This is a genomic window from Micromonospora sp. DT48 (genome assembly GCF_049844495.1).
In the GTDB taxonomy this organism is placed as follows: Bacteria; Actinomycetota; Actinomycetes; order Mycobacteriales; family Micromonosporaceae; genus Micromonospora.
On sequence record NZ_JBNCLE010000004.1, the window covers coordinates 232,516 to 344,599 of the forward strand.

The 112,084-nt window shown below is 71.6% G+C and carries 109 protein-coding genes and 1 riboswitch (2 of these 110 running past the window's edge); of the genes, 44 read left to right on the forward strand and 65 right to left on the reverse strand.

Annotated elements, in window-relative coordinates:
* On the forward strand, positions 1 to 760 hold the 3' portion of the coding sequence (locus ACLQ2S_RS01805; RefSeq protein ID WP_309222452.1) for a DUF5667 domain-containing protein. The gene continues 101 nt to the left of window position 1, outside the view; the window shows 760 of its 861 coding nt (coding positions 102–861); its start codon lies off the left edge, out of view; it ends in the stop codon at positions 758 to 760.
* A gap of 271 nt (positions 761 to 1,031) precedes the next feature.
* Here the strand turns inward: ACLQ2S_RS01805 and ACLQ2S_RS01810 are convergent, their stop codons facing one another.
* The 11 genes from ACLQ2S_RS01810 to ACLQ2S_RS01860 form a co-directional block, all read right to left on the reverse strand.
* Positions 1,032 to 1,934, reverse strand: coding sequence for a lysophospholipid acyltransferase family protein (locus ACLQ2S_RS01810; RefSeq protein WP_309222586.1), 903 nt, complete (start codon positions 1,932 to 1,934; stop codon positions 1,032 to 1,034).
* A 62-nt stretch (positions 1,935 to 1,996) separates the two neighbouring features.
* Positions 1,997 to 3,070 (reverse strand): NAD-dependent epimerase/dehydratase family protein, encoded by a 1,074-nt coding sequence (locus ACLQ2S_RS01815; protein ID WP_425700973.1) that lies wholly within the window; start codon positions 3,068 to 3,070, stop codon positions 1,997 to 1,999.
* A 117-nt stretch (positions 3,071 to 3,187) separates the two neighbouring features.
* A complete protein-coding gene (locus ACLQ2S_RS01820; RefSeq protein ID WP_007465623.1) occupies positions 3,188 to 3,289 on the reverse strand; it encodes a 30S ribosomal protein bS22 in 102 nt (33 codons plus the stop codon).
* A gap of 222 nt (positions 3,290 to 3,511) precedes the next feature.
* Positions 3,512 to 3,721: a helix-turn-helix domain-containing protein gene (locus ACLQ2S_RS01825; protein WP_111242884.1), complete on the reverse strand. Its 210-nt coding sequence runs from the start codon at positions 3,719 to 3,721 to the stop codon at positions 3,512 to 3,514.
* A gap of 225 nt (positions 3,722 to 3,946) precedes the next feature.
* The gene (locus ACLQ2S_RS01830) at positions 3,947 to 5,131 is read right to left on the reverse strand and encodes an ABC transporter permease (protein ID WP_425700974.1); all 1,185 of its coding nucleotides are present in this window, start codon (positions 5,129 to 5,131) and stop codon (positions 3,947 to 3,949) included.
* A complete protein-coding gene (locus ACLQ2S_RS01835) occupies positions 5,128 to 5,862 on the reverse strand; it encodes an ABC transporter ATP-binding protein (protein WP_309222450.1) in 735 nt (244 codons plus the stop codon). The genes ACLQ2S_RS01830 and ACLQ2S_RS01835 overlap by 4 nt, the downstream gene beginning before the upstream one ends.
* Complete coding sequence (locus ACLQ2S_RS01840) at positions 5,859 to 7,247, reverse strand: efflux RND transporter periplasmic adaptor subunit (protein ID WP_155214490.1); 1,389 nt, start codon at positions 7,245 to 7,247, stop codon at positions 5,859 to 5,861. Before ACLQ2S_RS01840 ends, ACLQ2S_RS01835 begins: the two co-directional genes overlap by 4 nt.
* Before the next feature lie 51 nt (positions 7,248 to 7,298).
* Entirely contained in the window at positions 7,299 to 8,702 is a 1,404-nt protein-coding gene (locus tag ACLQ2S_RS01845; protein ID WP_425700975.1) for a hypothetical protein, read from the reverse strand.
* Between the two features lie 60 nt (positions 8,703 to 8,762).
* The gene (locus ACLQ2S_RS01850; RefSeq protein WP_309222449.1) at positions 8,763 to 9,350 is read right to left on the reverse strand and encodes a TetR/AcrR family transcriptional regulator; all 588 of its coding nucleotides are present in this window, start codon (positions 9,348 to 9,350) and stop codon (positions 8,763 to 8,765) included.
* Entirely contained in the window at positions 9,343 to 10,143 is an 801-nt protein-coding gene (locus tag ACLQ2S_RS01855) for an alpha/beta fold hydrolase (RefSeq protein WP_425700976.1), read from the reverse strand. Before ACLQ2S_RS01855 ends, ACLQ2S_RS01850 begins: the two co-directional genes overlap by 8 nt.
* A gap of 82 nt (positions 10,144 to 10,225) precedes the next feature.
* Positions 10,226 to 11,146: a proline dehydrogenase family protein gene (locus ACLQ2S_RS01860; protein WP_155214487.1), complete on the reverse strand. Its 921-nt coding sequence runs from the start codon at positions 11,144 to 11,146 to the stop codon at positions 10,226 to 10,228.
* A gap of 68 nt (positions 11,147 to 11,214) precedes the next feature.
* Between ACLQ2S_RS01860 and ACLQ2S_RS01865 the strand changes: the two genes are divergently transcribed.
* The 3 genes from ACLQ2S_RS01865 to ACLQ2S_RS01875 are packed head-to-tail and all read left to right on the forward strand — an operon-like array spanning position 11,215 to position 13,268.
* On the forward strand, positions 11,215 to 11,523 hold the full coding sequence (locus ACLQ2S_RS01865) for a hypothetical protein (RefSeq protein WP_425700977.1): 309 nt from the start codon (positions 11,215 to 11,217) through the stop codon (positions 11,521 to 11,523).
* Positions 11,524 to 11,525: 2 nt separating this feature from the next.
* Complete coding sequence (locus ACLQ2S_RS01870) at positions 11,526 to 12,692, forward strand: glutathionylspermidine synthase family protein (protein WP_309222448.1); 1,167 nt, start codon at positions 11,526 to 11,528, stop codon at positions 12,690 to 12,692.
* Between the two features lie 18 nt (positions 12,693 to 12,710).
* Positions 12,711 to 13,268, forward strand: a complete 558-nt coding sequence (locus ACLQ2S_RS01875) for a CGNR zinc finger domain-containing protein (RefSeq protein WP_309222447.1) — start codon at positions 12,711 to 12,713, stop codon at positions 13,266 to 13,268.
* A 43-nt stretch (positions 13,269 to 13,311) separates the two neighbouring features.
* Here the strand turns inward: ACLQ2S_RS01875 and ACLQ2S_RS01880 are convergent, their stop codons facing one another.
* Together ACLQ2S_RS01880 and ACLQ2S_RS01885 are read right to left on the reverse strand one after the other, a co-directional pair.
* Positions 13,312 to 14,118, reverse strand: coding sequence for a sugar phosphate isomerase/epimerase family protein (locus ACLQ2S_RS01880; protein WP_309222446.1), 807 nt, complete (start codon positions 14,116 to 14,118; stop codon positions 13,312 to 13,314).
* Positions 14,119 to 14,193: 75 nt separating this feature from the next.
* Complete coding sequence (locus ACLQ2S_RS01885) at positions 14,194 to 15,138, reverse strand: Ppx/GppA phosphatase family protein (protein WP_425700978.1); 945 nt, start codon at positions 15,136 to 15,138, stop codon at positions 14,194 to 14,196.
* 72 nt (positions 15,139 to 15,210) lie between these two features.
* Here ACLQ2S_RS01885 and ACLQ2S_RS01890 point away from each other — a divergent pair, with 72 nt between their 5' ends.
* The gene (locus ACLQ2S_RS01890; protein WP_309222445.1) at positions 15,211 to 16,041 is read left to right on the forward strand and encodes a hypothetical protein; all 831 of its coding nucleotides are present in this window, start codon (positions 15,211 to 15,213) and stop codon (positions 16,039 to 16,041) included.
* On the opposite strand, the gene ACLQ2S_RS01895 is transcribed toward ACLQ2S_RS01890, so the two are convergent.
* From ACLQ2S_RS01895 to ACLQ2S_RS01905, 3 genes are all read right to left on the reverse strand, one after another.
* A complete protein-coding gene (locus ACLQ2S_RS01895) occupies positions 16,023 to 16,703 on the reverse strand; it encodes a response regulator transcription factor (protein WP_155214485.1) in 681 nt (226 codons plus the stop codon). The two genes, ACLQ2S_RS01890 and ACLQ2S_RS01895, sit on opposite strands and share 19 nt — an antisense overlap.
* A 57-nt stretch (positions 16,704 to 16,760) precedes the next feature.
* Positions 16,761 to 18,038, reverse strand: coding sequence for an ATP-binding protein (locus ACLQ2S_RS01900; RefSeq protein WP_309222444.1), 1,278 nt, complete (start codon positions 18,036 to 18,038; stop codon positions 16,761 to 16,763).
* A gap of 196 nt (positions 18,039 to 18,234) precedes the next feature.
* Entirely contained in the window at positions 18,235 to 19,002 is a 768-nt protein-coding gene (locus tag ACLQ2S_RS01905) for a phosphoglyceromutase (RefSeq protein ID WP_155214484.1), read from the reverse strand.
* Between the two features lie 149 nt (positions 19,003 to 19,151).
* On the opposite strand from ACLQ2S_RS01905, the gene ACLQ2S_RS01910 reads away from it, so the two are divergent.
* Complete coding sequence (locus tag ACLQ2S_RS01910; protein WP_425700979.1) at positions 19,152 to 20,459, forward strand: MDR family MFS transporter; 1,308 nt, start codon at positions 19,152 to 19,154, stop codon at positions 20,457 to 20,459.
* A 419-nt stretch (positions 20,460 to 20,878) separates the two neighbouring features.
* Here the strand turns inward: ACLQ2S_RS01910 and ACLQ2S_RS01915 are convergent, their stop codons facing one another.
* The 3 genes from ACLQ2S_RS01915 to mshA all read right to left on the reverse strand — a co-directional run bounded on the left by ACLQ2S_RS01915 (position 20,879) and on the right by mshA (position 23,826).
* Positions 20,879 to 21,772 carry a hypothetical protein gene (locus tag ACLQ2S_RS01915; protein ID WP_425700980.1) on the reverse strand — a complete coding sequence of 298 codons (894 nt, stop codon included), beginning with the start codon at positions 21,770 to 21,772 and terminating at the stop codon, positions 20,879 to 20,881.
* 76 nt (positions 21,773 to 21,848) lie between these two features.
* Positions 21,849 to 22,382 (reverse strand): YbjN domain-containing protein, encoded by a 534-nt coding sequence (locus tag ACLQ2S_RS01920; protein ID WP_155214482.1) that lies wholly within the window; start codon positions 22,380 to 22,382, stop codon positions 21,849 to 21,851.
* 94 nt (positions 22,383 to 22,476) lie between these two features.
* Positions 22,477 to 23,826 carry a D-inositol-3-phosphate glycosyltransferase gene (gene mshA, locus ACLQ2S_RS01925; protein WP_309222442.1) on the reverse strand — a complete coding sequence of 450 codons (1,350 nt, stop codon included), beginning with the start codon at positions 23,824 to 23,826 and terminating at the stop codon, positions 22,477 to 22,479.
* Positions 23,827 to 24,010: 184 nt separating this feature from the next.
* Between mshA and ACLQ2S_RS01930 the strand changes: the two genes are divergently transcribed.
* Entirely contained in the window at positions 24,011 to 24,775 is a 765-nt protein-coding gene (locus ACLQ2S_RS01930; RefSeq protein ID WP_155214481.1) for an SDR family oxidoreductase, read from the forward strand.
* Between the two features lie 10 nt (positions 24,776 to 24,785).
* Positions 24,786 to 25,598, forward strand: coding sequence for a class I SAM-dependent methyltransferase (locus ACLQ2S_RS01935; RefSeq protein WP_155214480.1), 813 nt, complete (start codon positions 24,786 to 24,788; stop codon positions 25,596 to 25,598).
* Positions 25,599 to 25,675: 77 nt separating this feature from the next.
* Here the strand turns inward: ACLQ2S_RS01935 and ACLQ2S_RS01940 are convergent, their stop codons facing one another.
* Entirely contained in the window at positions 25,676 to 26,758 is a 1,083-nt protein-coding gene (locus tag ACLQ2S_RS01940) for a UDP-N-acetylmuramate dehydrogenase (RefSeq protein WP_425700981.1), read from the reverse strand.
* A gap of 70 nt (positions 26,759 to 26,828) precedes the next feature.
* Here ACLQ2S_RS01940 and ACLQ2S_RS01945 point away from each other — a divergent pair, with 70 nt between their 5' ends.
* The 6 genes from ACLQ2S_RS01945 (at position 26,829) to ACLQ2S_RS01970 (ending at position 33,490) form a co-directional block, all read left to right on the forward strand.
* Complete coding sequence (locus ACLQ2S_RS01945; protein WP_155214479.1) at positions 26,829 to 27,593, forward strand: maleylpyruvate isomerase family mycothiol-dependent enzyme; 765 nt, start codon at positions 26,829 to 26,831, stop codon at positions 27,591 to 27,593.
* A 172-nt stretch (positions 27,594 to 27,765) separates the two neighbouring features.
* Entirely contained in the window at positions 27,766 to 29,070 is a 1,305-nt protein-coding gene (locus tag ACLQ2S_RS01950) for an ABC transporter substrate-binding protein (protein WP_155214478.1), read from the forward strand.
* Between the two features lie 117 nt (positions 29,071 to 29,187).
* Positions 29,188 to 30,195: a carbohydrate ABC transporter permease gene (locus ACLQ2S_RS01955; protein ID WP_425700982.1), complete on the forward strand. Its 1,008-nt coding sequence runs from the start codon at positions 29,188 to 29,190 to the stop codon at positions 30,193 to 30,195.
* Between the two features lie 67 nt (positions 30,196 to 30,262).
* Positions 30,263 to 31,096 (forward strand): carbohydrate ABC transporter permease, encoded by an 834-nt coding sequence (locus ACLQ2S_RS01960; RefSeq protein ID WP_155214476.1) that lies wholly within the window; start codon positions 30,263 to 30,265, stop codon positions 31,094 to 31,096.
* Positions 31,093 to 32,463: a GH1 family beta-glucosidase gene (locus tag ACLQ2S_RS01965; protein WP_309222440.1), complete on the forward strand. Its 1,371-nt coding sequence runs from the start codon at positions 31,093 to 31,095 to the stop codon at positions 32,461 to 32,463. Before ACLQ2S_RS01960 ends, ACLQ2S_RS01965 begins: the two co-directional genes overlap by 4 nt.
* Before the next feature lie 19 nt (positions 32,464 to 32,482).
* Positions 32,483 to 33,490 carry a LacI family DNA-binding transcriptional regulator gene (locus ACLQ2S_RS01970; protein WP_425700983.1) on the forward strand — a complete coding sequence of 336 codons (1,008 nt, stop codon included), beginning with the start codon at positions 32,483 to 32,485 and terminating at the stop codon, positions 33,488 to 33,490.
* Between the two features lie 75 nt (positions 33,491 to 33,565).
* On the opposite strand, the gene ACLQ2S_RS01975 is transcribed toward ACLQ2S_RS01970, so the two are convergent.
* Positions 33,566 to 34,357, reverse strand: coding sequence for an EI24 domain-containing protein (locus ACLQ2S_RS01975; protein ID WP_425700984.1), 792 nt, complete (start codon positions 34,355 to 34,357; stop codon positions 33,566 to 33,568).
* Positions 34,358 to 34,517: 160 nt separating this feature from the next.
* Here ACLQ2S_RS01975 and ACLQ2S_RS01980 point away from each other — a divergent pair, with 160 nt between their 5' ends.
* Genes ACLQ2S_RS01980 through ACLQ2S_RS02000 form a run of 5 tightly spaced genes read left to right on the forward strand, consistent with a single transcriptional unit; the run spans position 34,518 to position 39,129 of the window.
* Complete coding sequence (locus ACLQ2S_RS01980) at positions 34,518 to 35,426, forward strand: ABC transporter ATP-binding protein (protein WP_425700985.1); 909 nt, start codon at positions 34,518 to 34,520, stop codon at positions 35,424 to 35,426.
* 10 nt (positions 35,427 to 35,436) lie between these two features.
* Positions 35,437 to 36,171: an ABC transporter permease gene (locus ACLQ2S_RS01985; protein WP_155214472.1), complete on the forward strand. Its 735-nt coding sequence runs from the start codon at positions 35,437 to 35,439 to the stop codon at positions 36,169 to 36,171.
* A 10-nt stretch (positions 36,172 to 36,181) separates the two neighbouring features.
* The gene (locus tag ACLQ2S_RS01990; RefSeq protein ID WP_425700986.1) at positions 36,182 to 37,450 is read left to right on the forward strand and encodes a sensor histidine kinase; all 1,269 of its coding nucleotides are present in this window, start codon (positions 36,182 to 36,184) and stop codon (positions 37,448 to 37,450) included.
* Positions 37,447 to 38,097, forward strand: a complete 651-nt coding sequence (locus ACLQ2S_RS01995) for a response regulator (protein WP_155214470.1) — start codon at positions 37,447 to 37,449, stop codon at positions 38,095 to 38,097. The genes ACLQ2S_RS01990 and ACLQ2S_RS01995 overlap by 4 nt, the downstream gene beginning before the upstream one ends.
* 3 nt (positions 38,098 to 38,100) lie before the next feature.
* Positions 38,101 to 39,129, forward strand: a complete 1,029-nt coding sequence (locus ACLQ2S_RS02000) for a helix-turn-helix transcriptional regulator (RefSeq protein WP_425700987.1) — start codon at positions 38,101 to 38,103, stop codon at positions 39,127 to 39,129.
* Here ACLQ2S_RS02000 and ACLQ2S_RS02005 read toward each other — a convergent pair.
* The 6 genes from ACLQ2S_RS02005 to ACLQ2S_RS02030 form a co-directional block, all read right to left on the reverse strand.
* Positions 39,120 to 40,034 (reverse strand): SDR family oxidoreductase, encoded by a 915-nt coding sequence (locus tag ACLQ2S_RS02005; RefSeq protein WP_155214469.1) that lies wholly within the window; start codon positions 40,032 to 40,034, stop codon positions 39,120 to 39,122. The genes ACLQ2S_RS02000 and ACLQ2S_RS02005 overlap by 10 nt on opposite strands.
* A gap of 124 nt (positions 40,035 to 40,158) precedes the next feature.
* Entirely contained in the window at positions 40,159 to 40,896 is a 738-nt protein-coding gene (locus ACLQ2S_RS02010; RefSeq protein ID WP_425700988.1) for an alanyl-tRNA editing protein, read from the reverse strand.
* A gap of 11 nt (positions 40,897 to 40,907) precedes the next feature.
* A complete protein-coding gene (locus tag ACLQ2S_RS02015) occupies positions 40,908 to 41,795 on the reverse strand; it encodes an alpha/beta fold hydrolase (protein ID WP_425700989.1) in 888 nt (295 codons plus the stop codon).
* Positions 41,792 to 42,106, reverse strand: a complete 315-nt coding sequence (locus ACLQ2S_RS02020) for a DUF2516 family protein (protein ID WP_357584071.1) — start codon at positions 42,104 to 42,106, stop codon at positions 41,792 to 41,794. Before ACLQ2S_RS02020 ends, ACLQ2S_RS02015 begins: the two co-directional genes overlap by 4 nt.
* 70 nt (positions 42,107 to 42,176) lie before the next feature.
* A complete protein-coding gene (locus ACLQ2S_RS02025) occupies positions 42,177 to 43,010 on the reverse strand; it encodes a hypothetical protein (protein ID WP_155214465.1) in 834 nt (277 codons plus the stop codon).
* Positions 43,007 to 43,636 (reverse strand): helix-turn-helix domain-containing protein, encoded by a 630-nt coding sequence (locus ACLQ2S_RS02030; protein WP_425700990.1) that lies wholly within the window; start codon positions 43,634 to 43,636, stop codon positions 43,007 to 43,009. The genes ACLQ2S_RS02025 and ACLQ2S_RS02030 overlap by 4 nt, the downstream gene beginning before the upstream one ends.
* Before the next feature lie 110 nt (positions 43,637 to 43,746).
* Here ACLQ2S_RS02030 and ACLQ2S_RS02035 point away from each other — a divergent pair, with 110 nt between their 5' ends.
* Complete coding sequence (locus ACLQ2S_RS02035; RefSeq protein ID WP_309222437.1) at positions 43,747 to 44,544, forward strand: alpha/beta fold hydrolase; 798 nt, start codon at positions 43,747 to 43,749, stop codon at positions 44,542 to 44,544.
* Positions 44,545 to 44,555: 11 nt separating this feature from the next.
* Here ACLQ2S_RS02035 and ACLQ2S_RS02040 read toward each other — a convergent pair whose 3' ends face one another.
* From ACLQ2S_RS02040 to ACLQ2S_RS02055, 4 genes are all read right to left on the reverse strand, one after another.
* Positions 44,556 to 45,515 (reverse strand): asparaginase, encoded by a 960-nt coding sequence (locus ACLQ2S_RS02040; protein WP_425700991.1) that lies wholly within the window; start codon positions 45,513 to 45,515, stop codon positions 44,556 to 44,558.
* Positions 45,516 to 45,608: 93 nt separating this feature from the next.
* Positions 45,609 to 46,436 (reverse strand): 3-keto-5-aminohexanoate cleavage protein, encoded by an 828-nt coding sequence (locus ACLQ2S_RS02045; RefSeq protein ID WP_155214462.1) that lies wholly within the window; start codon positions 46,434 to 46,436, stop codon positions 45,609 to 45,611.
* A gap of 99 nt (positions 46,437 to 46,535) precedes the next feature.
* Positions 46,536 to 47,648, reverse strand: coding sequence for a YgfZ/GcvT domain-containing protein (locus tag ACLQ2S_RS02050; RefSeq protein WP_425700992.1), 1,113 nt, complete (start codon positions 47,646 to 47,648; stop codon positions 46,536 to 46,538).
* Positions 47,645 to 48,073: a Fur family transcriptional regulator gene (locus ACLQ2S_RS02055; RefSeq protein WP_309222435.1), complete on the reverse strand. Its 429-nt coding sequence runs from the start codon at positions 48,071 to 48,073 to the stop codon at positions 47,645 to 47,647. The genes ACLQ2S_RS02050 and ACLQ2S_RS02055 overlap by 4 nt, the downstream gene beginning before the upstream one ends.
* Before the next feature lie 67 nt (positions 48,074 to 48,140).
* On the opposite strand from ACLQ2S_RS02055, the gene ACLQ2S_RS02060 reads away from it, so the two are divergent.
* Complete coding sequence (locus ACLQ2S_RS02060; RefSeq protein ID WP_155214459.1) at positions 48,141 to 48,989, forward strand: aminotransferase class IV; 849 nt, start codon at positions 48,141 to 48,143, stop codon at positions 48,987 to 48,989.
* An 18-nt stretch (positions 48,990 to 49,007) separates the two neighbouring features.
* Here the strand turns inward: ACLQ2S_RS02060 and ACLQ2S_RS02065 are convergent, their stop codons facing one another.
* Together ACLQ2S_RS02065 and mtfM are read right to left on the reverse strand one after the other, a co-directional pair.
* A complete protein-coding gene (locus ACLQ2S_RS02065; RefSeq protein ID WP_309222434.1) occupies positions 49,008 to 49,601 on the reverse strand; it encodes an FABP family protein in 594 nt (197 codons plus the stop codon).
* 55 nt (positions 49,602 to 49,656) lie between these two features.
* Positions 49,657 to 49,761: a small membrane protein MtfM gene (mtfM, locus tag ACLQ2S_RS02070; RefSeq protein WP_046570768.1), complete on the reverse strand. Its 105-nt coding sequence runs from the start codon at positions 49,759 to 49,761 to the stop codon at positions 49,657 to 49,659.
* A 12-nt stretch (positions 49,762 to 49,773) separates the two neighbouring features.
* On the opposite strand from mtfM, the gene ACLQ2S_RS02075 reads away from it, so the two are divergent.
* From ACLQ2S_RS02075 to ACLQ2S_RS02085, 3 genes are all read left to right on the forward strand, one after another.
* Complete coding sequence (locus tag ACLQ2S_RS02075; protein ID WP_425700993.1) at positions 49,774 to 50,148, forward strand: DsrE family protein; 375 nt, start codon at positions 49,774 to 49,776, stop codon at positions 50,146 to 50,148.
* Positions 50,149 to 50,245: 97 nt separating this feature from the next.
* Positions 50,246 to 50,626, forward strand: a complete 381-nt coding sequence (locus ACLQ2S_RS02080) for an SCP2 sterol-binding domain-containing protein (RefSeq protein ID WP_309222433.1) — start codon at positions 50,246 to 50,248, stop codon at positions 50,624 to 50,626.
* Complete coding sequence (locus tag ACLQ2S_RS02085) at positions 50,623 to 52,674, forward strand: glycogen debranching N-terminal domain-containing protein (protein WP_425700994.1); 2,052 nt, start codon at positions 50,623 to 50,625, stop codon at positions 52,672 to 52,674. Before ACLQ2S_RS02080 ends, ACLQ2S_RS02085 begins: the two co-directional genes overlap by 4 nt.
* Positions 52,675 to 52,707: 33 nt before the next feature.
* Here ACLQ2S_RS02085 and ACLQ2S_RS02090 read toward each other — a convergent pair whose 3' ends face one another.
* On the reverse strand, positions 52,708 to 53,481 hold the full coding sequence (locus ACLQ2S_RS02090; RefSeq protein WP_425701049.1) for a hypothetical protein: 774 nt from the start codon (positions 53,479 to 53,481) through the stop codon (positions 52,708 to 52,710).
* Between the two features lie 96 nt (positions 53,482 to 53,577).
* Complete coding sequence (locus ACLQ2S_RS02095; RefSeq protein WP_425700995.1) at positions 53,578 to 54,117, reverse strand: winged helix-turn-helix domain-containing protein; 540 nt, start codon at positions 54,115 to 54,117, stop codon at positions 53,578 to 53,580.
* 290 nt (positions 54,118 to 54,407) lie between these two features.
* Here ACLQ2S_RS02095 and ACLQ2S_RS02100 point away from each other — a divergent pair, with 290 nt between their 5' ends.
* A complete protein-coding gene (locus ACLQ2S_RS02100; RefSeq protein WP_425700996.1) occupies positions 54,408 to 58,784 on the forward strand; it encodes a S8 family serine peptidase in 4,377 nt (1,458 codons plus the stop codon).
* A gap of 181 nt (positions 58,785 to 58,965) precedes the next feature.
* On the opposite strand, the gene ACLQ2S_RS02105 is transcribed toward ACLQ2S_RS02100, so the two are convergent.
* The 5 genes from ACLQ2S_RS02105 to ACLQ2S_RS02125 form a co-directional block, all read right to left on the reverse strand.
* Positions 58,966 to 59,301, reverse strand: coding sequence for a DUF1416 domain-containing protein (locus ACLQ2S_RS02105; RefSeq protein ID WP_155214456.1), 336 nt, complete (start codon positions 59,299 to 59,301; stop codon positions 58,966 to 58,968).
* A 1-nt stretch (position 59,302) separates the two neighbouring features.
* A complete protein-coding gene (locus ACLQ2S_RS02110) occupies positions 59,303 to 60,151 on the reverse strand; it encodes a sulfurtransferase (RefSeq protein WP_155214455.1) in 849 nt (282 codons plus the stop codon).
* Positions 60,152 to 60,360: 209 nt separating this feature from the next.
* Entirely contained in the window at positions 60,361 to 60,438 is a 78-nt protein-coding gene (locus ACLQ2S_RS02115; RefSeq protein WP_311202345.1) for an Ms5788A family Cys-rich leader peptide, read from the reverse strand.
* A 72-nt stretch (positions 60,439 to 60,510) separates the two neighbouring features.
* Complete coding sequence (locus ACLQ2S_RS02120) at positions 60,511 to 61,296, reverse strand: LmeA family phospholipid-binding protein (RefSeq protein WP_309222429.1); 786 nt, start codon at positions 61,294 to 61,296, stop codon at positions 60,511 to 60,513.
* 110 nt (positions 61,297 to 61,406) lie between these two features.
* A complete protein-coding gene (locus tag ACLQ2S_RS02125) occupies positions 61,407 to 62,438 on the reverse strand; it encodes a hypothetical protein (RefSeq protein ID WP_309222428.1) in 1,032 nt (343 codons plus the stop codon).
* 251 nt (positions 62,439 to 62,689) lie between these two features.
* Between ACLQ2S_RS02125 and ACLQ2S_RS02130 the strand changes: the two genes are divergently transcribed.
* From ACLQ2S_RS02130 to mshD, 3 genes are all read left to right on the forward strand, one after another.
* On the forward strand, positions 62,690 to 63,427 hold the full coding sequence (locus tag ACLQ2S_RS02130) for a winged helix-turn-helix transcriptional regulator (protein WP_309222427.1): 738 nt from the start codon (positions 62,690 to 62,692) through the stop codon (positions 63,425 to 63,427).
* An 87-nt stretch (positions 63,428 to 63,514) separates the two neighbouring features.
* Entirely contained in the window at positions 63,515 to 64,366 is an 852-nt protein-coding gene (locus ACLQ2S_RS02135) for a polysaccharide deacetylase family protein (protein ID WP_425700997.1), read from the forward strand.
* A 54-nt stretch (positions 64,367 to 64,420) separates the two neighbouring features.
* Positions 64,421 to 65,347, forward strand: a complete 927-nt coding sequence (gene mshD / locus ACLQ2S_RS02140) for a mycothiol synthase (RefSeq protein ID WP_425700998.1) — start codon at positions 64,421 to 64,423, stop codon at positions 65,345 to 65,347.
* Between the two features lie 5 nt (positions 65,348 to 65,352).
* Here the strand turns inward: mshD and ACLQ2S_RS02145 are convergent, their stop codons facing one another.
* Positions 65,353 to 66,183 carry an NUDIX hydrolase gene (locus ACLQ2S_RS02145; protein ID WP_155214451.1) on the reverse strand — a complete coding sequence of 277 codons (831 nt, stop codon included), beginning with the start codon at positions 66,181 to 66,183 and terminating at the stop codon, positions 65,353 to 65,355.
* Between the two features lie 132 nt (positions 66,184 to 66,315).
* Between ACLQ2S_RS02145 and ACLQ2S_RS02150 the strand changes: the two genes are divergently transcribed.
* Positions 66,316 to 67,284, forward strand: coding sequence for a Gfo/Idh/MocA family protein (locus ACLQ2S_RS02150; RefSeq protein WP_155214450.1), 969 nt, complete (start codon positions 66,316 to 66,318; stop codon positions 67,282 to 67,284).
* 42 nt (positions 67,285 to 67,326) lie between these two features.
* On the opposite strand, the gene ACLQ2S_RS02155 is transcribed toward ACLQ2S_RS02150, so the two are convergent.
* The 3 genes from ACLQ2S_RS02155 to ACLQ2S_RS02165 all read right to left on the reverse strand — a co-directional run bounded on the left by ACLQ2S_RS02155 (position 67,327) and on the right by ACLQ2S_RS02165 (position 69,733).
* A complete protein-coding gene (locus ACLQ2S_RS02155) occupies positions 67,327 to 68,331 on the reverse strand; it encodes an inorganic phosphate transporter (protein WP_309222426.1) in 1,005 nt (334 codons plus the stop codon).
* 4 nt (positions 68,332 to 68,335) lie between these two features.
* Positions 68,336 to 68,962 carry a DUF47 domain-containing protein gene (locus tag ACLQ2S_RS02160; protein ID WP_309222425.1) on the reverse strand — a complete coding sequence of 209 codons (627 nt, stop codon included), beginning with the start codon at positions 68,960 to 68,962 and terminating at the stop codon, positions 68,336 to 68,338.
* A gap of 264 nt (positions 68,963 to 69,226) precedes the next feature.
* Positions 69,227 to 69,733 carry a DUF402 domain-containing protein gene (locus ACLQ2S_RS02165; protein ID WP_155214449.1) on the reverse strand — a complete coding sequence of 169 codons (507 nt, stop codon included), beginning with the start codon at positions 69,731 to 69,733 and terminating at the stop codon, positions 69,227 to 69,229.
* A gap of 94 nt (positions 69,734 to 69,827) precedes the next feature.
* Between ACLQ2S_RS02165 and ACLQ2S_RS02170 the strand changes: the two genes are divergently transcribed.
* Positions 69,828 to 72,014 carry an ATP-dependent DNA helicase gene (locus tag ACLQ2S_RS02170; protein WP_425701050.1) on the forward strand — a complete coding sequence of 729 codons (2,187 nt, stop codon included), beginning with the start codon at positions 69,828 to 69,830 and terminating at the stop codon, positions 72,012 to 72,014.
* A gap of 91 nt (positions 72,015 to 72,105) precedes the next feature.
* Here the strand turns inward: ACLQ2S_RS02170 and ACLQ2S_RS02175 are convergent, their stop codons facing one another.
* Positions 72,106 to 73,404: an AI-2E family transporter gene (locus ACLQ2S_RS02175; RefSeq protein WP_425700999.1), complete on the reverse strand. Its 1,299-nt coding sequence runs from the start codon at positions 73,402 to 73,404 to the stop codon at positions 72,106 to 72,108.
* Positions 73,405 to 73,573: 169 nt separating this feature from the next.
* Between ACLQ2S_RS02175 and ACLQ2S_RS02180 the strand changes: the two genes are divergently transcribed.
* Positions 73,574 to 73,912 carry a GroES family chaperonin gene (locus ACLQ2S_RS02180; protein ID WP_309222423.1) on the forward strand — a complete coding sequence of 113 codons (339 nt, stop codon included), beginning with the start codon at positions 73,574 to 73,576 and terminating at the stop codon, positions 73,910 to 73,912.
* Between the two features lie 197 nt (positions 73,913 to 74,109).
* Positions 74,110 to 74,277 carry a hypothetical protein gene (locus ACLQ2S_RS02185; RefSeq protein WP_166458800.1) on the forward strand — a complete coding sequence of 56 codons (168 nt, stop codon included), beginning with the start codon at positions 74,110 to 74,112 and terminating at the stop codon, positions 74,275 to 74,277.
* Between the two features lie 53 nt (positions 74,278 to 74,330).
* Here the strand turns inward: ACLQ2S_RS02185 and ACLQ2S_RS02190 are convergent, their stop codons facing one another.
* On the reverse strand, positions 74,331 to 75,833 hold the full coding sequence (locus ACLQ2S_RS02190; RefSeq protein ID WP_155214446.1) for a PrsW family intramembrane metalloprotease: 1,503 nt from the start codon (positions 75,831 to 75,833) through the stop codon (positions 74,331 to 74,333).
* A 57-nt stretch (positions 75,834 to 75,890) separates the two neighbouring features.
* Positions 75,891 to 77,144 (reverse strand): FUSC family protein, encoded by a 1,254-nt coding sequence (locus ACLQ2S_RS02195; protein ID WP_425701051.1) that lies wholly within the window; start codon positions 77,142 to 77,144, stop codon positions 75,891 to 75,893.
* A gap of 114 nt (positions 77,145 to 77,258) precedes the next feature.
* On the opposite strand from ACLQ2S_RS02195, the gene ACLQ2S_RS02200 reads away from it, so the two are divergent.
* Positions 77,259 to 77,897 carry an HD domain-containing protein gene (locus ACLQ2S_RS02200; protein ID WP_425701000.1) on the forward strand — a complete coding sequence of 213 codons (639 nt, stop codon included), beginning with the start codon at positions 77,259 to 77,261 and terminating at the stop codon, positions 77,895 to 77,897.
* Here the strand turns inward: ACLQ2S_RS02200 and ACLQ2S_RS02205 are convergent.
* The gene (locus ACLQ2S_RS02205; protein WP_425701001.1) at positions 77,866 to 78,180 is read right to left on the reverse strand and encodes a DUF4031 domain-containing protein; all 315 of its coding nucleotides are present in this window, start codon (positions 78,178 to 78,180) and stop codon (positions 77,866 to 77,868) included. The genes ACLQ2S_RS02200 and ACLQ2S_RS02205 overlap by 32 nt on opposite strands.
* A 67-nt stretch (positions 78,181 to 78,247) precedes the next feature.
* Here ACLQ2S_RS02205 and ACLQ2S_RS02210 point away from each other — a divergent pair, with 67 nt between their 5' ends.
* A complete protein-coding gene (locus ACLQ2S_RS02210) occupies positions 78,248 to 79,648 on the forward strand; it encodes an FAD-binding oxidoreductase (protein ID WP_425701002.1) in 1,401 nt (466 codons plus the stop codon).
* A 1-nt stretch (position 79,649) separates the two neighbouring features.
* Here ACLQ2S_RS02210 and ACLQ2S_RS02215 read toward each other — a convergent pair whose 3' ends face one another.
* Both ACLQ2S_RS02215 and ACLQ2S_RS02220 read right to left on the reverse strand, forming a co-directional pair.
* A complete protein-coding gene (locus ACLQ2S_RS02215) occupies positions 79,650 to 80,174 on the reverse strand; it encodes a hypothetical protein (protein WP_155214443.1) in 525 nt (174 codons plus the stop codon).
* A gap of 84 nt (positions 80,175 to 80,258) precedes the next feature.
* A complete protein-coding gene (locus ACLQ2S_RS02220) occupies positions 80,259 to 82,082 on the reverse strand; it encodes a glycerol-3-phosphate dehydrogenase/oxidase (RefSeq protein ID WP_309222420.1) in 1,824 nt (607 codons plus the stop codon).
* A gap of 99 nt (positions 82,083 to 82,181) precedes the next feature.
* On the opposite strand from ACLQ2S_RS02220, the gene ACLQ2S_RS02225 reads away from it, so the two are divergent.
* Complete coding sequence (locus ACLQ2S_RS02225) at positions 82,182 to 84,695, forward strand: S8 family serine peptidase (RefSeq protein WP_425701003.1); 2,514 nt, start codon at positions 82,182 to 82,184, stop codon at positions 84,693 to 84,695.
* A gap of 150 nt (positions 84,696 to 84,845) precedes the next feature.
* Positions 84,846 to 84,977: a hypothetical protein gene (locus ACLQ2S_RS02230; RefSeq protein ID WP_255456573.1), complete on the forward strand. Its 132-nt coding sequence runs from the start codon at positions 84,846 to 84,848 to the stop codon at positions 84,975 to 84,977.
* Positions 84,978 to 85,078: 101 nt separating this feature from the next.
* Here ACLQ2S_RS02230 and groL read toward each other — a convergent pair whose 3' ends face one another.
* The 3 genes from groL to ACLQ2S_RS02245 form a co-directional block, all read right to left on the reverse strand.
* Positions 85,079 to 86,701 (reverse strand): chaperonin GroEL, encoded by a 1,623-nt coding sequence (gene groL, locus ACLQ2S_RS02235; protein WP_155214441.1) that lies wholly within the window; start codon positions 86,699 to 86,701, stop codon positions 85,079 to 85,081.
* Positions 86,702 to 86,976: 275 nt separating this feature from the next.
* Entirely contained in the window at positions 86,977 to 87,891 is a 915-nt protein-coding gene (locus tag ACLQ2S_RS02240; RefSeq protein ID WP_425701004.1) for a hypothetical protein, read from the reverse strand.
* 318 nt (positions 87,892 to 88,209) lie between these two features.
* Entirely contained in the window at positions 88,210 to 88,413 is a 204-nt protein-coding gene (locus tag ACLQ2S_RS02245; RefSeq protein ID WP_091594539.1) for a cold-shock protein, read from the reverse strand.
* A gap of 211 nt (positions 88,414 to 88,624) precedes the next feature.
* Here ACLQ2S_RS02245 and ACLQ2S_RS02250 point away from each other — a divergent pair, with 211 nt between their 5' ends.
* Positions 88,625 to 89,155: a GNAT family N-acetyltransferase gene (locus ACLQ2S_RS02250; protein ID WP_155214439.1), complete on the forward strand. Its 531-nt coding sequence runs from the start codon at positions 88,625 to 88,627 to the stop codon at positions 89,153 to 89,155.
* Positions 89,156 to 89,246: 91 nt separating this feature from the next.
* On the opposite strand, the gene paaN is transcribed toward ACLQ2S_RS02250, so the two are convergent.
* The 6 genes from paaN to ACLQ2S_RS02280 all read right to left on the reverse strand — a co-directional run bounded on the left by paaN (position 89,247) and on the right by ACLQ2S_RS02280 (position 98,408).
* On the reverse strand, positions 89,247 to 90,920 hold the full coding sequence (gene paaN / locus ACLQ2S_RS02255) for a phenylacetic acid degradation protein PaaN (RefSeq protein WP_196222413.1): 1,674 nt from the start codon (positions 90,918 to 90,920) through the stop codon (positions 89,247 to 89,249).
* A 53-nt stretch (positions 90,921 to 90,973) separates the two neighbouring features.
* Positions 90,974 to 91,993 (reverse strand): GNAT family N-acetyltransferase, encoded by a 1,020-nt coding sequence (locus tag ACLQ2S_RS02260; RefSeq protein WP_155214437.1) that lies wholly within the window; start codon positions 91,991 to 91,993, stop codon positions 90,974 to 90,976.
* Between the two features lie 467 nt (positions 91,994 to 92,460).
* Positions 92,461 to 93,747: a threonine synthase gene (gene thrC / locus ACLQ2S_RS02265; protein ID WP_155214436.1), complete on the reverse strand. Its 1,287-nt coding sequence runs from the start codon at positions 93,745 to 93,747 to the stop codon at positions 92,461 to 92,463.
* 9 nt (positions 93,748 to 93,756) lie between these two features.
* Positions 93,757 to 93,892, reverse strand: a riboswitch (SAM riboswitch).
* Positions 93,893 to 94,021: 129 nt separating this feature from the next.
* The gene (locus ACLQ2S_RS02270; protein ID WP_155214435.1) at positions 94,022 to 94,468 is read right to left on the reverse strand and encodes a DoxX family protein; all 447 of its coding nucleotides are present in this window, start codon (positions 94,466 to 94,468) and stop codon (positions 94,022 to 94,024) included.
* Between the two features lie 173 nt (positions 94,469 to 94,641).
* Positions 94,642 to 95,541, reverse strand: a complete 900-nt coding sequence (locus ACLQ2S_RS02275; protein ID WP_155214434.1) for an ABC transporter permease — start codon at positions 95,539 to 95,541, stop codon at positions 94,642 to 94,644.
* Positions 95,541 to 98,408 (reverse strand): alpha/beta fold hydrolase, encoded by a 2,868-nt coding sequence (locus ACLQ2S_RS02280; protein ID WP_425701005.1) that lies wholly within the window; start codon positions 98,406 to 98,408, stop codon positions 95,541 to 95,543. Before ACLQ2S_RS02280 ends, ACLQ2S_RS02275 begins: the two co-directional genes overlap by 1 nt.
* Before the next feature lie 370 nt (positions 98,409 to 98,778).
* Here ACLQ2S_RS02280 and ACLQ2S_RS02285 point away from each other — a divergent pair, with 370 nt between their 5' ends.
* Genes ACLQ2S_RS02285 through ACLQ2S_RS02315 form a run of 7 tightly spaced genes read left to right on the forward strand, consistent with a single transcriptional unit; the run spans position 98,779 to position 107,162 of the window.
* Positions 98,779 to 99,951, forward strand: a complete 1,173-nt coding sequence (locus ACLQ2S_RS02285; RefSeq protein ID WP_425701006.1) for a hypothetical protein — start codon at positions 98,779 to 98,781, stop codon at positions 99,949 to 99,951.
* Complete coding sequence (locus ACLQ2S_RS02290) at positions 99,938 to 102,505, forward strand: nitrate- and nitrite sensing domain-containing protein (RefSeq protein WP_425701007.1); 2,568 nt, start codon at positions 99,938 to 99,940, stop codon at positions 102,503 to 102,505. The genes ACLQ2S_RS02285 and ACLQ2S_RS02290 overlap by 14 nt, the downstream gene beginning before the upstream one ends.
* The gene (locus tag ACLQ2S_RS02295) at positions 102,502 to 102,972 is read left to right on the forward strand and encodes a roadblock/LC7 domain-containing protein (protein WP_309222419.1); all 471 of its coding nucleotides are present in this window, start codon (positions 102,502 to 102,504) and stop codon (positions 102,970 to 102,972) included. The genes ACLQ2S_RS02290 and ACLQ2S_RS02295 overlap by 4 nt, the downstream gene beginning before the upstream one ends.
* Positions 102,969 to 103,448 (forward strand): DUF742 domain-containing protein, encoded by a 480-nt coding sequence (locus ACLQ2S_RS02300; protein ID WP_155214430.1) that lies wholly within the window; start codon positions 102,969 to 102,971, stop codon positions 103,446 to 103,448. Before ACLQ2S_RS02295 ends, ACLQ2S_RS02300 begins: the two co-directional genes overlap by 4 nt.
* Positions 103,426 to 104,199 (forward strand): GTP-binding protein, encoded by a 774-nt coding sequence (locus ACLQ2S_RS02305; RefSeq protein WP_425701008.1) that lies wholly within the window; start codon positions 103,426 to 103,428, stop codon positions 104,197 to 104,199. Before ACLQ2S_RS02300 ends, ACLQ2S_RS02305 begins: the two co-directional genes overlap by 23 nt.
* Before the next feature lie 42 nt (positions 104,200 to 104,241).
* A complete protein-coding gene (locus ACLQ2S_RS02310) occupies positions 104,242 to 104,757 on the forward strand; it encodes a hypothetical protein (RefSeq protein WP_425701009.1) in 516 nt (171 codons plus the stop codon).
* 35 nt (positions 104,758 to 104,792) lie between these two features.
* Complete coding sequence (locus ACLQ2S_RS02315) at positions 104,793 to 107,162, forward strand: AAA family ATPase (protein WP_425701010.1); 2,370 nt, start codon at positions 104,793 to 104,795, stop codon at positions 107,160 to 107,162.
* 12 nt (positions 107,163 to 107,174) lie between these two features.
* Here ACLQ2S_RS02315 and ACLQ2S_RS02320 read toward each other — a convergent pair whose 3' ends face one another.
* From ACLQ2S_RS02320 to ACLQ2S_RS02345, 6 genes are all read right to left on the reverse strand, one after another.
* Positions 107,175 to 107,681, reverse strand: coding sequence for a GNAT family N-acetyltransferase (locus ACLQ2S_RS02320; RefSeq protein ID WP_309222417.1), 507 nt, complete (start codon positions 107,679 to 107,681; stop codon positions 107,175 to 107,177).
* A gap of 105 nt (positions 107,682 to 107,786) precedes the next feature.
* Positions 107,787 to 108,743: a hypothetical protein gene (locus ACLQ2S_RS02325; RefSeq protein WP_425701011.1), complete on the reverse strand. Its 957-nt coding sequence runs from the start codon at positions 108,741 to 108,743 to the stop codon at positions 107,787 to 107,789.
* Between the two features lie 79 nt (positions 108,744 to 108,822).
* The gene (locus tag ACLQ2S_RS02330) at positions 108,823 to 109,296 is read right to left on the reverse strand and encodes a DUF3263 domain-containing protein (RefSeq protein WP_425701012.1); all 474 of its coding nucleotides are present in this window, start codon (positions 109,294 to 109,296) and stop codon (positions 108,823 to 108,825) included.
* Between the two features lie 161 nt (positions 109,297 to 109,457).
* A complete protein-coding gene (locus tag ACLQ2S_RS02335; RefSeq protein WP_309222416.1) occupies positions 109,458 to 110,471 on the reverse strand; it encodes an ABC transporter permease subunit in 1,014 nt (337 codons plus the stop codon).
* A complete protein-coding gene (locus tag ACLQ2S_RS02340) occupies positions 110,468 to 111,478 on the reverse strand; it encodes an ABC transporter ATP-binding protein (protein WP_155214425.1) in 1,011 nt (336 codons plus the stop codon). The genes ACLQ2S_RS02335 and ACLQ2S_RS02340 overlap by 4 nt, the downstream gene beginning before the upstream one ends.
* 152 nt (positions 111,479 to 111,630) lie before the next feature.
* On the reverse strand, positions 111,631 to 112,084 hold the 3' portion of the coding sequence (locus ACLQ2S_RS02345) for a DeoR/GlpR family DNA-binding transcription regulator (RefSeq protein ID WP_309222415.1). The gene runs 332 nt beyond the window's last position; 454 of the gene's 786 nt are visible here — the last part of the coding sequence; its start codon lies beyond the right edge, outside the window; the stop codon is at positions 111,631 to 111,633.

The window sequence follows — 112,084 nt, forward strand, 5'->3', positions numbered from 1 at the left end:
CGACGGGCTCATGCCGCTCGTCACGCTCGGCCGGCAGCTCGGGGCCAACCCTCCGGTCGTCGAGGTAGACCCGGAGTTCCGCACCGGCCTACGGGCGATGTTGCTGGCCACCGCCGCTCGCGAGGGTGTCGGGGCGTCGGCCGCCACCAAGCCGACCGAGAAGTCCGCGTCGGTCCGGGGGTCACTACTGCCTGCGGTCACCGCCCGCCGGGCTCGCGCCCGTGGTGCGATCCTGATCGGCATCGCCGCCGGTGCGGTGGCCGTCTCCGGCATCTCGGCGGCCAGTGAGGACGCGGTGCCCGGTGACGCGCTGTACGGGATGAAGCGTGGCACCGAACGGGCGCAACTCGCGCTCACCAGCTCCGACATCAGCAAGGGCCAACTCTTCCTCGACTTCGCCCGCACCCGGTTGGCCGAGGCAGCCACGCTGCGGGGTGGCCAGAGCGGATACCGCGCCGTGCTGGACGACATGGACGAGGACACCCGCCAGGGCGTACGCCTGCTCGCCGGAGCCGCCGCGCAGCGCTCGGATCCCGCGTCGCTGGCTGCGGTCGACGCATTCCTCACCGCGCAGCGACGGTCCCTGAGCGCGTTGGAGGACCGGGGTTCCCGGGCCGATCGGGCGCGCACCAGCGAATCGCTGGCGCTGCTCGAATCCGTCGCCGAGCGGGCCGACGCCATGCGCGCCGCCATCGCCTGCGGTCAGGGGTTCACCGCCAGCAGCGACTCGCTCGGCCCGATCCCCGCCACCTGCGCCTGACCGGTCGGGCGCTTCGGGCCCGCCGGGGTCCGGACCGGCTAGTCGCCGGGCTGGGACACCCCACCGAAGGCTTCCAGCCGTGGCTACGACACCACCGCGCCCATGCCCGACACCGGTCTTCGCTCCCGCTACGGCGCGGTCAAGAGTCCCACCGGCGATGGCGAGTCGGTCGCCACCCTGTTCTGCATGATCCCTGACAGCAAACTACCGCTCGCCCGGTTCGACGCGACGGTGACGGCCGTGCGGGGCAGCTTCTCCCTGCACCTGAGATCTAAGGGCCGAACGGGTCAGGCCGGCGCTCCAGCAACTGGTGCAGGGTCTGCTGGATAGTCTCCCGTACCTGGTCGGCGAGGTTGAACACGACGAGCGGATCGTCCGCCGAGTCCATCAGGTGCGCCGTCGGGATCGGCGGGCAGAACTCGATCAGCCACTTGCTCGGTAGCGGCACCATGCCCAGCGGGCCGAGCCAGGGGAAGGTCGGGGTCACCGGGAAGTACGGCAGCTTGAGCAGTCGGGCCAGGGGCTTGATGTCGGCGAGCATCGGGTAGATCTCCTCGCCGCCGACAATCGCCACCGGGATGATCGGGGTGCCGGTACGCAGCGCCGCCGAGACGAAGCCGCCCCGCCCGAAGCGTTGCAGCTTGTAGCGTTCCGCGTACAGCTTGCCGACGCCCTTGAAGCCCTCCGGGAAGACACCCACCAGTTCACCGTTGCGCAGTAACCGCTCGGCGTCCGGGTTGCAGGCAACCGTGCCGCCGGTCTTGCGCGCGATCTCGGAGACCACCGGCATCCGGAAGACCAGGTCCGCGCCGAGCAGCCGCAGGTAGCGATGGTCGGGGTGCTCGTGGTGCAGCGCGGTGGAGAGGATCAGCGCGTCCAGGGCGACCGTGCCGGAGTGGTTGCCGACGATCAGTCCCGCCCCGTCCGTGGGGACGTTCTCCAGGCCGCTGACCTCGGTGCGGAACCAGTCACGGTAGAGCCGACGCAGCAGCGGGTGGAAGACCGCCTCGGTCAGCTCCGGGTCGAAGCCGAACTCGTCCACCTCGTAGTCGCCGGCCAACCGGCGGCGCAGGAAGGCCAGGCCGCTGGCGACCCGCCGGTCCCAGACGTCGCCGACCTGGTCCGGTGCCGGGCGGTGTCCGTTTTGTCGGGCCGGGTCGGTGTCGGGCGTCACCGGCGGCGGTACGGCGTACCGGTCGTCGAGGCGCGACTCGTCGTGCTGCTCCTCCGGCCCGCTCACGACCGCTCCCGGACAGCGCTGCGAACCTGCCTGATCTGGTCCAAGACCAGCTTCTCGGCAGCGGCCAGTTGGTCCCGGGTGACCACGGCACGCCCGTGGTGTGCCCGGATGAAATCGTCGAAGGCGGCGGCGGTGGAGCGGGGTGTGAAACCGTACTCCCGCTCCAGCCGGGAGATGTCCACTACCCGGCCGTGCACGAAGAGGTCGACCTGGTCGAGGCCGTAGCGGCCGAAGCCCATGAGCCGGGCGAGCGCGACGGCGCCGGACAGGCCCGGCTCCAACACCGGCACGGCGATCCGCCCGGCGCGGCGGATCGCCTGCGACAGCGCGAGCACCCCGGGCCCGGCGACGTTGAAGGTGCCGGGATGGTCCTCGACGACCGACCGGTGCAGCACCTCCAGCGCGTCCTCGAAGTGCAGGAACTGCAACCGGGCGTCCCGACCGAGGATGGTGGGCACCACCGGCTGCGCGAAGTAGCGGGTGAGCGTGGTGTCCGCCGTCGAGCCGATGAACGGCGCGAAGCGCAGCACGGTGGCGGTGACGTCACCGCGCCGTCGGCGGAAGCCACGGACGTACCCCTCGATGTCGAGGATGTCGCGGCCGAAGCCGCCACGCGGCACCTCGCGCGGCTCGGTCTCCTCGGTGAAGACGGCCGGGTCACGGAACGAGGCACCGTACGCCGCGGTGGAGGAACGGACCACGATCTTGCGCAGTCGCGGTGCCCGCTGGCAGGCGGCGAGCAGTTGCATGGTGCCGATGACGTTCTGTTCCTTCATCGCCGCCCGACCACCGTGCTGTGGATCCGGGGAGCTGACCAGGGCCAGATGCACCACGGTGTCCACGTCGAGGTCGGCGAGGAGACCCCCCACCGAGCCGGCGTCGATCCGGATGCGTTCGACCCGGTCGAGCAGCGCGTCGATCTCGGGACCCGGCTCCGGCAGGTCGATACCGATGACCCGGTCGATCCGTGGGTCGGCGGCGAGCCGGGCCGCGACGTGCGCGCCCAGGTAGCGGCTGACTCCGGTCACGACGACGACCCCCGGGAGGCTCTGGGAGCCACCGGGGGTCATGTCTCGCACCCGCCCCGGCAGGTGGGACCGAGCCGGGACAGCCACGGCCTGATCACCTGAGCCTCCGAGGGTCGACAAGTTGGCAAGGACGGACGCCGGGCCTGCGCCCGGCGTCGGTCACTTGCCGAGACGGCGACGCTGGACGCGGGTCTTGCGCAGCAGCTTGCGGTGCTTCTTCTTAGCCATGCGCTTGCGGCGCTTCTTGACCACCGAGCCCATACGACAGCCTTTCGATGCAACGTGCGGCGCGATCGGGAGAACACCACGAGCCTGTGGCGTCGGCGACCGCTTACGGACAGGGACCGGACCGGCGGGATGGGCGGCGGAGCGCACCAGCGGTCACGATCGGAGTCCAGCGTAGCGGGGAGGCGTCAACAGGACCAACGCGCCCCCGCTCGATGCCCGTTCCACCGGGCCCGCACGGCCCGGTCCGCACCCGGGTCAGGCGGTCTCCTGGAAGGCGCCACGCAGGTATTCGTGCACCGCGTGCTCGGGTACCCGGAACGACCTGCCCACCCGCACGGCGGCCAACTCACCGCTGTGCACCAGGCGGTAGACCGTCATCTTCGACACCCGCATGACCGTCGCCACCTCGGCGACGGTCAGGAACTTGACATCCGACAGCCGACCGTCGGACTGCGACCCGGCCATGGCTCACCCGACCCATCCCATGCCCGGCGCGTGCCGCCACACGGGTCCTCCCGCGCGGCCGGCGACGCGCGTGTTACCAGTACGGTAGCGGGGCGGCTGTGACCGGCGCGATCCCTTCCCGCAACTGATCATGATCGGTTGCCGCCTGGTGAGAAAAAACCCCTGGTCGGGTGCTGCGTCCCGGGTTCCGACACCGATCAACCTCGGCCACGGGTATCGGGGAGATCACTCTGAGCGCAGGGCCACCACGGGATCGAGCCGACCAGCCCGCTGGGCGGGTACCACCCCGAAGATGATGCCCACCGCCGCCGAGACGCCGAAGGCCAGTGCCAGCGACCACCAGGTCACCGCCGCCGGGATGGGTGAGACGGCGGCCACCAGCAGCGCGCCGCCCACGCCGAGGGCCATCCCGGTGAGGCCACCGACCGAGGTCAGCAGCACCGCCTCCAGCAGGAACTGCACCCCGATGTCTCGGGGCCGGGCGCCGACCGCCTTGCGCAGACCGATCTCCCGGGTCCGTTCCCGGACCGAGACCAGCATGATGTTGGAGACGCCGACCCCACCGACCAGCAGCGAGATGCCCGCGATGGCGGCCAGTACGCCGGTCAGGATGCCCAGGATGTCGCCCAGCACACCGAGGATCTGCTCCTGAGTCACGGCGCTGAACTCGGTACCCGGGTGTCGACCGTTCAGCTCGGCCACGATCCGCTCACCGAGTTCGTCGATCCGTTCCCGGTCCGGGGCCTTCACCGCGATGGCGTCGACCCGTTGGGTGCCGTAGAGCCGCTGCGCCGCCGTCACCGGCACGTGTACCTCGTCGTCCCGGTCCACCCCGAGGCTCTGCCCGAGCGGGGTGAAGACACCGATCACCCGGAAGCGCACGCCGGCCACGTTGAGCTGCTGACCGACCGCCTCCCGATCCGGGAAGAGGGAGCGGGCGACGGAGTCGCCGAGCACCGCGACCCGGCGACCGGTGTCCACGTCGGAACCGGTCAGGTATCGCCCCCGGGCGACCTCCCGGGCGAAGACCGTGGGGGTCGTCTCCAGCACCCCTTGGACGGTGGTGAAGTCCTCCCGGTTGCCGGCCCGCACGGTCGCCCCGGAGGCGACCGTCACCGCCACCCGGCTCGGATCACCCACCACCCGGCCGACGGCGTCCACGTCCTGGAGGGTGAGCGGGGAGAGCGCCGGCGCGCTACCCACGTCGAGTCGCCCCGGCACGACCAGCAGCAGGTTGGAACCGAGGCCCTCGACCTGCTGCTCCACCCGCTGCTTGGTGCCGGTGCCGATGGCCACCAGCAACACCACGGAGGCCACCCCGATGACCACCCCGAGCATGGTCAACGCGCTGCGCATCCGGTTCGCGCGCAACGCGTCCCACGCCACCCGCCAGGCTTCGGCCACCCTCACGCGCCAGCCCCTCCGTCCGCCACCTCGGTCGAGCCGGATTCGGCGGCGCTGTCGGCGACCACCACGCCGTCGCGCATCGCGATGCGTCGCCGCGCCCGCGCCGCCACCTCCGCGTCGTGGGTGACCATCACCAGCGCCACCCCGGACTCGCCGTTGAGGCGTTCCAGCAGTTCCAGCACGGCGGCACCGGTGGTGCTGTCCAGGTTGCCGGTCGGTTCGTCGGCCAGCAGCACGGTCGGATCCGTGACCAGGGCTCGGGCGATCGCCACCCGCTGCTGCTCGCCGCCGGAGAGCTGGTTGGGCCGGTGGTGCAACCGGTGACCCAGGCCGACCCGCCCGAGCATCGCGGCGGCGCGCTCACGCCGCTGCCGCGCACTCACGCCCCGGTACACCAGCGGCAACGCCACGTTGTCCACCGCCGAGGTACGCGGCAGCAGGTGGAACGCCTGGAACACGAAGCCGATGGTCTCGTTGCGCAGCCGGGCCAACTCCGGGGCGGTGAGGGTGCCCACCTCCCGGCCACCGATGACCAACCGGCCGCCGCTGGGGCGGTCCAGCCCACCGAGCAGATGCATCAGGGTGGACTTGCCGGAGCCGGAGGGCCCGATCAGCGCGACATAGTCCCCGGCTTCGACGGTCAGCGACACCCCGCGCAGGGCGGGCACCGACACGCCGTCCAGCTGGTACGTCCGGGAGACGTCGACCGCTTCGATCGCCGGAGCCCGGCTCACCCGATCTCCTGGCCCTCGCGGACCTGGTCGGTGCCCCGGATCACGATCCGGTCGCCGGCCTGCACCCCGTCGACGATCTGCACCAGATCCTGCCCCTGGACGCCGACGGTGACCACGGCCCGGTCGGCGCGGCCGTCGCGGACCAGCCAGACGGTGTCCCGGCCGTCGACCGAGAAGAGCGCCGACGCGGGCACGGTCACCGCGTCCGCCTCCTCCCGGACCCGCAGCCGCAGCACCGCGTTCATCCCGGGGCGCGGGGTGGGCGCGGGCTCGGCTTCACCGAACTGCCCGGGGCCGAGGGCGAGTCGCACCCGGTAGCTCACCCCGCCCCGGGCCGAGGTGGTGGGCAGTACGTCGATCGACTGCACCGTCGCCTGGTAGCTGGCACCGGTGACGGCGTCGAGTTCGACGGTGCCGGTCAGCCCGGGGCGGACCAGCAGGACGTCCGTCTCGTCGACCTCGGCGAGCAGACCCAGCTCGCGGGTGTCCACCACGGTCAGCACCGGGGTGCCGGCGGTGACCCGACCGCCCACCGGAACCGCGGTGTCCACGCCCGGCGGCGGTCCGGCCGGCGCACCGAACGACTCCCCACCGATCCCCGACGGCATTCCACCCGATCCGAGCAGCCCGGCGAGGGCTCCCGCCGAGCCGGTGCCGGTGCTGACGCCGCCCGGCTGCACGACACCGGCGATCGGGGCGCGCAGGGTCAACGCGTCGACGGTCGCCTTGGCCAGGTCGTACGCCTGCTGTGCCTGAAGTCGCTGGGCGGTGGCGAGCGCGCTGACCGCGCTGTTCAGGTTGCGTACGCCGCGCTGCACCTCCCGTACCGCCCGGTCGGCGGCGCGGGCCGCCGCGTCGTACCGGCGCTGTGCCGCCTCGACCTGGGCGAGCAGCGCCTTGCGGAGTTCCGGGTCGCTGATCTTCGCCGCCGCGGCTCGGGCGGCGGCGTGCGTGGCGTCGGCGGCGCGGTCGGTGCCGCGCAGCGACCCGACGAGGTCGCCGCCGCCACCGCCGCCACCGGCGCGTTGCGCGGCCCGCAGCGCGGCGCGGGCCTGGCGGAGGCGTTCCCGGGCCGACGGTGAGTTGATCACGGCGAGCACCTGCCCCCGCTTGACCCGCTGACCCGGCTCCACCCGGAGGCGGGCCAGCGTGCCGTCGGCCGGGGCGGTGAGGGTGGCCGCCGCCCGGGCGACAACGGTGGCGGGAGCATCGATCTCCTCCGCCACTGCGGCGCGCGTCGCTGCGGCGAGCGCGATCGGCGGCTCGTCACCACCACAGGAAGCTGCGGTGGTGAGGGTCAGTACGGTGACGGCGAGCAGAACGGTGACCAGGCGCAGCCGAGTGGCTGGCAACCGCGGCGAGTCGGAGCGGCGCACGCGACACATGCTACGAGCATCTGTCGATGTCGCCCCGACCGCCCCGACCAGGCCACCGGGTCAGCGCACGGCCTTGCGGATGTACGCGACGCACTCCTTACGCAGGCTCGACCAGGACTCGCCGAAGATCTCCTCGGTGGTCTGCTCCGGTCGCCGCAGGTCGTACACCACCGCCTTGAAGAAGGCGAACGCCTGCTCCTCGCCGAACCGGTCGACCAGGTGCCGGAAGGCGAGGTAGGCGATCCCGTAGCTGCCGGTCACCTTCCGGTCGGGCGTGTCGTCGTCGGGAAGGAGTCCGTCCAGCTTGCCGTCCCAGTCGCCCGTCACCAGCCGGCGGGTGGGCGCCAGTCCGTCGTACCGGGAGACCGGCTGGCCGTCGGCACCCGCGTGCTCGGCCAACCCTTCGATCAGCCACCAAGCCGAGTCGTCCCAGTAGCTCTTGTCCGGCAGTGAGGCGGCATGGGCCAGTTCGTGACGGAGCAGTTCGTCCAACGCGGGGCCGTAGTAGTCGAGCGTCTCGGGTGCCAGTATCACCTCGTAGTGCCCGCCACCGGTGTTGATCGCGGCCCCGGCACCCCATTCCGGTTGGTCACCGCCGTACCACCGCTTCCACTCCTTCGGCCCGGCGTAGAAGACGCGGTACATGTCCGGAGGCGTACCGTCGACGACATAGGTGTCGGCCACCTTCGCCGCCGCCTCGGCCCGCTTCAACAACCCCGGCAACCGGTTGCGGTGATCCGGGGTACTGGCCACCATGACGCGCTTGCCGACCACCACGGCCAGCTTGCTGATCTCCCAGGGCAGGGCACCGGGCTGGCCGTTGAAGCGACCGTTCACGTACGGCGAGGACTTCGACTTCGACAGGGCGAGCAGTCGGGGTTGCGCACCGTCCCGCCAGCGGGTCTCCACCACCATCGGGCTCGGTTGGCAATTCGGCACGACGAAGCAGTACTGGAACTCGATCTGCACCCGCCACTGTCCGGGGCGCCCCGCCGAGGTGGGCAGGCCACTCGGACGGCCCTGCCAGCGCGTCACCCGCAGGGCCCGGAGCGCGGCGAACCGCCGACGCAGGTCAGGGCGTACGGCTGGGGCCGCGATCGCGGCGAACCCGGACCGGTCGCCGTCGAGCAGCGCGGCGGCCTGCTTGTCGAGTTGCGCGGTGATCCGTTCGGCGACCTGCCGGGCGGCGATGGTGGTGGGGTTCTCCGTCGGCGAGGCGGCAACGGCCGGTTCACCGACCTTTGCATCGGACAGTCGACCGTTCAGCAGCGCCGCCGGTACGCCGACACCCAACGCCAGCACCACCGCCACCACGGCGGCCCACAATGGCCATCGGCGACGCGGCCGTCGCTCGGGGACCGGGTCGGCGTCGGGCATCACCGTTGTGGGTGGCAGCGCCGCCTCCTGCGCTGCCGGGCTGGTCACCGCTGGATGGTCGTCGCCCGCCGGGGCCCCCTCATTCACCGGCGAAGGGTAAAGCCTGCGGTAGCGCCGACGGAAGTGTGATCTACCGGCCGACTCGGGTCAGGCAGCGTCGGGCTCCGCCGAGGCGGGCCAGGAACGGAACGCCACGTCCAGGGCGGCGATCATCCGGTCGAAGGACCGGTTGACGTCGCGGGGTAGTCCGAAGTCTCCGGTCGCCTCCAGCGAGACGAAGCCGTGCACCGCCGCGCGGAACATCCGGACCCCGTCCACTGCGGCGTCGCCCTCGATGCCGTATCCCCGCAGGATGGCGTAGACGACGCCGACCGCGCGTTCCCCGGCGGCCAGGTGCGCCGGGTCGGCCGGATCCGGTACCCGCTGGGTGGCCGGATAGCGGCCGGGGTGCCGACGGGCGTACGAGCGGTAGGCGGCGGCGACGGCCCGTAGCGCGTCCTCGCCGCTGCGCCCGGCGGCAGCTGTGGTCATCTCGTCGGCGATCTCCGCGGTGGCCAGCGCGGACAACTGCTGCGCGAGCGCCTCGGCACCCTTGACGTGCTTGTAGAGGCTGGGCAGTGCCACGCCGAGCCGGTTCGCCAACGCGGCGAGGGTGAGCTGGCCGTACCCGACCTCGTCGACGAGCCGGGCCGCCTCACGTACCACGATCTGGGTGTTGAGCCCGGCCCTAGGCACGGTTGACCTCGGCCAGGAAGGCGACCAGCTCGTGCGCCATCGCCTCCGGGCGATCGGCGTGCGGGTAGTGACCCGCTTCGGTGATCATCCGCGCCTCGGCGACCGGGAAGAGTCGCCGGGCGGCCCGGGCCTCCGCGCCGGGGTCGGAGAAGTCGGGATCCCTGGTGCCCATCAGCACCAGTACCGGCTGGCGGACCTGCGCGGCGAGGCTGGTCCAGTGCGGCTCCACCGGGTGGATCACCCCGCGCAAGGGTGCCATCCGGCCGGGCCGGCGCAGCGCCGCCACCAACTGCCGGCGGTACTGCGCGTCGTCGGCCGGACGGTGCACGGGAAAGAGCGTGCGGTGGAACAACCCGAACAGCCGTGGACTGTGCAGCACCACGACCATGGCCAGCCGCATGAAGGGGTTGAGCTTCGGCTGGTTGACGAACGCGCCGACCAACACGATGCCGTTGACCGACTCCGGCGCCTCGGTGGCGGCGAAGACCACGGCCGCGCCGCTGGACGAGTTGCCCACCAGCACCGCCGGGCCGCCACCGAGGTCACGCACCACCGCGAGCAGGTCGCCGCCCACCTCCGCCGGGGTGTACGACGGCCAGCCGGTGGTCGAGTCGCCGTGCCCGCGTACGTCGACCGAGGCCACCCGGTAGCCCGCTGCCACCAGCAACGGAATCAGGTGCCGGTAGGAGCGGCGGTTCTCCCCCATGCCGTGCGAGAGCACCACCAGGGGCCCCTGCCCGTGCACCTCGTACGCGATCCGGCCGTCGGCACACGCCACAAAGCTAGTTGACATAGCCGCAAGGCTAATGTTGTTAGCTTTCCTGGTCAAGGCACGGCTCGCACCCGCCGACCGGCGGTACGGCTGCTGCCGGGTGTTACCGGCGGGAGGTGAGCGCGCGGGCGAAGAAGGCCACGTTGGCCGGACGCTCGGCGAGCCGACGCATCAGATAGCCGTACCAGTCGTCGCCGTAGGGCACGTAGGTGCGGACCGTGTAGCCCTCACCGACCAGGCGGGCCTGCTCCTCCGGCCGGATGCCGTAGAGCATCTGGAACTCGAAGCGGTCCGGGTCACGGTCGAACCAACGCGCCCGGTCCTCGCCGATGGCGATCAGGCGCGGATCGTGGGTGGCGAGCATCGGATAACCGTCGCCGGACATCAGGATGTTCAGGCACCGGACGTACGACTTGTCGACCTCCCGGGCCGACTGGTACGCCACCGACTCCGGCTCCCGGTACGCGCCCTTGCACAACCGCACCCGCGACCCGGCCGACGCCAGCTCGCGGCAGTCCGACTCGGTACGCCGCAGATAAGCCTGCAACACCGCACCGGTCGACGGGTGGTCCTTGCGGAGCTTGGCCAGGATGTCCAGGGTCGAGTCGGTCGTGGTGTGGTCCTCCATGTCCAGGGTGACCGTGGTGCCGGCCGCCTCGGCGGCGGCGCAGATCGCCCGGGCGTTGTCGTAGGCGAGTTGCTCGTCGAACGCCTGACCGAGCGCGGAGAGCTTCACGCTCACCTCGGCGGCGGGAGTCAACTCCGCCTCGGCCAGCATCCGCAGCAACGTGAGGTACTCGTCCCGGGTGGCGTTGGCCTGTTCGCCGGTGACGGTGTCCTCGCCGAGATTGTCGAGGGTGACCGCGAGACCGTCCTCGACGAGTTCGCGGGTCACGCGCAACGCGTCGTCGGTCGTGGTGCCGGCAACGAACCGGCGGACGACGTCCCGGGAGAACGGGGCCGTCGCGACGAGCCGCTCGACCCGGGATGACCGGGAGGCGGCGAGGATGACGGAACGGAGCATGAGCCGAGCGTAACTCCCACCCGACCACCAGGTACCTTCCCGTCCGCCCTCGGCCCGGGGCGGACGGGATGGCATCCATCGGTTACAACGATGTCGTGGAAAATCGCCCCCGCCGCCGGCTTCGGTCGGCCTCCGTGCAGCTTGGCGCGCTCACCGCCCTGGCGCTCGCCCTCTCCGGCTGCAATATGAACTCCGACGACGATGACGATGACGACTGCGCCCTCGGCCCCGCCGGTGGTGGCGCGACGGTCGCTCTGGCCATGCGGATTCCCGCCCCAGCCGCCGAAGTCGGCAGCCGAACCGCGCCCGAACCGGTGAGCGCCTCGGTGCCCGAACGCGGCGGTTTCGGTACCCATCTCGCCTACTGCGGCGGCTGAGCGTGCGGCGCGAGACGGTCACACCGCGCCCCGACTGGGACACCACGATCCGCGAACAGGGCCTGGTCTACGTGGACACGGAACTGCCCGACGGCGGGGTCATGTCGTACTGGGACGAGACCGCGGCGTACGTCTTCGACCTGGACGAGGTGCTGCGCCTGGAGGAGGCCACCGAGGAGCTGCACCGGATGTCGCTGGCCGCCGCCGAGCACGTGGTGCGGCGCAACCGGTACGCCGAGTTCGGCATCCCGCAATGGGCTACCGAGGCGGTCGCCCGGTCGTTGCGGGAGAAGCCACCCAGCCTCTACGGCCGCTTCGACCTCTGGTACGACGGCAGCTGGCCGCCGAAGCTGCTGGAGTATAACGCCGACACCCCCACCGCACTGGTCGAGGCGAGCATCACGCAGTGGTACTGGCTGGAGCACACCCGGCCGGAGCTGGACCAGTGGAACAGCCTGCACGAGCGGCTCGTCGGCACCTGGGCGAAGATCGGCGCGGGGCTGCACGACCGGCGGGTGCACGTGGTCTGGTCGAACGAGGAGGAGACCGGCGAGGACCACATGACCGCCGGCTACCTGGCCGAGACCGCCCGCCAGGCGGGGCTGGACGTCGAACTACTGCCGATCCAGCACCTCGGCTGGGACGGCCGGCGCTTCGTCGACGCCGACGACCGACCGGTCGTCACCTGCTTCAAGCTCTACCCGTGGGAGTGGATGCTCGCCGAACCGTACGGCCCGCTGGCGGTGCGGCCGGGCACCCCGACCACCTGGATCGAGCCGGCCTGGAAGCTGCTGCTGTCCAACAAGGCGTTGCTGGCCGTGCTGTGGGAGTTGTATCCGGGGCACGAGCTGCTGCTGCCGGCGTACCTGGACGGTCCGCGCGGAATGTCGGAATACGTCGCCAAGCCGCTGCTCGGCCGGGAGGGCGCGGCGGTACGCATCGTCACCCCCGGCGGTGAGATCAACAATCCCGGCGACTACGGCGAGGAGGGCTTCTGCTACCAGGAGTTCCGGGCGTTGCCGACATTCGGCGACAGTCATCTGGTGCTGGGCAGCTGGATCGTCGACGGTGAGTCGGCCGGTGCCGGGCTGCGGGAGAGCGCCAGTCTGATCACCGACGGCTACGCGCGGTTCCTCCCGCACTACATCGACGCGCCACGCCCGGGATGAGTCGTCTACGGTTGACACGTGGACTTCGACGCGTACGCCCGGACCGGGGTTGACCTCGTCAACGCGCGACTGAACGACCTCGACGACCTGCGTGGCCTCTTCTGCGACGACCAGGAGTGGATGCGCGACGAGGTCACGGAACGGGATCTACCGACCTTTCGGCGTGCACAGAAGCGGCTGCGGGACGTCTTCGCGTACGGCACCTCGGGGCGGGACGCCCTGGCGGTCAGCGAGCTGAACTCCCTGCTGGAGGCGTTCCCGGTGCAACCGCGCATCTCCGGACACGACTCCAGCGACTGGCACATGCACGTCACCAGCCGGGGTGCCTCGGTCAGTTCGGAATACCTCGCCGGTGCGGTCTGGGGGCTGTCGGTCTGGCTGTGCGAGTACGGCAGCGCCCGGTTCGGCGTCTGCGCCGACGACCGCTGCGGCAACGTCTACCTGGACACCTCGTCCAACTGCTGCCGGCGGTTCTGCTCGGAGCGCTGCGCCACCCGCTCGCACGTGGCCGCCCACCGGGCGCGTAAGCGGGCTGCGGTGCCCAGCCAACCGGACCCGCTGACACCGGTTTCCTGACCCGCCCCTGGAGGGTCGACGGTCAGAACGGGCGGGTCGACGGTCAGGCGTCGACCGGGGACGGCGTGCCGAGGTGCTGACGGGCGAAGGCCAGCGCCTCGCTCAGATCCGCCTCGCGGACCTGCCGACTCTTCGCGCCCCGGGTGGTCACCTCCACCGCCACCGAGCCGGTGAAGCCCCGCCCGGCCAGCGAGCGCAGCAACTCGGCGCAGGGCTGGTTGCCGCGCCCCGGCACCAGGTGCTCGTCGCGTCCCTCGCCGGTGCCGTCGCCGAGGTGCACGTGCGCCAGACCGTCGCCCATCCGGTCGGCCATCGCCAACGCGTCGCTGTGCGAGGCGGCACAGTGCGACAGGTCGAGCGTGTACGAGGTGTAACCGGCGTCGGTGGGATCCCAACCGGGCACGTACGGGACGAACTGGCGGCCGGCCATCCGTACCGGATACATGTTCTCCACGGCGAACCGCAGGCCACCGAACTCGCCGGCCACCCGGTCGAGCCCCTCGGCGAAGCGTCGGGCGTAGTCCCGCTGCCAGGTGAAGGGCGGGTGCACCACCACCGTCGGCGCTTGAAGCGTCTCGGCCAGCACCGCCGCCCGGCGGAGCCGCTCCCACGGGTCCGGGCTCCACACCCGCTGGGTGACCAGCAGGCAGGGGGCGTGCACGGAGAGGACCGGCACCCCGTAGTGGTCGGCGAGGCCCCGCAGCGCGCCCGCGTCCTGGCTGACCGCGTCGGTCCAGACCATCACCTCAAGGCCGTCGTAGCCGTGCGTGGCGGCGAGCTGGAACGCCGCCGCGGTCCGCTCAGGGAAGACCGAGGAACTGGACAGGAGCACCGGGACGCGGGAAGTCACACCACCGAGGGTAGCCGCCGTTCATTGAGGCATCATGACGAGAGTACGCAAACCGGACAGGAGGGACGACGGGGATCACACCGGAGCCAGTCGATCCATCCGGTTGAGGATCACGCCCTCCCGCAGCGCCCACGGGCAGATGTCCACCGATTCCACCCCGAGTCGACGCATCACCGACTCGGCGACCACCGCACCGGCCAGCAGTTGGTGGGCCCGCCCCGCGCTGACCCCCTCCAACTCGACCAGTTGCGCGGGCGGGATGTGCCGGATGAAGCCGAGCACCTGTCGCAGGCCGGACCGGGTGAGTCGGCGGCGGGCCCAGAGCCCGGCACCACTGGGGGCCGCACCGGCGAGCCGGGCCAGCGTACGGAACGTCTTGGAGGTCGCCACCGGGCGGTCCCACCCCACCTCGATCATCCGCTCGACCACCGGATCGAGCTGCGCCTCGACGTATTGCCGCAGCTCCTCCACGATCTTCGACGCGGGCGGGACGCGGCTTTCCGGGTCGACGCCGAGCCGGTCCCGGGTCAGCCGACCGGCTCCGAGGGGAAGCGACACCGCAGCGTCCGGATTCTCGTCGATGCCCGCCGCGATCTCCAACGAGCCGCCGCCGATGTCCAGCACCAGCAGCCGCCCGGCGGACCATCCGAACCACCGCCGGACCGCGAGGAACGTCATCCGTGCCTCGTCGGCGCCGGAGAGCACCTCCAGCCGTACGCCGGTGGCGTCGCGCACCCGGGCCAGGACGTCGGCCGCGTTGGTGGCGTCACGCACCGCGGAGGTGGCGAAGGCGATCAACTCGTCCACCTTCAGTCCGGTGGCCGCCGTACGCGCCGCGTCCACCGCCTTGACCAGGGCGTCCGCGCCAGCCTCACGGAGTGCGCCGTCCGGGTCGATCTGCTCGGCGAGGCGCAGCACCGCCTTCTCCGAGTGCACCGGCCACGGGTGCGCCCCGTGGTGCGCGTCGACCACCAGCAGGTGCACCGTGTTCGAACCGACGTCGAGGACACCCAGTCGCATGGGAGAACCATAGGCCCACCTGGTTCGCGTCACTCGACGACCGGGCTGCCCCACCACGCGTACGCTGGCCAGGTGACAGGGCAGATCGAACTGCGTGTGCTGGTGGACGACCCGGCCGATCCGCGCAGCCGGGAAGTGCCGCTGGACTTTCCCCGGGAGTGGGTCGAGTTCGTCGACCCGGCGGACGAGCGGCACCTGATCCGGGCCGATCTCACCTGGTTGCTGTCCCGGTGGACCTGCATCTTCGGCCGGGGATGTCACGGGATCATCGCCGGCCGGTCGGCCGACGGCTGCTGCTCGCACGGTGCCTTCTTCACCGACTCCGACGACGAGACGCGGGTCCGGGCCGCGGTGAAACGGTTGACGCCACAGACCTGGCAGCACTATCGACGCGGTTTCAAGAACTGGACCGAGAACGACACCGTCGACGGCAAGACCCCGGCACGGCGCACCGCCACCCAGGACGCGGACGGCCCCTGCGTCTTCCTCAACGACGCGGACTTCCCGGGCGGGGGCGGGTGCGCGTTGCACGCCCAGGCGTTGCGCGACGGGGCGCATCCGCTGGAGTACAAACCGGACGTGTGCTGGCAACTGCCGATCCGCCGCGATCAGGACTGGGTCAAGCGGCCGGACAACACCAAGGTGCTGGTGTCCACGCTGGCCGAGTTCGACCGGCGCGGCTGGGGGGCTGGCGGGCACGACCTCGACTGGTGGTGCACCTCCTCCACCGACGCGCACGTCGGCACCGAACCGATGTACCTGTCGTACGCCCCGGAGCTGACCGCGCTGATCGGCGAGGCCGGGTACGTGAAACTGGCCGAGCTGTGCGCGGCGCGGATCCGGCAGGGCCTCGTCGCCCCCCACCCGGCCGACCCGGTACCGGGTCAGGGCTCGAACTTGTAGCCGAGACCCCGCACCGTGACGATGTGCCGTGGGGTGGACGGCTCCGGCTCGATCTTGGAACGTAGCCGCTTGACGTGGACGTCGAGCGTCTTCGTGTCACCGACGTAGTCGGCGCCCCAGACACGGTCGATCAGCTGGCCCCGGGTGAGCACCCGACCGGCGTTGCGCAGCAGCAGTTCGAGCAGCTCGAACTCCTTGAGCGGCAGCTGCACCGCACCCCCGGCCACGGTCACCACGTGCCGCTCGACGTCCATCCGGACCGGCCCGGCGACGAGCGTCGCCTCGCTCGACTCCACCTCCGAGGTCTGCCGGCGCAGCACCGCGCGGATCCGGGCGACCAGCTCCCGGGGGGAGTACGGCTTCGTCACGTAGTCGTCGGCCCCGATCTCCAGGCCGACTACCTTGTCGATCTCGCTGTCCCGCGCGGTGACCATGATGATCGGCACCTGCGAGCGCTGCCGCAGCTGTCGGCATACCTCGGTGCCGGACATCTCCGGCAGCATCAGGTCGAGCAGCACGATGTCCGCGCCGGTCCGGTCGAACTCGGTGAGCGCCGCCGGCCCCGTGGCGGCCACCGAGACCTCGAACCCCTCCTTGCGAAGCATGTACGACAGGGCGTCGGAGAACGACTCCTCGTCCTCGACCACCAGTACGCGACTCAACGGCGTTTCCTTTCCATCGGTCGGACCGGACGGCGCCCCGACCCGATCCACGTGCGGTCAACCCTGCCCGGGTTCGGCCGTGGTTTCCGCCTCCGGCAGTGTGCCCAGCAGGTCGTCCGGCGGACGGGCGGGCAGCCGGAGGGTGAACGTCGACCCACCACCAAGAGTGCTCGCGACGTCCACCCGGCCACCATGGTTGCTCGCGATGTGCTTGACGATCGCCAGCCCCAGGCCGGTGCCGCCGGTCGCCCGGGAACGCGCCTGGTCGGCCCGGTAGAACCGTTCGAAGATGCGGTCGACGTCGGTGGGGGCGATGCCGATGCCCTGGTCGGTGACCGCGATCTCCACCTGTTCACCGGCGGACCGGGCGACGATGCGGACCGTGGTGTCCTCGCCGGAGTAGTTGAGGGCGTTCTCCACCAGGTTCGCCACCGCGGTGGCGAGTTGGCTGTCGCTGCCGTACAGGGTCAGCCCCCGCTCGGCTTCGACCGTCACCTCGATCCGGCGGGCAGCGGCGGCGGTCCGGGTGCGATCGATCACCTCGGACATCACCCAGTCCACCGCGACCGGTTCGGGCGCCGGCTGCGGTTCGGCGCCCTGGAGCCGGGTCAGCTCCAGCAGCTCCTGCACCAGCCGTCCCAACCGGGTCGACTCGTGCTGGATGCGCTCGGCGAAGCGGCGGGCCGCGCCGAGGTCCTCGGAGAGTTCCGGGCGACCTTCGCCGGCCGGGCCGGTGGCGTCCAGCAGCGCCTCGGCGAGCAGTTGCAACGCACCGATCGGGGTCTTGAGTTCGTGGCTGACGTTGGTGACGAAGTCCCGGCGGACCCGGGCCAACCGGTGCGACTCGGTCACGTCGACCGCCTCCACCGCGATGTAGCCGCCGCCCAGCCCCATCGCCCGCAGGTGCACGCCGAGCGGATTCTCCGCGGCGTTGTCGCCGCCTCGGGGCAGGTCCAGCTCGATCTCGCGCCGTACGCCGGTGCGGCGTACCTGCCCCGCCAGGGTACGGATCATCGGATGCGCGATGACCGATCCGGGTCGACCACCGGCCCGCAACAGCCCCATCGCCCGCGCCGCCGGATTGGTCAGCACGGGCACGTCGTCCGCGTCCAACACCACGACACCCGCACGCAGCGAGTCGATCGCGCGACGGCCGATGCCGCCCTGCACCTCGTCGATGACGGGCCTCCCCTTACCGACCCGGAAACCGGCCCGCGGACTCCGGGTGGACTCGGTGGCCCGGCGCGCCGCCGGGACCACGCGGGACAACCCCAGCCCGGCGATCACCCCGACCGCCAGGGCCGTGGCCACACCCACCGTCACTGCCCATGTCACCCGGCGATCGTAGGGTCATTCTCGACCCGGCGATCGCCCAGAACGGGACGAAGCACTCCGACGTCGAGCAGAGTTCACCTACCTGTCCGGCATCGTTCACCCGTACCGAGCCCCTGGTCGCACCTGGTCGACGGTGACTCTCGTCCGCCGGACACGCCGAGGGCCCCGACACTCGCCGGGGCCCTCGGTGTCGGGGTCAGCGACCCTGGTTGGCCACCGCCGCGGCGGCGGCCTTCGCCGCCTCCGGGTCGAGGTAGGTGCCGCCCAGCGTCTGGGGGCGCAGCAGCGGGTCCAGGTCGTAGCGCAGCGGGATGCCGGTGGGGATGTTGAGCTTGGCGATCGCCTCGTCGCTGATCTGGTCCAGGTGCTTGACCAGCGCCCGCAGCGAGTTGCCGTGCGCGGCCACCAGCACCGTACGACCGGCCAGGATGTCCGGCACGATCGAGTCGTACCAGTACGGCAGCATCCGCGCGACGACGTCCTTGAGGCACTCGGTACGCGGCATCAGTTCGGTCGGCAGCAGCGCGTACCGCGGATCGCCCACCTGCGACCACTCGTCGTCGTCGGCGATCGGTGGCGGCGGGGTGTCGTACGACCGGCGCCAGAGCATGAACTGCTCCTCGCCGTACTCCTCAAGGGTCTGCTTCTTGTTCTTGCCCTGCAACGCGCCGTAGTGACGCTCGTTGAGCCGCCACGACCGGCGTACCGCGATCCAGTGCCGGTCGGCGGCGTTGAGCGCCAGCTCGGCGGTCCGGATGGCACGGCGCATCACGCTGGTGTGCACCACGTCCGGCAGCAGGCCGTGATCGCGCAGCAGCTCGCCGCCGCGGCGCGCCTCGTCCTCCCCCTTCGCGGTCAGGTCGACGTCGACCCAGCCGGTGAAGAGGTTCTTGGCGTTCCAGTCACTCTCGCCGTGCCGCAGCAGGACCAGCGTCCCGACGGTGGGCCCCTCGCTAGCTGTCATGCCGATCATCCTGCCGCAAGCCGGAGCGGGCCGTGCGGGAAGGGTGGTGACGACCACCACGTGGAAATACGGGTGACCTTGATTCCGGCACGCCACTAGGTTGGTAAGGATCCAATAGATCATCAGTCATTACGGATGCGGGGGCGGGCGTGCGCGCGATACGAGGCTGGTTCCGGGACACCACAGGTGGGCTACCAACAACCTTCTGGTACCTCTGGACCGGCACGCTGATCAACCGGCTCGGCTCGTTCGTCCTGGTCTTCCTCGCCATCTACCTGACCCAGGAGCGCGGCTTCTCCGCCGCACAGGCGGGCCTGGTGCTCGGCGCGTGGGGTGTCGGCGGCGCGGTCGGCACCACCGCGGGCGGCACCCTGTCCGACCGGTGGGGCCGCCGACCGACCCTGTTCACCGCCCATCTCGGTGCCGCCACCATGATGCTCGCCCTCGGCTTCGCCCGTGACCTGTGGACGGTGGCGGCGGGTGCGTTGCTGCTCGGCCTCTTCGCCGAGGCGGCCCGCCCCGCGTACGGCGCCATGATGATCGACGTGGTGCCGGAGCGGGACCGGCTGCGCGCCTTCTCGCTCAACTACTGGGCGGTCAATCTCGGCTTCGCCTGCGCCGCCGTCCTCGCCGGCTTCGCCGCCCAGGCCGGCTACCTGCTGCTCTTCGTGGTCAACGCGGCCACCACCCTGATCACCGCGCTGATCATCTTCGTGAAGGTACGGGAGACCCGCACGGTCGTCGTCGGGATGCCTCGCGGCGGCGCTCCGTCCGGCGCCCTGCGGACCATCCTGAACGACCGGGTGTACCTCGGCTTCGTGGCGCTGAACCTGCTCGGGGCGCTGGTCTTCCTCCAACACATCTCGATGCTGCCGATCGCGATGGCCGACTCCGGCCTGAGCCCCGCCACCTACGGATCGGTGATCGCGCTCAACGGCGTGATGATCGTGGCCGGGCAACTCTTCGTGCCCCGACTGATCAAGGGACGGAGCCGGTCGCACGTGCTCGCCCTGGCCGCGGTGGTGACCGGAGTCGGCTTCGGGTTGACCGCGTTCGCCGACGTCGCCTGGTTCTACGGGTTGACGGTGCTGATCTGGACCCTCGGCGAGATGCTCCACTCACCCTCCAACGCCACCCTCATCGCCGAACTCTCCCCGGCCGAGCTGCGTGGTCGCTATCAGGGGGTCTTCTCGCTCTCCTGGCAGCTGGCCGGGGCGGCGGCACCGATCCTCGGCGGGCTGGTGCGCGAGCAAGCCGGCAACGCCACGCTCTGGTTCGGCTGCGCGGCGATCGGCCTGGTGATGGCGGTGGGTCACCTGCTCTCCGGGCCGGCTCGGGAACGGCGGGCCGTCACCCTGCGTACCGTCGGCGCCGCTGCGGTGCTGACGACGCAGTCGACCGCACCGCAGCCCGCCGCACCCAAGGCGGCCGAGCCGGTGGCCACCTCCCAGGGGTGAGCCGAGCCCGGGCGTCGCCACCCCCGGCGGCCCTGCGCAGAAGGACCTGGGCTGACGAAACAGTCGACGCCCGGTACGGAAGCCGTACCGGGCGTTCGACGTCGTACGACCGGCGGCGGCGGGCGGCACTCACCCCCGTAAGCGACGCCCGCTCGCGCCGCCGGTCCAAACAGGTGGGCCACCGTCCCCCAACGGTGTCGGTCCACCCGTCCCCCGCGCCCACCCGGATGCACAGATCTGATCGATCCGCCGCTCCCCCGAACGGTTCCGAGCGTAACGCGGTGCAATAAAGCTAGTGCGGCCTGACCTCGCGATTCAACTTGAGCGGCTGTCTCGCCCGTCACAGCGACCCCGCCGGACGGTGCTCAGGCCCTCGGTCAAGGCCAACAGCGGGTACCCGAGGGCTATTCCCGCAAACCTCATCCGTCTTCCCGATCGGGTGACTCGGTCCGGAAGAAGTTGCTCTGCCGACCGTCGCGCATCTGCTCCTGGTAGATCAGGTTCAGCCGACGCAGGTCGAAGGTGTGAAACCACTCGTCCCAGGTGATCTCACGGATCCGGCTGCTCTCCCGGTAGCCCGGGATGTTGAACGTCAACACCCCGGCTCGGCCCGCCCGATCGGTGCCGCTGATCGTCGCCGGTTTGGCACCCCGTTGCCGGGCCCACCGCCGGATGACGTCGTGGTTGGTGGTGACCAGGCTGCGGCCGGGACGCTCCGGCCGGTCCTGGAGCGAGGTGATCAGCTGCGACGAGCGGACCGACCGGGACGTCGACCGTCCGGTGCGCACCGCGCCGCCACCGGCCGCCCGGCGGGTGGCGGCCGCCGTACCGCTCGTCGCCGCCTTGCGCGGAGCCGCCTTGCGCGCAGCTGCCTTCCGAGCGCTGGTGGCGCTCCTACCCGTCGTGCCGGTCGACGTGCGGGCGGCGGTCCTGCCCGCCGTGCCGGTCGACGTGCGGGCCGCGATGGTCCGCTTCGCCGGTGCCGCCTTGGCCCGGCCCGGCGCGGTCCGACCGGACGCCGGTTGTCTGGCACCCGATGCCTTCGTCGCCTTGGCCCGGCCCGCCGGGCCGCTGCTGCGACGCCCGGCACCGCCGGACCGCAACGTCTTCACCAGCGTCTTCACCAGTTCCGGCTTACGCAGCGTGGAGATGCCGGAAACCCCGTGCCGCCGCAGTTGTCCCCGGATGTCGTCCACCCGCATCCGGGAGATCTCCGCCTCGGAGATCCTTGGCGTGTTCGGCGTCTGGTTACCGCCCTGCCGTCTGGTCCTGGTCGCGGTCCCGCCGCGACCCGAGCTACTTCGCTGAGCCATGGACGCTCACGCTCCTCGAACTCGCCGTCTCGGCGCGGCGGGTCCCAACGCCGCACCGCGCGCTGCGGCTTACCCGTCAGGAGCGGTCCGAACCTCCGGCGGCCGGCGGAGCCGACCGGGCCGCCGCCGAGGGCTCGAACAGGTGCGCGAACGCCGCCAGGTTGGCGGTCGACTCACCCCGCTTCACCCGCCACTCCCACTCGCGGCGGATCGAGCTGCCGAACCCGATCTCCAGCATCGTGTCGAAGGACTCGTCGGCGTAGGTCAGCACCGCGCCGAGCAGCCGGTCCAGCTCGTCGGCGTCGACACCGTCGGGGTTGACCCGGCCGGTGAGGTAGACGTCGCCGACCGCGTCGATGGAGAACGACACGGCGTACATCTTGGCGTTGCGCTGCAACAGCCAGGCCCACAGTTCCTCGCGCCGCTCGTCCGGCTGACGCATCACGAACGCCTCGATCCGCAGCGCGTGCTCGCCGACGATCAGATTGCAGATCGTCTTGAGCTTGTGCGTGCCGGGCAGGGTCACCGCGTACGACCCCGGACCGGTGGGCTCGCAGGCTAGTTCCCGCTCCGCGCAGACGGACTCGATCAGTGCACCGAGGTCGCTCATCCGACCAACTCTACGGCGACCGTCACCGCGCCGCCCGGCTGCCGGTAGGTCGTCGCCGCCCTGCTGGCCGGGCCGACAGCCGGGCCCACGGCGGTCAGCAGCAGGAGCCGGTGAGCGCGGCGGCGAGCCCGGCCCGGTGGTCGGCCATCGCCTCGCCGTAGACGGCGAGCAGGCCGGCGGCGGTGCGATGCCAGGAGAAGTTCCGGGCGTGCTGGGCGGCACCGACCGACAACTCGGCCCGACGGGCTCGGTCGGGGAGCAGGCGGGCCAACGTACCCGCCCAGTCGACCGGGTCGTGTCCGCGCACCAGCACCCCGCTGACCTGGTCGCGCACTGCGGTGACCAGGCCGCCGACGGCAGCGGCCACCACCGGCGTACCGCAGGCCTGCGCCTCCAGGGCGACCAGGCCGAAGGATTCGTTGTACGACGGCACCGCGACCAGGTCGGCCGCCTGGTACAGCAGGGGCAGTTCCGCTCCGGTGCGCGGCGGCATGAAGTGCACCCGGTCGGCGACGCCGAGCGAGGCGGCCAACTCGATCAGCGCGGTGGGCCGGTCCAGCCCGCTGCCACTGGGACCGCCACAGATCACCACTGCCACGTCACGAGCCAACTCGGCGTCCCGCGCCCGCAGGGCCGCGATCGCCCGGATGAGCACGTCGGGTGCCTTCAACGGCTGGATCCGCCCGACGAAGGCGACCAGGTGGCCATCGGGCGGCAGGCCCAACCGGATCCGGGCGGCCCTGGTGGCGGCGTCCCGGTCGCCGGCGACGGGACGGAACCGGTCCAGGTCCACGCCGGGTTCGACCACCGTGACCCGGGCGGGCTCGGCGTCGTACCGGTCGATCAGGTCGCGCGCCTCGACCCGGGTGTTCGCGACCAGCCGGTCCGCCTCCGCGACCACCTGTTCCTCACCGATCACCCGGGCCTTGGGCTCCGGCCGGTCACCGGCGGCCAACTGCGCGTTCTTCACCTTGGCCAGGGTGTGCGCGGTGTGCACCAGCGGCACTCCCCAGCGCTCCTTGGCCAGCCAACCGACCTGCCCGGAGAGCCAGTAGTGGGAGTGGACGAGGTCGTAATGGCCGGGCGGGCGGGCCGCCTCGGCGCGCAGCACGCCGGCGGTGAACGCGCAGAGCTGACCGGGTAGTTCCTCCTTGGTCAGCCCCTCCAGCGGACCGGCCATCACGTGCCGGACGTGCACCCCCGGGGCCACCTCCACCACCGGGGGCAGGTCACCCGAGGTGGCCCGGGTGAAGATCTCGACCTCGACGTTCGCCTCGGCCAACCGGCGGGAGACCTCCAGGATGTAGACGTTCATGCCGCCCGCGTCCCCGGTCCCCGGTTGGTGCAACGGCGAGGTGTGTACCGACAGGGTCGCGATCCGCCGGGGACGCGGCCACGGCAGGGCACCTCGCTGACGACCGACACCGGTGTGCTCTTCCGCCACGTCCGCTCCCTTTGCCACGGTTGATGCCGTCCCCGCACGACCGGCGCTCCTGCCTCAACGCTTCACGCCGGATGTCATCTTCCCGATCGGCGACGGGAAATACGTCGGGCAGGCCCTCGGGCGTGACCGACCTCATGACGACCGCGCCGCCCACCGCCGACCGGCGGGGGGCGAGAATGGCCAGATGAGTCGTGTCGCGATCGTCACCGGAGCGTCCAGCGGGATCGGCGCCGCCACTGCCCGGCGGCTCGCCGGCGAGGGTTTCCACGTGCTCGCCGCCGCCCGGCGTACCGACCGGTTGGTCGACCTGGTCGCCGAGATCACCGCGGCGGGTGGCACCGCCACCGCGGTCGGCTGCGACGTCACCTCCGACGAGTCGGTGGCCGATCTGGCTCGGGCCGCGCGGCAGACCGGCGGGCCGGTGACCCTCCTGGTGAACAACGCGGGCGGGGCGCGCGGGCTGGATCCGGTGGAGTCCGGCGCGATCGGTGACTGGCAGTGGATGTACGACGTCAACGTGCTCGGCACGCTGCGGGTCACCCAGGCGCTGCTGCCGCTGCTGGAGGAGTCCGGGGCGGGCACGATCGTCGTCGTCTCGTCGACCGCCGGATTCACCGTCTACGAGGGTGGCGGTGGCTACACCGCGGCGAAGCACGCGCAGACCGCGGTCGCCGGCACGCTACGGCTGGAGTTGTGCGGCCGTCCCGTGCGGGTGATCGAGATCGACCCGGGCATGGTGAAGACCGACGAGTTCTCGCTGACCCGGTTCGGCGGGGACACCGAGCGGGCAGCGGCGGTCTACGCCGGTGTCGACGAGCCGCTGCTCGCCGAGGACGTCGCCGACTGCATCGCCTGGTGCGCCACCCGCCCGCAACACGTCAACGTGGACCGGCTCGTCGTCCGGCCGCTGGCCCAGGCCGCCCAGCACAAGGTGCACCGGACCAGCTGAGCCGGGAACCATGATGGCGTCGCGGGCGTCCCGGCCGCTCGGTGCGGTGACCCGGGGAACCACTCACCCCAACCGGCTCCGCCGGGTGGACAACTGGATCGTGGAGCACTGCGCCGAGCCGCTGCGCGCCGCAGCCGACCCGCTGGTGGTGGACCTCGGCTACGGCGCGACCCCGGTGACCACTGTGGAGTTGCGCGCCCGGCTCGCCGCCCGGGTCCGTGCCGACGTGCGGGTGGTCGGGCTGGAGATCGATCCGGTACGCGTCGCCGACGCACAGGCCGCCGCCGACCCACCCGGGCTCACCTTCGCCCGGGGTGGCTTCGAGCTGGCCGGTCTGCGTCCCGCCCTGGTCCGCGCGTTCAACGTGCTGCGCCAGTACGACGAGCGCGAGGTGGCCGGCGCGTGGCGCACGCTGTGCGCCGGGTTGGCACCCGGCGGGCTGCTGGTGGAGGGGACCTGCGACGAGTTGGGTCGCCTCGGCGGGTGGGTGCTGCTCGACGCCGACGGGCCCCGCTCGCTGACCCTGGCCGCCCGGCTGACGACCCTGGAGAGCCCCGCCGAGCTGGCCGAGCGGTTGCCGAAGGCGTTGATCCACCGCAACGTACCGGGTGAGCGGATCCACGACCTGATCCGAACCCTGGACGACGCCTGGCACGCCGCCGCCGGATACGTCCCCTTCGGTCCCCGCCAGCGCTGGTTGCACACCGTGTCAGCCGTCCGCGCCCAGGGCTGGCCGATCCTGGACGGGCCCCGCCAATGGCGCCACGGCCACCTCACCCTCCCCTGGCCCACCGTGGCCCCCACCCCCACCCCACCGTGTTGATCAAGAAGTTTTGGTCGGGTTCGGGGCGCGATCAGACGAAAACTTCTTGATCAACACGTCACAGGGCGCAGTTGACGTCACAGGGCGCAGTTGATGAGGACGGGTTCGGGGTGGAGGGTGACGCCGAACCGGTGGTGGACGCCGTCGCGGATCTCGCGGGCCAGGGTGAGCAGGGCCTGGGTGCTCGCACTCGCGGTGGGGTTGGTGAGGGCGAGGGTGTGCTTGCTGGAGATGGCGGTGCCCTCGGGACCGGCGTACCCCTTGCCGAAGCCGGCCTTGTCGATCAGCCAGGCGGCGCTGACCTTGACCGTGTCGCCGGCACTGGGCCAGGACGGCGGTTCACCGAGGTCGGCGGCGCGCTGCCGCACCTGTTCGTAGGTCGCGGCGTCGAGGACCGGGTTGGTGAAGAACGAGCCGACGGAACGGGTGTCCGGGTCGTCGGCGTCGAGCACCATGCCCTTGCCCGCGCGCAGCCCGAGCACGGTGGACCGGGCCTGCGCCAACGGCACCCGGTCACCGACCTCGACGCCGAGCGCCCGGGCCAGTTCCGCGTAACGCACCGGGCCGGACAGCGGCGAGCGGGCCAGCCGGAAGTCCACCGAGAGCACCACCCAGCGCTCGCTGTACTTGAAGATGCTGGATCGGTAGGCGAAGCCGCAGGCGTCGGTCTCGACCTGCCCGACGGTCCCGGCGATTCGGTCGTACACCTGCACGGCCACGATCGTCTCGGCGACCTCCTGCCCGTACGCCCCGACGTTCTGGATCGGGGTGGCCCCGGTCGAACCGGGGATGCCGGACAGGCACTCCAGCCCCGCCCAGCCGTTTCGCACCGTCGCGGCGACCAGGTCGTCCCACGGCTCACCGGCCTCGACGCGTACCGTCACGGTGCGCTCGTCCTCCGTCAGCACCCGCAACCCCCGGGAGCGGACGAGGATCACCGTGCCGGGGAAGCCGGCGTCACCGATCACCACGTTGCTGCCCCCGGCGAGCAACAGGATCTCGGAGCCCGCCTCGCGTACCCGGCCGACGATCTCGTCGGCGGTGGTGGCGGTGACGACCCTGCCGGCCGGCCCACCCAGGCACAATGTCGTGTATTGCGCCAGATCGCCCGTGCTGGCGGGTTGGGCGGCGGCTGTCGGCTGGGCGTAGACGTCAGACACGCCTCTCACCCTAGGCTGATAGGTAGCCGTGGCACCCACTGGTGGCCCGGTCACCCCCGGGAGGATGGCGATGAGCAGATTGCACGGCAGCAAGGACTTCTGGATCGGGGCACTCCGGGCGGAGGGCCCGGCGTTCGCCGCCGCGGTGGCCGAGGCGCCACCTGAGACGCCCGTGTTGTCCTGCCCAGGCTGGACCGTCACCGACCTGACCCGCCACCTCGCCGGGATCTATCGGTGGGTGCACGGCCTGGTCGCCTCGGGTGACGCCACGGCACCGCAACAGAGCCGCTCGCAGCCGGTCGAGCCGGTCGACGGCGTCACCGCCGTGCAGCAGTGGCAGCAGGCGTACGACGAGTTGATGACCCTCTTCGACTCCCTCGACCCGGAGGCCCCGGCGTGGAACTGGGCTCCGCAGCCGAAGAAGGCGGGTTTCTGGCCGCGCCGGATGGCTCACGAGACGGCGGTGCACCGCTGGGACGCCCAACTCGCGATCGCCTCGGGTGAGCCGATCGAGGCCAAGCTCGCGGCCGACGGGGTGAGCGAGGTGCTGGACACCTGGTTGCCGGCGGGTCGGCGCAGGTCGGGCGGCCCGTGGCAGGGGGTCGTCCGGCTGACCGCCACCGACGCCGCCCAGGAGTGGTACCTGCGGCTGCGCGGCGAGGGTGTCGCGCTGCTCGACACCGGCACCATCCTCGACCACGACGATCATCACGCCCGGGTACAGGTCAGTGGCACGGCCAGCGATCTGTTGCTGGCGCTATGGGGGCGGGTCAGCTTCGACACGCTGACCGTCGCCGGTGACCGCGCCCTGCTCGACGGGGTCCGCACCGGCTGATCCTCGCGCGTCCCACGGCGGCCCTCGGGTACCCGAGGGCCGCCGTGGCCATTCTGTGACCCCTCCCGAGAGAGCGCTCTCTTGACAGCGTAGAGCCCACACCGCAGGCTACGTGAGAGCGCTCTCAGACAGCTTCTCCACCACCAATCGACCTGAGAGGGGTCATCAGACAATGGGCACATTCCCGCGTCACCGCCTCGCGGCGGTCGCTCTGGCCGCCACCGGCGTCCTACTCGTCGCCAGCGGCTGCGGCGGCAGCGACGAGGCCGGGGACGGCAAGATAACGCTCACCGTCGACGTCTTCGGGCAGTTCGGCTACGAGCAGCTCTACCAGCAGTACATGGACGCCAACCCGAACATCAAGATCGTCGAGCGGGGCACCGGCGGCAACCTCGACGAGTACTCGCCGAAGCTGACCCAGTGGCTCGCCGCGGGCAAGGGCGCCGGCGATGTGGTGGCCATCGAAGAGGGCCTGATGGTCGAGTACAAGGCCAACCCGGACAACTTCGTCAACCTGCTCGACCACGGCGCCGCCGACCTCAAGGGGAACTTCCTGGAGTGGAAGTGGAACCAGGGGCTCACCGCCGACGGCCAGAAGCTGATCGGGCTCGGCACCGACGTCGGCGGCATGGCCATGTGCTACCGCACGGACCTCTTCGAGAAGGCGGGCCTGCCCACCGACCGCGAGCAGGTCTCGGCCCTCTGGCCGACCTGGGAGGACTACATCGCCACCGGCGAGAAGTTCAAGAGCGCCAACACCGGCGCCTCGTTCCTGGACGCGGCCACCAACACCTTCAACACGATCGTGCTCCAGACGGCCGGCAACGCGCAGGGCTACCACTACTACGACACCAGCGACAACCTGGTGGTGGACAGCAACCCGGCGGTGAAGCAGGCCTGGGACACCACCATGAACATCATCAACGCCGGGCTGTCGGGCAAGTACGGCTCCTGGTCGGAGGAGTGGGTCTCGGCGTTCAAGCAGGCCAAGTTCGCCACCATCGCCTGCCCCGCCTGGATGACCGGTGTGATCGAGGGCAACGCCGGGCCGGAGGCCAGCGGGAAGTGGGACATCGCCCGGGTGCCGGGCAACGGCGGCAACTGGGGCGGCTCGCACCTGGCCGTGCCGCAGCAGAGCAAGCACCAGGACGAGGCGGTCAAGCTGGTCAAGTTCCTGACCAGCGCCGAGGGCCACATCGGTGCCTTCAAGGCCAAGGGTCCGCTGCCGTCCTCGCCGCAGGCGCTGGACGACCCCGCCATCACCGAGGCCACCAACGCGTACTTCTCCGACGCACCGGTCGGCAAGATCTTCGGTGAGGGCGCGAAGACGCTGAAGCCGGTCTACATGGGCCCGAAGAACCAGGCCGTCCGTACCGAGGTGGAGAACGCGGTCCGCACCGTCGAGCTGGGCCAGCGCAACCCCGACCAGGCCTGGCAGGACGCCATCAACAACGCCAAGAAGGCCGCCGCCAAGTAACCGGCTGGACGGCCCCACCCCGCCGCCGGTCCAGGGTCCCGCCGCGTCCACCCGACGCGTACAGCGGCTCACCCTGGCCCGGCGCGGGGCGGGGGCTCGGAAAGGAGTCAACGGGTCATGGCGTTGCAGCTCGACGCGCGAGCACCGGCCGCACCGACGCCGCGTGGCATCCGCCCGTCCCGGGCCGGGTGGCTGAGCCGGGTGGACGCGAAGTACTCGCCCTATCTCTACATCGCACCGTTCTTCGTGGTCTTCGCGATCTTCGGGGCCTGGCCGCTGGCGTACACCTTCTGGGTCTCGCTGCACGACTGGGACCTGCTGGGTAGCGATCCCACCTTCGTCGGCGCGGAGAACTACACCCGGCTGCTGGTCGACGGCGATTTCTGGCACTCGGTCGTCAACACCCTCGGCATCTTCGTCATCAGCACCGTCCCGCAACTGCTCGCCGCACTCTGGCTGGCGAACCTGCTCAACCGGCAACTGCGAATGCGTACCGGCTGGCGGATGGCGGTACTGGTGCCCAACGTCACCTCCACGGCCGCCGTGGCGATCGTGTTCGGGGTGTTGTTCGGCCGCGAGTTCGGCATGATCAACTGGATGCTCGACCTGGTCGGCATCGACGGCATCGCCTGGAAGTCCGACCGGTTCGCCTCCTGGGTCGCCATCTCCACCATGGTCGACTGGCGCTGGACCGGCTACAACGCGCTGATCTTCCTGGCCGCCATGCAGGCCATTCCCCGCGACCTCTACGAGGCGGCGGCGATCGACGGCGCGAACCGGGCCCGGCAGTTCTGGACCATCACCGTGCCACTGCTCAAGCCGACCATCATCTTCTGCGTCATCATCTCCACCATCGGCGGGCTCCAACTGTTCACCGAGCCCCGGCTGTTCCATTCCGGCACCAACGCGATCCGCGGCGGGCCGATGCGCGAATCGCAGACGATGACCATGTACATGTTCGAGAACGCCTTCGCGCCCTACTACAACTTCGGCTACGGGTCCGCGGTCGCCTGGCTGCTCTTCGCCCTGATCGCCATCGTCGCGGCGATCAACGTTCTGATCATCCGCCGACTCGGCGCGGGTGCCCAGCCAGCCACCGGAAAGCGAAAGGGAAAGGCGCGATGAGCGAGCGAATCATTCGGCTCAGTGCGACCGTGCCTCATCGCGGCGCCGAGCGAAGCGAGGTGAAGCGATGAGCAGGTTGTGGCGGGCTAGCCCGCTGACGTACTTCGCACTGGTCGCCGCCGGGGTCCTGTCGGTCTTCCCGATCTACTGGATGTTCGTGGTGGCCAGCCGGTCCAGTGACGCGATGGGGCAGCTGCCGCCGCCGGTCACCCCCGGCGGCAACCTGGGTGCCAACATCTCGCGGCTGTTCGCCAACACCGACGCCTACTTCCTGACCGGCCTGATCAACTCGGCGATCGTCGCCACCGTGGTCACCATCTCGGTGGTGCTCTTCTCCACGCTCGCCGGATTCGCCTTCGCCAAGCTGCGGTTCCGGGGTAGCAACGCCCTGTTGATGATCATCATCGCGACGATGATGGTGCCCACCCAACTCGGCATCATCCCGCTGTACATGCTGATGACCAAGCTGAACCTGAACGACCGGCTACCGGCGGTGATCCTGCCCGCGCTGGTCACCGGCTTCGGCGTGTTCATGATGCGGCAGTACGCCGGGCAGGCGGTCAGCAGCGAACTGATCGAGGCGGCCAGGGTGGACGGTTGCGGTACCGCCCGCATCTACTGGAATGTGGTGGTGCCGGCACTGCGGCCGGCCGCCGCCGTGCTTGGTCTACTCACCTTCATGACCACGTGGAATGACTTCCTCTGGCCGTACGCGGTGCTCAACGACCCGGAGAATCCCACCGTGCAGCTATCGTTGCGGGCCCTGTCTGACGGCTATTACCAGGACATGTCCCAGGTCTTCACCGGCACGGCCATCGCCACGCTGCCCCTTCTCCTGGTATTCGTCCTGTTCGGCCGCCAGATCATTGGCGGGATCATGGAAGGTGCGGTCAAGGCGTGACTGAGTTGAGATTCCCCGACAACTTTCTCTGGGGTGCGGCCACTGCGGCGTACCAGATCGAGGGCGCGGCCCGCGACGACGGTCGCGGCGAGTCGATCTGGGACACCTTCAGCCGTACGCCCGGCAAGGTGTACGCCGGCCACACCGGTGACGTCGCCTGCGACCACTACCACCGGTACGCCGACGACGTCGCGCTGATGGCGGACCTGGGTTTGCAGGCGTACCGCTTCTCGGTGTCCTGGCCCCGCATCCAGCCCGACGGCACCGGCCCGGTCAACCCGCGCGGCCTGGACTTCTACGACCGTCTGACGGACGAGCTGCTGCGCCGGGGCATCGACCCGATCATCACGCTCTACCACTGGGACCTGCCGCAGACGTTGCAGGATCGGGGCGGGTGGGTCAGCCGTGAGACGGCGGAGCACTTCGCCACCTACGCCTCCGCCGTGTACGCCCGGCTCGGCGACCGGATCGGCACCTGGACGACGCTGAACGAGCCGTGGTGTTCGGCCTACCTCGGTTACGGCAACGGCGTGCACGCACCGGGGGTGCAGGATCCGGGCGCGGCCTTCGCCGCCGTACACCACCTGCTGCTCGCGCACGGCCTCGCCGCCCAGGCGTTGCGCGCGGGCGGTGCCGGCCGCGTCGGGGTCACGCTCAATCCCGCCGACGTACGCCCCGCCGACCCGAACAGCGCCGCCGACGCCGCTGCCGTACGCCTCGTCGACGGCCTGCACAACCGGATCTTCCTCGATCCGCTGCTGGTCGGCGGGTACCCGGACGACGTCCGCGAGCACGTCGCACGAATCGTCGATCCGGTGTTCGTGCAGGACGGCGACGAGAAGATCATCGCGGCTCCGATCGACCTGCTCGGGATCAACTACTACGCGCCGACCTATGTGGCCGGGCGACCGGACGGCGCCGGCGGTGGGGCGTACCCCGGCACCGAGGGGGCGGTGGAGTTCCTCGCGCCGGTCGGGCCGCTGACCGACATGGGCTGGATGATCGAGCCGGCCGGTCTGACCCGGCTGCTGGAACGCATCGCCACCGATTACCCGGCGGTGCCGCTGCTGATCACCGAGAACGGCGCCGCCTTCCCGGACAAGGCCGCCACCGACGTGACCAGCCCGATTCAGGACACCGACCGGATCGCGTACCTCGACGGTCACCTGCGCGCGGCCCACGAGGCCATCGCCCGGGGCGTCGACCTGCGCGGCTATCTCGTATGGTCATTGCTTGACAACTTCGAGTGGGCCGAGGGGTACCGCAAGCGATTCGGCATCGTGCACGTCGACTACCTCACTCAGCGGCGTACACCGAAGTCCAGCGCCCGGTGGTACCAGGAGGTGATCTCCCGGAACGGGCTGTGACGAGGTGGTGGTTTCTCCGATGACGGGGGCGCAGCGGCCCACCCTGGAGGCGGTGGCACGACGGGCCGGGGTGTCCCGGGCCACCGTTTCCCGGGTGGTCAACGGCTCGACCACGGTCGCCGAGCCGATTCAGAAGGCGGTCCGCCAGGCGGTCGCCGAGTTGGGGTACGTGCCGAACCTGGCCGCACGCACCCTCGTCACCCAGCGGACCGACTCGATCGCCCTGGTCATGCCGGAGGAGGCCACCCGGGTTTTCTCCGACGACCAGGTCTTCCCGGGGATCATCCGAGGGGCCGCGCAGGAGTTGGAGGCCGCCGACAAACAGCTGGTGCTGATGCTGGCCGGATCGCCGGCCGGGCACGAGCGGGTCGCCCGGTACACCACCGGCCGGCACGTCGACGGGGTGCTGTTCGCCTCGCTGCACGGTGCCGACCCGCTGCCCGCCCGGCTGGCCGCGCTGGGCATCCCGGTGGTGTGCAGCGGTCGGCCGCTCGACGGGGCGGACGTGCCGTACATCGACGTCGACCAGGTCGGCGGGGTCACCCGCGCGGTACGCCACCTGATCGACACCGGCCGACGTCGCATCGCCACCATCGCCGGCCCGCAGGACATGGTCGCCGGCATCGAGCGGTTGGCCGGCTACCGGGACACGGTCGCCGCCGTCGGGCTGCCGGAGATGGTGGCGGTGGGTGACTTCACCCGCGAGTCCGGCGCGGCGGCGATGCGTGAGCTGCTCGACGCGTACCCGGACCTGGACGCCGTCTTCGCCGCGTCGGACCTGATGGCCCACGCCGCCCTGCGTACGCTGCGCGAGGCGGGGCGGCGGGTGCCCGAGGACGTGGCGGTGATCGGCTTCGACGACATCGAGACCGCCGCGTACACCGACCCGCCGCTGACCACCGTGCGGCAACCGATAGTGGAGTTGGGCCGCCAGGGCACCCGGCTGCTGCTCCGCCTCGCCGCCGGGGAAGAGGTCGAGCCGGCTCTCATCCTGCCCACCGAGCTGATCATCCGCGACTCCGCCTGATCCGCCGCGCCTGGGTACGTTTGTTGCCGTCCAGGCGACAACAAACGTACCCACACCCCCTCGATGCCGCGTCCGCTAGCCCTCGGTGATGGGTTGGCCGAGCGAGCGGCGGGCCAGCAGGGCGGCACCGGCCACCGCCGCCGGCATCAGCAGGACGGCACCGAGGGGGATCAGGAAGCAGACGAACACGGCCACGCCGAAGCCGAGCGCGGTGGGGCGGTCCGCCTTCAGCACGGCCCGCCGGTCCCGCAGCCCCTTGCCTCGACGGTAGAAGGGTGCGCCCACCAGTTCGACGGCGAGCAGCCAGCCGCCCACCACCGCGCCGATCACCGGCACCACGGTCTGGCCGACCAGCGGGATGAAACCGGCGACGAACAGCGGGATGCCCACCAGGACGGCCAGAGCCACCAGGCGGATCGAGTCGGCGGCGCTGCGCCGCAGCGACGACCAGAAGGGCACCTCGACCGCGTCGGGAGTGCCGCCGTAGCGCTGCTCCACCCGCTCGGAGATCTTCTCGTAGAACGGGTCGCCGACGACCAGTGTGACCGCCGTGAAGGTGAGCACGGTGAGCAGGCCACCGAGGCCGAGGAAACCCAGCATGGCGACCACCCGGACCACGCTGCGGGCCGTCGTCGACCAGTCGTCGGCGAACGGCGTGACCGCGACGGCCAGGTCGTCGACGAAGAAGACCAGCAAGGCGTACGCGCCCACGAAGATCGTGCCGGAGATCAGCGCCGGGACGACGCCGAGCAGCATCAGCCCTGGACTGCGTACGTACAGGCCGATGCCCCGCAGCAGTAGCGCGGCTCCGCCGGCGAAACGGCGGCCCGCGCCGACGGCGGCGCCGGGGATTCCGGATGGTTGCACGCCGTGGAGCCTAGCCAGTTGTCGCCGCATCCACCGGTTGACGGATCGGCGGCCTCCACCGGATGCCGACCGAGATCATCTACAGCTGGTCGATTCGTCGGCGACCGCCGGTCGCGACCCTTGAGAGGTACGCGAAACCGATGGTGAGAGGCGGGGGGCTATGCCGGTCATCGAGGTGACCAACCTGCACAAGAGATACGGCGACACCGTGGCGGTGGACGACGTGTCGTTCCACGTCGAGACCGGAGAGATCTTCGGCGTGCTCGGTCCGAACGGTGCCGGCAAGACCACCACGGTGGAGTGCGTCGCCGGGCTGCGCGTCCCTGACGGGGGCGAGGTGTCGGTCTTCGGGCTCGACCCTCGCCGGGACGCCGCCCGGCTACGTCAGCTGGTGGGGGTGCAACTCCAGGAGAGCCAGCTACCGGATCGGCTCCGGGTCGCGGAGGCGTTGGAGCTGTACGCGTCGTTCTACCGCGACCCGGCCGACCCGGCTCAGCTGATCGACGAGTTGGGGCTCGGGCCGAAGCGGAACACCCCGTACGACAAGCTCTCCGGCGGCCAGAAACAGCGGCTCTCCATCGCGTTGGCCCTGGTCGGCAATCCCAGGATCGCCATCCTGGACGAGCTGACCACCGGGCTGGACCCGCAGGCCCGGCGGGACACCTGGAGCCTGATCGAGCGGGTACGCGACCGCGGAGTGACCATCGTGCTGGTCACCCACTTCATGGAGGAGGCGGAGCGGCTCTGCGACCGCCTGGCCGTCATCGACAAGGGACGGGTGGTGGCGCTGGACAGTCCGGCCGGGCTGGTCTCGGCCGTCGCTCCGGAGCAGCGGATCCGCTTCCGGCCCTCCGCACCGCTCGACGACCGGCACCTCACCGACCTACCCGAGGTGACCGCAGTGACCCGCAGCGGCCCCCAGGTGGTGGTGACCGGAACCGGTGACCTGCTGTACGCGGTCGCCTCGCTGCTCGCCCGCCACCGGATCGTCGTCGCCGACCTACGGCTGGAGCAGGCCACACTGGACGACGCGTTCGTCGAGCTGACCGGGCACCGGCTCACCGACTGAGAGGAGAGCGATGCACGCCTTCGGCCAGATCCTCAGGACTGAGGCGAAGCTCCACCTGCGCGACGTCCCGACGTGGGCGCTGACCGTCGCCCTGCCCACGTTCATCCTGGTGGTGCTCGGGCTCATTCCCGCGCTGCGGGAGCCGAGCCCGGAGTTCGGCGACCAGTCCTTCGTCACGTACTTCACCCCCTCGCTACTGGTGATCACCCTGGCGATGGTCGGAATCAACACCCTGCCCACCGTGCTGGCCACCTACCGGGAGCGCGGCATCCTCCGCCGGCTGGCCACCACACCGGCCAGTCCGCTGGCGCTGTTGACCGCCCAGCTCGTCCTCGCGCTGGCCGGGATCCTGGTCAGCGCGGCACTCCTCGCCGTGGTGGCTCGGGTGGCGTTCGGTTCTCCGCTGCCGCAGCACCTGCTCGGGTTCACGGTGGCCCTCGTCCTCGGTACGGCGGCGCTGCTCGCGCTGGGCCTGTTGGTCGCCGCGGTCGCCCCGACGGCCAAGACCGCCCAGGCGATGGCCGTACCGGTGTTCATGGTGATCATGTTCTTCGGTGGGGTGTACCTGCCCCGATTCCTGCTACCCGACTTTCTGGCCGATGTCGGCGCGTACACGCCGCCGGGCGTGCAGGCGCTGCTCGATGCCTGGACCGGCACCGCACCGCACCCGCTGCACCTGGGGATAATGGCGGTCGTCGCCGTGACGGCCGGCGTCGGCGCGGCGAAACTGTTCCGCTGGGAGTGAGCGGGGACCGATGACCAGCTACGGAGAAGCCGAGGGTCGGCACGACGCCTGGCAGGCACGGGAGGCGACGCTCTACCGGGTGCTGCCGTACGGCGGTCTGGCGGTGAGCACGCTGCTGGCCGTCCTCGCGCCGACGGCCACCGGCCTGCCGACGGCGGGCACGTTGGCCCTCGCCGGAGTGGCCGGAGGTTGGGTCGCCTGGTTCGTCACCCTGCATCCCGAATGGGAGAGCCGTCGGGCGCTGATGGCGTTCTACTACGTGGGGCTGCTCGCGCTCGCCGCCGCCCTGGTGATCGTCAGCCCGTGGTTCGGCTTCTTCGCCTGGGTCGGCTACCTGCACGCCCACCTCCTGACCGGCAGGTGGCCGATCGCCGGTGTCGCCGCCACCGCCGTACTGGTCGCCACCTCACAGATCGGCGGTCTGACGTCGGTGTGGTCGGACTGGCCCATCTGGCTGGTGATGGTGCTGTTCAACCTGGTGGTAGCGGGTGGGGTGAGCTGGTTCGCGTACGTCGCCCAGCGGGAGAACGAACGACGCAGGCAACTGGTGGCGGAACTGACCGCCGCCAACGAGCGGCTCGCCGAGACGGCGCGGGAGAACGAAGGGCTGCACGCCCAGCTCATCGCCCAGGCCCGGGAGGCCGGCATGCTGGACGAACGCCAGCGGATGGCCCGGGAGATCCACGACACCCTCGCCCAGGGGCTCACCGGGATCATCACCCAGCTGGAGGCCGCCGAACAGTCCCGGGACCGCTCGACCGACTGGCGGCGGCACGTGGACAACGCGCTGAGCCTGGCGCGGGAGAGCCTCACCGAGGCCCGCCGCTCGGTACGCGCCGTCCGCCCGGAGCCGCTGGAGACCGCCCGGCTGCCCGACGTCCTCTCCGAGCTGGGCGGACGCTGGTCCGCCCTGCACGGGGTGGCGGCGAGTGTCAGCACCACCGGCACCCCCCGCCCGCTGCATCCGGAGATCGAGGTGACGCTGCTGCGGGCCGCCCAGGAGGCACTGGCGAACGTGGCCCGGCACGCCGAGGCGTCCCGGGTCGGAGTGACCCTGTCGTACATGTCGGATGTGGTGACTCTGGACGTCCGCGACGACGGTTCGGGGTTCGACGTGACCGAGCGGTCGACAGCGCCGGACCGGGACGGCAGCTACGGCCTGACCGCGATGCGACAGCGGGTGATCCGGGTCGGTGGTCAACTCGCCGTCGAGTCCGAGCCGGGTGGCGGCACCGCCATCTCGGCCACCGTACCGGCCCTGCCGCAGGGCGTCGCATGAGTGACCCGGTACGGCTGCTCATCGTCGACGACCACCCGGTGGTGCGGGACGGGTTACGCGGCATGTTCGTCGGCGATCCCGGGTTCGAGGTGGTCGGCGAGGCGGCGGACGGTGCCGAGGCGCTCACGATGGCTGCCCGTCACCGCCCCGACGTGGTGCTGATGGACCTACGGATGCCCGGGATGGATGGGGTGACCGCGATCGGCCACCTCGTCGCGGCGGACGACCCGGTGCGGGTGCTGGTGCTGACCACGTACGACACCGACGCGGACGTGCTGCCGGCGATCGAGGCGGGCGCCACCGGCTACCTGCTCAAGGACGCGCCCCGCGAGGAACTGGTCCGGGCGGTACGCGCCGCCGCACGGGGCGAGTCGGTGCTCTCCCCCAGCGTGGCCAGTCGGCTGATGGGTCGGCTGCGCACCCCACGCCAGCCGGCCGAGGAACCACTCAGCCAGCGCGAACTCGAGGTGTTGACCCTGGTGGCGCGCGGCTCGTCCAACCGCGAGGCGGCCGCCCGGCTGTTCATCAGCGAGGCCACCGTCAAGACCCACCTGCTGCACGTCTACGCCAAACTCGGGGTCAACGACCGGGCCGCGGCGGTGGCCGCCGCGTACGACCGCGGGCTGCTCACGCCCGGTGGACGGTGACCGGTGCGCGCCGCGCGACTGATCTCGCTGCTGCTGTTGTTGCAGGCCAGGGAGGTGATGACGGCGGCGGAGCTGGCCCGCGAACTGGAGGTCTCGGAGCGGACGGTCTACCGGGACGTGCTGGCCCTCTCCGCCGCGGGGGTGCCGGTCTACGCCGACCGGGGGCGGGCGGGTGGCTACCGGCTGCTCGGCGGTTACCGGACCAGGCTGACCGGGATGACGCGCGACGAGGCGGAGGCGCTCTTCCTCGCCGGGCTGCCCGGACCGGCCGGTGACATGGGGCTGACCGACGCGGTGGCAGCGGCACAGCTCAAGGTGCTGGCCGCGCTGCCGCCGAGCCTGCGTGACGCCCCGGTACGCACCGGCCAACGGTTTCACCTGGACGTGCCGGGCTGGTATCACCACCAGAACGCCCCGCCACCGTGGCTGACCGAGTTGGCCGATGCGGTCTGGCGGGACCGCATCGTGACGCTCCGTTACCGGCGTGGCGAGCACGAGGTCACCCGTCGGGTCTGCCCGTACGGCCTGGTCCTCAAGAGCGGGACCTGGTATCTCGTCGGTCGGGTCGGCGAGGACTTCCGCACCTACCGGGTGGACCGGGTGATCGCGGTCGAGCAGCACGTGGAGGGTTTCGACCGCGAGCCGGACTTCGACCTGGCCGCCCACTGGCAGCGCCAGGCCGCGTCGTTCCTGCGGAAGATGCTGCGGGCCGAGGTGACGCTCCGGGTGAGCCCCGTCGGCCTGCGCGGCCTGCGGCACGTGGTCGACGCACCGTTCGGGTACGACGAGGCGGTCGCCGCCGCGACCGGACCAGACGAGCAGGGCTGGCTGACGCTCCGGTTACCCGTCGAGTCCGTCGAGGTGGCGTACAGCCAGTTGCTCGGTCTCGGCCCGGAGGCGGAGGTGCTCGACCCGCCCGAGTTGCGGGCGTTGCTGGCCGAGGCGGCGAGGCGGGCCACGGCCCTCTACGCCGCCGACCGGAGGCCGCCGACCGGCGAGGAGAGCCGGTCGGCGGGCGACGATCAGCGGTAGCCGGTCACGTCGGCGGGGCGACCGGCGTCGACCACCTCACTGATGTAGCGGTACGCGTCCGGCTGACTGCCGTCGACATCGGTGAAGCCGTACACCTTGGCCAGTTCCCCGGCGGAGACGGACTGGCCGTTCCAGCGCGCCTTGTCCGGGTCGGCGGCGAGCGCGGCGACCGCCCGGCCGACGAACGCCGGGGTCTCCGAGATCAGGAAGTGTGGGTCCTTGGCCGCGCCGTCCCGCCAGTTGGCCTCGGTCACGCCGAAGTGCTCCAGCATCGCCTCCGACCTCAGCCACCCCGGGCTGAGCGCCACCGCCGTCCCGCCGTACGGCTTGAGTTCGTGGGCCCAGCTGAAGGCGAGCCGGTTGACCGAGGTCTTGACCAGGTCGTAGAAGACCGAGAGCCGGTAGTTGCGCTCGTTGTACGCCTTCGTACCGTCCCCCATCTCCACGACCAGCCCTCCGGGTCGACGGATCAGCAGCGGCAGCGCGAAGTGACTGGTGATCACGTGCGTGTCGACGCCCAGCCGCAGCGTCCGGAACCCGGCGTCAAGGGGCTGTTCCCAGACCGGCTTCTCCCAGGTGATCAGCGGATCGGCACCCCACACGTCGTTGACCAGCACGTCGAGCCGCCCCTGTTCGGCGTCGATCCGCTCGACGAGCGTCCGCACCTCGTCGGGCACCAGGTGGTCGGTCCGGACCGCGATGCCGGTGCCTCCGGCCTCGGTGACCAGCTCGGCGGTCTCCTCGATGGTCTCCGGGCGGTCCAGTTCGGAGCGGCCCGCACGGCTGCTGCGGCCGGTCGCGTACACGGTGGCTCCCGCCGCACCGAGTTGCACGGCGATCTGCCGGCCCGCGCCCCGGGTCGCCCCGGCGACCAGCGCCACCTTCCCTGTCAGCGATGTCGTCATGGCTGCCACGCTGCCAGGAATACCTGACAGCCAAGGTCAGGTATTCCTGGCAACCGGCCGACCGGGTGAACGGTGGCCGAGCAGCGTGGCCGGAGGCGGTGAAACGCCGTGCCGATGGGCCGGGTCAGTCGGCCAGGCGGATGCGTACCCGGCGGTTGGCCCGCCCCTTGCTCTCCACCTTGACCACCCGAACCTTGCCGATCTGGGCGGTCGACGCGACGTGGGTGCCGCCGTCGGCCTGCACGTCCAGCCCCACGATGTCGACGATGCGTACCTCCACCTCGTCGGGTGGGATCAGATTCGACTGGGTACGGATGATGTCCGGCAGGGCCAGCGCCTCCTCGCGCGGCAGCACCCGGGTGGCGACGGCCCGGTCCGCCGCGACCTCGGCGTTGACCAACTCCTCGATGCGGGTCTTGAAGTCCGCCGGCACCTCAGGGAGGTTGAAATCCATCCGGGCCTCGCCCGGTTCCATGTTGCCGCCGGTTACCAGCGCGCCGAAATCACGGAACACCACCCCGCAGAGCACGTGCAGACCGGAGTGGGTACGCATCAGCCGGGTACGCCGCTCGTCCTCGACCGCGCCGGTGACCGTGGTCCCGGCCGGCGGCAACGGGTCGCCATCGGCGGGGATCAGCCACAGGTCGTCGCCCTTACGAGTGCCGACGATCCGGGTCTGCACCCCCTGCCAGAGCAGTACGCCGTGATCCGGTGGTTGGCCGCCACCGCCCGGGTAGAACGCCGAACGGTCCAACACCACGCCCTGCTCCGGGTCGGCGTGCAGGACGGTGCACTCCCACTCCCGCAGGGTCGGATCGGCGAGGTCGAGTCGGTGGGTACGGCCATGGTGTGTGACGCCCATGACAGGGGAGGCTACCCGTTGAGGAAGTCCGAGATCCGCCCACGCAGGTCGGCGCGTTCCGTCCAGAGCACGCCGGGGCGGTCGTAGCGGTGCAGGATGGCCCGGGGCAGCACGGCGGCGAGTTGTTCGGCCACCTCCACCGGGTGCAGGTCGTCGCCCGCAGTCGCGATCACCAACGCCGGGGCGGTCACCCGGGCGAGCACCGTGGCATCGGGCAGCGGAGCCTGCCCCGGCAGGTCGACCAGCCCGGCGGCGAGTCCGTCGCGCAGCAGGTGGTCCAGCCGTTGTCGCAGGTAGGCCCAGCCGGCCGGGGTGTTGCGTACGGCCGGTGGCAGTTCGGTCGAGACGACCTCCGCCACCGCCGAGGCGTCCCCGCTCTCCACCGCCGACAGCAGTTCGGTCAGCCGGGCACGGGCGACCGGGCCGCGCGGCCGGTCGAGCGCGGCGGGCAGGAAGAAGACCAGCCGCTCGAAGCGTTCGGGACTCTCGGCGAGCAGACGGCACAGCGCGCCGGCTCCCAGGCTGGCCCCGAAGGCACGGGTCGCCCCGCTGAGATCGGCGATCGCCCGCAGGTCACGGGCCAGGTCGAGGTAGCTCCACGGGCCGTCGGGGGCGTCGGATCGACCATGCCCACGGAACTGGAAGAAGACTCGGCGACCGGCGACACCGCTGCCGAAGGGCCTGGTGGTGGCGATGCCGTTGGCCAGCCCGTGCGCGAAGACGGTGACCGGGTCACCGGTGCCGGTGACCAGCCGCTCCAGCCGTACGCCGTGCGGGGTGGCGACCAGCTCGGTTTCCGGATCGGGCAGCGGCGGTCGACCGGTGCGTGGGGCACCCGGGCCGGGGCCCCAGGTGCGTGGGCCGCCGTCCGGCGGTGGTGGCCACCGGAAGGACCTCACCAGGACCCTCTGTTGTCGCCCAGGTCGCGGAGCCCGACCCGGACGTCGAGCAGGTAGATCAGGCCCGCCGCCACACCGATCAGCCCGAAGATGCTGAGGGTGGAGCGGGTGAGCAGGGTGAGCAGGAGGGTGACCGCAAGGATCGCGATCCAGCCGCCCTTGGGCAGGGTGCCGATGGCAGGGAAGGCATCGGAGCGCTGCGTCACGGCGTGCACCAGCGCCACCCCCTGCACGATCAGCGCGAAGACGAACAGGATCAGTTCGATCACGAAGCGGACGTCGAAGACGAAGATCGGCGCGGCGTTGGCCATGACGGCAAGCTTATGCCTGCGATCCCGGGTCCGTGGCGACAGGACGGCCCCGGGATCGCAGGCTACTGGCTCACTGGCCCCGCTTGGTGCTCCGGGGAAGCTTCGCCGACGGGCTGTCGGTCCGCTTGACGGCGGCCTGCCGGGTGGTCGACCTCGTCCGGGTGGCCTTCTTCGCGGCGGCCGGCTTGGCCTCCACGATCTCGGCCACCTCGGCCGGGCTCGGCACCTCGGCGGGCGTGGTCTTCCGGGGCTTGCGAGCGGTCGCGGCCTTCCGGGCGGTCGTCGGCTTGTCGCCGGTCGACGCCGCCTCGGTGATGTCGGTGACGGTCGCCACCGGTGCGGTGGCCTCGGTCGCCTCGATGTCGGCGTTCACCGTCTCGGCGGCCTCCAACACGCCCGTGCCGACGACCCGCTCACCCCGTGCCACCAGCGCGCCGTACGCGGCCAGCGCCCGCTCCTGGGCAGCCTGGGCACCGGCGACCACCACTGCCGCGTTGCGGGTGGCCACCTCGCGCAGGCGGTCCAGGTCGGCGACCTCCCGCAGCTTGTTCAGGTCGGCGGTCTCCCGCAGCTTGGTGAGATCCGCCGCCTCGCGGAGCTTGGCCAGGTCGGCGTGCTCGCGCAGCCGGTTCAGGTCGGCGGTCGGGGCGGCCTTCTGCCGCAGCGTCTCGGCCGTCCGGTTGGCGTTGCGCAGCGTGTCGTTGGCCTTCTGGCGCAGCTCGAAGCCGGTGACGACAGCCTTGCCGCCCAGCTCGTTGACGACCCGGCCGCCGTCGGCGACGACCCGGTCACGCAGCTCACCGACCACCGTGGGCAGTCTGCGCAGCTGCTGTAGGGCGAGTTCGCCGGCACCCGCCGCAGCGTAGATCGGAGCAGGAATGCGATTGGTCTTCGGCTGGGTCATGACTGCTTCTCCTTCTGGACCGCGGTAGCGGTCTTGCGGACCACCTTGCGGGCGGCCTTCCTGGGTGAGGTGTTGTTCGGGGCGGGCGCGGAACCCGCTTCGGTGACGGCGACCGACTCAAGCACCGCCTCGGTCGGAGTTCCCGCCTCCGTGGTGGGCCCGGTGGCGGCCAGATTGCCCACGTCTGGGGCGGTGATGTCGTCCGCGCCGGAGCCACCTGTCGCGTCGCTCGGGGCCGGTCCGGCGGTGGTGTCCCCGCTCGCCGTCGCGGTCGCTTCCGCCAGCCGGGCGTTCTCCCGGCGGAATGTCTCGTATATCTGGGTAAGGGACTGTTTCTGGGCCATCGTCAGGTCCGGGTCGACGGCGATGGCCGCCAGCACACCCTGGCCCTCCTTGTCATCGAGCAGACCGGCCCGCAGATACATCGCGGGAGTGGATACCCGCAGCGCGCTGGCCAGTTGCTGGAGCACCTCGGCGCTCGGTCGGCGCAGGCCGCGCTCTATCTGACTGAGGTAGGGATTGCTGACCCCCGCCTGCTCGGCCAGTTGCCGGAGTGAGATCTTCGCGTTCCGCCGCAGGTCACGAATGAACCCGCCGACGTCGGGAAGGTCCTTGGAAGTGGCCATGACTCAACGCTAGCCCGCCCTGCTAGCAGCTGCAAGCAAAGTGCTAGCCAGAGTTAGCGACGTCTCATCGTTCGGTTGCAAACCCCTGGACCTGGTCGTACCGTCCTGCGGTGACCAAGATCCAGGTAAATGGAACCCTCCTGGCGTACGACGAGGCCGGCACCGGATCACCGGTCGTCCTCCTGCACGCCGGCATCGCCGACCGCCGCATGTGGCGCGAGCAGATCGACCCGCTCGCGGCCCGACACCGGGTGATCGCCGTCGACCTACGCGGCTACGGGGAGTCCGAACTGCCGCCGAACGCCTTCGCCCACCACGACGACGTCGTCGGCTTGCTCGACGCCCTCGGGCTGGCCAGCGCGGCGCTGGTCGGCTGCTCCTTCGGCGGGGCGGTGGCGATCGACACGGCGCTCGCTCACCCGCACCGGGTGAGCGCGCTCGCCCTGCTCGGCACCGCCGTGTCCGGTTACGAATGGTCGGAGCAGACCAACGAACTGTGGGACCAGCTGGTCGGTGACGTCGACCAGGAGGACTTCGCCGCGAGCGCCGCCGGTGAGGTGCGGTTCTGGGTGGTCGGCCCGGAACGCGAACCGGCCGCCGTCGCCCCTGAGTTGGTCAGCTTCGCCGTGCAGATGGACGAACGCGCACTCGCCGCCGAAATGGCCCTCAGCGCCGTGGACGTCGCCGAACTCAACCCACCGGCCATCGGGCGACTCGCCGAGTTGACCATGCCCGTACTGGTCGCCGCAGGTGCCGCCGACATCCCCGACATCCGGCAGCTGGCCGACCGGATCGCCGCCGAGGCACCCCACGCGTCCCGCCTGCCCGACATACCGGACGCCGCCCACCTGTTCCCTCTCGAACGCCCCAGCGAGATCAACGCCGCCCTCCTCAGCTTCCTCGGCTAGGGCCTGGGGGATCACCAGAGGGAGCGGATGGCACCGACGGGAAGGCCGCCGCCGAAGATCGGCACCTCGGCGAACTCGGTCAACACCGGCGCGTCGACGCCGAGCCGGCGCAGCGCTGACACCAGGACCGGCATCCGGGCACGGCCGGCACCGTCGTCGATCTTCAGCGCCACGGCACCCCCGCCGGGCAGCGCCGTGGCGATGACACCCTCCGCGCCGACCTTCGCCAGCAGCCCGGGTACGCCGCGCATCAGCCGGGTGTCGTCCGCCTGCGTACCGCCGACCAGCTCCGGGTGGGCCCGCATCGCACCGGCCACCAGCCCCGCCTCGGTGTCGCCGTCGGCGGTGACCAACCGCAGGTACGCCCTGGCCAGCCCGGTCAGCGACGCGGACAGCACCGGGGCGCCACACCCGTCGACGCCGACCGCCACCGCCGCCTCGCCGGTGAACTCCTCCAACGTCCCGCGCAGCCACCGCTGGAGCGGATGATCGGCACGCCAGTACCCGTCCAACGGCCAACCAGCGACGCGGCAGGTCAGCAGCATCCCGGCGTGTTTGCCGGAGCAGTTCATCTGGATCCGGGTCGGCCCACCGCCGGCCCGCAGCACCGCGTTGCGCGCCTGCTCGCCCACCGGCAGCTCCGGCGGGCAGTGCAGCGCGTCCTCGCCGAGCCCGGCGCCGGTGAGCAGCCCAGCGACCCGGGCCAGGTGGAACCCCTCCCCCGCGTGGCTGGCCGCGACGATGGCCAGGTCGGCGGAGTCGGTCAGCGACAGACCGGCCCGGAGCATCCCGACGGCCTGCATCGGCTTGTTCGACGATCGGGGAAAGACCGGCGAGATGACATCACCCGCGACGGCCAGCGGCGCGCCGACACTGTCGAGCACCACCACCGACCCTCGGTGTACGCCCTCCACGAAGTCGGACCGGACCACCTCGGCGAGCGGCACGCCACCCTCGTACGTCTTTCCCACAACGTGGACGGTACCGAGGTGTCCGAACGCCCTCACGCCGGGGTGAGCAGGGAATCCACCTCCGGGCGTAAAGAACCTACAGCGATGCGCGCCTTACAGGCCGAGTAGCTCGCGGGCCTCGGCGGTGTTCAGCGGGGGCCGCTGCGCGAGCTGAGCGAAGCCGACCGCACGCGCGACGAGTTGCATGTTCGACTCCACCGGACGGCCCTTGGCGTAGGTGACCGTGTCCTCCATCCCGACCCGCAGGTGTCCCCCGGCGGAGAGCGCGGCGAGCAGCACCGGAAGGCTGGTACGGCCGATGCCGGTAGCCGAGAAGGTGGTGCCCTCGGGCAGATCCCGCAGCATCTGCTGAGCCGCGACGAGCGTCGCCGTGGTGCCCGGCATACCGCCCGGCACGCCCATCACGAAGTCGACGTGGACATGGCCGCCGTGCGGCAGGCCGTACCTGCCCAACAGGCGCTGGAGGGCGCTGAGGTGACCGAGATCGAAGATCTCGTACTCCGGCACGATGCCCCGTTCCTGCATCCGGGTGTGCAGGTCGACGACGAACTCCCAGCGGTTGAGGAAGACCTCATCACCGAAGTTGACCGTACCCATGGTGCAGGAGGCCATGTCCGGGCCCGCGTCCAGCACGGCGAGCCGGTCGGCCTCCGGGTCGGTGACCGCACCCCCGGTGGACAGTTGCACGATCAGGTCGGTGCTCTCCCGCAGCGCCGCCACGGTCGCGCGGAGCCGACCCAGGTCCAGGGTGGGCCGCGCCGCGTCGTCCCGGATATGGACGTGGATCACGGAGGCACCCAGCGCCTCGCACTCCTTGGCGGTGAGCAGCAGCTCGTCGAGGGTCACCGGCAGCGCCGGCACCTCGGTCTTCGCCGACTCCGCGCCGGTGGGGGCAACCGTGATCAACGTCCCTGTTGTCATGCCCGCGATCCTAGAGTGCCCGCCGCCACCAGCGCCGCACCCGGTGACTCCGCTGATCAGCGGACCTGTGGAGTCGCCGCCGTCCGATCGAACGGGATGCTACGAGGGGTCGATGGCGGCGGCGCTGTCGCCGACCCGGAGCGCGGCGTCGTCGGACACCGAACGCTTGACCACCGCGAGCGCCACCTGGCCCAACTCGTGGTGGAGCACCGCGGTGCCGACGAAGCCGACGGTACGGCCGTCGAGGGTCACCGGGGTACCGGCGGCGGGCAACTGGTCGGTGGCGACCCCGTCGAGGTGCAGCAGCACCAGTCGGCGCGGCGGGCGGCCCATGTTGTGCACCCGGGCGACCGTCTCCTGCCCCCGGTAACAGCCCTTGTCCAGGTGCACGGCGGGGGCGATCAGGTCCACCTCGGCGGGGATCGTCCGGTGGTCGGTGTCGACGCCGACCCTGGCCCGCCGGGCGGCCACCCGCACCGCCTCGTACGCCCACAGCCCGACCGGAGGCACCCCGTGGTCGCGCAGCCGCGCCACCATCTGGTCCATCGCGGGCCGGGGAACCAGCAGGTCCACGCCGAGCGGACCGCGTCGGGCCCACCCGCCCTGGGGCAGTGGTCGCACCGCGTAGCGGGCGGTCGGGCGGGGCGGCACCTCACCGGAGCGGAACTTCGGGCCGGGCAGCGCCACCACGTCCGGCTCGGCCAGCGGCGGTACGTCGAGCAGCGCCACCGCCTCGGCGGCCTTCGGCCCGACCAACGACAGCAGCGCGTGCTCGGCGGTGACGTCACGCGGATCGACCTGGCTGAAGAACCGCATCTTCTCCAGGTAGCCCAGCAGCCCCTCGGTCGCCCCCGGCTCGGTGTCGAGCCAGGTGGTGTCGCCGTCCTCGGTCACCATGGCGTGCTGCTCGACGTGGCCGTGCGGCGAGAGCACGAGCAGTTCGGTGCCCTGCCAGGGGCCCAACTCGGCCAGGTGCTGCGTGGTGAGGGTGTGCAGCCAGGAGATCCGCTCAGCACCCGGCACGGCGATGACGCCCCGGTGGGAACGGTCCACCAGGCCGACCTCGGTGTTGGCCTGACGCTGCTCACGCATCGGGTCGCCGTAGTGCGCGGCGACGCCCCGCACGCCGGCTGCGGCGTGAGCCGGCTCCGGCTGGTCCCGGCTGGCCTCGTCGATGCTCTCCACAGCCACCGCGCCCGCGATGTCGATCATGTCTGTTCCCCGTTTCCGCACCGCGCGCACAGGCCGAAGAAGGAGACGTGGCTGATGTCCACCCGGAAGCCCCGCTCCCCGGCCAGTCGATCGGCGAGCGGGCGCATCAGCTCCGGCTCCATCTCGTCGATCGCGCCGCACTCACGGCAGACCAGGTGTACGTGTTGGTCCTCCCCGGCGGCGTGGTAGGTCGGCGACCCGTGGGAGAGATGGGTATGGGTGACCAGGCCGAGCCGCTCCAGCAGCTCCAGCGTGCGGTAGATGGTGGTGATGTTGACCCCGGCGGCCACCTCGCGTACCGCGGTGTGCACCTGCTCGGGGGTGGCGTGCCCCAGGTCCAACACCGCTTGGAGGATCAGCTGTCGCTGCGCCGTCAGCCGCAGCCCACGGGCGCGGAGCAGTTCCGCGAGGGAGGATTCGGACACCCTCCGATCATAGTTCGGCCGTACGCGCGCCTCCCGGGGCGACCAACGCCACAACTATGCTCGGCAGATGGCGACCTCTCGGATCGGCGTGCTGGGTCGGGGCCGGTTGCCGATCGGTGAACCGGTGCTGCGCGGCGACGATCTCGGCGTACTGCGAGGTGACGGCCTCTTCGAGACGATGCACCTACGCGACGGACGGGCCTGGCTGCGCCAGGAGCACCTGGCCCGGCTGCGGGTCGGCGCGGCGGCCGTGGAGCTGACCCTGCCGGCGGACGCCGCCCTGGTCGAACTGCTGGACGAGGTCGCCGACGGCTGGCCGACCGAGGTGGAGGGCGCGTTGCGGCTGATCTGCACCCGTGGGCCGGAGGGCGGCGGCCCGCCCACCGTCTACGCCACCCTGTCGGCAGTCTCCCCCACGGCCCGCCAGGCCCGACGCGACGGGGTGAGCGTGGCCACCCTCTCCCTCGGTGTGCCCGCCGAGGCCCGCCCGGAGCTGGACTGGCTTCCGGTAGGCATCAAGTCCACCTCGTACGGCGCGAGCACCGCCGCCCGACGCTGGGCCGCCCGCGTCGGCGTGGACGACGTGCTCTGGGTCTCCTCCGACGGGTACGCCCTGGAAGGACCGACCGCCAACCTGGTCTGGCTGGCCGGGAAGACGCTGTGCACGGTGCCCGCTGCCCGCACCGGCATCCTGCCCGGCACCACCGTCGCCTGGTTGCTCGCCCACTGCGGCCAGGTCGGCTGCACAGCGGCCGAACGCATGGTCACCCCGGCGGACCTACGCGAAGCCGACGGGGTGTGGCTCACCTCGTCGGTGCGCGGCCTGGTCGCGGTACACACGCTCGACGGTGTGCCGCTGCCCGTCAGCCCGCGTACCGGGCCGTTGCAGGACCTGCTCGGCTTCCCGCTGCCGTAGACCGGGCCCCCGGCTGGATCAGCCGGCGACCCGGATCAGGCGCGCCGACAGGTGCGGGGAGAGCGGCTGACCGACGGCGGCCATGTCCTGCGCGTAGAGCAGGGCGCCCTCGACGATGCCGAAGAGGCGGTGACCGGCGGTGACCTCCTTGGCGGTGGAGGTCCGCACGACCGCGTCGGTGACGAACTCGACCTGGGTGCCCTTACGTCGGCCGATGTGCAACTCCATCACCCCGGTCGGGGTGGTCAGCAGCGCCTCCAACTCGTCGGTCGCCCGATCGCCGTCGAGCACCGGACGCCACCAGCCGACCTCCCGGCCGCCCGGCCGGACCGGTCGGCTCTGCTCGTCGAGGATCCACGCCCGCGACTCGTAGTGCAGAAACGGCCGCCCGTCGTGGCTGATCCGGATCTCCTGGGCGAAGTCGAAGTCCTCGATGGTGGGGAAGCCGCCTCGTCCCCGCCCCCGCCAGACGCCGATGTACGGCAGCAGGCCGTCGAGTGTGGGGTGCAGCTTCGGGCCGACCCGCAGGTCGTGACTCTCCTCGAAGGGGTACGGCTCGACCGGGGGCGCGTTCAGCCAGGGCGGCGGCGCCAACGGGTTGTCGTCACTCACCGGACCACCTTCGTTCGCGACTGCGGGGCTCGCCGTAGCGGCGCACTCCTCGGGATCACCACTTGCCTCTCGATATGCGTACAGCCAGGTAGACCAGGCCACCGGCGAGCGCGCCCAGGCCGGCGACCAGCAGGCTGACGAACCCGATCTCGGTGACCATCCGGGTCATCCTATGCTGGCGGACATGGCCCGCACTCTTGTCGTCAAGGCCACCGCCGGTGCCGACGCTCCGGAACGGTGTGCCCAGGCCTTCACCGTGGCCGCCACCGCAGCCGCCGCCGGGGTGGCCGTCTCACTCTGGCTGACCGGGGAGTCGACCTGGTTCGCGCTACCCGGCCGGGCGCAGGATTTCGAGTTGCCGCACTCGGCCCCGCTGGCCGAGTTGCTGCACGTGGTCCTCACCACCGGCAAGGTGACGGCCTGCACCCAGTGCGCGGCTCGCCGCGACATCGACTCCGGCGACGTGATCCCGGGGGTACGGATCGCGGGCGCGGCCGTCTTCGTCGAGGAGATCATGGCCGAGGGCGCACAGGCACTCGTCTACTGACTCGCCGGACAGGGTCTGGCGGGCTCGCTGCCGGGCAAGGCCCGGGAAGGCGACCGGAACAGACCCGTCAAGGCGGACGAATGCCTACGATTCGGGTGTGACCAAGGCGACCGAGCAGTTCTTCGCGACCCTGCCGGCCCGCGCGCCTGAGGTCCTGCGCGCCCCGGTCGCGGGAACGCTGCGGATCGACCTGTCCGACGGGCACTGCACCGACCATTGGCTGGTCCGGATGCGACCCGGTGCCGCCGAGGTCGACCGGGGACCAGAGCCGAGCGACGCGACCTGGTACTGCGGTACGGAACTCTTCGACCGGCTGGTCACCGGACGGGCGCAGACGATCGCGGCGGTGCTCCGCAACGAGAGCACCTTTCGCGGAAACGTGGTGCTGCTGCTCGCCTTCCGCCGGTTCTTCCCGTCCGCACCAAGTACCCGCGATCCGCGCGAGGTCGCCCGCGAGCACGCCAGGTGGACCCGGTGAAGGACCTGGTCAGCATCCTGGACGGCAACACCTTCCTGGTCAGCGACCAGAGTGGGGACGTCGAGCCGTCGCTGGACTTTCCCACCGGGCTGTTCTCCTTCGACACCCGTTTCCTGTCCACCTGGCTGCTGCTGATCGACGGCCAACGGTTGCACGCTCTCTCCGTCGACGACGCCGCCTGCCACCGCACCCGCTACTTCCTGGTGCCGGGCGAGGCGACCCACTTCCTGGACACCAAGGTCTCGGTGATCAGGAGTCGGATGGTCAGCGGTGACATGTCCGAAGACTTGACCGTGCTGAACCACTCCGGGCAGGAGATGAGCTTCACCGTACGGATGGAGATGGCCTCGGACTTCGCCGACATCTTCGAGATCAAGGACATCAAGGGCAAGAAGGGGCACAACACGGCCACGCCCGGCGAGAACTCGTTGCGGCTGACCTATCGGCGGGACGCGTTCCACCGCGAGACCACGATCCACAGCAGCGCCGACGCCCAGGTCGACCGTCGGGGGATGACCTTCCAGATCCGGATCGGACCGCACGGAGAGTGGACCACCCGCCTGACGGTCACCACTGTCATCTACGGTGCCCGTGGCCAGAACGTCCGCGCCCTGCTGCCTTTCGCGGGCAGCAGGACGTCGGCGGCCATCGAGAGCGAACACGCGGACTTCGTCGACCAGGCACCGAAGCTGAGCTGTGACTGCCAGCCGCTGGCCGGGGCGTACCGGCGCAGCCTGGCCGACCTGGAATCGCTGCGGTACGAGTCGATCGCGCTCGGCGTCCGGCTGATGGCCGCCGGTCTGCCCTGGTTCATGACCCTGTTCGGCCGGGACAGCATCTTCACCTCGCTTCAGGTGCTGCCGTTCGTACCGGAGCTGATCCCGCCGACGTTGACCATGCTGGCGGGGCTGCAGGGTCACCGGGTGGACGACTTTCGCGACGAGGAGCCGGGCAAGATCCTGCACGAGCTGCGGTACGGCGAGACCGCTGGTTTCGAGGAGCAGCCCCACTCGCCCTACTACGGCGCCGCCGACTCCACCCCGCTCTTCGTGATTCTGCTCGACGAGTACGAGCGGTGGACCGGCGACGCCGAGCTGATCAAACAGTTGGAGTTCGCCGCGCGGGCCGCGCTGACCTGGATCGACACCTATGGTGACCTGCTCGGCACCGGATACGTCTGGTACCAGACCCGTAACCCCGCCACCGGCCTGGAGAACCAGTGCTGGAAGGACTCCTGGGACGCGATCTGCTACGCCGACGGTCGGCTGCCGAGCTTCCCCCGGGCCACCTGCGAACTGCAGGGCTACGCCTACGACGCCAAGATGCGCGGCGCGCGGTTGGCCCGCCAGTACTGGAACGACCCGGTCTACGCCGACCGGCTGGAGCGGGAGGCCGCCGAGCTGAAGGAGCGTTTCAACCGGGACTTCTGGCTGCCGGACAAGGGGTACTACGCACTGGCCCTGGACTCCGACGGCAGCCAGGTCGACGCGCTCAGCTCCAACATCGGGCACCTGCTCTGGAGCGGCATCGTCGACGAATCCCGGGCCCGACAGGTCGCCGACCACCTGCTCGGCCCCCAGCTCTTCTCCGGCTGGGGTGTCCGCACCCTCGCCGACGACCAGGGCCGATACAACCCGATCGGCTACCACGTCGGCACTGTCTGGCCGTTCGACAACTCGATCATCGCGTGGGGTCTGTGGAAGTACGGCCTACGGGAGGAGGCGAGCCGGATCTGCGACGGCATGTTGCAGGCGTCCCAGTACTTCTCCGGCCGACTGCCGGAGGCGTTCGCCGGCTACGAACGGGACCTGACCGACTTTCCGGTGGAGTACCCGACCGCGTGCAGCCCGCAGGCGTGGTCGGCGGGCACGCCGCTGCTGCTGCTGCGGGTCATGCTCGGCCTCGAACCCAAGGGCGAGCACCTGATCATCGACCCGCACGTGCCGCCTGGCCTGGGCCGGGTGGAGTTGCTGGACATCCCCGGCCGGTGGGGCCGGGTGGACGCGCTGGGTCGCAGCCGCGAGGAGGAGCCAGGGCTTGCCGAGTGAGCGGCGGCGGGTTCGCCAGCGCATCGGCGTCGCTCAGCCGGTGCAGCCCGTCGTCGCGGAGACCACGACCTGTTCCGGTTGGACGTCGGCCAGCACCGCGACGCCGTCGCGCCGGTAGCCGTACACATCGGGGGTGTCCACCACCGGCGTGCCGCCGGCCAACGGCGCGAGCGCGGCGTGCGGCTCGGTGGCCACCCGGTCCACCACGGACCGGACGGTACGGGCCGCGCCGCCGCCGGGACAGGGCGCGCTCACCACCGACTCCGGATCGTCGATCCGGCCACCCAACGCCCGCACCGCCTCGGCCAGCACGCCGACCTCGGGCCCGGCCGGGCCGGGGCGGGCCCGGTCGTAGTCGTCGCCCACCGGTCGACATCCCGTGTCGACGGTGACCCGGATCCGGCCGTCGGTCGCCGGTCGCCCGGTCACCGTCACGAACTCACCGGCGTCGCCACGCAGCCGAAAACCGTCGGGGGTGAGCCGGACACCGGCCCGCCACCGCGCGGGTAGCCGGTCGGCGACCCGCTCCAGCAGCGCCTGCTCCTCGCCCACCGGCGCGGCCAGGTCGACCGCGCGGGTCAGCGTCGCGCCGTCGGCGAGCGGGCTGATCCGGCAACCCCTGTCGAGATCGGGTGGTGTCAACGCCAGCACGCCGTCACCAGCTGCCGCGACCAGCTCACCGACGGCGGCGTCGACCACCAGCCCGGCCTGGGTGAGGGTGCGTTGTTCCCGGACGGTCGGCGGGTCGTCGGCCGCCGAGATCCAGGTGAGACCGGCCAGCAGGACCGCCCAGAGCACCGTCGCCACGACCAGCCAGCGCGGCCACCGGGAGTCGGTGGCCGGTGGTCGGGGACCGGTCGGCGGAGGGTACGTGTGGACGGCGTTGCTCACCCGGTCATCGTGTCACGCCTGCTGCAACCGTCCGTCGGGACGCCCGTCACCGGACTCCGGCGGCGCGCTCAGTCGGTAGCCGACGCCGCGTACGGTCTGCACCTGCGGCCCGTCGGGTAGCGCCCGCAGTTTTCGGCGCAGCCGCTTCACCGCCGAGTGCAGGATCGCGGTGTCGCCCAGGTAGGCACCGCCCCAGACGGAGGCGAACAGCCGCTCGTAGCTCCACAGCGTGATCGGTGGACTGACCAGCCGGGCCAACAGCTCCCGCTCGGTACGGGTCAGCCCCAGCAGGGTGCCGCGCCAGGTGACCAGGTGCCCCGCCCGGTCGACCACCAGATCACCCCAGGTGGCCGGCCGTTCCGTGGGGCGCTCGGTGGGATCGTCAGCCGGCCCGCCCGACTCCGACGGTGGGGCCGGGAACATCGCCCGCAGTTGGGCGAGGTCGGCGCAGATCACCACCGGGCCGACACCGTCCAGCCGCTGCACCACCCGCTGCCGGACGGTGGCGTCCGAGCTGACGCAGACCAGGATCGGAAACTCTTCACCGGACACGACGCCTCCCCCGAGCAAGCCCTCTGACCTGCGACTTCCATCGATCGCCAATGACGGTCACCGATGACGCCCGGATGCAGCCTATCGGTCAGGATCGCGCCTCGTCACTGACCGAGTACTGACCGACGCCGTCCATTGATCACCGCCGGTCGGCGCAAGAGCATGACTCTCAGCGGGCGGAGGCACCACCACTGACCACCCACATCGCCCCGGCCGCTCCGCGCCGCCGCGTCGCGGCGCGCGGGTGTGCGGGCCCGAACGGATCGGGACCGACGACGTGGGGAGGAAAATTGTTCATACGACCATCCAGCCGGTCGCCACGATGGCGGGCGATAGCGGTGCTGACCGCCGCCGTGCTGTGCGTCACCGGCCAGCCCGCGATCGCCGCGCCGGCCCCACAGCCGGCACCGCACCGGGCCGCCGTCGACCCGGCGCTGCTCGACCAGCTCGGCACCACGTCGACCGCCCCGTTCCTGGTCTATCTGACCGAGACCGCCCCGCTGGCACAGGCCAGCCGCGAACGCGACCCCGACGCCCGGGCCGGTGAGGTGCACCGGCTGCTCACCGGCACGGCCACCCGCACCCAGCGCGACCTGCGCACGCTGCTCGACGACCGCAAGGTGCCGTACACCTCGTACTGGATCGCCAACGCGCTGCGGGTCGAGGGCGACAAGGCCCTGCTCGACGAGATCTCCCGCCGCCCGGAGGTGGCCCGGATCACGCCGAGCCGCAGCTATCCCCTCATCCAGCCGACCGAGGCCGAGGCCACGCGCGCTCGCACCGCCACCGTCGAATGGGGACTGACCAACATCGGCGCGCCCCGGGTGTGGGACGAGTTCGGTGCCCGTGGCGAGGGCGTGGTGGTGGCCAACATCGACAGCGGTGTGCGCTACGACCATGCCGCCCTCGTCGCCTCCTACCGGGGCAACCTCGGCGGTGGCAGCTTCGACCACGCGTACAACTGGTTCGACCCGGCGGGCGTGTGCGCCGGCACGGCACCCTGCGACAACCATGACCACGGCACGCACACGATGGGCACCATGGTCGGTGACGACGGTGCCGGCAACCAGATCGGCGTCGCCCCCGGTGCCCGGTGGATCGCCGCCAAGGGATGCGAGTCGAACAGCTGCTCGGACGCCTCGCTGCTCGCCGCCGGGCAGTGGGTGCTCGCCCCCACCGACGCCGCCGGCCAGAACCCCCGGCCCGACCTCCGCCCGGACATCGTGAACAACTCCTGGGGCGGGGACGGGGGCGACCCCTGGTACCAGCAGACGGTCACCGCGTGGCGGGCCGCCGGCATCTTCCCCGTCTTCTCCGCCGGCAACGACGGGCCGGCCTGCGGCAGCGCCGGTTCACCGGGGGACTACGTCAACGCATACGCGGTCGGCGCGTACGACGTGAACAACACCATCGCCGGATTCTCCGGGCGCGGCTCCGGCACCGAGGTGTTGAAGCCGAACATCGCCGCGCCCGGCAGCAGCGTCCGATCCAGCGTCCGCAACGGCGGGTACGCCTCGTTCAGCGGCACCTCGATGGCCGCCCCGCACGTCGCCGGCACCGTGGCGCTGCTCTGGGGGGCCTCCCCCGGTCTGCGTGGGGACATCACCGCCACCGAGGAGTTGCTGGACCGCACGGCCCGCGACGTCGACGCCACCACCTGCGGTGGCACGCCGGCCGACAACAACGTCTTCGGCGAGGGGCGGCTCGACGCGTACGCGGCGGTGCGGGACGCCCCCCGTGGGCCGGTCGGCCGGGTCAGCGGGGTGGTCACCGACTCCGCCGACGACGACCCGGTGCCCGGCGCGACGGTGACCGACGGCACCCGCAGCACCACCACCGGCACCGACGGACGGTACGCGCTGACCGTGCCGGCCGGCGAGGTCACCCTCTCGGTCAGCGCCTTCGGTTACGCCGACCAGTCGGCGACCGTCACGGTGCCCGACGGCGGCACCCTCGACCAGGACTTCGCCCTGCTGGCCACCCCGAGCGTCACGGTCAGCGGAAAGGTCACCGACGCCTCCGGCCACGGCTGGCCGCTGTACGCCCGGATCGACGTCGCGGGCCGCACCGGCGATGCGGTGTTCACCAACCCGGTGAACGGCCGTTACTCGCTCACCCTGCCGGGCAACACCTCGTACCGGCTGACCGTGACCGCCCAGTACCCGGGGTACCGCACCGTCACCCGGCAGGTGGCCGTGGGTGGGGCGGACACCACGATCAACCTGGCGGTACCCGTCGACGCCGCCTGCACCGCGGCCGGGTACACGGCTCAGTTCGGCGCTCCACTGTTCACCGAGAGCTTCGACGGCACCAGCGCGCCGACCGGTTGGACGGTGGCGAACCGCACCGCCTCCGGCGGCTGGGTCTTCGACGACCCCCGTTCCCGGGGCAACCTCACCGGCGGCACCGGCGGCTTCGCCATCATCGACAGTGACGCCCTCGGCTCCGGCAACACCCAGGACACCGACCTGATCGCCCCACCGATCGACCTGTCCACGACCGCCGCGCCGGTACTGCGGTTCCGCAGTGACTGGCGCGCCGTCGGCATCAGCGACACCGCCGACATCGACGTCTCCACCGACGCCGGGGAGACCTGGACCAACGTCTGGCACCAGACCGCCAGTCGGCGTGGCCCCCGGATCGAGGAGGTGCCGCTCGACCCGGCCGCGAACGCCGCGTCGGCGCTGGTCCGCTTCCGCTTCAAGGGCACCTTCGCCTGGTGGTGGCAGGTGGACGACGTGGAGGTGGTCAACCGCGAGTGCTCGCCGGTGCCCGGTGGGCTGGTGGTCGGTACCACCACCGACCGCAACACCGGCGACCCGCTCAACGGCGTGACGGTGGCCAGCGACCACCGACCCGAGAACAGCGCGGTCTCGGCGGCCACGCCAGCAGACCCGGCCGAGCCGGACGGCTTCTACTGGTTCTTCTCCGAGTTGACCGGCACCCACCCGGTCACCGCCGAGCGCACCCCGTACGCGTCGGTCACCAAGGAGGTGGCGGTCACCGCCGACCGGGTCAAGCGGGCGAACTTCGCCCTCACCGCCGGTCGCCTGAGCGTCAGCCCGACGACCGTCGAGTCCCATCAGCCGTACGGCAGCACCCGCACCACCCGGGTGACGGTGCGCAACACCGGCACCGCACCGGCCAGCGTCGACCTGTTGGAACGCGCCGGTCGGTTCGACCTGCTGAAGCAGGACGGCGCACCGCTGTTGGAACAGAAGGTGAAGGGGCTCAGCAAGGCGCGCACCGGCACCGCGTACGGCGGGGCGGCACCGACGGCCGGCACCGCCGCCGACGACGCGTGGAGCGAGATCGCCAAGCTACCGGCGGCGATCTACGACAACGCCGCAGTGTGGCTGGACGGGAAGATCTACTCGGTCGGTGGGGGTGGCGGTACCGGCACCGAGCGCAAGGTCTGGGCGTACGACCCGGGGCCTGGCGCCTGGACCGCCCTGCCGGACCTGCCGACGGTGCGCTCCAAGCCCGCCGCGGTAGCGGCCGACGGCAAGCTGTACGTGCTCGGCGGTTGGGGCGCTGACGACGCCCCCGTCGCCACGGTCGACGTCTTCGACCCGGTCGCCGGCACCTGGAGCACCCTGGCGGGAGCGACCAACCCCGCTCCGGTCGCGGCGGCCGGTACGGCGGTGGTCGGCGGCAAGGTGTACCTCGTGGGTGGCTGCGCCGATGCCACCTGCACCGACAGCGACAAACTGGTGGTGTTCGACCCGGCCACCGGCTCGTTCAGCACCGGTGCCACCTACCCGCATCCGGTGTCCTGGCTGGCCTGCGGCGGGATCGGTTCCGCGGTCTACTGTGCCGGTGGCACGGGCAGCACCGAGTACACCGACGCCTACCGGTACGACCCGGCGGCCGACAGCTGGAGCCCGCTGCCGAACCTGCCGCTGGAGTTGTGGGGGTCGCAGTACGCGGCGGCCGGTGGGCTGCTGGTGCTGGCCGGCGGGGTGACCGACGGATCGACCGCCGTCACCAACCGCACCGTCGGCTTCGATCCGGCCACCGGGGCCTGGCGTGACCTGCCCAACGTCCGGTTCGGCCGGTACCGGGGAGCCGCCGCCTGCGGCGTGTACAAGGTCGGTGGGTCGCCCAGTTCCTTCGTGGGCAGCGCGGACAGCGAACGGCTCGGTGGTCTGGAACTCTGCGCCGCCGAGGCTGACCTGGCCTGGCTGAGCACCTCCCCGACCACGTTCACCCTCGCCCCGGGTGAGTCGAAGACGGTGACCGTCACCCTCACCGCCACCGAGGCGGCGGGCGTCGCCCAGCCCGGCCGGTACGCGGGCGAGATCGCCGTCGCCTCCGACACCCCCTACCCGGTCAGCCCGGTTTCGGTGGAGATGAACGTGTCACCGCCGGCCAGCTGGGGCAAACTCCGGGGCACCGTCACGGGCACCACCTGCGGCGGCGTCACGGTCGGCATCCCGGCGACGGTACGGGTGAACCTGATCTCGGCTGGCACCGGCACGACGCTGACGGCCGGGGCCGACGGCCGCTACGAGTGGTGGCTGCCGAAGGGCCGCTACGAGGTGATCGTGGCCAAGGACGGCTGGGTGCCACAGGTGCAGCGGCACCGGGTCGAGGCAGGCATCGTCGGCACGCTCGACTTCGCCCTGGAGCCCGCCTCCACCTGCACCAGAGCCACCGGTATCTGACCCGTCGACACCTCGGGGTGCCGGCCATCCAGGCCGGTGCCCCGAGATCGGCACGGTTCCGGGCACCGCTGCCGTCGCCACGACGAGGTCACGCGGCGGCACGGTAGACGCGGACGGCCCCGACGACAGTGGCCCGCATCCCTCCCCGGGATGCGGGCCACCAGGTCGATCAGAGCGTGGGTCAGTCGGTGACGGTGACGCCCACCTCGTTGATGCCGAGACCGGCGGTCACCGTGGTGTCCCCGTTGCCCTGACGGGAGAGCGCCCGCAACGTCCAGGCGCCCGGCGCGGCGAAGAAGCGGAACTGACCGGCAGCTGAGGTCACCACCTCGGCGGTGAACTCACCGGTCGAGTCGAGCAGACGGACGTACGCCCCGGGCACCGCCTCGCCCTCGGCGGAGCGGACGATACCGGTGATGACGGTTTCCCGTTCCAGGTCGAGACCGGCGGGCAGCGGGGCGGCCTGGTCGGGGGCGGCGCAGCCGGTGGCGGCGCTCGCGGCGGTGGGTGCGGTCATCTCAGGCCTCCCCCGGCTCATCGCCGAGTGCCACCGGCACACCGACCAGGGAGCCGTACTCGGTCCACGATCCGTCGTAGTTCTTCACGTTGCGGTGCCCGAGCAGCTCCTGCAGCACGAACCAGGTGTGCGAGGAACGCTCGCCGATCCGGCAGTAGGCGATGGTCTCCTTGCTGTCGTCCAGCCCGGCCTCGCCGTAGATCTTGCGCAGTTCGTCGTCGGACTTGAAGGTGCCGTCCTCGTTGGCCGCCTTCGACCACGGCACGCTGATCGCGGTCGGGATGTGGCCGCCGCGCTGCGCCTGCTCCTGGGGCAGGTGGGCGGGGGCGAGCAGGCGACCGGCGTACTCGTCGGGGCTGCGCACGTCGACCAGGTTCTTGGTGCCGATCGCGTCCACGACCTCGTCGCGGAAGGCCCGGATGCTGGTGTCCGGCTCGCTGGCGACGTACTGCGTGGCCGGGCGGGTCACCGTGTCGTTGACCAGCGGACGGGCGTCCAGCTCCCACTTCTTGCGACCGCCGTCGAGCAGCTTGACGTCACGGTGGCCGTAGAGCTTGAAGTACCAGTACGCGTACGCGGCGAACCAGTTGTTGTTGCCGCCGTAGAGGATGACGGTGTCGTCGTTGCTGATGCCCCGCTCGGACAGCAGCGCCTCGAACTGGGCCTTGTTCACGAAGTCCCGGCGGACCGGGTCCTGCAGGTCGGTCTTCCAGTCCAGCTTGATGGCACCGGCGATGTGGCCGGAGTCGTAGGCGGTGGTGTCCTCGTCGACCTCGACGAAGACGACGCCCGGGGCGTCGAGGTTCTTCTCGGCCCACTCGGCCGAAACGAGTGCGGTGTCGCGACTCATCAGATCACTCCCTGGTGAGGATGGTGGTGAGCCAGCGCGCGGAGGTCGTGGGATGTCTAGATGTCGCACCACGCGCGGGACCCATAGCTAGGAACGGATCACGGGTTCGTGCGACGGCGCCGCTGCCGGACGTCCGGTGGGTGCACCGGGAACTAGGTACGCGTACCCCGAGTGCCTAGGCCGCTAGGCGGCCCGAAACAGCCCCGCCGTCAGATGACGGGGCGACACAGGCAGGTGGCCACGCGGCACAGGTCGACCGCGCGCCGTTTGGTGAGGAGCGTCCCCATGAGCAGGGAGCCTACCAGCGATCCCAGAAATCTCTATCGGGTCGACCAGCATCCGGGACGCCGGGCCGGAGGTCAGCGCGCCGAGTTGATCGGCACGTCCCGCGCATCGGCGGTGACGGTGAGTCCCTGCGGCTGCGGCCGTACCTCCCGGACGGTGAGCTGGAACGGTAGCTCCGGCAGGGGTACGTCGACCGAGATGCTCCGGGCGAAGTTGTTCACCAGGGTGCGGGCCAGCGGTACGTCCGGCAGCCCTTCGGCGGTCAACTCCTCGAACTTCAGCGCCACCTCTCCCTGCTCGCCGACGACGATGTCGGCGGTGCCGGTGACGGTGAGCTGCTGACCGAGGATGTCCACCGGGGCGGTGACGGCCAGTCGTCCGTCCCGCTCGCCGAGAGTCAGTCCCTCCCGGTCCAGCAGGGCCGCCAGACTCTGGTAGCTGACGGTGCCGGTGCCGTTGACCGTCTCGGCTACCACCTCACCCTGGCCGGTACGCAGGGTGTCGAGCGAGGCACGTACGTTGCGGGCGTCGACGTCCAGGCTGGGCAGCGCGACCGCGTCGCCCTGCACCGAGGCGCTCACGTCCCGCAGTTTGATCGAGATGCGTTCGTACCGGCCGTCGAGCACCTGGGTGAGGAACGGGAAACCGCCCACCTCGACCTCGGGTGGCGCGGACTGCGCGCCCTGCTCGGCGACCTGCTGGCGCACCTCGTCGGCGATGGCGCGCTCGGCCACGCTCGCCGCCACCCGGTCGGCGATGGCGAGCAGCCCGGCGAGCACCAGCAGCAGGACGACGAACCCGATCAGCACTTTGCGCCCACGTCGCCGCGGCCGGTGTCCGTACGTCTGCTCCGGCTCCACGCCGCCTCCTGTCTCGTCGTACCTCGATGCCGCCAGCGGCCATCCGGTGGTACCCGTGGTGCGGATTCTTCAATCTCCGACGACCGACTCGGGCCACCACGCGCCGACGGTCAGAGCACCAGCCGACACATCAGGTACGCGGCCGGTGCCGCCATCGCGAAGCCGCCGAGCGGCCCCTGCACGTGCCGGGCGACCCAGACCGTCGGCACCTCGCCGGCCATCAGCCGACCCGCCTCCGCGTAGCTGACGGCGAGATCGGCCAGCACCGCGACCACCGCCGCCACCAGGCCGATGATCGCGGCCCGGGTGGGGGTGAACGGGGTGACCAGGTAACCACCGAGCAGCGCGCTGACCAGGGTGCCGATCATCGCGCCGCCGACCACTCCCGCCGCTCCCCTGGGCACCTGGGGCGCCAGTCGCGGCCAGGCCGCCACCGCGTCGGTCAGCCGCGCGACGGTGAGCGCCACCCCGGCGGCGAGCAGGCAGACGGCGATCGCCTGGGTGCCGGCCGGAATCCGGCTGAGCACGATGAGCGTGGCGAAGGCGACCACGCCGAACACGGTGGTCGCGGTGGTCCGCAACGAGTCGGTCACCCGGGCCCGGTCCACCCGGCGAACCAGTTGGCCGAGCACCGCCACGAACGCCCCGCCGACCGCGAGGTAGAACAGCGGCGCCAGCCGCGCCTCGGCTGACCGTACGGCCACCACGTCGGCGGCGAGCCCGGTCGCCACGGCGACCCCGAGGACGACCGCCACCGCGGGTGGCCGGGTGACCATGGTCCAGGAGAGCGCGAACAGCACCTGGACGGTGAGCACCACGAGCGTGAAGGGCAGCCGGTAACCGGGGTTGGAGGTCTGCGCGGCGACGATCAGGCCGAGGCCGAGCAGCGCGGCGAAGCCACCGATGGCGAGCGAGAGCTGCCGGCTCACCTCGACCGGCGGTTCCTCCTCGTCCTCGACGTCGGCGTCGGCCTCGTCGTCGGGGCGGCGAGCCGAGCCGCCACGACGCAACCGGCGTGGGCCTCGGGCGCGTCTCTCGTCGGTTTCCACGCCCGGACCGGTGCGCGGTGCCGTGCCTTGCGCCGTGGACGGGTCGTCGGTCCACGGGTCACGGCCGGTCTCGGGCGAGTTGGAGGGAAACACCCACCGATCGTGCCAGACCAACCGCAGATCGCGGGTGCCACCGTTTCCGCCACGTTAAAACCTGAGCCGCGATCAGGGGCAGATAGGGCAAAGAGGAAATCGTGCCATGGTCGTACGCGAGCCATCGGCTACGCTCAACGGCGAAACCCGCCCGTCAGCGACGCCGGGACCCACGGAAGTTCCCAGCGCCACATCCGCAGGAGTGCCGCTGGTCGCGTGCGGCCGCAACGGCCGCCGGGACGGAGGTAGTCGTGGAGATCCTGCTGTTGGTCAGCGCCCGGGCAGGCGAACCATCCGTCGTGTTGCCGGCCCTGGATCTGCTGCCGCACTCGGTTCGCACCGCGCCCCGCGATGTCCGAACCCTGGTCGCCGGCCCGAGCCCGGACGCCGTGTTGGTCGACGCCCGTTCCGAGCTGAGCGAGGCCCGAGCCACCTGCCGGATGCTGCACGCGACCGGGCTGGGCGTACCGCTCGTCGCGGTGGTGACCGAGGCCGGGCTGATCGCGCTGAACGCCGACTGGGGCGTCGACGACGTCATCCTCGCGTCCGCCGGCCCGGCGGAGGTGGAGGCGCGGCTGCGGCTCGCGGTCGGCAGGCTGAGCAACGCGACCGCCGGGGCCGGCGGTTCGATCCGGGCCGGCGAGCTGATGATCGACCCGGACACCTACGCCGCGAAGCTCAAGGGCCGCCCGCTCGACCTCACCTACAAGGAGTTCGAGCTGCTGAAGTTCCTGGCGCAGCACCCGGGCCGGGTGTTCACCCGCGACCAGTTGCTGCGCGAGGTGTGGGGCTACGACTACTTCGGCGGCACTCGGACGGTCGACGTGCACGTGCGTCGCCTGCGGGCGAAGCTCGGCTCCGAGTACGAGTCGATGATCGGCACCGTTCGGCAGGTGGGCTACAAGTTCGTGGTCCCGCCGTCGCGCGGCATGTCGGAGACGGCCGAGCACGCGGCGATGCCGATGCACGCCCTCACCACCGAAGGCTAAATTGCGCATATGCCCTTTTTGGTCTACTTGCGCGCCTTATGGTGACTGCCAGTTGACCAGCGGGGGGCATCGGTGGGCGGTAACCAGATGGGGGCGGCGCGAGCCGCCGGAATCATCACGCTCGTGGTGACGGCGGTGCTCGGCTCGGCGTACCTGCTCGGACGCAGCCTGGTACCCGAGCCGACACGCAACGGCAGCGCGGTCACCGCGACCGGCGCCGACCATCCGGAGTACGCCGACCAGTCCGCCCCCACCGACGCCGAACCCACCGCCACCGGTTCGCCGAACGGGGCGCAACGCTCCGACGAGCAGGAGCAGGAGCAGGACCCGAACTTCGGCCCGATGGGCACCCGAGTGAGCACCGGCACCGCCGGTGTCGCGCTCACCTTCGACGACGGGCCACACCCCGACTACACCCCGCAGGTCCTCGCGATCCTGCGCGACTACAACGTCACGGCCACCTTCTGCGTGGTCGGCCGAAACGCCAAGGCGTACCCGTGGCTCATCGAGCAGATCGCCGCCGAGGGTCACACGCTGTGCAACCACAGTTGGGACCACGACGTCGCCCTGGGCAGCCGGTCCACCGACCGGATCCGCGCCGACCTGATGCGTACCAGCGAGGCGATCCGCGCGGCGGCGCCGGACGCGCCGATCGCCTGGTACCGGCAGCCCGGCGGGGCCTGGACCTACTCGGTCATCTCCGTCTCCCGGGACCTCGGCATGACCCCGCTGCACTGGACCGTGGACCCCTCCGACTGGCGGTCACCCGGGGCGAACCGGATCGCCAGCTTCGTGCTCGACGGGGTACGACCCGGCTCGATCGTTCTGCTGCACGACGCGGGCGGCGACCGTCAGGGCACCGTCAACGCGCTGTACCAGATCCTGCCGGAACTGGCCGACAGGCTCGACGTCCAGGCGTTGCCGCCACGCGGACTGTGACGGGCGCACCACCCGTCTCCGGCTACGCTCCCGCCGTCCGGATACGGTGAAGCGATGAGCAGCACCCGGCCGGGCAGCGACCAGGTCCACCACGTCCACCGGCTCGGCCCGGCGGAGGTCACCGACGTGCTGGCGCTCGCCCGGACGACCGGTGACGCCGACGGAGCCGATCCGATGGACGAACACGTGCTGCTCCGCCTACGGGACGACAACGCCCCGGCGAGCCACCTGGTGGCCCGCGCCGCCGACGGCACGCTCATCGGGTACGCCCACCTCGACACGACCGACCCCGAGCGCGGCGTCGGCGTGGAACTGCTGGTGCACCCGGCGTACCGGCGGCGGGGCACCGGCCGACGACTGGCCCAGGCGGTGCTGGCCACCGCCACCGGGCCGCTGCGGGCGTGGGCGCACGGCGACCACCCCTCGGCCGCCGCCCTCGCGGTGGACCTCGGCTTCCAGCGCGCACGCGTGCTCTGGCAACTGCGTCGACCGCTCGCCGCCCCGCTGCCCGAACCGCGCCTGCCCGACGGGGTGACGCTGCGCGCGTTCCAACCCGGCCGCGACGACGCGGCCTGGTTGGCGCTCAACGCACGCGCCTTCGCCGACCATCCGGAGCAGGGCCGGTGGACCGCCGAGGACCTACGGGTACGCCTCGCCGAACCGTGGTTCGACCCGGCCGGTTTCCTGCTCGCCGTCGAGTCGGCGACCGGTCGGCTGCTCGGCTTCCACTGGACCAAGGTCCATGAACGACCCGGTTCCGCCCGCATCGGTGAGGTGTACGTGCTCGGCGTGGAGCCCGACGCGCACGGTGGGGGGCTCGGTCGGGCCCTGACCACGGCCGGCCTGGCGTATCTACGCGACCGGCGTGGGCTGGACCGGGTGATGCTCTACGTCGACGAGTCGAACACCGGCGCAGTGGCGCTCTACGAACGGCTCGGCTTCGCCCGGTGGGCCGCCCACGTCAACTATCACCTCGGCTGACCCGCTCAGGACAGGTAGAACCGGGGTCGTTCCGGATCGGCCAGATCCAGGCGGGGCGTGATCGGGGTGACCGCGTCCCGGCCCGCCGCCGCCTCCGCCACCGCCACCAGGTCGGCGCAGGCCGCCACCTCGCCGAGGGTGACCAGGGTCGGCGGGAGCATGGTCAGCTCACCGGCCGCCGCCTGCCGCGCCGCGTCCACGGGTCGGATCCACAGCGTGTGGTCGGCCTCGCCGGAGACGTCGCGGGTCCGCTGCCCCTCCGGCAGCAGCGCCACGAAGAAGTACGTGTCGAAGCGGCGCGGCTCGAACTCCGGGGTCACCCACCGACTCCACGGCAGCAGCAGGTCCGACCGCAGGGTGAGCCCTCGCCCGGCGAGCAGGTCGGCGAACCCGGTACGCCGCTGCTCCAGATCGACTCGGGCGCTCTCCCAGCCGTCGTCGCTGACGTCACCGACGACCCGGGTCGGATCCGGCCCGGCGAGCAGTACGCCGGCTTCCTCGAAGACCTCGCGAGCCGCCGCGCAGACCACCGCCTGCGCCGCGCTCGGGGCCTGGCCGAGGCGTACCCCCCAGTCGGTCGGGGTCGGACCGGCCCAGTCCAGGTGGGTGGTGGAGTCCGACGGATCCACCCCACCGCCCGGGAAGGCGTACATGCCGCCGAACGCCATCGCCGCGACCCGCCGGATCAGGTAGACCTCGAAGCCATCGTCGGCGGGGCGGAGCAACAACACGGTGGCGGCCACCCGGGGTACCGCTGGCTGCGCGCCGGAGTCGCGGAACCGGCGGGCGTGCTCCACCAGTGCCGGTGGCGCCGGGTAGCCACGGTCGGTCGTCATGCGCCGAGACTAGAGGGCGCGAAGCGGCGACCTCCACCGGGTCACCACGGCGTCGACAGTCGTGGCCGCCGTGCTGTCCCGACACATGGATGCCCAGTACAGCCCACTGCTGATCTTCGGTAGCGTCGCGCCATGACTCGTTGGGGCATCCTGGCCACCGGCCAAATCGCCGCCCGCTTCGCCGAAGACCTCCGGTTGGTGCCGGGGGCCGAACTCGTCGCGGTCGGCTCGCGCACCGCCGAGAGCGCGGAGCGCTTCGCGCAACGGCACGGCGTACCCCGTGCGTACGGCTCCTGGGCGGAACTGGCCAGGGACGCCGACGTCGACGTGATCTACGTCGCCACTCCCCACGCCGCGCACCACGAGGCGGCCCTGACCTGCCTTACCGCCGGTCGTCCGGTGCTGCTGGAAAAGCCGTTCACTCTCGACCTCGCCACCAGCACCGAGTTGGTCGACACCGCCCGCGCCGCCGGAGTCTTCCTGATGGAGGCGATGTGGATGCGGTGCAACCCGCTCATCCGGCGGGTCTGCCAGCTGATCGCCGACGGTGCGATCGGCACGCTGACCGGTGTCCGGGCCGACTTCGGCGTCGCCGGACCGTTCCCGCCCGAACACCGCATGCGCGCCCGGGCGCTGGGCGGTGGCGCGCTGCTGGACCTCGGTGTGTACCCGATCAGTCTGGCGCACCTGTTGCTGGGCGTGCCGCAGCACGTGCGGTCCTGGGCGAAGCTGGGCCCGGAGGGCACGGACGAGAACACCGGCATGGTCTTCGGGTACGACTCCGGTGCGGTGGCCACGCTCGGTTGCAGCATGGTGGGGGCCACCGGGCTCACCGCCTCGATCACCGGCAGCACCGGGCGGATCGACCTGCCCGAGCCGTTCTTCCGGCCGGGCGGGTTCACCCTGTACCGGGCCGACGCGGAACCGGAGACGTTCACCGAGGAGTTGGTGGGTTCGGGCTACCAGCACGAGGCCATCGAGGTGCAGCGGTGTCTGGCCGACGGGCTGACCGAGAGTCCGCTGGTGCCCCATTCGGCCACTCTGGAGATCATGGGCCTGCTGGACGACATCCGCGCCCAGATCGGGGTCTCCTACATCTGACGCTGGTCGAGGGGGCCATGGCCAGGGCCCCCTCGACTCAGCTCAGCTGAACAGCGGGCGGGCCAGGAAGTACATCAGGGCGCCGATCGCACCGGCGGCGGGGAAGGTCAGGATCCAGGCGCCGACGATGTTGCCGGCCACGCCCCAGCGCACGGCGGAGAGCCGCTTGGTGGCACCCACCCCCATGATCGCCGAGGTGATCGTGTGCGTGGTCGAGATCGGGGCGCCGAGCACCAGGGCGTTGAAGTAGAGCACCCCGCTGGCCACCGTCTCGGCCGCGAAACCCTCCGGCGGGCGCAGGTCGATGATCTTCCGCCCAAGGGTGCGGATGATCCGCCAACCACCGGCGTACGTCCCGGCGGCCAGCACCGCCGCCGAGGTCCAGAACGCCCACTCGGGGATGTGGGTCGGGTCGCTCTGGTAGCCGCCGACGTAGAGGGCGAGCACCACGATGCCGATGGTCTTGGCGGCGTCCTGCATGCCGTGACCGACCGACATGGCCGCCGCCGAGGCGGTCTGGGCCCAGCGGAAGCCCCGGTTCAGCTTGCCCGGGTGCCCGTTCCGGAAGATCCACTGCACGGCGATCATCACGATGTAGCCGAGGATGAAACCGACCATCGGCGACAGGATCATCGGGATGATCACGCTCTCCCCGATGCCGGTCCAGAGCACGGTGCCGGAGGCGGCGACGGTCGAGCCGACCAGACCACCGATCAGGGCGTGCGAGGACGACGAGGGCAGCCCGAAGTACCAGGTGATGAGGTTCCAGGTGATCGCGCCGATCACACCGGCGAAGACGATGCCGAGACTGGACACCCCGGTCGGTAGCTCGACCAGACCGCTACCGACGGTCTTGGCGACCTCGGCGCCGAAGTGGGCGCCGATGAAGTTGCCGACCGCCGCCATGGCCAGGGCTACCCGTGGGGTCAGCGCCCGGGTGGAGATGCTGGTCGCGATCGCGTTCGCGGCATCGTGGAAGCCGTTGGTGTAGTCGAACACCAGGGCCACCCCGATCACCGCCAGCACGGCGATGAGCTCGGGACTCACAGGATCAGGACTCCTTGACCGCGATGGTCTCGACCGTGTTGGCCACGTGCTCGAAGGAGTCGCAGGCGGCCTCCAACTCGTCGGCGACCTCCTTCATCTTCAGCACGGTCAACGCGTCGTACTCACCGGAGAAGAGGCGCACCAGCAGCATCCGGTAGGCCTGGTCGCCGTCGTTCTCCAGCCGGTTGATCTCGATCCAGTAGTCCTCGAGGTCTTTCATCGACTTCAGCCGCGGCATCGCGTCGGCGGTCAGCTTCGCCTGCTGATCGAGCACGTGCACCAGCTCGTGCATCTCCCGGGGCAGCGACGGCAGCTTGGTCAGCCCGTAGAGGTAGAGCAGGTTGCCCACCGCCTCCAGGTGGTCCATCACGTCGTCGAGCAGCGAGCCGAGACGGTAGATGTCCTCCCGGTCGAAGGGGGTGACGAAGGTGGAGTTGATCTTCTTGTAGAGGTCGTGGGTGATCTGGTCGCTGTCGTGCTCCACCTCGGTGAGTCGCTCGCTGACCGACTGCACCTCGACATCGGGCAGGGACAGCTCGTTGAGCAGCTGGGTACCCCGGACCAGGTTCTGCGCAGCCCTGGTGAAGAGCTCGTAGAAAGCGCCCTCGTTGGGGCGGAAGGAAAACCTCACAGCAAGGACCTCGTCGTGTCGGGTGAAAGGGGTGGCAGCCGCCGCTCCGGCGCCCTGCTCAGGGGAATGCTAGGGAACCATCGGCTTGGAAATTCGGCGGCCTACCCCTGGCGAGACAGCTTTCACCGCCTGTTCAACTTCTGTTCACCTTCACCGGCCCCGTGATTCCCAGCAGTCGCTTCCGTTCCCCGCGCGGCGTCGGAGTCGGCCGGGTGGATGCCCGGAACCAGGGTGTCGAACGTCTCAGCCGACCGATCCGGCGGGTCAGACCACCAGGGCCAACCACTTACGGTACGAGCTGGCGAAGGGCTCCGTGCCGTCGCCGAGCGCGCCGAGCAGCCACTGCGCCGCCGCCTCGGCCTCCACCACCAGGTCGTCCGGGTATCCGAACCGGGCCCGGTGCTCGGCGAACTCGTCCTCGTCGCGCAGCTCCACCAGGCCGGTCTCGCGGCGCCGGACCACGTCCAGGTCCAGGTCGATCAGGTGGACGGTGTCGTCGCCCTCCCAGCGGGCCGGGCTGGCGATGTCGCAGTAGACCTCGCTGGTTCGCGGCGGCGGGTTGAACATGCACGTCCACCAGGCGTGGTGCGGCACCAGCAGCACGAAGGGAATCTGCTCGACCGAGGGTCGGCCGTGGTAGACCGAGCTGGTGCCGGCCGGCACCCCGAGCCAGATGCCGAGGTCGTCCTCGGCCAGCCGACGGGCCGGGTAGTCGCGGTGGGCGCTGCCGTCGAACTTGCGGTAGATCACCCGGATCACGTCGCTCGGCATGAGTCGCACCCTAGCCGATTCCGCCCATGCGGCGCCGTCGGGAAGTTACCGGACGAGGCGGTGACATCTCCGCTCGGCACGACCCGCGACACGACTGCGGGGTAGCAACCACGTCCGCCCCGACGGGTACCGTGCCACGGTGACTCCGCCCCGCATCGCCACCGGCACCGCCCACGCGAAGACCCGCCGTCGGGGCGACCGGCCGAGCGGCGCCGAGCTGTTGTCCGCCGCGGTGTCAGCGGTGCCCGGCGGTACCGCCCGTCCCGGTCAGCAGCGGATGGCCAAGGCCATCGAGGAGTGCGTCAGCAGCGGAGACCACCTGCTGGTGCAGGCGGGCACGGGCACCGGCAAGTCCCTGGCCTACCTCGCCCCGGCACTGACCGTGGACGGCCCAGTGGTGGTCTCCACCGCCACCCTGGCGTTGCAGTCGCAACTGGTGGAGCACGACCTGCCCCGGTTGGCCGACGCGGTCGAACCGCTGCTCGGGCGACGTCCCACGTTCGCCGTGCTCAAGGGCCGGCACCACTACCTCTGCATGGCCCGACTGGAGAACTCCACAGCGGACGAACCGGAGGACACCCTCTTCGACGCCCCCGCCGAGCGGACCGGCGGCACCCGCTGGCTCGGTGAGGCCGGTCGGCTGGGCAAGCAGATCCAGCGCCTACGGGACTGGGCCCTGGAGACCGACACCGGTGACCGCGACGAGTTGGACCCGGGCGTCGACGACCAGACGTGGCGGCTGGTCTCCATGCCGGCCCGCGAGTGCGTCGGCGCCGCCCGCTGCCCGTACGGCGCGGAGTGCTTCGCCGAGGCGTCCCGGGCCCGCGCCCGGGAGGCGGACATCGTGGTGACGAACCACAGCCTGCTCGCCGTCGACATGCTGGCCGGCCGGCACATCGTCCCGCCGCACCGGTTGTTGATCGTCGACGAGGCCCACGAACTGGCCGACCGGGTCTCCTCGGCGGCCCAGGCGGAACTGACCCCGGAGCTGATCGACCGGTCCGCCCGGCGGGCCCGCCCGCTGCTGCGGCCGGAGACCGCCGAGGCGTTGACCGAGTCCGGCGACGCCCTCGCGGTCGGGCTGGCCGAGGCGCCGGCCGGGCGGATCACCAGCGGGCTGCCCGCTGCGCTGCGGGAGGCGTGCACGCTGCTGGACGGTGCCACCCGTACCGCCCTGGACAGCATCGGCGACGTCAAGGCCGACGACCCCGACCCGGTGCGCAAGCAGCAGGCCAAGGCGGTCCTCGACGAGTTGTCCACCACCGCCCAGCGACTGCTCGAGGAAGCCGAGCACGACGTGGCCTGGGTGGAGCGCAACGACGTCACCGGACGGCGGGCGCTGGTGGTGGCTCCACTCTCGGTGGCCGGCACCCTCGCCACCCATCTCTTCGACGAGCGGACGGTGGTGGCCACCTCGGCCACGCTCGCGCTCGGCGGTCAGTTCGACACGGTCGCCCGGGCGCTGGGCCTCGACTCGCCGCCGCCCAGCCCACCCTCACCGGCCGCCACCGCCCTGGCCGAGGCCACCCGGCGGCCGACGAGGCCGGACGACTCGACGGGTGACGCGTCGGCCCAGGCCGACGCAGCGGACGGATTGACCGACTCCGGGCTCGGGTGGCGTTCGCTGGATGTCGGCTCGCCGTTCGACTATCCCCGGCAGGGCATCCTCTACGTGGCCGCCCACCTGCCCCGCCCAGGGGCCTCCGGGCTGCCCGAGGCCGCCGGGGAGGAACTGCTCGCGCTGGTCACCGCGCTCGGCGGGCGTACGCTCGGGCTCTTCTCCTCCCGACGGGCCGCGCAGCAGGCGGCGGAGCTGCTGCGCGCCCGGACCGACCTGCCGGTGCTGCTACAGGGTGAGGAGGCGCTGCCGTTGTTGGTCCGGCGCTTCCGGGAGGAACGGTCGAGCTGCCTGTTCGGGGTGATGTCGCTCTGGCAGGGCGTCGACGTCCCAGGGGATTCGTGCCAGTTGGTGGTCATCGACCGGCTCCCCTTCCCGCGCCCCGACGAACCACTCGCCGCGGCCCGCGCGGCGGCGGTCGACGCCAAGGGCGGCTCCGGTTTCGCGGCGGTCAGCGTCCCGATCGCGGCGGTCCGGCTGGCACAGGGCGTGGGCCGGTTGATCCGCGCCAACGGTGACCGGGGCGTGGTCGCGGTGCTCGATTCCCGGCTGGAGACGGCGCGCGGCTACGGCTCGTTCCTGCGCCGCTCGCTGCCACCGTTCTGGTACACGACCCGCCCGGAGGTGGCCCGGGGCGCGCTGACCCGCCTCGGGGCGAGCTGAGCGACCCCGCCACACCGCCGAGTCGCGGCCCCGCCGCGCGGCCCGGTCGTCGTCTCGGGCCGGCGCGGCAGGGCTCGGCCTCCTGAAGCGCTCAGGGCGCGCGGGAGGCGACGACGACGGCGTCCGGCGGGGTGTCCGGGACGCTCCGGGCAGCGAGGCGGCGGATCGCCGTGTTGAGCACCGCGATGATGGGCACCGAGACCAGCGCGCCGGTGATCCCGGCGAGCACCACGCCGGCCGCCAGACCGATGATCACTGCGAGCGGGTGGATGGCCACCGCCCTACCCATGATCAGCGGCTGGAGGACGTGCCCCTCCACCTGCTGTACGCCGATCACCACGCCAAGGATGATCAACGCGGTCACCGGACCGCTGTCGACCAACGCCACCAGCACCGCCACGCCCCCGGAGAGGGTGGCCCCGACGATCGGGATGAACGCGCCGAGAAAGACCAGGGCGGCCAGTGGGAAGGCGAACGGGATGTCGAAGATCACCAGGAAGATGCCGATGCCGACGGCGTCGATGAAGGCGACCAGCACCGTCGCCCGGACGTAGGCGACGAGCGTCGCCCAGGCGGCCCGGCCGGCGTCGTCGACCTTCCAGCGCGCCGCCACCGGCAGCATCCGGACCAGGAAACGCCAGATCACCGCACCGTCGCGGAGGAAGAAGAAGGTCGCGAAGAGGACCAGCACGATCCCGGTCAGCACCTCGGCCAGGGTGGCTGCGGTGGAGAGGGCACCGCTGGTGAAGCGCTCGGTGTTGTTGTTGACCCACTGCTGGGTCTCCTCGATAAACCGGTCGAGGTCGTTGTCCGACAGGTGCAGCGGCCCCGTCTTGAGCCAGTCCTGGATCTGCTGCAGACCCTGGGTCGACTTCTCGGTCAGCTCCGGAACGCCCTTGATGAACTCGTTCACCACCAGGGTGAGCGTGCCGATCACCCCGGCCAACCCGGCGACCAGCACCACTGCGGTCGCCAGCGATCTCGGCAGCCGGGCCCGTAGCAGCCAGCCGACCGCAGGTGCCAGCAGCGCCGACAGCAGCAGCGCCACGGCCAACGGGATGATCACGATGCTGATCATGCTGACGAGTCTCAGCAACGCCCAGAAGACGATGCCGATGACGATCAGTCGCCAGCACCAGGCGGCGGCGATCCGCAACGCGTGCGGCACGTCGGCGTCGTCGCGGCTGGAGGTGGAGTTGTGGACCGGGGTGGGCGTCTCGGCATCGACCACGGTCGCCGACGTCGGCGCCTCCGGCCCGGGGCTCGACGGCGAGGCCACCCGCGCCGGCTCCGGAACGTCGGGTGGCGTCTGACGACCCGCACGGACCGCGTCCCGGCCCGACTCGTACGCGCGACGCAGCCGTCCGCGTAACCGCTCGAAGCGACTCAAGCGCACCTCCCGGCAGATCTCGGCCCGCGCTCTGCGTCAGGTCGGACAGGATACGCCCGACCGGTCGAGGGTAGGACGAATTTCACCACCCACAGTGCCCCGCTCACTGCGTGCGCTAACCGGAATACCACCGACATCCGACGGGGACGGACACGGTAGCGTCTGCGGCGTGACCGCCGACCCGAACCTCGACACTGGCCTGCCCATCCGGCTGCTGCACGACCGTGTGCTGGTGCGGATAGAGGGCAGCGATGGAGAGCGGCGTTCCAGCGCCGGCATCGTGATTCCCGCTACCGCAGCCGTGGGCAAACGGCTGGCGTGGGCAACCGCGGTCGGCGTCGGCCCCAACGTACGCTCCATCGTCTCCGGCGACCGAGTGCTGTTCGACCCCGACGACCGCTCCGAGGTCGAGCTGCACGGCCGCGAATACGTCCTGCTGCGGGAACGCGACGTGCACGCGGTGGCCGCCGAGCGGATCGAGGAAGACGCGACCGGGCTCTACCTCTGACGCGAGCGGTCGCCATCTGGGTGACCCGTTCGGAGCCGGTCACGCCGGATGCGGCGCGGCGCGACCAGCCGCCCGGCGCCGTCCTGCCCGCCGCTGAGCCCACCGGGACCACCCCTGCCGCCCCTCGATCGGCCCACGCGTCGTTTGCCGCGCTCCCCGGCGGGAAGCCAGCCGCACCACCGGCCTGGGGAGGGACGATGCCGGTATTCGTGAAGAAGGTGCTGGCCTGGGGAAGCCTCGCGTTCTTGATCTACTTCATGGCGTTCCGGCCGGAGGGCGCCGCGCAGATGTTCAAGGCGATCGGTGCGGCCCTGATGATGATGGCGCAGGGGCTCGGAGACTTCCTCACCAGCCTGATGACCTGAGTCCGCCGCCCGACCCGGTCGACGGGCGGGCGGCGGTGGCCAGGTGCCGACGCTCAGCGGTGGCCGGGTGGCCACGAGCCGCCGGGGCCCGGTGGCCAGTGGCCGGCGGGACCGGGGCCGGGCGGCCAGGAGCCGGCGGGGCTGGGCCAGCCCGGGTGGCCGTAGCCGCCGGGGGAGACGGGCGGCGGAGGCGGTGGGGTGAGCACCACCGGAATCGGCACCACCGGTTCCTCCGGTGCTTCCACCGCTCGCTGCGAGCCGTCGGGGAAACGCAGGTGGTAGCGGTGCCCGTCCCAGACACCGACCGGCGACTGCGGGTCTCGACCCACGAAGTACGACCGGTACGCGGCGATCGAGTTCAGTAGCTCCTGTTCCTCCCGGGCCGTCCGGTCCCGGTCGACCGGTCGGCGGTCCAGACCACGCGTCGCACCATCCCGGAGCAGGGCCAGCCGGGTCGCCGCGAACTGGTAGCCGCGCATCGCCCGGAGACCGGCGTCGCCGGCCACCCGCCGGGCCCATACCCGGGCCGCGTGGCGTCGGCCGAGGCTGCTCAACGCCGCCACCTCCGGCGGCGTCAGCCAACCGGCCCGCACGTAGTCCGGCAGCACCCGCTCGGTGAGCCGCCCCTCCCAGGCGCGCAGCCACACCGCCAGACCGACCATGCCGAAGAAGATCGGAACCATCACGCCGACGAAGCCGAAGATCGAGATCAGCACCTCGCCCGTGGCCTGGGTCAGCGTCGGCAGCAGGTTCCACGTCCCGTGCAGCATCATCGCCAGGAGCAGCCCGGCGAGGGGGGCGAAGAACCGCACCCGCCGGTCCGCCGACCGCGCGGCGATGCCGAGTCCGATACCGGCCATCGAGGTGAACAACGGGTGGGCGAACCCGAAGAGCAGGATCCGGACGATGAAGATCGCGATGACCTGCTGCGCACCGGTCGCCGGGCCGTACTGCTCGACACCCGAGGCGTAGCCGTGTCCACCGAGGTAGAGGATGTTCTCCACCATGGCGAAGCCGATCGCGGAGAGCCCGCAGTAGACGAGGCCGTCGGTGATGCCGGACCATTCCCGCCGCCGGAACACCAGCAGCAGGATCGGGCCCAGGGTCTTGGTCAGTTCCTCGATGAAGGGCGCCACCAGGACGGCGGTGAGCGCGACGGGTAGGCCCTGGTCCTCGAACCAGCCGGCGGCCGTCTCGTTGACCATCAGTGACGCCGCGGTGGAGACGAAAGCGCCCCAGGCGAAGCAGAAGACGAGGTACTTCAGCGGCTCGGGCTCGTACCGGTCGAGCCAGAGGAAGCAGGCCACCAGCACCGGGACCGGCAGCACCGCCGCGGCGGTTCCGACCAGCAACGCCTCCGAGCCGAGGCTGGTGCCGAGCGTGAAGAGCATGAAGATCGCGCAGGCCGCGATCAGGATGATCACCCCGACCAGCACCAGCGCCCGCCGCCAGCTGAGCCGGCGTCGTGGCATTCCGGGTACGCCACCATCCGCGCCGGGCGCAGCGGGCACGTACGGTGACGGCGGCAGAGATCCGCCGGACGGGGTGACGGCCATGCGATCAGCGTAGTCATGCCCGGCCCGTCGGTCCGGGCGCACGGCCACCCCCGGTGGTCAGCCGACCGGGGGCGCGGTGGGTTGTTGCACGGCCGGCTCCGGTCCGGCCGGTGCTCCCGGTCGCTCCAGCTCACCGAAGGAACGCCGCACCAGCCGGTTCGCCTCCTCCTGGCTGAGACCGGAGGCCACCAGCAGGTCACTGGCGGTGGTACGCACCTGTGCCACCACCACGCTGCCGGAGAACCCGACCCCACGGCCGTACGCCCGGCCGGCCTCGCTGACGGCGCGCAGCGCCCGCTCCCGGGCCTTCTCGGGCTCGTCGCCCTGGGCGAACTCCTTCTGGAGCAGGCGTACCGACTCGGCCAGGTGACCGACCGCGTCCGGCATCGGTTCCGGGAGTGGCTCGTCGTCCTCCACCAGGGTCACCGCGCGACGGATCAGCGTGCCGCTGTTACGCATCGCCCGTTCGATCGGGTCGGCCGCCTCCGCGTAGTGGGTGAGTTCGCTGCGTCGGTGCCAGCGGGCCGGGGAGAGCATCGCGGTTTCCTTGGCACCCTCGATCGCCTCGGAGAAGGTGGCCAACTCCTCCTTGTTGTCTCGCAGCCGCTCCAGCGCAGTCTGGATCTTGTCACGATCCTGTTCCCCCAGCCCTTCGGCGGCGAGGTCGAGCTGGTCGGCGAGGAGGATGAGCGCCGGTCTGGCGGCGCGGTTGAGCACCCGTAACGGGTTGAGCGGCAGCAGGATCGCGGTGACCAGCAGGGCGCAACTGCCACCGACCAGGGCGTCGATGAAGCGGGGTATCTCCAGGTCCTCGACCGACGGGCTGAGCGTCACGATCAGCACCGCCGTCGCCGCGGCCTGGATGACCACGGCGACGCTACCCCCGGCGAAGACCGTCAGCACGATGGCAGCGGTGACCACCAGGGCGAGCTGCCACGGGCCGGTGCCGAGGAAATAGACCAGCAGGTCGCCGACGGCCACCCCGACACCCACCCCGAGGATCAGCTCGATGGTTCGGCGGAACCGCTGCCCTACCGATACGGCCAGGGTGCCGACAGCGGAGATCGGGGCGAAGACCGGCTGCGGGTTACCCAACAGCTCGTGCGCGGCCAGCCAGGCCAGCCCGGCCGCCAGACCTGCCTGGGCGGCCACGCCGAGCGACAGACGTACCCGGTGCAGGCGATCGCGCAGGGTGGCCTTCCCACGGTGGTGCAGCTGCGCCACCGCCTCGGAGATCCGGGCCGTGTCGATGTCGGATCGGCCGTCCGGCGTGCTGCGGCGCAGCAGCCGAGAAACCCGCTCCCTGGCCACTGCCATGGCCGGGACTACCCACGTCACGCCCGGACATTCCCGCCGAAGCGACCCACCCATCCGGACGGGAGGCAGCGATGACGGCCCGTCGCCGGATGGGGCAGACTCGACCGGGTGACGGGGTTCATCGAACGATGGCGTACCACCGCACGGGCTGCCGGTGCGGTCGATCCGGCGGTGGTCGACGCGGTGGGGGCCGAGCTGCTCGAACGGTGGCAGGAGCCGCACCGGCACTACCACACGCTCACCCACCTGGCCGCCATGCTGGACGTGATCGACCAGTACGCCTCGACCGCGCCGCACCCCGATCTGGTCCGGCTCGCCGCGTGGTGCCACGACGCGGTGTACGACCCGCGCGCCTCCGGCGACCGCAACGAACGCGACAGCGCGGCGCTGGCCGACGCCCTGCTCACCCGGCTGGGCCTACCCGCCGACCAGGTGGCCGAGGTGCATCGGCTGATCCTGCTCACCGCCGGGCACGCGGTGGATCCGTCAGACGCCGACGGGGCGCTGCTCTGCGACGCCGACCTGGCCGTGCTGGCCGCACCGGAACCGGATTACGACAGGTACGCCACGGCGATCCGCCGGGAGTACGCCCACGTGCCCGAACCGGACTACCGGGTCGGCCGCGCCCGGGTGCTCTCCGGCCTGCTCGCCCTGCCCTCCCTCTACCGCATCCCCGCCCTGGCCGCCCGCTGGAGTCACCCCGCGCGCGCCAACCTCACCCGCGAACTGGCGCGTCTGTCCCGCTGACCTCGTGCGGGCGGGGTCGGGGCGGGTTGAGGTGTTTGGGGCGGCGGAGGTTGGCGGCTCGGAGCAGCCTGACGATGTCGCGGCTGGAGACGACCCGCGCGCCGAGCCAGACAGCCATCGGAAAACGCTCCGCAGGAATGTCGTAGTGGTCCCGGTCGAAGCCCTTCCGGGGCGCGCCCAGCAGCTCGGCGAAGACGTGCAGTTCGGCGAGGGAGACGTCGCTGATCAGGTGCGACCAGAGACGGCCGCGCCCCGGCCAGGACGGCCGGTCCAGGTAGATCACGGCAGCCACCGTACCGGGTGTCGGCGCGGGTTGATGATCACCGACGGTCGGCCGTAGCCTCGGCCGCATGGCCACCTCCCCCCTCCTCGACGACCTACGTGCCGCCCTCGGGCCGGACGCGGTGCTCACCGATGCGGACCTGCTGCGCACGTACGAGCGGGATGAGGCCGACCTGTGCGCGTCGGGTACGCCGCTGGTGGTGACCCGGCCCCGCACCACCGAGGAGGTGGTCGCGGTGGTCCGGGCGGCCGGACGGCACGGCGCACCGGTGGTGCCGCAGGGTGCGCGGACCGGGCTGGCGGGCGCGGCGAACGCGGTCGACGGCGCGGTGGTGGTCAGCACGACCGCGATGGACGCGATCCTGGAGATCGACCCGGTCAGTCGGATCGCGGTCGTCCAGCCGGGAGTGGTCAACGCCGCGCTCACCGCCGCAGTCGGTGAGCACGGTCTGTGGTACCCGCCGGACCCGGGTTCCTGGGAGTCGTCCACCATCGGCGGCAACGTCGCCACCAACGCGGGTGGCATGTGCTGCGTCAAGTACGGCGTGACCACCGAGTACGTGCTCGGTCTGGAGGTGGTGCTCGCCTCCGGCGAGGTGCTGCGCACCGGGCGGCGTACGGCCAAGGGGGTGGCCGGCTACGACCTGACCCGACTCTTCGTCGGCTCGGAGGGCACGCTCGGGGTGATCACCGAGGTGACCGTGGCGCTGCGGCCCGCTCCGGCGGAGTCGTTGACCCTGGTGGCGGTGTTCGGCTCGACCGCCCAGGCCGGCGAGGCGGTGGCGCGGATCGCCGCTCAGGGGCTCTCCCCCAGCCTGCTGGAACTACTCGACCGCACCCACCTGGTCGCGATCGAGGCGTACCGGCCGATGGGGTTGCGCACCGACGCCGAGGCGCTGCTGCTGGCTGCGGCCGACACCGGCCCCCGAGCGGCGGCGGACCTCGCCGAACTGGCCAGGGTCTGCGAGGCCGCCGGGGCCGAGGAGGTCTACGCGGCCGACGACGCCGTGGAGGCCGCCGCATTGTTGCAGGCCCGGCGGTTGGCCCACTCGGCGATGGAGAAGTACGCCGCGGACACGTACCCGGGTGGCAACGGCGGTCTGATCATCGACGACGTGGCGGTGCCCCGGGGAACGCTCGCCGCCCTGCTCGACGGGGTGACCCGGATCGCGGCCGAGTGCCAGGTGCCGATCGGTGTGGTCGGCCACGCCGGGGACGGCAACATGCACCCCAACATCGTGGTCGACCGGGCGGATCCGGCGAGCCTGGAACGCGGTCGGCGGGCCTTCGACGAGATCATGCGGCTGGGGCTGGAACTGGGCGGTACGTGCACCGGTGAGCACGGCGTCGGCCTGCTCAAGCGGGACTGGCTGGCCCGGGAGATCGGCCCGGTGGGCGTACGCGTGCATCAGGCGATCAAGGCGGCGCTGGACCCGACGGGCCTGCTCAACCCCGGGAAGGTGCTCTGACCTAGCCGACCATCTCGGCGGGGGTGTTCTGGGTGAGCAGCAGCAGGATCTCCTCGGCCACGGGTGGGCGTTCCTCCCCCGGGCAGTCCTGCGAGGTGATCAGGCCGACCGAGGTCAGCAGGCTGGAGGTGAGGGCGCCGACGCAGCTGACCCGGTATCCCCGGGCCTCGTCGGTCTCCTGTGCCAGCTCCGGTTCGGCCAGGAGTTGTTGCAACCGTTCCCGCTGTTCCTCGCTCAGCGCCCCGGTCGAGGTGACCCCGTCACCGGCGCAGTCGATGCACTCCCACCGGCCGTCCGGCTCCACGTTCAGGGTGCGCAGCGGGCCGTCGGGACCGTGGTTCTGGAGCAGGCTGACCCGCCCCTTGCCGGTGGTGGTGGCTCCCGTGCCGCCGGGCTGGTCGGCGGCCGGCGCGCTCGCCTCCACGGGTGGTTCGGAGCGGTCACCGAAGGACGCACAGCCGCCGAGGACGATCGCCAGCAGGGCGACGCCGGGTAGGAAGGCCAGTCGTGATCGGGAAAGCGCCATCACTCGCGGAACTTACCCCACCGTAGGTAGGGAGCGTAACCCGTCGGACGGACATCCGTGACCGGTGGTTCCCGAGTGGATCCGTCAGCGGGCCAGGCCCGCCGCGCCGTCGTCGGCACCCCGATCCGCCGCGTAACCCCGCACGTCAGGGGCACCGAGTCGGGCGGCGTCGGCGGTCGCGTCGTCCGGCATCAGCTGGGACTGCCGCTCGGCCTCCACCCGGGCCCGGTAGTGGGCCACCTCGCGGTCCCGGGTCGCCGCGTCCCAGCCCAGCACCGCGCCCATCAGCTCGGCCGCGTGCTCGGCCGACTCCAGGCCCCGGTGTGCCGTCTCGAACGAGATCCGGGTACGCCGGGTCAGCACGTCCTCCAGGTGCAACGCCCCCTCGGCGCGGGCCGCGTACGTCACCTCGGCGGCGAGATACTCCGGCGCACCGGCCAGCGGTGAGGCCAGCAACGGATCAGCGTCGATCATGGCGAGCAGGTCGATGGTGAGGCTGCCGTAGCGCTCCAGCAGGTGCTCCACCACGCCCACCGGCAACCCGTGGCGGCGGGCCAGGTCCGCCCGGTCCCGCCACATGGCCCCGTACCCGTCCGCGCCGAGTAGCGGCAGGTCAGCCGTACGCGACACCCGCCGGCTGCCGAGCCGGCGCACCGCCCGGTCCACCACGTCGGCGGCCATCACCCGGTACGTCGTGTACTTGCCACCGGCCACCAACAGGAGCCCGAGCATCGGCTCGATGACCGCGTGCTCCCGGGACAGCTTCGAGGTGGAGTCCGCCTCGCCGGCCAGCAGCGGGCGCAGCCCGGCGTAGACACCTTCGATGTCGGCGGTGGTCAGCGGACGGTCCAGCACCGTGTTGACCTGCCGGAGCAGGTAGTCGATGTCGCTGGCGGAGGCCGCCGGGTGCGAACGGTCCAGCCGCCAGTCGGTGTCGGTGGTGCCGATGATCCAGTGCCCGCCCCAGGGGATGACGAACAGGACACTGGTGGCCGTACGCAGGATCAGCCCGGTCTCACCGGTGATCGCCGAGCGGGGCACCACCAGGTGCACGCCCTTGGACGCCCGGACCCGGATACCCGGGCGCAGCCCGACGTCGTTGAGCATCCGGGACATGTCGTCGGTCCAGACGCCGGTGGCGGCGATGACCGTACGCGCGCCCACCTCGAACTCGGCATCGGCTGAGCCGACGGGTGCCTCCAGGTCACGGACCCGGACCCCGGTGACCTCCCGTGCCTGGCGGATCAGCCCGACCGCCCGGGTACTGCTGACCACCGTCACGCCCAGGCTGGCCGCCGTGCGGGCCAGGGTGACCACCAGGCGGGCGTCGTCGACCTGCCCGTCGTGGTAGCGGATCGCGCCGGACACCGCGTCAGAGCGCAGGCTCGGGAAGACCCGACGGGCCCCCTCCCGGCTCAGGTGTCGGTGCAGCGGCATGCCCCGGCCGCCGCCGAAGACTCCGGCGAACGCGTCGTACGCGGCCACCCCGGCGCCGTAGTAGGCCCGACGCAGCAGGCGGGCCGGCAGGTCACGCAGGCTCTGACCGGCGGGGAGCGGCACCAGGAACGGCACCGGCCGCACCAGGTGCGGTGCCAGCCGGGTGGCCAGCAGCCCGCGCTCGGTCAACGCCTCGTGCACCAGGCCGAACTCCAACTGCTCCAGGTAACGCAGACCACCGTGGATCAGTTTGCTGGACCGGCTGGAGGTGCCGGCGGCGAAGTCACGCGCCTCCACCAGGGCCACCTTGAGGCCCCGGGACGCGGCGTCGACGGCCGCTCCGGCGCCGGTCACCCCGCCTCCGATCACCAGCACGTCGAACCGCTCGGCGCGCAACCGACGCAGGTCGGCGGCGCGGCGGGCGGGCGAGAGCTGTCCGGCAACGGACCGCGGTACGAACGGATCACGCACCCGTCCACGGTAACCGTCCCGACCCACCGTCGACACGTGGCGGCACGGGGGCCGGATCAGTCGCCCCGGCCGCCAGGGTTGGGGTCGTACTGTGTGCGGATGCGGGCGGAACACACCACACCCGGCTCGACCGGTAGCCCCTGGGCGATCGTGGCGGCGGTTCTCGCCGGTTGTTGGACGGTCGCGGTCACGATCGTGACGCAGACCGGCGGTTGGGCCGTCGACCAGGTGGTGCTGATCGGCGGTCTGGACCGGCTGGTGCCGCTCTGGCCGGTGGTCGGCCTGTTCACCGTGCTGTTGATCGCCGCTGCGGCGCTGCCGTTGGCCCTCGTGCCACGCTCGGCGGCGGTCCGCGTCACCGGCCGACTCTGGCTCGCCGGGGCGCTCGTACTCGGTGTGCTCGGGCTGCTGCGGGCGATCCCTCCGGTGCACCACGAGGCGTACCTCGCCGCGCTGGCCACCATGGCCGGGCTGCTGACGGTGGTGGCGACCCGACTGCCGGCCCGGGTTCTCGGCCCCGGTCGGCTCGCCGAGGCCGGAGCGGCCGCGTACCGCCCCGGCGAGCCCTCGGACGGTCCGGAGGCGGTCGCCGCCGAGCCCACGGAGCCGAGCGCGGGGGCGACCGGGCGGCTCGGGCATCCGGCGCGATCGGACGCGCGCCCGTCAGTGGCGGTACTGCTGGCGGTCACCGCCGGGCTCGCCCTGCTGCTGCCCTGGGTGTGGATCGGCGCGCTGGGCGGGCTGCTGGAGACCGTTCTCGCCGGGCTGGGCGCGGCGACGGTCGGCGCGCTGGCCGGGGCGCTGCTCGACGCCCGGTTCTGGGCTCGGTTCGAGGCCGGCGAGCCGCCTCGGCCCGCCCGCCTGGTGCTGCTGGGCGGGTCCGTCGCCGCAGTGGTGCTGCTCCTGGTGGCCGCCGGCGTCGGCCACTCCGGTGCGCAGCTGCCGCTGCTGGTGACGCTACCGCCGGTCGGTTTCACGCTGGCCGCGCTGCGCGCCGTGGCCCGCCGTCCGGGCGGGGCGCGGGGCTCGGCTCCGACCGCCTGGCTGGTCGGGCTCGGCGTGTTCGGCCCGTTGGCGTTCACCGACCCGGAGGAGGTCAGCCTGCTGCTGGTCGGCACCCGCGACGTGCCGTTCTGGGTGGCGGTCGCGACCGGTGCCGGGCTCGTCGTCGCCGTGGTGCTGGCGATCGGGTACGGGCTGCTGCTGGCGCGGCGCTCGGCCCGCGTACCCAATCGGACGCTGGCCGCCGCGAGCGCGCTGACGCTGCTGGTCACGGTCGGCCTGGTCGGCGCGACGGTCGGCCAACCCGGGCTGCACGGCGAGCGGCTCCTGGTGCTGCTGCGGGAGCAGGCGGACCTGAGCGACATCGGTGGCGGCTCAGGTCGAGCGGGTCGGGACGCCCGCGCCGAGGAGGTCTACCGGCGGTTGGTCGACACCGCCGACCGGAGCCAGGCCGAGCTACGGCGGGACCTGCGGCGGGCCCGGCTGCCACACACCCCCTACTACCTGGTCAACGCGATCGAGGTGGCGGGCGGTCCGGCGGTACGGGCCTGGCTGTCCAGCCGACCCGAGGTGGCCCGGGTGCTGGTCAGCCAACGGCTGCGTCCGTTGCCGATGCCCGCGACCAGCGCCACCGGCAGCGCCGCCGCCCCGTCCGGCCCACCATGGAACATCACCATGCTCGGCGCGGATCGGGTCTGGGCCGAACTCGGCGTCACCGGTGCCGGGGTGACCGTGGGCAGTTCCGACTCCGGCGTGGACGGGCGGCATCCGACCCTGGCCGAGGGTTTCCGCGGCGGCGACGACTCGTGGTTCGACCCGTGGAACGGCACCCGGTCACCTACCGACCGCAGCGGGCACGGCACCCACACGATGGCCAGTGCGGTCGGCCGGGACGGCATCGGCGTGGCCCCGGGGGCGCGGTGGGTGGGCTGCGTCAACCTCGACCGCAACCTGGGCAATCCGGCCGCCTACCTCGACTGCCTCCAGTTCATGCTGGCGCCCTTCCCACCCGGTGGTGACCCGTTCCGGCAGGGTCGACCGGCGCGAGCACCGGAGATCCTGACCAACTCGTGGGGCTGCCCGCCGATCGAGGGCTGCGACCCGCAGGCGCTGCGACCGGCCACCGCCGCGCTGGAGGCGGCCGGGATCCTGGTCGTCGCGGCGGCCGGCAACACCGGCCCGTTCTGCGGCTCCGTGCAGGATCCTCCCGCGCCGTACCCGGACGTGCTGACCGTCGGTGCGGTGGACGACCGGCGACGGGTCACCGCCTTCTCCTCCCGGGGCCCGACGGTCACCGCAGCGGCGAAGCCGGACCTGATGGCACCGGGCAAGGATGTCCTCTCGGCGATGCCCGGTGGCGGGTACGCCGTACTCGACGGCACCTCGATGGCCACCCCTCAGGTGGCCGGCGTGGTGGCGCTGATGTGGTCGGCCAATCCGGAACTCGTCGGCGACCTGGACCGGACCCGGCGGATCCTGGCCGAGACGGCCGACCCGGTCGAGACCGGCGACTCGCCCCGGGAGCAGACCGACGACTGTGGTGGCGGGGCGAACCTCGTCGGTGCCGGCCTGGTCAACGCGTACGCGGCGGTCTCCGCCGCCCGTGGATGATCGCGGAGGAACGCTCCCACCCGACGTGAGCGGATCTCGCTCCGGGGTTATCCAACCTCGCCTGAACTGCTATCTTGCGGCTTCATGCATGGTCATTCGCCCGGCGCGGCGGCTCCCCTCCCGCCGCCGTCGACAGCCCGGTGGCGGGGCATGGCCCTTCTGGTCCTGCTGGGTGTCCCGGCCCTCGTCGTGGCCCTGTGCTGCGGGGTGATACACGTGGTCACCAGGTCGGCCACCGACGACCCGTTCGGCCACCGAGGCGGCGTCTCCGGACCACCCTGACCAGGTGGAGGACGTCGGCGGCCGGGGCGCCGACTGCCCAGACAACGCCGAAGGGGGCGGACCGCTGACGCGGCCCGCCCCCTTCGGCGTTGGAGCTGGACTCAGAAGTCCATGTCCCCGCCACCCGGGCCAGCCGGGGCGGCCGGGGTCTTCTCCGGCTTGTCCGCCACGACGGCCTCGGTGGTGAGGAACAGCGCGGCGATCGACGAGGCGTTCTGCAGCGCCGAACGGGTCACCTTGGCCGGGTCGATGATGCCCGCGGCCAGCAGGTCGACGTACTCGCCGGTCGCGGCGTTGAGGCCGTGACCCGAGTCGAGGTTGCGAACCCGCTCCACCACGACGCCGCCCTCAAGGCCGGCGTTCACCGCGATCTGCCGCAGCGGGGCGTCCAGCGCGATCTTCACGATCTGCGCACCGGTCGCCTCGTCGCCGGCCAGGTCGAGCTTGTCGAAGGCGGTCTTGCCGGCCTGGACCAGCGCGACGCCACCACCCGGGACGATGCCCTCCTCGACGGCGGCCTTGGCGTTGCGGACCGCGTCCTCGATGCGGTGCTTGCGCTCCTTGAGCTCGACCTCGGTGGCCGCGCCGACCTTGATCACCGCAACGCCGCCGGCCAGCTTGGCCAGCCGCTCCTGCAGCTTCTCCCGGTCGTAGTCGGAGTCGCTCTTGTCGATCTCGGCCCGGATCTGGTTCACCCGGCCCTGGATCTGCTCGGCGTCGCCGGCACCGTCGACGATGGTGGTCTCGTCCTTGGTCACCACGACCTTGCGGGCGCGGCCCAGCATGTCGAGGCCGACGGCGTCCAGCTTGAGGCCGACCTCCTCGCTGATGACCTGGCCACCGGTGAGGATGGCGATGTCGGTCAGCATGGCCTTGCGACGGTCACCGAAGCCCGGCGCCTTGACGGCCACCGACTTGAAGGTGCCACGGACCTTGTTGACCACCAGGGTGGCCAGGGCCTCGCCCTCCAGGTCCTCGGCGATGATCAGCAGCGGCTTGCCCGACTGCATGACCTTCTCCAGGATCGGGAGCAGGTCCTTGACCGACGAGATCTTGCTGTTCGCGATCAGGATGTACGGGTCGTCGAAGACGGCCTCCATACGCTCCGGGTCGGTCATGAAGTAGGCCGAGATGTAGCCCTTGTCGAAGCGCATACCCTCGGTGAGCTCCAGCTCCAGCCCGAAGGTGTTGCTCTCCTCGACGGTGATGACGCCTTCCTTGCCGACCTTGTCCATCGCCTCGGCGATGATCTCGCCGACGCTGGTGTCACCGGCGGAGATGGAGGCGGTGGAGGCGATCTGCTCCTTGGTCTCAACGTCCTTGGCGAGCTTCAGCAGCTCCTCCGAGACGTTGGCGACGGCGGCCTCGATGCCCCGCTTCAGGGCCATCGGGTTGGCACCGGCGGCCACGTTGCGCAGACCCTCGCGAACGAGTGCCTGGGCCAGGACGGTCGCCGTCGTCGTGCCGTCACCGGCGACGTCGTCGGTCTTCTTGGCGACCTCCTTGACCAGCTCGGCGCCGATCTTCTCGTAGGGGTCCTCGAGCTCGATCTCCTTGGCGATGCTCACACCATCGTTGGTGATGGTGGGGGCGCCCCACTTCTTCTCGAGCACCACGTTGCGGCCCTTGGGGCCGAGGGTCACCTTTACGGCGTCGGCGAGCTGGTTCATGCCCCGCTCGAGGCCGCGGCGCGCCTCTTCGTCGAACGCGATCATCTTGGCCATACGGCGTTGTCCTCCTGGACACTCACGGGCCACCCGAGTGTGTGCCCCGGATGGGCCGTCTGGTGTACGCACCTTGGGACGTCACCACCTGGCGACGGTGACGTCTCCTCGGCCGGGCCGGATAGCCCGCGACGACCGGCCACGTGCCTCACCCGTGGTTATGCCACGAGTGCGACCGAGGCCCCACCGTCCCGACCAACTGGCACTCACGCCATGCGAGTGCCAATGACTTGTTTAGCACTCTGCCCTGCCGAGTGCAAGCACGATGGCCCGGGTCAGCGGAGTTCGGCCACCAGTCGCGCGCTGTTCACCGGGCCCTCGTGAGCCCGCTGCTCGGCGTACGTGACGACGAACCCGACCAGTTGCGCGAAGTAGGCCGGCAGCATCAGCACCGCGATCACCAGCACCATCGAGATGGCGCCCAACGCCGTACCCAGCGAGGTCAGGGGCTGCGCCCCGAACAGCGGAACCGAGGCCCGATCCAGCAGGGTGGTCAGCAGCAGGAACACCAGTGTCGCCCCCACCACCAACGCCACCCGGCTGGACAGCAGAGCCGCCCGGTTCCGGAACATCTGGAACGAACGACCGATCGGATCAGCCCGCTCGAAGAGGAACACCGGCCCGGTCATGCTGAGCATGAACCCGGCGACGAGGCCCGGAAGGAAGCAGCAGAACATGCCGATGGTGACGATGAAGCCGACCAGGAGCGTCCAACCCCACAGCGCGGGTGCCCGGCGTACTCCGTAGTTCAGTGCCGCCGAGACGTCGGCCGGCGCACCGCTTGCCTGCCGGGTGATCACCCAGGTGCCAGCAGCCCAGCCCGCGGCCTGCACCAGGCCGAGCAGGGCGGTGCCACCCGCCAGCACGGCGAACAACGAGCCCAGGTCGGCCCAGTAGGCGGCCGGCAGGACCTCGCCGGCGGCTATCTCGTCCTCCCACTGCCCGGTCCGGTCGAACACCAGCAGCAGACCCGATATCAGCGCCCCCGGCACCACCTGGGTCAGCAGCAGGATCGGCAGCAACTGGCGCCAGCCCCGGCGGACCGCTCCCATCAGGCGCGTGAGCCAGCCCTCCAGCCCGGCACCGGGCGGGTTGACCAGCGCGTCGGGCGGGCCGAGTCCATGGCTGCCCGAGTGGTGGCCGCCGGGTGCCGGATGGCCCGGGTAACCAGGCTGGCCGGGATACGGCATCCCGGGCGGTGGTACGGGATAACCCGGAGCACCGTACGGCGGCGCAGCGGCATGGGGCGGCGCAGCGGGATAAACCGGGGCACCGTACGGCGGCGCAGCGGGGTGAGGCGGCTGCCCAACCCAACCGCCGGGTGGCCCCCACCCGCCCGGGGGGTGGGCGGACGGACCCGTCGGGGGCGGCTGGTCGGACATGGACCCTCCTCAGCATCGGCTGGAACGGCCCATGATCTTCCCTTGTGGGGCACCGGCATCGCAGCCCCCTCCGGCCACGGTCACGCCACCCGACGACGATCAGTCAGTGGGGTGGGTGTTTCGCGTTCAGCCGATGACGCGTACCCGCTCGGCCTGCGGGCCCTTCTGCCCCTGGGCGATTTCGAACTCCACCCGCTGACCGTCGTCCAGCGCCTTGTAGCCGTCCATCTCGATCGCGGAGAAGTGGACGAAGACGTCCTGCCCGCCGTCGACGGCGATGAAGCCGTAGCCCTTCTCGGCGTTGAACCACTTCACGGTGCCTTGTGCCACGGTGTTTTCCTCACTCTGCACGGCGTTCCACTACCACCGGTCGCCGGCGCCCCGGCACCCCGGAAATCACTGGTTTCGACAATCGGCGACGACCGCCGAAACGGGTGACCGAAATCGCACGCTACACGAGCAGTGACGACCGTGCACGACCACAAATCGGGCGTATTACAGTCAGCCACATCGTCCGACGTCATTGTGATATCCATGCGGGATGACCAGCGCCGCCGACCGGACGGGCGCACGCCGTGCCGTGGTCCGCCGGGTGGAGCCCGCCGACGCGGCCCGCATGCGTGCCCTGCGCCTGGAGATGCTCGCCGACGCACCGCTGGCGTTCCTGGAGACGATCGCCGAGGCCGCGGCCCGGCCGCACGCCGAGTACGCCGCCCGGATCGCCCAGGTCTCCGCCGGTGGGCACACCGCGCAGTTCGTGGCGGATCCGGGCGGCCGACTCGTCGGGCACGTCGGCGGGGTCGCCCACCCGACCGAGCGACGGGTGACGGTGCTCTACGCCGTCTACATCACCCCGACCTGGCGACGCACCGGACTGCTCGCGGATCTGGTCGACGGGGTGGCGGAGTGGTCCCGGGCCTGCGGGCGCGACGAGCTGATGCTCGAAGTGGTGGTCGGCAACGACCGTGCCTATCGCGCCTATCAGCGGTTGGGCTTCGTCGACACCGGCGTCCGCCTGCCCCACCCGGGCATCCCCACCCTGCGCGAACTCCATATGCGCCGGGCCGCATAGGGCCTGCGTCGAAGTCCTCGGTCGAGCCGAGGACTTCGACACAGGCCCGGGCCGGAGGCTCCGGGGCGGTCCGCCCGGAGCCCGCCACGGCTCAGGCGTGCCGGCGGCTCTGCACGATCCGGAACCGGTTGGCCACGTACGCCCCGTCGGTCAGCGCCGAGTTCGCCGCCGCGTTCGCCCCGCTGCCGTGGAAGTCGGAGAAGGCCGCCGACTGGTTCACGAAGACGCCTCCGGTGAGGTTCGCCGACAGGTGCACCCCGACCTCGATCGCGGCGGCCTCGACCGCGTCCAGCACCGCCCCGTCGGTGGAGTAGACCGCTGCGGTGAGGGCACCCTTCTCGCCCACGGTCGAGCGCAGGATCTCCACGCTGTGTGCGGTGGAGTCGGTGGCGATGACGAAGGAGATCGGCCCGAACCATTCCCGCGAGTAGGTCGCGGTGTCGTCGGCCTCCAGCTTCACGATGGTCGGCGTACGCACGACCGCGTCCGGGAACGACGGGTGCTCGACGGTACGCGACTCCAGCACCGGCACGCCGACCTTGGTCACCTCGTCCAGCCGCTCCAACACCCCGTCGTTGACGATCGCGCCGGTCAGCTCCACGCCCCGAGCCGGGTCGCCGGTGAGCTTGCCCACCGCGGCGGCGATGCCGGCGGCCACCTCGTCGAAGCTCTTGTGCCCCTGGTCGGTCTCGATGCCGCCCCGGGGGATGAGGATGTTCTGCGAGGTGGTGCACATCTGGCCGCTGTAGAGCGTCAGCGTGAAGCCCAGGTTGCGGCACATCCCGACGAAGTCGTCGGTCGAGTCGATCACCACCGTGTTGAGCCCGGCCTTCTCCGTGTACACGGCCGCCTGCCGGGCGTTGGCCTCCAGCCAGTCGCCGTACTCGGTGGAGCCGGTGAAGTCGACGATCTTCACAGCGGGGTGCAGGGCGAGGGTCGAGGCGAGCTTCTCGCCGGGTGCCTCGGGGGCCAACTGGACCAGGTTCGGGTCGAAGCCAGCCTCGGCGAGCACCGCGCGGGCGTACCGGACGGTGATGGCCAGCGGCAGCACGGCGCGCGGGTGCGGCTTGACCACGACGGGGTTGCCGGTGACCAGCGAGGCGAACAGACCCGGGTACGAGTTCCAGGTCGGGAAGGTGTTGCAGCCGACGACCAGGGCCACCCCCCGGGGCACCACGTGGAAGGTCTTGGTCATCCGCAGCGGGTCGCCCTTGCCAGCGGCCTTCTCCCAGCCGGCGGTGCCCGGGTGCCGGGTCATCTCCGCGTACGCGTAGGCGAGCGCCTCCAGCGCGCGGTCCAGCGCGTGCGCGCCACCGGCCTGGAAGGCCATCACGAACGCCTGACCGCTGGTGAACTGCACCGCGTTGGCCAGCTCGAAGATGTTCCGGTGCAGCCGGTCGAGGATCTCCAGGCAGACGCCCACCCGGGCCTGCGGGCCGGCGTCACGCCAGGCGGGCAGCGCCGCGGATGCGGCGGCGATCAGCCGGTCGGCGTCGGTGTGCGGGTAGCGGACGCCCAGCGCCACGCCGAACGGGCTGCTCTCGCTGGCCACCCGGTCGCCGTCGCCGGGCTGGTCGAGCGGGAAGTCCGCGCCCAGGTACGCCTCGAAGGCGGCCTTGCCGTCGGCGGCGGCGGTCTCGCCGTACACCCGTGGACTGGGTGACTCCGGGTAGGCGGACCAGTATCCCCGCTCCGCGATCGCGGTCAGCGCGCGGTTGAGGGTCTCGGCGTGCCTGTCGTAGAGGGGGTGCGGGGTCTCCGTCATGCCCGCCATCATGCAACACCAAGCCCTCAGATCAGTAGGGGCGTGTCACAACTTCAGATGGCGAGCTGCCAGTCGGTCCAGGCGTCGACCGGGCAGAAGCCGAGCTGCTCGTTGATGCTGATCATGTGCTCGTTGGCCGCCGCGTTCCAGGTGTCGATCGCGCGTAGCTCCGGCTCGTGGGCCAACGCGTGCCTGAGGTTCTCGACCTTGACGAGCAGACCGAGGCGGTGGCCCCGGTGCGCCGGGTCGACGATGGTGATCTCCTGCCAGGCGTGCCACGGCGTGGACGGCCCCCGGTCGATGACCGTCCAGGCGACCATTCGACCGGTCGCCTCGTGCACCGCGCCGACGTGGTAGCGCCGTCGTCCCCGCAGCCGCTGGACCCGCTCCGACTCCCGGATCCGCACGGCATCCACCTGCTCCGCCTCGATGACGAGGTCACCCATCGGCGCGTCGATGAGCAGCCGGCCCTCCAGTCGGGCGATGTCGGCCACGTACTCCTCGGCGACCGCCCCCTGCCACGCCACCGTCCGGTAGCCGGCGGCCCGCTCGCGGGCGGCGTCGAGCAGCGCGGTCAGGCTCGCCTGGTCGAGCCGCGAGGGCTCCAGCCGCCGCCGCACCTCGGCCAGCGCGGCCTGTGCTCCGGCGTCCGCCGCGAAGGCCGCCCCGGGCGCCGGGCGCCCCGGCCCGCCGGGCAGCGGGCCCGGGGTCTCGCCGAACAGCCGTTTCCGGCCCTGTTCGACGGCCACCTTCCGGGCGTACGCCAGCAGCGCCCGGCCCACGCCGCGCCGACGCTGCGCCGGGTCGACGGTCAGCTCGACGGTGGCCATCGCGGTGTTGTCCAGCTGCGGTAGCCGCATCCGCAGGTGCCCGGCGGCCACACCGTCACGCCGGGCCAACGCCTGGTGGATCACGCTGCCGTACGGCGGGTGGGCGACCAGCAGCTCGAACTCGTCGCGGTCCCCCACCGGCAGGTCGGGCAGGTCCACCGCCTGCGCTGCGGCGACGACCCGGTACGCGTCGTCGAGCGCTGCCTCGTCGGTGGAGTCGTACGGCGTGACAGTGATGGCCATGGGCGCGAGCCTGCCGGGCGGCCGACGCTCACCGCCACCGGTTTTCCGCCGGTCACCGGCTGATCGACACGTGCCCGGCATCTGATGGCAGATCATCGCCGAGAACCGTTGCCGGACAAGGGTGGGTAATCGGGCAGGTCGGCGGCGACGTACGCCGCGCCGATCGGGCATGCCTACTCGATCGTCTGCTCGTCGGCGGGGCCGAAGGGGGTGACGGTGACAGTCATCGCGGCAGCATGCGCCACAGACAGGCGAGCGGGCCAGCGAGTTCTCGCTGGCCCGCTCGGACGTTGGTCGGGAGGGTCGATCGCACAACGCCTCCGGCGCTGGGTCGTAAAGACTGAAAGTCTACGGCGAAACGCCCTCCCGCACGGAGCATCTTGCGCCGTCCGTTTGCGGCCGTCAAGTCCCCGGGGGCGTGTTTTGCTCACTCCCTGCGAAATGCCGCTTACAGCCCACGGGTCGGGTCAGCCCAGCAGGCCCGCGTCCCGGGCGGCCCGCAACGAGGGCTTGATCCGGTGGGTGGGGCCCACCTGACCGGCGACCGCGTCGAGCGTCTTCAGCCCTTCGCCGGTGTTGAACACCACCGTCTCGGCGGCCGGGTCCAGCCGGCCCGACTCGACCAGCTTGCGCAGCACCGCCACGGTCACGCCACCGGCCGTCTCCGCGAAGACCCCGGTGGTACGCGCCAGCAGCCGCACCGCCGCCCGGATCTCGTCGTCGTCGGCGTGGTCCATCCAGCCATCGGTACGCCGCACCGCCTCCAGGGCGTACAGTCCCGCCGCCGGGTCACCGATGTTCAGCGACTTGGCGATGCCGGTGGGCTTGACCGGGGTGATGGCGTCGGTGCCGGCGTGCAATGCGGTGGCGATCGGGTTGCACCCGGTCGACTGCGCGCCGAAGACCTTCCAGCCGTCGGCCGGCGCCTCGACCAGGCCGATCTCGACCAGCTCACTGAACGCCTTGTCGATCTTGGTGAGCAGTTCGCCGGAGGCCATCGGGATGACCACCTGGGCCGGGATCCGCCAACCGAGCTGCTCGGCCACCTCGTAGCCGAGCGTCTTGGATCCCTCCGCGTAGTACGGCCGCACGTTGACGTTGACGAACGCGGTGTCCTCGAACTCGTCGGTCTCGACCAACTCGCCGCAGAGCCGGTTCACGTCGTCGTAGGACCCGTCGATGGCGACCAGATCACCGCCGTAGACGGCGGTGGTGACGACCTTGCCCTGCTCCAGGTCACTGGGGATGAAGACCACCGACGGCGTACCCACCCGGGCGGCGTGCGCGGCGACGGAGTTGGCGAGGTTGCCGGTGGAGGCGCAGGCGAACCGGGAGAAGCCGAGCGCCCGGGCGGCGGTCAGCGCCACCGACACCACCCGGTCCTTGAACGAGTGGGTGGGGTTGGCGCTGTCGTCCTTGACCCACAGCGGCGCGGTGATGCCCAACTCGGCGGCGAGCCGGTCGGCGGCCACCAGCGGCGTGAACCCCGGGTCCAGGGTGACCCTGGTGGCCGGGTCCTGGCCGACGGGCAGCAGAGCGGCGTAGCGCCAGAGGTTGCGCGGGCCGGCCTCGATCTGCTCGCGGGTCACGGTGGCGAGTGCCGCCGGGTCGTAGTCGACCTCCAGCGGGCCGAAGCACTCGTAACAGGCGTGCTGGGCAGCCAGCGGGTATCGAGCCGAACAGGCCCGGCAGACCAGGGCACGGGCGGGGCTGGCGGAGGTGTCGATGCCGGACGGGGCGAGCGTCGACGTCATGTCGAAGTCCTCTCATCTTTCCCCGCATCGCACCCTGCGGCGGGGACGGAATTGGCACCTGCCCCGCAGGACGCTCAGCGTCGAGCGCGCGAGGTGGTTGCCGGGGCGTCGTCGGGCCGTATCCCTCAGCCCCTCTGGATGAGGTATGCAGTTGTGCCGCCGAGTCTAGGCACTCCGACTGGGGCCGTCGCAGGTCAATCCCAGCTTGTGAGCGGTCGAACCCGCCTGGGCGGTGCCGGTCGCACCCACCGGCACCGCCGCCGAGCGTCGCCGGTCAGGCCGGCACGGAACGTCGTTCGTCCTCACCGACGGCGACCGTCGACGCACCTCGTCGCCACAGGTTGTCCACCGCCCAGGTACCCGGACCGAGCACCGCGACCAGGAAGAACGACCAGCAGAAGAGCACCGACAACTCGCCGTGGTTACGCATCGGCAGCAGCGCCTCGGGCTGATGGACCACGAAGTACGCGTAGGCCATCGAACCCGACGCCAGCAGAGCCGCGGGCCGGGTGAACAGCCCCAGGAGCACCAGGCCGCCGCAGAGCAGTTGGATCAGCGCGGCGTACCAGCCGGGCCACTCGCCGAGTGGCACCGCCTCGCCGGTGCCACGGTTGCCGCCGAAGAGACCGAACACAGACGACATGCCGTGAATCAGGAAGAGTAACCCGATCACAATGCGGAACAGGGACAATGCCGGCCCGCCGAACCGGTCAACTCGCATTGGTACCTCCTACTAGTGGGGTGGTGGTACCAGAATGCGAGATCTATAGATAGTTGTCGATGCAATCTCTCTACGTGGGAACGCTCCCACATCAAGCTTAGCCGTCGGAACTTCCGCGAGACAGCCCTCCGTTTCGCCAGCCGTAAAGTGAACAGCGGCCGACCAGGCATAAGTCAGCTGGTGACGTCCTTGCGGGTGAAGCGCCAGAAGGCCAGACCCCAGAAAACGGTCGCGTAGCAGACCGCCGAGACGGTGCCCCGGACGATGTCGTCGGTCTGCACCGGCGTGGAGAGCAAGCCCAACCACGCGGTGCTGTAGTGGGTCGGCAGGAACGACCGGATCACGCCGAGCGCGGTGATCTGGTCCAGGATGCTGGAGAGGATCCAGAGCAGCACAGCACCGCCCACCGCGCCGAGCGCCGCGTCGGTGGTCACCGAGAGCAGGAACGCCAGACCCGCGACCACCAGCAGGACGATGGCCAGGTAGCCGAGCACGGCAAGCAGCCGCAGCAGCCCCTCGCCCGGCTCCAACTGCGCGGCGACCGTGCTGCGCAGCGGCGACCAGCCGTAGCGCAGCGTGCCGATGGTGAGGGCCGTACCGGCGAGCAGCACCAACGCCAGCGCCGAGTACGTGAGCGCGACCAGCAGTTTCACCGTGAGCAGTCGAGCCCGCGGCACCGGGATCGCCAGCAGGTAACGCAGACTCCCCCAACTCGCCTCACTCGCCACCGTGTCGCCGCAGAACAGCGCCACCACCACGACCAGCAGAAAAGAGGCCGACACGAAGATGGTGAAGAGAGCGAAATTGAGCCCACCCGAGGTGGCGAGATCGATCAGGCTGCCGAACTCGCCTCTGCCGTTGTCGTCGTCGTTCGTGTCGAACTGGAACGCGATCAGAATGATCAACGGCAGCAGCACCATGAAGCCGAGCGCCAGCTGGGTGCGTCGGCGCGATGCCTGCCTGCGGAACTCCGCACCGAACGGCAGCGTCCGGGCGGGCCGGTAACCGGTCGCCGCACCCGAGGCGGCCACTCCGGTCTGCTCCGGCGTCGGGTCGACAGTCGAGCGCGTCATCACCGGTCCCCGCTTCCTCGGGAATTCTCACCCACGAGGGCGAGGAATGCGTCCTCCAGGCGACGCCGGGGCACCACCCGGTCCACCGCGATCCCGGCCCGGACCAACTCGGCAACCACCTCGCTGCGGGCGGTGCCGTTGGTGTCGACCACCAACTGTCCGTCGGCGTCGTCCAGGACGCGTACGCCACCGAGACCGTCGAGCACGTCCCGGGCGGCGACCGCGTCGCTCACCTCGACCAGCACGCTGGGCGAGTCACCGACGATCTCCTCGACCGGTCCGGAAGCCACGATCCGGCCCTTGTTCACCACCACGGCGTGGGTGCATGTCTGCTCCACCTCGGCGAGCAGGTGGCTGGAGACCAGCACCGCCCGACCGTCGGTGGCGTACCGCTGGAGCACCCGACGCATCTCGGCGATCTGCGGCGGGTCCAGCCCGTCGGTCGGTTCGTCGAGCACCAGCAGTTCCGGCAGGCCGAGCATGGCCTGGGCGATGGCCAGCCGCTGCCGCATGCCGTGGCTGTACTTGCGCACCCGCCGGTGCACCGACGAACCCAGCCCGGCGATCTCCAGGGCCTGCTCGAAGTGGGCGTCGGCCTCCGGTCGGCCGGTCGCCCGCCAGTACGCCTTGAGGTTCTCCAGACCGGACAGGTGCGGCAGGAATCCCGGCCCCTCCACCAGCGCGCCGATCCGCGACAGCACGGGTGAGCCGGGTACCAGCCGGTGCCCGAAGACGTAGATCTCCCCTGCGGTCGGCTGGGTCAGCCCCATCAGCACCCGCAGCGTGGTGGTCTTACCGGCGCCGTTGGGCCCGAGCAGCCCGACCACCTGACCGGGATGCACCTCGAAGTCCACCTCGGAGACCGCGACGAAACCGTCGGCGTACTCCTTGCGCAGTCGGCGTACCGCCAGCGGCGTGTTCGCGTACTCCGGATGCACCGAGGTGTCCTGGCGACGGTGCCGCCGGCGCAGCACGGCGACGAGCACCACGAGCCCGATCACGATCGCGGCGAGCAGCCCCACCAGGATCCAGCGCCAGAGGACCGCCTCGGTGGGGATCGGGTCGGCGTCGACCGTCGGCAGGCTGACCGGGTCGTCACCGACCGCGACCGTGTGGACGACCGGCTCGCTCGGGGTCGTGTACGCCTGGTCCGAGGTGGCCACCACCAGGCGGAGCCGGTGCCCGGCCTCCACCCGGTGGACGATCGCGGGCAGGGTCACGGTGACCGGCGCCGCGGCGTCGATGCTGTCCGGCAGGCCGCTGAGCCGGATCGGCGCGATCAGTCCGCTGGGCAGGGTGGCCGCCCCTTCCGGGTCGACCACGTAGAGCTTGGCGAAGAGGACCGCCTCGCCGCTGCTGGAGGCGACGCGCAGGGACACGGTCGGCGCGCCGACGATGTCGACCGCCTCGGCCAGCGGCTCGGACTCGAACCGGGCGTGTTGCCCCGGTATGTCACCGGCCACCCCGCCGAGCAGCGACCCCAACGAGCCGGCGAACGGCACCGAGGAGATCGCGGCGGGGTTGCCGCCGGGCGGGTTGGCCACCGGCTGGGCCGGGCCGGTCACGGTCACCTCGGTGCGCGAGTCGCCGCCGATACCGGGGTAGTCGTCGGTGCGGTAGCCGGTGGCGACCAGGCCCCGGTCCATCGCGTCGAAGCCGGCGATGCGGGAGAAGGTGAAGGTCTGGCCCGGCGCCTCCCCGGTCCCCGCGACCCAGTGGTCGAGCCACTGCGCGGTGAGGAACCTGACCCGGTCGGAGTCGGTCTGCGGCCCGGAGCCGCCGTCGTGCCCGCCGGTGAACCAGGCCACCCGCACCTGCGTGCCGTTCGCGGCGATGCCCCGGGCATTGGCGTCGGCCTCACCGAGCGGGAAGAGGGTGTCGGCCGCGCCCTGGATCAGCAGGGTGGGCGCCTCGATCCGGTTCAGCACACCGGCCGGGCTGGACCGACGCAGCAGGTCCACGGCGGCCTGGTCGGCCCGCCCGGTGGTGGCGATGCGCAGATACGCGGCGCAGACGTCGGCGGCGAACCGGCCGCAGGAGGGATCGGGCAGCCCGCCGCCGGTCGGCGCGCCGGGTGCGGTGCCGGGGCCCTGACCGGGCGCGGGGCTGGGTGGCCCGGCACCCGGCGCGCCCTCCGGAGTCTCGGCGCTGGTGCCGGTCATTCCGTCCGGGCCGGAGCCGAGGTTCCCGCCGGCCCCGAAGAAGATCCCGGCCCAGCCGGACTTGAACACGCCGTCGACCGGCTCGCCACCGGTGCTCTCCGGCAGGAAGGCACGGGACAGGTCATTCCAGGTGATCATGGGAACGATGGCGTCCACCCGCTGGTCCTGCGCGGCGAGCAGCAGCGCCAGGGCGCCGCCGTAGGAGCCGCCGACCACGCCCACCCGGGGGTCACCCGCGGCGTCGGTACGGACCTCCGGACGCTCGGCGAGCCAGTCCAGCAACCGCTGGGCGTCGCGAACCTCGTGGTCGGGGCTGTCCAGGTGGATCTGGCCACCGCTGCGGCCGAAGCCGCGAGCGGTCCAGGTCAGGACGACGTAGCCCCGGTCGGCCAGGTCTTCGGCGTCGGCTCGGACGGATTCCTTGGTGCCGCCGAAGCCGTGGGCCAGCAGCACCGCCGGGACCGCACTACCAGCGGCGGCGCCACGCGGGAGATACAGCGTGGTGTCCAGGTCGACCGGCTCGTCGCCGTTGGGTCCGGAACGGACGGTGAGCATCGCGGACTCGGTGCGGAAGCCCGGTCGGTCCGGCCAGGCCGCCCACACCAGGGCGACCGCCAGCAGACCGGCGGCCACCGTGGCGGCGACGGCCCGGCGACCGGTGGGCAGGGCGCGTCGGATCCGCGCGGCCGAGAACGGCGATCTCATTGGGCACACGGTACGGCCCGCGACCTGAGTATTAGCTGAGATCCGCCGTACGTCCGTTCTGGTAGCCCGATCGTCATCCGGCGGCGGTCGTCCGCACAGCGTCCAGTCGGCGAACCTTCAGGGCGAACTCACATCATGGAAATTCCCGCCTTTCACCGATTCCATACTGAAGCGCGCCTATCCCCTGGACCAGCGCCACCGACGGTGCAGAAATCGATCGCCGTAAGTCACATCGCTCGAAGTGACGCAAAGCTGACGGTTGCAGACCGATCCCAGACCTGCGGGCTTCGATTAGTTTTCCGGTCCGGCGCACGGGACCGGCTCGTCGACGCCGTCGGACAACCCTGCGCCACGCCGGAGGAGACAGACCATGACCGTTCCCGCTTCGCGGGTGCGTCGCCGATCCCGAACACCGGGCCGGCTGTTGCCGCTGCTACTCGCCACGGCGCTCCTGGTGCCCGTGGCGTTTCTCGTCATTCAGGCACACCAACTCGTCGACGCCGACCGCGACGTCCTCGCCCGGGAACGACTCGGCGTCGAATACCTCCGCGCCCTCGGCCCGGTGACCGACGCGCTGGTCGACGCACAGAGCGCCGCCGTCACCGACCGGTCGCTGCGCCGGGACACCCTCGACCAGGCGGTCGAGCGGGCCGCCGCGGTCGACGCGCGCATCGGCGGCGAGTTGAGCACCAGCGAGCGGTGGGCCGGACTCCGCGCGAAGCTGGAGGCCCTGCCCGAACGCCCGCTCGCCGACCCGGAGGCCGCCTTCACCGTGTACGGCGAGGCCACCGACCTGCTGCTGGCCCTGCACGGCAAGGTCCGGGAGACCTCCGGCCTGATCCGGGACTCCAGCGCCGACGCCTACTTCCTCCAGGACGGCGTCGGGGAGGAGATGCCGGAGGCGGTGGTCGCCGTCGCCCGGCTCACCGACCTGGCCGTGCTGATCAACCGTCGGCCCGCCGACGAGCGGGTCCAGTCGCTCAGCCAGCTGGCCACGCTGCGGGCTGCCGCGCTGCAACCCGCCAACGACCTGGCCAACAACCTGCGGGCGGTGGTGGAGAACACCGAGAGCGCCGACCTGGGCGCGAACGTGCTCACCCCCTTCGACGCCTACCAGCGGGCCGTGGAGGCGCTGGCCCTGTACTCACAGCCGACCGGCCGAGCCGGCACGTTCGACACCACCCGACTGCTGGCCTCCCGTAACGAGGCACAACAGGCCGCGAAGCTGCTCCAACCGGTCCTCCTCGACGAGATCGACCGGCTGTTGGTGGAGCGACTCGACGAGTTGGACCGGGATCGTCTGCTGATCCTCGGCGCGGGCGCGCTCGCCGCGCTGCTGCTGGTCGGCCTCATGGTGAGCAGTTGGCGGTCCCCACGGCGAGACACCCCGGCGAGGATGTCGGAGGACGTGACGCCGATGTCGCCGGCCGACCTCCGGCGGGATCCCGTCGGGGTACACCCCGGCGAGCAGCCACCGGCGCTCCAGCCGGTGGGACAGCTCCAGGAGCCGGATCGGTGGAGGCCCTTCGATGCTGCTCGGTAGGCTCCGGATCCGGGGCAAGCTCACCCTGCTGGTGACCGTTCCCCTGCTCTGCATGCTGGGCCTGACCCTGCCCGTGGTCTGGGAACGAACCGGGGTGGCCCAACGAGCCGGCGACATCGACCAGACCGTCCAGCTCGCCAGCCGGGTCGGCACCCTGCTCCAACACATGCAGCGGGAACGCATGCTCGCCATCGGTTTCCTGCTCGGGCAGGTCGAGCGCAGCGCGCTGGTGCAGGAGATCGCCGAAGTCGACGACCGGATCGTCGACCTGCGGACCGAGTTCGACTCTGACCTTCCGGCCGAGGTCGACCGGGCACTCGACGGCGTCCAGCAACTGGCCGGGTTGCGCACTGCGGTCCTGGCCGGGCAGGCGGAACCGCCGCAGATCGTCGGCGCGTACGGGCCGATCCACCTCGACCTGATCGACTCGCTGCGGCTGCCGTACGACGTGGACACCCGAACCCCCGCCGGGCGGCAGACGCTGGCGCTGGACAGCATCCTGCGCAAGAGCGAGGGACTCAGCGGCGGCGGAGCACTGATCGTGCTGGTCGCCACCACGAACAACCCACAGTTCGCCACCGCCTTCGTGGCCAACATGGCCACCCTCCAGTCGGAGAGCAACAAGATGCTCGGCCTGCTCACCCCGGAGCAGCAGGCGCTGGTGAACATCGAGCAGACCGCCGTGGCCGCCCGGACCAGCCCGGAGTTCCTCCAGCAGAGCGCCCAGGACCCGGCGGCAGCGGTGGCGGACATCCCCGTCCAGGCCCTCTTCCCGACCGTCTCCTCACTGATCACACTGGGTCAGTTCGTCGAGAAGAAGCTGGTCGCCGACGTGACCGCCGAGGTACGCGCGCAGCGGCAGGCGGCGTTGTTCGGGGCGTACTGGGTGACCGCGCTGGTGGCGGCGATCCTGGTCGGCGTGGTGCTGCTCGCCCTGGCCATCGGCCGGACGGTGACCGGACCGTTGACCCGGCTCACCCGCTCCGCCGACCGGGTCGCCCGGGTCGCCGAGTCCGAGCTGGTCCGGGTGGCCGACGACGAGGTCGACAACGCCCAACCCGTTCGCCTCGACCCGATCGACGTCCGGGCCCGGGACGAGGTCGGCGACCTGGCCCGTGCCTTCGAACGCGTGCAGAGCACGGCGGCGCGGCTGGTGGAACGGCAGGCGGCGAGCCGACGCAACGTCGCGCAGATGTTCGGTCACGTCGGTCGGCGTACCCAGAACCTGGTCGGTCGACAGATCGCCCTGATCGACCGGTTGGAGCAGCAGGAGACCGACCCGGAACGGTTGGAGAACCTCTACCGCCTCGACCACATCTCCAGCCGCCTGCGGCGCAACGCGGGCAACCTGGTGGTGCTCTCCGGTGCGGTGGGCGACGTGGCGCACATGGCGCCGGTCCCGCTGGCCAACGTGGTCCGCCTCGCCCTCGGTGAGATCGAGGACTACACCCGGGTGGACGTCCAGGTGCCCACCGAGGCCGAGGCGGCCCCGGCGATCGTCGGCGACCTGGTCCTGGCGCTCGCCGAGCTGATGGAGAACGCCACCGTCTTCTCGCCGCCGCACACCAGGGTGCTGGTCAGCGGCGAACTCGACGAGCACGGCGTACAGCTCACCGTGGTGGATCACGGCATCGGCATGACCGAGGCACGGTTGGCCGACGAGAACGCCCGGCTGACCCGGCGGGAACGGCTGGACCTCGCGCCGACCGAGGTGTTGGGGCTGTTCGTGGTGGGTCGGCTGGCCCGTCGGCACCGCTGGGCGGTCGACCTGTCCGCCACTCCGGGTGGCGGTGTCACCGCCACCCTCCGAATTCCTCGTACCTCCCTGGTCGTCGGGACGCCCGAGCCGCCCGGCCCCCCGGTGCCGCCAGTCGGCCGGGCCACCCCGGTGGCCGCCGGCCCGAACCGGCACCAGCTCCCGCCGGCGTCATCGGCCCGGGAGACCCCGGTGGCGCTCGACCCGACCACGGAGCCGGCGACGGTGCCGGCCGGGTTCAACCCGACGCTGCTGACCCGGGCAACCGAGAGCCTGGATGTCTCCGAGTCCTGGGACGCCTTCGCCACCGCCCCGGAGGCCCCGGAGCTGACCGGCCCGCGACCGTCGAGCGGAATCGACCCGGCGACCGTGACGGTGCCGCAGATCGCACCGGTGTCGACGGCCCCACCGGCTCCGATGCCCGGCATCCGGCAGCGGGTTCCGGGAGCCAGCCTGCCGAAGACGACGCCGAAGGCGGGTCAGAGCGGCGGCGTCACCGACGTCGACCCGATCGCCGCCCGCGCCGCTGTCGAGGCGTTCGAGTCCGGGGTACGCCGGGCCGAGCAGAGCCACGCCGACGCCCTGCCACAGCCGGTCGAACCACCGGCTCCCCCGGGGATGTCGCACCTGTCCCGCAGAGTGCCCGGTGCCAACCTGATGGCACAGCGACCGCAGCAACCGGTCGCCCAGGACCCGGGTGACCCGGCCGAGGTCCGCGATCGCATCAACGCGTTCGAGACGGGCGTCGCCCGGGCTCTGCGCGACGTCCGTAACGACAACGAAGGAACGCCACGGTGACCAGCCCGCACGTGCACGAGAACCTCGACCACCAGAACCATCCGGCCGGTGACCTCAGCCCCGAGGCCCGGACGTTCAACTGGCTTCTGGACTCCTTCACCTCGGGAACCGCAGGGGTGCTGGAGGCGATCGCCGTGTCGTCGGACGGTCTGCTGATGGCGATGTCCGCGATCAAGGACAGGTCCAACGCGGAGCGCCTCGCCGCGGTGGTCTCCGGCATGACCAGCCTGGCCGGTGGGGCCGCCAGCTGGTACGCGTTGGGCGGCCTGAACCGGGTCGTGGTGGACATGGCCGAGGGTTATCTCCTGATCAGCGCGATCAGCAGCGGTTCGGTGCTCGGCGTCGTCGCGGACCGGTCGGCGAACCTGGGCACCGTCGCCTACGAGATGACCCTCTTCGCCGGTCGAGCCGGTGGCGCGCTCACCCCGCGCCTGATCGCCGAACTCAAGAACTCCGTGCAGCAATGACTCCCGACGCCGCCGGTGCGGAACAGGAGCCGGTGATCCGCATCCGGCCCTACCTGCGCGACTCCTCCCCGGTCGGCTCCGCCGGCCCGGCAGGTGCACCGGCGGCGGGATCGGAGCCCGAGGAGGTCGGACCGACCGGGCCGCGCCCCTTCGTGCTGACCGCCGGCCGGGTGGCCGGTGCCGATCCCACGATCGGCCTGGAGACACAGGTGACCGCCCGACCGGCCACCGAGCCGTGGAGTGTCACAGCCACCCGGTTGAGCCCCGAACTCCAGGCGATCGTGGCGCTGTGTAGTGAGCCGATCTCGGTCGCCGAGATCTCCGCCAAGACCCGCCTGCACTTCGGCGTGACCCGAGTGCTGGTGGGCGACCTGCGCGCCGCCGGCCATCTGGACGTGCACGTGACCGATGCCGACGACGCCCTCGACCCCGATGTCATCCTGCGAGTGATTGATGGACTTCGTGCAATCTCCTGACTGGCCCGCAGCACCACCGGGCGCGCTCGCCGCCAACAGCGCCGCGACCCGCTACGGCGGTTCCGCGCCGCCACCGCCGTCCATCGGCCGGGCCCCCGCGCCGCCGCCGCCGGCCCATCCCGCCCCGGTACCCCCGCCGTACCGGCCGCCGGCCGCGGCGTCGTCCGGCACGGGTACGCGCCACCGGGCGAAGCCGCCGATCCCGGTGAAGATCCTGGTGGCCGGCGGCTTCGGGGTCGGCAAGACCACCACCGTGGGCTCGATCTCGGAGATCGCTCCGCTGACCACCGAGGCGGAGATGACCACCGCCGGAATCGGGGTCGACGACCCCGGTCAGCGCTCCGGGAAGACCACCACCACGGTGGCGATGGATTTCGGTTGTGTCACCATCGACCGCAGCCTGAAGCTCTACCTGTTCGGCACACCGGGCCAGACCCGTTTCGGCTTCATGTGGGACGACCTGGCCCGGGGTGCGCTCGGTGCGCTGGTGGTGGTCGACAGCGCCCGGCTCGACGACTGCTACCCGGCGATCGACTTCTTCGAACGGTCGGGGCTGCCGTTCGTGGTCGGGGTGAACGCCTTCGACGGGCGGTTGGCGCACGACCTCGGTGCGATCCGGTGGGCGCTGGCGATCGGCGAACATATACCTCTGGTGCAGTTCGACGCGCGGGACCGGCTCTCGGTCAGGGACGCCCTGCTGGTCGTCCTGGACCGTGCGCTGGACCGGGCCACCCGGGAGAAGCGGGCCTGAGCCGATCGGCTCACGGGCCCCTCGTGGGAAGGGGTGAGGCGGATGAGAGGCGGACTGGACGAGACTCTGGCCCGGATGCGTCGGCGCGAGGAGGCGCTGCGCCGACGGGCCGGAGATCCGACCGGGGCGGCCGACGACCAACCCGGTCCGGGGCCGGAGGGGGGCAGCGGCTCCTCTTTGAGCCGGACCGACAACCGCAACGCGGGGCCCGGCTGGGTCGGCACCCGTCCTCCCGCTCACGAGACGCCGTCCCGGCACCCCGTGGAGGACGTCGCCGAGGCGCTGCGGGCAGCCGTGGCGGCGCATCCGGGCACCTCCGTCACCGCCCGGGTCGAGCATGGCGGGAAGGCGTACGACCTACGGGTCACCTGGGTCGATCACGAGGTCACGGTCAGCGGGCAGCCCGCCGCGCCGCCGCCTTCCTGGCCGCTGTCGATCAAGACCGTGCCCGTCCGGTCCTCCGCACCGGACGGCCTGACCGAGGCCCCGGCGGCCCGGTTGGCCGAGCTGATCCGGCGGGATCCGTCGCTGCTCACCGGGGAGGAGCCAGCCGGTTGACCGGGCGACGGGCGGCCAGGCGCTAGGGTCGGGCGGTGGGCGAACCAGAGCTGACCCTGATCGCGAGCCTGCGGCCGGCCGCGCTGGACGCCCGACGGGGCATCGTCCGGCTGCACCCGGAGGCGCTCACCGCCCTCGCGCTGCGCCCGGGTGACCCGGTCCGGTTGGCCGGACGGCGGGTGACCGCCGGCCTCGTCGCGGCGGCCGAGAGCACGGCCAGCGCGGCCCTGTTGCACGCCGACGACCTGATGCTGGGCAATCTCGGCGTACGTGACGGCGGGCAGGTGCGACTGAGCCCGATACCCGTCACCCCGGCCCGCCGGGTGCTGCTCGCCGGACCGGCCGAGATCGTCGCGGTGGTATCCCCGGAGATGCTGCGGCTGGCGCTGCTCGGGAAGGTGGTCACCACCGGGGACGACGTCTCCCTGTTGCCCCAGGACGTGCTGCCGGACGCCTCGTCCCGCACCCTGGTCGAGGCGGCCCGACGCAGCCTGTCCACCCGGGTCGGCTACGCCTGGACCAGCACCCTGCTGCGGGTGCTGGCCGCCGAGCCGGATCCGGGCGCACTGGTCACCATGGACACCCTGGTGGCCTGGGAGCACGGTCCAGCCACCCACGGCGGGGCGGCCGACGCCTCGGGTGCCGGCGACCGGCACCCCGGTGGTGGGGCCGGTGACTGGCCAACCTACGGTGCGACCGCCAACGGCTGGCCGGGTACGCCGACCGCTGGCGGCGGGCGGGCCGGCGACGCGGGCGGTGTCCGGGCCGCGTCGCGGGGCGCCTCGCGTACCGACGCGGGGCAGGACATCGACGGAAATCTGGCCGACGAGGCGGACGGACAGCACGTGCCCTCGGTGGACGAGCTGCCCGGCCTGCGCGCCCAGGCGGAGGAACTGACCGAACTGCTCGACCTCGGCTTCCACCACCGGGAGGTGCTCAGCCGGCTGAGCACCACCGTGGCGCTGGGCGTGCTGGTGAGCGGGCCGGCCGGGTCGGGCAAGGCGGCGCTGGTCCGGGCGGTGGCCGCCCAGGTCGGTGCCCGGGTGCATGCGCTCTGGGCACCGGAGCTCGCGGCGCTGACCAACGACTCGGCCGCGGCCCGGCTCCGGGCGGTGACCGCCGACGCGCTGACCGGTGGACCGGCCGTGCTGCTGGTCACCGACGTGGAGGCACTGACCCCGGCGGAGACACCCGGACCGCTGGCCACGGTGTTCCGCCAGTGCGTGGCACAGCTCGTCGCGGCCGGCGCGGCGGTGGTCGGCACCAGCAGCCGACCGGAGGCGGTGGACCCGGCCATACGTGCCCCGGGCCTACTCTCGTTGCGGATCGACGTACCGCTGCCCGACGCGGCCCTGCGCCGGGAGCAGCTGACCGTGCTGACCCGCCCGGTTCCGCTCGCCGACGACGTACGGCTCGACGAGGTCGCCTCGCGTACCCCCGGTTTCGTCGCCGCCGACCTGGCCGCGCTGGTCCGCGAGGCCGGAGTACGCGCGGCCCTGCGACAGAAGTCGGCGCAGACGCCCACGGTGCTGATGGCGGACTTCACCGCCGCGCTCGAGGTGGTACGGCCGACCACCATGGCCGCCGCCACCCTCGAACTGGCCCGGGTGACCCTGGACGACGTCGGCGACCTGGTGGAGGTCAAGCAGACCCTCACCGAGTCGGTGCTGTGGCCGTTGACCTACCCGGACACCTTCGCCCGGCTCGGCGTGCAGCCGCCGCGCGGTGTGCTGCTCTACGGCCCGCCCGGCTGCGGCAAGACCTACCTGGTGACCGCGTTGGCCGGGACCGGACGGGCGAACGTGCTGTCGGTCAAGGGCGCGGAGCTGCTGTCCAAGTGGGTCGGCGAGAGCGAACGCGCGGTCCGCGAGTTGTTCCGCCGGGCCCGGGAGGCCGCCCCGACGTTGGTCTTCCTCGACGAGATCGACGCGCTCGCCCCGGTACGCGGCCAGGCCACCGACGGCGGCACCGCCGACCGGGTGGTCGCCGCGCTGCTCACCGAGCTGGACGGGGTGGAGGCGTTGCGCAACGTGGTGGTGGTCGGCGCGACGAACCGTCCCGACCTGGTCGACCCGGCGCTGCTGCGTCCGGGGCGGCTGGAACGGCTGGTCTACGTGCCGCCACCGGACGCCGAGGCCCGCACGGAGATCCTACGGGCCGCCGCGCGCAACGTGCCGCTCGCCGAGGGCGTCGACCTGCCCGCCCTCGGCGCGGAGTTGGACGGGTTCTCGGCCGCCGACTGCGCGGCGCTGGTCCGTGAGGCGGCGTTGGCCGCGATGCGGGAGTCGTTGACCGCCTCCACGGTCACCGCCGAGCACGTCGCGGCGGCCCGGTCCCGGGTGCGCCCGTCCCTGGACCCGGCCCAGGTCGCCTGGCTCGCCGCGTACGCCGAACAGCGCGGCTGAGCGCGCCGACGGTCAACAGGGCGCGGTGTCGTCCAGCGAGATCTCGGCGTACACCCGGTCGTCGGCCTCGCGCAGTTTCGCGCCGCACCTGCCGAGCACGGAGAGTGCGCCGCGATTCTCCGGCGCGGTCTCGGCGACCACGGTCCGCATGCCGGCCGCCGCCGCCAGGTGCAGCAGCTCCCGCAGCGCTGCCGCGCCGATCCCCTGCCCTCGGGCCGACCGGCCGAGCCACATGCCCACCTCGGCGACGCCAGGCTCGTCCCGGCAGCTCATCCGGATCATCCCGACCACCTCGCCGCCCGCCACGATCGCGTACATCGCGCTGCGAGCGGACCCGCCCAGCCCACCGAAGCTGGCCCGGTGGAAGTCCCGGAACGCCTCCCGCCGGGCGTGCGACCAGCCGGCCGGTGCCTCCACCGGCGGCATCACGTCGGCCGGCTCCGCCTCGGCCACCGCCACGGAGAGCAACGGTTCGAGGTTCCGCTCGTCCACCGGCTCCAACCGGACCGCACCAGTCACGTGCCGCAGTCTTCCGCGCCCGGAGCCGTGCGTCCAGCCAGTTGGCGACGACCGGACCCTCCGGCGGAGCGGTACCGACCGGTCGGGTCGAATCAGCCTCCCGGGTCACGCTCCGCGATCGTCCGGCCGGGCGAACTCGCAGTAGACGGCGGAGGCGTCGTCGGCCGTCTTGTGCCGTCGGCGTCGGTCGGAATGGTCTCGTTCGGCGACGCGTACCCGGTCGATCAGCGCGTCCGGTCCCTCCGTGGTCACCACGTCCAACAGGCCGGGCCAGTCGAGCAGACCGAACTCCTCGACCAGGGCGGAGGCGCCGTCGGAGAGCAGCACGGCGCGGCGCAACGCCTCGGGACCGTGCCGGGGCACCGTCCCGACCACCGCGTGGTAGGCCGCGTCCGGATCGGCGGCGGCGACCCAGTAGCCGTGGGTGCGGTTCATCCGCGCCCGCTGCGCGGTGACCGCGTGCCGGAACCGGGTGGCCGGATCGGTCGGCTCGGGCAGCAGTTCCGCCGTCTCCCGCAGGTCCCTCACCGAGCTGGCGAGCCGGTCGTCGGTCACCACGTTGATGCGACCACCGGTGTCGAGCACCAGCGGGCTGTCACAGAGCACGAGGTAGTCGACCTGGTCGCCACCGTCGCGGAGCAGGCACACCGTGCTCGACGGGGTGCCGGGGTGGTCGAGGTCGCACTGCTCGCCGTGGTCGGCACGGACCGCGAGGATCGCGGCGGCCAGGTTGCTGACCAGCGTTGCGGCCGGACGCGCCGCCTCGGCCAGGCCGAGGCGGGCGGCGAGGTGCTGGACATACCACTGCGGTCCGTGTACGCAGCCGGTGTCGAAGCCCTCCGGCACGGTCGCGCCGTCCAGCACCCCGACCAGCGGCCCGAACCGGAACACCAGGTCCTCGTTGACGGTCCGACCGGGCGGTGGGGCGGAAGCGGATCGAACCCGCATGGTGGGTGGGTGCCCGACCACCGCACCCCGTCGGCGCTCCTCCGGGGCGGCCTCGGGCACCCCGGTGTCCGGATGCGTCGTCCGTCCCGTTCGTCCTGCCCCCGCGCCGCTCATCGCCACCTCCACCGCGCTCCGGCTACCCGCCTCGTACCGGACGACACGTCACGGCCGGGATGGTGTCGGTCCCGCGCGCCTACCGCCGGCGGTTGCGGCTGCGGGAGGCGCGCAGTCGCACCAACCGGCCCACCAGCACCGGGTCGGCGGCGAGCGCCGCGGGATTGTCCAGCAACGCGTTCAACAGCTGGTAGTAGCGGGTGGCCGAGAGGCCGAACCGGTCCCGGATGGCCTGCTCCTTGGCTCCGGCGTGCCGCCACCACTGTCGCTCGAAGGCGAGCATCTCGCGTTCCCGCTCGTCGAGTCCGCCGGAGGCCGACCCGGCACGTCCCGAGCCGGTGTCCGACCCCCCGGCGTCCGTCGACTCGGCGGCGGCCGTGCGCGCGGCGGCCGTGCGCGCGGCGGCCTCCGTGGAGACGGTGGCGTCCGTGGGCACGGTGGTTGGAGCGGCGGCCTGCGGCGACGACTCGACCTCGGGGGCGGCCCTCGGCGGCGGCACCGTGACGGCGTCCGGACCGGTCTGCGCTGCCGGGGTGGCGTCGGCGGGCTGCATCGTGCTCCTCACGCGGGGGCGGCGGGTCGGGCGACGCCAACCGGGCCTACCAGCCTAACCAGGGGCACCACCTGGCGCATCCGACCACGCCTCCGACCGTCCCCGTGCACGGTCGGAGGCGTGGGTGGGCGCGACCGGGATGCGGTCGCGCCCACCCCGGCTCAGGTGATGTCCCGCCGACGCATCGTCCACAGCGCCGCGCCCAGGAAGAGCACGATCCCGACACTGAACAGCACCGACGAGTGTTGCCAGGTGATGTCCAGGGTGGCCGGCTCGCACTCGCCGGTGTAGGTGGCGTTGCACGCCTGCCAGTCCTGAAGGGTGACCGTCTTGGCCATCCAGGCGTACGCGTAGGTGGGCAGCAGCCACGCCTCGGCGAACCGGACCTGCGCCATGGACAGCACGATGCCGAGCCCGATCTGGCCGACCACCATCACCGCGATCGCCCCGCCGAGCGCCATCGCGGTGTGTCGGCCGAGCGAGGCCAGGGCGAAGCCCACCGTCGCCGCGACCAACGCCAGCACCATGCCGCGCAGCCCGGTGATGAGGAACGACTGCCAGGCGCCGGAGGTCATCCCCTCGGTGGTGCCCCGCCAGTTGGCGATCAGCCACATGCTGCCGAACCAGGCCGCAGTGGCGGGCAGGGCCAGCGCGAGCAGTCCGGTGAGCAGCGCGCCCAGCTTGGTCAGCAGGACGGTCAGCCGTTTCGGCCGCCAGAGCAGCAGATTCATCATGCCGCCGGTGTTCCACTCGGCACCCACGAAGGAGGCGCCGACCACGAATCCGACCAGGGCCAGGATCGCGGCGAGCGGGATGAGCATCTCCCCGAAGCTTTCCCGGAAGTTGAAGGTCGAGGGCAGGAACCACTGCTCCTCGATCGACTCGCGGGGCGGCGGGGTGATCTCGGCGCAGTCGACCGGGTAGTAGTCGACGTTCTCCCCGGCCGCCTTGGCCCGCTCGCAGTTCGCGCGTTCCTGCTCGGCCCAGCGGACCTGCTCCTGGTGCTGCCGGTCGGCGGCCTGGCGCGCCTCCGCGAGTTGGTCCGGGCCGATCTTCTCGTTGCTGAGGAACATGCCCGCCGCCACCAGGACCAGCACCACCAGGCCGCCTGCGGTCATCCAGCGGGCGAAACGCCGCTTGGCCAGCCGGCGCAGCTCGGTACGGAAGAGACTCACGCGCCCCAACCTCCCCCGACGGGCGCGGACGACGCCGCCCCGTCGACTCGTACGGACTGGTCGACCTGTCGATGCTGGCCGGGTAGCGGCGCGGTGTTGGTCAGTTCGAGGAAGACGCTCTCCAGGTCGACCGCGATCGGCGCGAGTTCACTGACGTAGAGGCCCTGCTCGGCCAGGAGCCGGGTGACCGTGGCGGGCTTGTCCACCCCGGCGAGCATCAGGTGGTCGTCGTTGGTGGTGACGCGTACGCCGGCCCGGGTCAGCGCCGTGGCGGCGACCGGCAGGTCGGCGGCAGCCTCCAGCCGCACCCGGACCGCACCGGACGAGTGCTGGGCCAGCACCTCGTCGACCGGGCCGAAGGCGACCCGCCGACCCAGCGAGATGATGGTGACCGAGTCGCAGATCAGCTGGATCTCACCGAGGATGTGGCTGGACAGCACCACGGTCATCCCGGAGGCGGAGAGGTCGCGCATCAGCGTCCGCATCTCCCGGATGCCGCCCGGGTCGAGACCGTTGGCCGGCTCGTCGAGGATCAGCAGCTTGGGGTTCTTGAGCAGCGCCGAGGCGACCGCGAGCCGCTGCTTCATGCCGAGCGAGTACGTCTTGACCCGCTCACCGGCCCGGTCGCGCAGCCCGACCAGCTCCAGCACCTCGTCGACCCGCTGCTCGGGCAGCTCACCGGCGCTGGCCAGCAGCGACAGCGTGTCCCGCGCGGTGAAGTGCGGGAAGAACTGCGGGCTCTCCACGATCGCGCCGACCTGCGGAGCGACCTGGTCCAGCGTTGCGGGCACCTCGTGCCCGAGGATCGCCATCCGACCGCCGTCCGGCCGGATCAGGCCGAGCAGCGTACGCAGCGTGGTGGTCTTGCCCGACCCGTTGGGGCCGAGGAAGCCGTGCACCTGACCCGCCTCGACCTGCATGTCGAAGCCGTCCAGGGCGTTACGGGTACCCCGGCGTCGACTTCGGTACGTCTTTCGTAGACCTTCGATTTCCAGGACAGCCGGCAAGCTGCACCTCCCCCGTTGGTGTGTGGGCGACGACGACACCATACGCGGTATGCATCACCGCGCAATACCCGGTATGTATCGACACGCCGAAAGGGCAGGCTTCCTACACGTCAAGCAGCGCAACCGCGACGCGGCGTTGACCCAGTACGCCCTCAGGCGCAGATGACGTGGACCCCGGCGGCACGGAAGGCGTCGACCAGATCCGGCGCGGCCCCGGAGTCGGTGACCAGCGTCTCGACCCGTTCGACCGGGCAGATCCGGGCGAAGGCGTGACCGCCCAGTTTGGACGAGTCGGCGATTATCACCACCCGCTTGGCCCGCGCCACCATCAGGTTGTTCATCGCCGCCTCGCCCTCGTGATGGGCTGCCGCACCGAGCGACGGGTCGATGGCGTCCACCCCGAGCAGCGCCACGTCCAGGGTGACCTCGCGCAGCAGCGCCCCACCCAGCGGGCCGACCAGTTCGAAGGACTTCGGCCGCACCACGCCGCCGGCCACCACGACCTTCATCCGGGACCGGACGAGCAACTCGTTGGCGATGTTCAGGGCGTTGGTGACCACGGTCAGTTGGGCACCCTCGGCGTTGGTGTTGAGATCCGGGCGTACG

What these genes read in the sequence shown, in the direction of transcription:
- ACLQ2S_RS02115 (WP_311202345.1), bottom strand. Translation starts at nt 60,438, where the DNA reads ATGGGGACGCTCCTCACCAAACGGCGCGCGGTCGACCTGTGCCGCGTG.
- ACLQ2S_RS01860 (WP_155214487.1), bottom strand. Translation starts at nt 11,146, where the DNA reads ATGCTCCGTTCCGTCATCCTCGCCGCCTCCCGGTCATCCCGGGTCGAG.
- ACLQ2S_RS01815 (WP_425700973.1), bottom strand. Translation starts at nt 3,070, where the DNA reads ATGACCCCCGGTGGCTCCCAGAGCCTCCCGGGGGTCGTCGTCGTGACC.
- ACLQ2S_RS01950 (WP_155214478.1), top strand. Translation starts at nt 27,766, where the DNA reads ATGGGCACATTCCCGCGTCACCGCCTCGCGGCGGTCGCTCTGGCCGCC.
- ACLQ2S_RS01840 (WP_155214490.1), bottom strand. Translation starts at nt 7,247, where the DNA reads ATGTGTCGCGTGCGCCGCTCCGACTCGCCGCGGTTGCCAGCCACTCGG.
- ACLQ2S_RS01905 (WP_155214484.1), bottom strand. Translation starts at nt 19,002, where the DNA reads ATGACAGCTAGCGAGGGGCCCACCGTCGGGACGCTGGTCCTGCTGCGG.
- ACLQ2S_RS02005 (WP_155214469.1), bottom strand. Translation starts at nt 40,034, where the DNA reads ATGACGACATCGCTGACAGGGAAGGTGGCGCTGGTCGCCGGGGCGACC.
- ACLQ2S_RS01970 (WP_425700983.1), top strand. Translation starts at nt 32,483, where the DNA reads ATGACGGGGGCGCAGCGGCCCACCCTGGAGGCGGTGGCACGACGGGCC.
- ACLQ2S_RS02260 (WP_155214437.1), bottom strand. Translation starts at nt 91,993, where the DNA reads ATGGCCATCACTGTCACGCCGTACGACTCCACCGACGAGGCAGCGCTC.
- mshD (WP_425700998.1), top strand. Translation starts at nt 64,421, where the DNA reads ATGAGCAGCACCCGGCCGGGCAGCGACCAGGTCCACCACGTCCACCGG.
- ACLQ2S_RS01960 (WP_155214476.1), top strand. Translation starts at nt 30,263, where the DNA reads ATGAGCAGGTTGTGGCGGGCTAGCCCGCTGACGTACTTCGCACTGGTC.
- ACLQ2S_RS02275 (WP_155214434.1), bottom strand. Translation starts at nt 95,541, where the DNA reads ATGACGCGCTCGACTGTCGACCCGACGCCGGAGCAGACCGGAGTGGCC.
- ACLQ2S_RS02310 (WP_425701009.1), top strand. Translation starts at nt 104,242, where the DNA reads ATGAGAGGCGGACTGGACGAGACTCTGGCCCGGATGCGTCGGCGCGAG.
- ACLQ2S_RS01855 (WP_425700976.1), bottom strand. Translation starts at nt 10,143, where the DNA reads ATGTCAACTAGCTTTGTGGCGTGTGCCGACGGCCGGATCGCGTACGAG.
- ACLQ2S_RS02305 (WP_425701008.1), top strand. Translation starts at nt 103,426, where the DNA reads ATGGACTTCGTGCAATCTCCTGACTGGCCCGCAGCACCACCGGGCGCG.
- ACLQ2S_RS02285 (WP_425701006.1), top strand. Translation starts at nt 98,779, where the DNA reads ATGACCGTTCCCGCTTCGCGGGTGCGTCGCCGATCCCGAACACCGGGC.
- ACLQ2S_RS01920 (WP_155214482.1), bottom strand. Translation starts at nt 22,382, where the DNA reads ATGAGCGACCTCGGTGCACTGATCGAGTCCGTCTGCGCGGAGCGGGAA.
- ACLQ2S_RS02190 (WP_155214446.1), bottom strand. Translation starts at nt 75,833, where the DNA reads ATGGCCGTCACCCCGTCCGGCGGATCTCTGCCGCCGTCACCGTACGTG.
- ACLQ2S_RS01885 (WP_425700978.1), bottom strand. Translation starts at nt 15,138, where the DNA reads ATGCGACTGGGTGTCCTCGACGTCGGTTCGAACACGGTGCACCTGCTG.
- ACLQ2S_RS02045 (WP_155214462.1), bottom strand. Translation starts at nt 46,436, where the DNA reads ATGACAACAGGGACGTTGATCACGGTTGCCCCCACCGGCGCGGAGTCG.
- ACLQ2S_RS02215 (WP_155214443.1), bottom strand. Translation starts at nt 80,174, where the DNA reads ATGGCGCTTTCCCGATCACGACTGGCCTTCCTACCCGGCGTCGCCCTG.
- ACLQ2S_RS02240 (WP_425701004.1), bottom strand. Translation starts at nt 87,891, where the DNA reads ATGCCGTATCCCGGCCAGCCTGGTTACCCGGGCCATCCGGCACCCGGC.
- paaN (WP_196222413.1), bottom strand. Translation starts at nt 90,920, where the DNA reads ATGACGGAGACCCCGCACCCCCTCTACGACAGGCACGCCGAGACCCTC.
- ACLQ2S_RS01825 (WP_111242884.1), bottom strand. Translation starts at nt 3,721, where the DNA reads ATGGCCGGGTCGCAGTCCGACGGTCGGCTGTCGGATGTCAAGTTCCTG.
- thrC (WP_155214436.1), bottom strand. Translation starts at nt 93,747, where the DNA reads ATGACGTCGACGCTCGCCCCGTCCGGCATCGACACCTCCGCCAGCCCC.
- ACLQ2S_RS01990 (WP_425700986.1), top strand. Translation starts at nt 36,182, where the DNA reads ATGACCAGCTACGGAGAAGCCGAGGGTCGGCACGACGCCTGGCAGGCA.
- ACLQ2S_RS02075 (WP_425700993.1), top strand. Translation starts at nt 49,774, where the DNA reads ATGCTGGCGGACATGGCCCGCACTCTTGTCGTCAAGGCCACCGCCGGT.
- ACLQ2S_RS02060 (WP_155214459.1), top strand. Translation starts at nt 48,141, where the DNA reads ATGGCGACCTCTCGGATCGGCGTGCTGGGTCGGGGCCGGTTGCCGATC.
- ACLQ2S_RS01930 (WP_155214481.1), top strand. Translation starts at nt 24,011, where the DNA reads ATGAGTCGTGTCGCGATCGTCACCGGAGCGTCCAGCGGGATCGGCGCC.
- ACLQ2S_RS02300 (WP_155214430.1), top strand. Translation starts at nt 102,969, where the DNA reads ATGACTCCCGACGCCGCCGGTGCGGAACAGGAGCCGGTGATCCGCATC.
- ACLQ2S_RS01945 (WP_155214479.1), top strand. Translation starts at nt 26,829, where the DNA reads ATGAGCAGATTGCACGGCAGCAAGGACTTCTGGATCGGGGCACTCCGG.
- ACLQ2S_RS02290 (WP_425701007.1), top strand. Translation starts at nt 99,938, where the DNA reads ATGCTGCTCGGTAGGCTCCGGATCCGGGGCAAGCTCACCCTGCTGGTG.
- ACLQ2S_RS02010 (WP_425700988.1), bottom strand. Translation starts at nt 40,896, where the DNA reads ATGGGCGTCACACACCATGGCCGTACCCACCGACTCGACCTCGCCGAT.
- groL (WP_155214441.1), bottom strand. Translation starts at nt 86,701, where the DNA reads ATGGCCAAGATGATCGCGTTCGACGAAGAGGCGCGCCGCGGCCTCGAG.
- ACLQ2S_RS02250 (WP_155214439.1), top strand. Translation starts at nt 88,625, where the DNA reads ATGACCAGCGCCGCCGACCGGACGGGCGCACGCCGTGCCGTGGTCCGC.
- ACLQ2S_RS02145 (WP_155214451.1), bottom strand. Translation starts at nt 66,183, where the DNA reads ATGACGACCGACCGTGGCTACCCGGCGCCACCGGCACTGGTGGAGCAC.
- ACLQ2S_RS02165 (WP_155214449.1), bottom strand. Translation starts at nt 69,733, where the DNA reads ATGCCGAGCGACGTGATCCGGGTGATCTACCGCAAGTTCGACGGCAGC.
- ACLQ2S_RS02230 (WP_255456573.1), top strand. Translation starts at nt 84,846, where the DNA reads ATGGCCCTTCTGGTCCTGCTGGGTGTCCCGGCCCTCGTCGTGGCCCTG.
- mtfM (WP_046570768.1), bottom strand. Translation starts at nt 49,761, where the DNA reads ATGGTCACCGAGATCGGGTTCGTCAGCCTGCTGGTCGCCGGCCTGGGC.
- ACLQ2S_RS02025 (WP_155214465.1), bottom strand. Translation starts at nt 43,010, where the DNA reads ATGACCCAGCCGAAGACCAATCGCATTCCTGCTCCGATCTACGCTGCG.
- ACLQ2S_RS02150 (WP_155214450.1), top strand. Translation starts at nt 66,316, where the DNA reads ATGACTCGTTGGGGCATCCTGGCCACCGGCCAAATCGCCGCCCGCTTC.
- ACLQ2S_RS01995 (WP_155214470.1), top strand. Translation starts at nt 37,447, where the DNA reads ATGAGTGACCCGGTACGGCTGCTCATCGTCGACGACCACCCGGTGGTG.
- ACLQ2S_RS01865 (WP_425700977.1), top strand. Translation starts at nt 11,215, where the DNA reads ATGGCATCCATCGGTTACAACGATGTCGTGGAAAATCGCCCCCGCCGC.
- ACLQ2S_RS02210 (WP_425701002.1), top strand. Translation starts at nt 78,248, where the DNA reads ATGGCCACCTCCCCCCTCCTCGACGACCTACGTGCCGCCCTCGGGCCG.
- ACLQ2S_RS02270 (WP_155214435.1), bottom strand. Translation starts at nt 94,468, where the DNA reads ATGCGAGTTGACCGGTTCGGCGGGCCGGCATTGTCCCTGTTCCGCATT.
- ACLQ2S_RS01985 (WP_155214472.1), top strand. Translation starts at nt 35,437, where the DNA reads ATGCACGCCTTCGGCCAGATCCTCAGGACTGAGGCGAAGCTCCACCTG.
- ACLQ2S_RS02105 (WP_155214456.1), bottom strand. Translation starts at nt 59,301, where the DNA reads ATGACCGCACCCACCGCCGCGAGCGCCGCCACCGGCTGCGCCGCCCCC.
- ACLQ2S_RS02110 (WP_155214455.1), bottom strand. Translation starts at nt 60,151, where the DNA reads ATGAGTCGCGACACCGCACTCGTTTCGGCCGAGTGGGCCGAGAAGAAC.
- ACLQ2S_RS01820 (WP_007465623.1), bottom strand. Translation starts at nt 3,289, where the DNA reads ATGGGCTCGGTGGTCAAGAAGCGCCGCAAGCGCATGGCTAAGAAGAAG.
- ACLQ2S_RS02280 (WP_425701005.1), bottom strand. Translation starts at nt 98,408, where the DNA reads ATGAGATCGCCGTTCTCGGCCGCGCGGATCCGACGCGCCCTGCCCACC.
- ACLQ2S_RS01980 (WP_425700985.1), top strand. Translation starts at nt 34,518, where the DNA reads ATGCCGGTCATCGAGGTGACCAACCTGCACAAGAGATACGGCGACACC.
- ACLQ2S_RS01955 (WP_425700982.1), top strand. Translation starts at nt 29,188, where the DNA reads ATGGCGTTGCAGCTCGACGCGCGAGCACCGGCCGCACCGACGCCGCGT.
- ACLQ2S_RS02330 (WP_425701012.1), bottom strand. Translation starts at nt 109,296, where the DNA reads ATGCAGCCCGCCGACGCCACCCCGGCAGCGCAGACCGGTCCGGACGCC.
- ACLQ2S_RS02225 (WP_425701003.1), top strand. Translation starts at nt 82,182, where the DNA reads ATGCGGGCGGAACACACCACACCCGGCTCGACCGGTAGCCCCTGGGCG.
- ACLQ2S_RS02325 (WP_425701011.1), bottom strand. Translation starts at nt 108,743, where the DNA reads ATGAGCGGCGCGGGGGCAGGACGAACGGGACGGACGACGCATCCGGAC.
- ACLQ2S_RS01915 (WP_425700980.1), bottom strand. Translation starts at nt 21,772, where the DNA reads ATGGCTCAGCGAAGTAGCTCGGGTCGCGGCGGGACCGCGACCAGGACC.
- ACLQ2S_RS02050 (WP_425700992.1), bottom strand. Translation starts at nt 47,648, where the DNA reads ATGATCGACATCGCGGGCGCGGTGGCTGTGGAGAGCATCGACGAGGCC.
- ACLQ2S_RS02030 (WP_425700990.1), bottom strand. Translation starts at nt 43,636, where the DNA reads ATGGCCACTTCCAAGGACCTTCCCGACGTCGGCGGGTTCATTCGTGAC.
- ACLQ2S_RS02135 (WP_425700997.1), top strand. Translation starts at nt 63,515, where the DNA reads ATGGGGGCGGCGCGAGCCGCCGGAATCATCACGCTCGTGGTGACGGCG.
- ACLQ2S_RS02185 (WP_166458800.1), top strand. Translation starts at nt 74,110, where the DNA reads ATGCCGGTATTCGTGAAGAAGGTGCTGGCCTGGGGAAGCCTCGCGTTC.
- ACLQ2S_RS02020 (WP_357584071.1), bottom strand. Translation starts at nt 42,106, where the DNA reads ATGGCCAACGCCGCGCCGATCTTCGTCTTCGACGTCCGCTTCGTGATC.
- ACLQ2S_RS01935 (WP_155214480.1), top strand. Translation starts at nt 24,786, where the DNA reads ATGATGGCGTCGCGGGCGTCCCGGCCGCTCGGTGCGGTGACCCGGGGA.